106 protein-coding genes (2 of these 106 running past the window's edge) are annotated in these 111,990 nt (G+C 73.4%); 61 read left to right on the top strand and 45 right to left on the bottom strand.

The genetic code is table 11. From position 1 onward, the window contains the following. Both ACIGW2_RS01430 and ACIGW2_RS01435 read left to right on the top strand, forming a co-directional pair. Positions 1-1,365, top strand: the 3' portion of a protein-coding gene (locus ACIGW2_RS01430) for an acetyl/propionyl/methylcrotonyl-CoA carboxylase subunit alpha (RefSeq protein ID WP_399840506.1). 606 nt of this gene lie to the left of the window's left edge; the window shows 1,365 of its 1,971 coding nt (coding positions 607-1,971); its start codon lies beyond the left edge, outside the window; its stop codon occupies positions 1,363-1,365. Further along, positions 1,362-2,498: an acyl-CoA dehydrogenase family protein gene (locus tag ACIGW2_RS01435; protein ID WP_356061100.1), complete on the top strand. Its 1,137-nt coding sequence runs from the start codon at positions 1,362-1,364 to the stop codon at positions 2,496-2,498. The genes ACIGW2_RS01430 and ACIGW2_RS01435 overlap by 4 nt, the downstream gene beginning before the upstream one ends. A gap of 60 nt (positions 2,499-2,558) precedes the next feature. On the opposite strand, the gene sigJ is transcribed toward ACIGW2_RS01435, so the two are convergent. Continuing rightward, the gene (gene sigJ, locus ACIGW2_RS01440; protein ID WP_399840508.1) at positions 2,559-3,482 is read right to left on the bottom strand and encodes an RNA polymerase sigma factor SigJ; all 924 of its coding nucleotides are present in this window, start codon (positions 3,480-3,482) and stop codon (positions 2,559-2,561) included. A gap of 217 nt (positions 3,483-3,699) precedes the next feature. Here sigJ and ACIGW2_RS01445 point away from each other — a divergent pair, with 217 nt between their 5' ends. Further along, positions 3,700-4,206, top strand: coding sequence for a YybH family protein (locus tag ACIGW2_RS01445; protein ID WP_399840510.1), 507 nt, complete (start codon positions 3,700-3,702; stop codon positions 4,204-4,206). A 23-nt stretch (positions 4,207-4,229) separates the two neighbouring features. On the opposite strand, the gene ACIGW2_RS01450 is transcribed toward ACIGW2_RS01445, so the two are convergent. From ACIGW2_RS01450 to ACIGW2_RS01460, 3 genes are all read right to left on the bottom strand, one after another. Continuing rightward, complete coding sequence (locus tag ACIGW2_RS01450; RefSeq protein ID WP_399840512.1) at positions 4,230-5,594, bottom strand: VWA-like domain-containing protein; 1,365 nt, start codon at positions 5,592-5,594, stop codon at positions 4,230-4,232. Next, positions 5,591-6,844: an AAA family ATPase gene (locus ACIGW2_RS01455; protein ID WP_399840513.1), complete on the bottom strand. Its 1,254-nt coding sequence runs from the start codon at positions 6,842-6,844 to the stop codon at positions 5,591-5,593. Before ACIGW2_RS01455 ends, ACIGW2_RS01450 begins: the two co-directional genes overlap by 4 nt. A 98-nt stretch (positions 6,845-6,942) precedes the next feature. Beyond that, a complete protein-coding gene (locus ACIGW2_RS01460) occupies positions 6,943-8,304 on the bottom strand; it encodes a hypothetical protein (RefSeq protein ID WP_399840515.1) in 1,362 nt (453 codons plus the stop codon). A gap of 264 nt (positions 8,305-8,568) precedes the next feature. Here ACIGW2_RS01460 and ACIGW2_RS01465 point away from each other — a divergent pair, with 264 nt between their 5' ends. The 4 genes from ACIGW2_RS01465 (at position 8,569) to ACIGW2_RS01480 (ending at position 12,852) form a co-directional block, all read left to right on the top strand. Next, positions 8,569-10,179, top strand: coding sequence for an AMP-binding protein (locus ACIGW2_RS01465; RefSeq protein WP_399840516.1), 1,611 nt, complete (start codon positions 8,569-8,571; stop codon positions 10,177-10,179). Beyond that, a complete protein-coding gene (locus ACIGW2_RS01470) occupies positions 10,176-10,898 on the top strand; it encodes an enoyl-CoA hydratase family protein (protein ID WP_391653330.1) in 723 nt (240 codons plus the stop codon). Before ACIGW2_RS01465 ends, ACIGW2_RS01470 begins: the two co-directional genes overlap by 4 nt. Then, the gene (locus ACIGW2_RS01475) at positions 10,886-11,500 is read left to right on the top strand and encodes a TetR/AcrR family transcriptional regulator (RefSeq protein WP_399840519.1); all 615 of its coding nucleotides are present in this window, start codon (positions 10,886-10,888) and stop codon (positions 11,498-11,500) included. Before ACIGW2_RS01470 ends, ACIGW2_RS01475 begins: the two co-directional genes overlap by 13 nt. 335 nt (positions 11,501-11,835) lie before the next feature. After that, on the top strand, positions 11,836-12,852 hold the full coding sequence (locus ACIGW2_RS01480; protein ID WP_391653328.1) for an isopenicillin N synthase family dioxygenase: 1,017 nt from the start codon (positions 11,836-11,838) through the stop codon (positions 12,850-12,852). Between the two features lie 98 nt (positions 12,853-12,950). Here the strand turns inward: ACIGW2_RS01480 and ACIGW2_RS01485 are convergent, their stop codons facing one another. Next, complete coding sequence (locus ACIGW2_RS01485; RefSeq protein ID WP_361574753.1) at positions 12,951-14,051, bottom strand: citrate synthase 2; 1,101 nt, start codon at positions 14,049-14,051, stop codon at positions 12,951-12,953. Positions 14,052-14,306: 255 nt separating this feature from the next. On the opposite strand from ACIGW2_RS01485, the gene pdxH reads away from it, so the two are divergent. Together pdxH and ACIGW2_RS01495 are read left to right on the top strand one after the other, a co-directional pair. After that, positions 14,307-14,990 carry a pyridoxamine 5'-phosphate oxidase gene (pdxH, locus tag ACIGW2_RS01490; RefSeq protein WP_391653327.1) on the top strand — a complete coding sequence of 228 codons (684 nt, stop codon included), beginning with the start codon at positions 14,307-14,309 and terminating at the stop codon, positions 14,988-14,990. A 346-nt stretch (positions 14,991-15,336) separates the two neighbouring features. Beyond that, positions 15,337-16,668, top strand: coding sequence for a PAS domain-containing protein (locus tag ACIGW2_RS01495; protein WP_399840522.1), 1,332 nt, complete (start codon positions 15,337-15,339; stop codon positions 16,666-16,668). Positions 16,669-16,716: 48 nt separating this feature from the next. On the opposite strand, the gene ACIGW2_RS01500 is transcribed toward ACIGW2_RS01495, so the two are convergent. Next, entirely contained in the window at positions 16,717-17,472 is a 756-nt protein-coding gene (locus ACIGW2_RS01500; RefSeq protein ID WP_399840524.1) for an SIS domain-containing protein, read from the bottom strand. 150 nt (positions 17,473-17,622) lie between these two features. On the opposite strand from ACIGW2_RS01500, the gene ACIGW2_RS01505 reads away from it, so the two are divergent. Both ACIGW2_RS01505 and ACIGW2_RS01510 read left to right on the top strand, forming a co-directional pair. Beyond that, complete coding sequence (locus tag ACIGW2_RS01505; protein ID WP_356061119.1) at positions 17,623-18,315, top strand: metal-dependent transcriptional regulator; 693 nt, start codon at positions 17,623-17,625, stop codon at positions 18,313-18,315. A 621-nt stretch (positions 18,316-18,936) separates the two neighbouring features. Next, positions 18,937-19,788, top strand: coding sequence for an alpha/beta fold hydrolase (locus ACIGW2_RS01510; RefSeq protein ID WP_391653325.1), 852 nt, complete (start codon positions 18,937-18,939; stop codon positions 19,786-19,788). A 3-nt stretch (positions 19,789-19,791) separates the two neighbouring features. On the opposite strand, the gene ACIGW2_RS01515 is transcribed toward ACIGW2_RS01510, so the two are convergent. From ACIGW2_RS01515 to ACIGW2_RS01530, 4 genes are all read right to left on the bottom strand, one after another. Beyond that, on the bottom strand, positions 19,792-20,382 hold the full coding sequence (locus tag ACIGW2_RS01515) for a hypothetical protein (RefSeq protein WP_399840526.1): 591 nt from the start codon (positions 20,380-20,382) through the stop codon (positions 19,792-19,794). 75 nt (positions 20,383-20,457) lie between these two features. Beyond that, a complete protein-coding gene (locus tag ACIGW2_RS01520) occupies positions 20,458-20,988 on the bottom strand; it encodes a hypothetical protein (RefSeq protein ID WP_399840528.1) in 531 nt (176 codons plus the stop codon). Between the two features lie 137 nt (positions 20,989-21,125). Further along, complete coding sequence (locus ACIGW2_RS01525) at positions 21,126-21,299, bottom strand: DUF397 domain-containing protein (protein WP_399840530.1); 174 nt, start codon at positions 21,297-21,299, stop codon at positions 21,126-21,128. Further along, positions 21,296-22,114, bottom strand: a complete 819-nt coding sequence (locus ACIGW2_RS01530; RefSeq protein ID WP_399840531.1) for a helix-turn-helix domain-containing protein — start codon at positions 22,112-22,114, stop codon at positions 21,296-21,298. The genes ACIGW2_RS01525 and ACIGW2_RS01530 overlap by 4 nt, the downstream gene beginning before the upstream one ends. A gap of 158 nt (positions 22,115-22,272) precedes the next feature. Between ACIGW2_RS01530 and ACIGW2_RS01535 the strand changes: the two genes are divergently transcribed. Continuing rightward, the gene (locus ACIGW2_RS01535) at positions 22,273-22,617 is read left to right on the top strand and encodes a hypothetical protein (protein WP_391653322.1); all 345 of its coding nucleotides are present in this window, start codon (positions 22,273-22,275) and stop codon (positions 22,615-22,617) included. 32 nt (positions 22,618-22,649) lie between these two features. Here the strand turns inward: ACIGW2_RS01535 and ACIGW2_RS01540 are convergent, their stop codons facing one another. The 4 genes from ACIGW2_RS01540 to ACIGW2_RS01555 all read right to left on the bottom strand — a co-directional run bounded on the left by ACIGW2_RS01540 (position 22,650) and on the right by ACIGW2_RS01555 (position 26,899). Further along, positions 22,650-23,108, bottom strand: a complete 459-nt coding sequence (locus tag ACIGW2_RS01540; protein WP_399840533.1) for a subtilase-type protease inhibitor — start codon at positions 23,106-23,108, stop codon at positions 22,650-22,652. A 430-nt stretch (positions 23,109-23,538) separates the two neighbouring features. Continuing rightward, positions 23,539-25,197, bottom strand: a complete 1,659-nt coding sequence (locus tag ACIGW2_RS01545) for a transporter (protein WP_391653319.1) — start codon at positions 25,195-25,197, stop codon at positions 23,539-23,541. Then, positions 25,194-26,039, bottom strand: coding sequence for an ABC transporter ATP-binding protein (locus ACIGW2_RS01550; RefSeq protein ID WP_361574791.1), 846 nt, complete (start codon positions 26,037-26,039; stop codon positions 25,194-25,196). The genes ACIGW2_RS01545 and ACIGW2_RS01550 overlap by 4 nt, the downstream gene beginning before the upstream one ends. A 182-nt stretch (positions 26,040-26,221) precedes the next feature. Next, positions 26,222-26,899, bottom strand: a complete 678-nt coding sequence (locus ACIGW2_RS01555; protein WP_361574794.1) for a bifunctional DNA primase/polymerase — start codon at positions 26,897-26,899, stop codon at positions 26,222-26,224. A 325-nt stretch (positions 26,900-27,224) separates the two neighbouring features. Here ACIGW2_RS01555 and ACIGW2_RS01560 point away from each other — a divergent pair, with 325 nt between their 5' ends. After that, positions 27,225-28,607: a transcriptional regulator gene (locus ACIGW2_RS01560; RefSeq protein WP_399840535.1), complete on the top strand. Its 1,383-nt coding sequence runs from the start codon at positions 27,225-27,227 to the stop codon at positions 28,605-28,607. Between the two features lie 169 nt (positions 28,608-28,776). Next, complete coding sequence (locus tag ACIGW2_RS01565) at positions 28,777-30,075, top strand: hypothetical protein (protein ID WP_399840536.1); 1,299 nt, start codon at positions 28,777-28,779, stop codon at positions 30,073-30,075. A 68-nt stretch (positions 30,076-30,143) separates the two neighbouring features. Here the strand turns inward: ACIGW2_RS01565 and ACIGW2_RS01570 are convergent, their stop codons facing one another. Beyond that, on the bottom strand, positions 30,144-31,418 hold the full coding sequence (locus ACIGW2_RS01570; protein WP_391653314.1) for an ABC transporter substrate-binding protein: 1,275 nt from the start codon (positions 31,416-31,418) through the stop codon (positions 30,144-30,146). A gap of 181 nt (positions 31,419-31,599) precedes the next feature. Between ACIGW2_RS01570 and ACIGW2_RS01575 the strand changes: the two genes are divergently transcribed. Next, positions 31,600-32,046: a hypothetical protein gene (locus tag ACIGW2_RS01575; protein WP_356061318.1), complete on the top strand. Its 447-nt coding sequence runs from the start codon at positions 31,600-31,602 to the stop codon at positions 32,044-32,046. Positions 32,047-32,092: 46 nt separating this feature from the next. Further along, the gene (gene purU, locus ACIGW2_RS01580; protein WP_356061149.1) at positions 32,093-32,944 is read left to right on the top strand and encodes a formyltetrahydrofolate deformylase; all 852 of its coding nucleotides are present in this window, start codon (positions 32,093-32,095) and stop codon (positions 32,942-32,944) included. Positions 32,945-33,025: 81 nt separating this feature from the next. On the opposite strand, the gene ACIGW2_RS01585 is transcribed toward purU, so the two are convergent. Next, on the bottom strand, positions 33,026-34,393 hold the full coding sequence (locus ACIGW2_RS01585; protein WP_399840537.1) for a zf-HC2 domain-containing protein: 1,368 nt from the start codon (positions 34,391-34,393) through the stop codon (positions 33,026-33,028). After that, positions 34,390-34,980 carry a sigma-70 family RNA polymerase sigma factor gene (locus ACIGW2_RS01590; protein ID WP_356061153.1) on the bottom strand — a complete coding sequence of 197 codons (591 nt, stop codon included), beginning with the start codon at positions 34,978-34,980 and terminating at the stop codon, positions 34,390-34,392. Before ACIGW2_RS01590 ends, ACIGW2_RS01585 begins: the two co-directional genes overlap by 4 nt. A 228-nt stretch (positions 34,981-35,208) precedes the next feature. On the opposite strand from ACIGW2_RS01590, the gene ACIGW2_RS01595 reads away from it, so the two are divergent. Further along, positions 35,209-35,583: an STAS domain-containing protein gene (locus ACIGW2_RS01595; RefSeq protein WP_361574809.1), complete on the top strand. Its 375-nt coding sequence runs from the start codon at positions 35,209-35,211 to the stop codon at positions 35,581-35,583. Positions 35,584-35,686: 103 nt separating this feature from the next. After that, entirely contained in the window at positions 35,687-36,052 is a 366-nt protein-coding gene (locus ACIGW2_RS01600) for a hypothetical protein (protein ID WP_399840538.1), read from the top strand. Between the two features lie 15 nt (positions 36,053-36,067). Here the strand turns inward: ACIGW2_RS01600 and ACIGW2_RS01605 are convergent, their stop codons facing one another. After that, complete coding sequence (locus ACIGW2_RS01605; RefSeq protein WP_391653308.1) at positions 36,068-37,603, bottom strand: class I adenylate-forming enzyme family protein; 1,536 nt, start codon at positions 37,601-37,603, stop codon at positions 36,068-36,070. 144 nt (positions 37,604-37,747) lie between these two features. Here ACIGW2_RS01605 and ACIGW2_RS01610 point away from each other — a divergent pair, with 144 nt between their 5' ends. The 4 genes from ACIGW2_RS01610 (at position 37,748) to ACIGW2_RS01625 (ending at position 41,761) form a co-directional block, all read left to right on the top strand. Next, on the top strand, positions 37,748-38,950 hold the full coding sequence (locus tag ACIGW2_RS01610) for an amidohydrolase family protein (protein WP_399840539.1): 1,203 nt from the start codon (positions 37,748-37,750) through the stop codon (positions 38,948-38,950). After that, positions 38,950-40,083 carry an acyl-CoA dehydrogenase family protein gene (locus ACIGW2_RS01615; protein WP_399840540.1) on the top strand — a complete coding sequence of 378 codons (1,134 nt, stop codon included), beginning with the start codon at positions 38,950-38,952 and terminating at the stop codon, positions 40,081-40,083. Before ACIGW2_RS01610 ends, ACIGW2_RS01615 begins: the two co-directional genes overlap by 1 nt. Before the next feature lie 7 nt (positions 40,084-40,090). Continuing rightward, a complete protein-coding gene (locus ACIGW2_RS01620; protein ID WP_399840541.1) occupies positions 40,091-40,984 on the top strand; it encodes an acyl-CoA dehydrogenase family protein in 894 nt (297 codons plus the stop codon). 342 nt (positions 40,985-41,326) lie between these two features. Further along, complete coding sequence (locus ACIGW2_RS01625; RefSeq protein ID WP_391653304.1) at positions 41,327-41,761, top strand: ATP-binding protein; 435 nt, start codon at positions 41,327-41,329, stop codon at positions 41,759-41,761. 195 nt (positions 41,762-41,956) lie between these two features. Here ACIGW2_RS01625 and ACIGW2_RS01630 read toward each other — a convergent pair whose 3' ends face one another. Next, positions 41,957-42,895, bottom strand: a complete 939-nt coding sequence (locus ACIGW2_RS01630; RefSeq protein WP_391653302.1) for a cyclase family protein — start codon at positions 42,893-42,895, stop codon at positions 41,957-41,959. Positions 42,896-42,997: 102 nt separating this feature from the next. Here ACIGW2_RS01630 and ACIGW2_RS01635 point away from each other — a divergent pair, with 102 nt between their 5' ends. Together ACIGW2_RS01635 and ACIGW2_RS01640 are read left to right on the top strand one after the other, a co-directional pair. After that, on the top strand, positions 42,998-43,990 hold the full coding sequence (locus ACIGW2_RS01635) for an SDR family oxidoreductase (protein ID WP_399840542.1): 993 nt from the start codon (positions 42,998-43,000) through the stop codon (positions 43,988-43,990). Then, positions 43,987-45,036 carry a Zn-dependent alcohol dehydrogenase gene (locus ACIGW2_RS01640; RefSeq protein WP_399840543.1) on the top strand — a complete coding sequence of 350 codons (1,050 nt, stop codon included), beginning with the start codon at positions 43,987-43,989 and terminating at the stop codon, positions 45,034-45,036. The genes ACIGW2_RS01635 and ACIGW2_RS01640 overlap by 4 nt, the downstream gene beginning before the upstream one ends. 147 nt (positions 45,037-45,183) lie before the next feature. On the opposite strand, the gene ACIGW2_RS01645 is transcribed toward ACIGW2_RS01640, so the two are convergent. Beyond that, complete coding sequence (locus ACIGW2_RS01645; RefSeq protein WP_391653299.1) at positions 45,184-46,170, bottom strand: GlxA family transcriptional regulator; 987 nt, start codon at positions 46,168-46,170, stop codon at positions 45,184-45,186. A gap of 78 nt (positions 46,171-46,248) precedes the next feature. On the opposite strand from ACIGW2_RS01645, the gene ACIGW2_RS01650 reads away from it, so the two are divergent. Both ACIGW2_RS01650 and ACIGW2_RS01655 read left to right on the top strand, forming a co-directional pair. Next, positions 46,249-47,535 (top strand): MFS transporter, encoded by a 1,287-nt coding sequence (locus ACIGW2_RS01650; protein WP_399840545.1) that lies wholly within the window; start codon positions 46,249-46,251, stop codon positions 47,533-47,535. A gap of 89 nt (positions 47,536-47,624) precedes the next feature. Then, on the top strand, positions 47,625-48,947 hold the full coding sequence (locus ACIGW2_RS01655; protein ID WP_399840547.1) for an MFS transporter: 1,323 nt from the start codon (positions 47,625-47,627) through the stop codon (positions 48,945-48,947). 22 nt (positions 48,948-48,969) lie between these two features. On the opposite strand, the gene ACIGW2_RS01660 is transcribed toward ACIGW2_RS01655, so the two are convergent. Further along, on the bottom strand, positions 48,970-49,581 hold the full coding sequence (locus ACIGW2_RS01660) for a flavin reductase family protein (protein ID WP_391653296.1): 612 nt from the start codon (positions 49,579-49,581) through the stop codon (positions 48,970-48,972). 46 nt (positions 49,582-49,627) lie between these two features. Then, positions 49,628-50,071, bottom strand: a complete 444-nt coding sequence (locus tag ACIGW2_RS01665) for a MarR family transcriptional regulator (protein ID WP_391653295.1) — start codon at positions 50,069-50,071, stop codon at positions 49,628-49,630. Positions 50,072-50,156: 85 nt separating this feature from the next. Between ACIGW2_RS01665 and ACIGW2_RS01670 the strand changes: the two genes are divergently transcribed. Next, the gene (locus ACIGW2_RS01670; RefSeq protein ID WP_391653294.1) at positions 50,157-50,546 is read left to right on the top strand and encodes a hypothetical protein; all 390 of its coding nucleotides are present in this window, start codon (positions 50,157-50,159) and stop codon (positions 50,544-50,546) included. A 76-nt stretch (positions 50,547-50,622) separates the two neighbouring features. Here the strand turns inward: ACIGW2_RS01670 and ACIGW2_RS01675 are convergent, their stop codons facing one another. The 4 genes from ACIGW2_RS01675 to ACIGW2_RS01690 all read right to left on the bottom strand — a co-directional run bounded on the left by ACIGW2_RS01675 (position 50,623) and on the right by ACIGW2_RS01690 (position 55,975). Further along, entirely contained in the window at positions 50,623-51,411 is a 789-nt protein-coding gene (locus tag ACIGW2_RS01675) for an enoyl-CoA hydratase/isomerase family protein (RefSeq protein WP_399840548.1), read from the bottom strand. Beyond that, positions 51,408-53,648, bottom strand: coding sequence for an acetate--CoA ligase family protein (locus ACIGW2_RS01680; RefSeq protein WP_391653292.1), 2,241 nt, complete (start codon positions 53,646-53,648; stop codon positions 51,408-51,410). Before ACIGW2_RS01680 ends, ACIGW2_RS01675 begins: the two co-directional genes overlap by 4 nt. Before the next feature lie 68 nt (positions 53,649-53,716). Next, positions 53,717-54,685 carry a class A beta-lactamase gene (bla, locus tag ACIGW2_RS01685; RefSeq protein ID WP_399840549.1) on the bottom strand — a complete coding sequence of 323 codons (969 nt, stop codon included), beginning with the start codon at positions 54,683-54,685 and terminating at the stop codon, positions 53,717-53,719. Positions 54,686-54,751: 66 nt separating this feature from the next. Further along, complete coding sequence (locus ACIGW2_RS01690; RefSeq protein ID WP_399840550.1) at positions 54,752-55,975, bottom strand: flavin-containing monooxygenase; 1,224 nt, start codon at positions 55,973-55,975, stop codon at positions 54,752-54,754. A 179-nt stretch (positions 55,976-56,154) separates the two neighbouring features. On the opposite strand from ACIGW2_RS01690, the gene ACIGW2_RS01695 reads away from it, so the two are divergent. Together ACIGW2_RS01695 and ACIGW2_RS01700 are read left to right on the top strand one after the other, a co-directional pair. After that, positions 56,155-56,607, top strand: a complete 453-nt coding sequence (locus ACIGW2_RS01695; RefSeq protein ID WP_361574859.1) for a DoxX family protein — start codon at positions 56,155-56,157, stop codon at positions 56,605-56,607. Next, positions 56,604-57,035, top strand: a complete 432-nt coding sequence (locus ACIGW2_RS01700; RefSeq protein WP_391653289.1) for a Zn-ribbon domain-containing OB-fold protein — start codon at positions 56,604-56,606, stop codon at positions 57,033-57,035. The genes ACIGW2_RS01695 and ACIGW2_RS01700 overlap by 4 nt, the downstream gene beginning before the upstream one ends. 12 nt (positions 57,036-57,047) lie before the next feature. Here ACIGW2_RS01700 and ACIGW2_RS01705 read toward each other — a convergent pair whose 3' ends face one another. Next, positions 57,048-57,929, bottom strand: coding sequence for a GyrI-like domain-containing protein (locus ACIGW2_RS01705; RefSeq protein ID WP_399840551.1), 882 nt, complete (start codon positions 57,927-57,929; stop codon positions 57,048-57,050). A gap of 169 nt (positions 57,930-58,098) precedes the next feature. Between ACIGW2_RS01705 and ACIGW2_RS01710 the strand changes: the two genes are divergently transcribed. Further along, the gene (locus ACIGW2_RS01710; RefSeq protein ID WP_399840553.1) at positions 58,099-59,961 is read left to right on the top strand and encodes a glycoside hydrolase family 15 protein; all 1,863 of its coding nucleotides are present in this window, start codon (positions 58,099-58,101) and stop codon (positions 59,959-59,961) included. Here ACIGW2_RS01710 and ACIGW2_RS01715 read toward each other — a convergent pair. Continuing rightward, on the bottom strand, positions 59,958-60,587 hold the full coding sequence (locus tag ACIGW2_RS01715; protein ID WP_399840554.1) for an NADPH-dependent F420 reductase: 630 nt from the start codon (positions 60,585-60,587) through the stop codon (positions 59,958-59,960). The genes ACIGW2_RS01710 and ACIGW2_RS01715 overlap by 4 nt on opposite strands. Before the next feature lie 107 nt (positions 60,588-60,694). Here ACIGW2_RS01715 and ACIGW2_RS01720 point away from each other — a divergent pair, with 107 nt between their 5' ends. Both ACIGW2_RS01720 and ACIGW2_RS01725 read left to right on the top strand, forming a co-directional pair. Beyond that, the gene (locus tag ACIGW2_RS01720) at positions 60,695-61,078 is read left to right on the top strand and encodes a winged helix-turn-helix transcriptional regulator (protein ID WP_391653285.1); all 384 of its coding nucleotides are present in this window, start codon (positions 60,695-60,697) and stop codon (positions 61,076-61,078) included. Positions 61,079-61,128: 50 nt separating this feature from the next. Further along, positions 61,129-61,365: a hypothetical protein gene (locus ACIGW2_RS01725; RefSeq protein ID WP_361574877.1), complete on the top strand. Its 237-nt coding sequence runs from the start codon at positions 61,129-61,131 to the stop codon at positions 61,363-61,365. A 93-nt stretch (positions 61,366-61,458) separates the two neighbouring features. Here the strand turns inward: ACIGW2_RS01725 and ACIGW2_RS01730 are convergent, their stop codons facing one another. Beyond that, entirely contained in the window at positions 61,459-62,124 is a 666-nt protein-coding gene (locus ACIGW2_RS01730) for an HAD family hydrolase (RefSeq protein ID WP_391653284.1), read from the bottom strand. Positions 62,125-62,247: 123 nt separating this feature from the next. Here ACIGW2_RS01730 and ACIGW2_RS01735 point away from each other — a divergent pair, with 123 nt between their 5' ends. The 3 genes from ACIGW2_RS01735 to ACIGW2_RS01745 all read left to right on the top strand — a co-directional run bounded on the left by ACIGW2_RS01735 (position 62,248) and on the right by ACIGW2_RS01745 (position 64,340). Next, positions 62,248-63,039 (top strand): alpha/beta fold hydrolase, encoded by a 792-nt coding sequence (locus ACIGW2_RS01735; protein ID WP_391653283.1) that lies wholly within the window; start codon positions 62,248-62,250, stop codon positions 63,037-63,039. Between the two features lie 171 nt (positions 63,040-63,210). Further along, positions 63,211-64,083, top strand: a complete 873-nt coding sequence (locus ACIGW2_RS01740; protein WP_391653372.1) for an oxaloacetate decarboxylase — start codon at positions 63,211-63,213, stop codon at positions 64,081-64,083. Then, on the top strand, positions 64,080-64,340 hold the full coding sequence (locus ACIGW2_RS01745; RefSeq protein WP_361574883.1) for a hypothetical protein: 261 nt from the start codon (positions 64,080-64,082) through the stop codon (positions 64,338-64,340). The genes ACIGW2_RS01740 and ACIGW2_RS01745 overlap by 4 nt, the downstream gene beginning before the upstream one ends. 91 nt (positions 64,341-64,431) lie before the next feature. Here ACIGW2_RS01745 and ACIGW2_RS01750 read toward each other — a convergent pair whose 3' ends face one another. The 5 genes from ACIGW2_RS01750 to ACIGW2_RS01770 all read right to left on the bottom strand — a co-directional run bounded on the left by ACIGW2_RS01750 (position 64,432) and on the right by ACIGW2_RS01770 (position 68,001). Further along, positions 64,432-64,632 (bottom strand): hypothetical protein, encoded by a 201-nt coding sequence (locus tag ACIGW2_RS01750; protein WP_391653282.1) that lies wholly within the window; start codon positions 64,630-64,632, stop codon positions 64,432-64,434. Between the two features lie 98 nt (positions 64,633-64,730). After that, the gene (locus ACIGW2_RS01755) at positions 64,731-65,243 is read right to left on the bottom strand and encodes a DinB family protein (protein WP_399840556.1); all 513 of its coding nucleotides are present in this window, start codon (positions 65,241-65,243) and stop codon (positions 64,731-64,733) included. A 17-nt stretch (positions 65,244-65,260) separates the two neighbouring features. Beyond that, on the bottom strand, positions 65,261-67,165 hold the full coding sequence (locus ACIGW2_RS01760; protein WP_399840557.1) for a serine/threonine-protein kinase: 1,905 nt from the start codon (positions 67,163-67,165) through the stop codon (positions 65,261-65,263). Between the two features lie 94 nt (positions 67,166-67,259). After that, positions 67,260-67,664, bottom strand: coding sequence for a DUF1992 domain-containing protein (locus tag ACIGW2_RS01765; RefSeq protein ID WP_391653279.1), 405 nt, complete (start codon positions 67,662-67,664; stop codon positions 67,260-67,262). 133 nt (positions 67,665-67,797) lie between these two features. Then, positions 67,798-68,001 (bottom strand): cold-shock protein, encoded by a 204-nt coding sequence (locus tag ACIGW2_RS01770; RefSeq protein WP_016645643.1) that lies wholly within the window; start codon positions 67,999-68,001, stop codon positions 67,798-67,800. A gap of 270 nt (positions 68,002-68,271) precedes the next feature. Between ACIGW2_RS01770 and ACIGW2_RS01775 the strand changes: the two genes are divergently transcribed. Then, complete coding sequence (locus tag ACIGW2_RS01775; RefSeq protein ID WP_361574898.1) at positions 68,272-69,141, top strand: menaquinone biosynthesis protein; 870 nt, start codon at positions 68,272-68,274, stop codon at positions 69,139-69,141. Positions 69,142-69,158: 17 nt separating this feature from the next. Here the strand turns inward: ACIGW2_RS01775 and ACIGW2_RS01780 are convergent, their stop codons facing one another. Beyond that, the gene (locus ACIGW2_RS01780) at positions 69,159-70,268 is read right to left on the bottom strand and encodes an alpha/beta hydrolase (RefSeq protein ID WP_399840559.1); all 1,110 of its coding nucleotides are present in this window, start codon (positions 70,266-70,268) and stop codon (positions 69,159-69,161) included. 180 nt (positions 70,269-70,448) lie between these two features. On the opposite strand from ACIGW2_RS01780, the gene mqnC reads away from it, so the two are divergent. The 4 genes from mqnC (at position 70,449) to ACIGW2_RS01800 (ending at position 74,416) form a co-directional block, all read left to right on the top strand. Continuing rightward, positions 70,449-71,648, top strand: coding sequence for a cyclic dehypoxanthinyl futalosine synthase (mqnC, locus tag ACIGW2_RS01785; protein WP_361574904.1), 1,200 nt, complete (start codon positions 70,449-70,451; stop codon positions 71,646-71,648). A 7-nt stretch (positions 71,649-71,655) separates the two neighbouring features. Next, positions 71,656-72,255, top strand: coding sequence for an imidazolonepropionase-like domain-containing protein (locus ACIGW2_RS01790; RefSeq protein WP_392172820.1), 600 nt, complete (start codon positions 71,656-71,658; stop codon positions 72,253-72,255). An 89-nt stretch (positions 72,256-72,344) separates the two neighbouring features. Next, positions 72,345-73,037: a demethylmenaquinone methyltransferase gene (locus ACIGW2_RS01795; RefSeq protein ID WP_391653276.1), complete on the top strand. Its 693-nt coding sequence runs from the start codon at positions 72,345-72,347 to the stop codon at positions 73,035-73,037. A gap of 92 nt (positions 73,038-73,129) precedes the next feature. After that, entirely contained in the window at positions 73,130-74,416 is a 1,287-nt protein-coding gene (locus tag ACIGW2_RS01800) for a geranylgeranyl reductase family protein (RefSeq protein ID WP_361574913.1), read from the top strand. Here ACIGW2_RS01800 and ACIGW2_RS01805 read toward each other — a convergent pair. Beyond that, entirely contained in the window at positions 74,382-75,356 is a 975-nt protein-coding gene (locus ACIGW2_RS01805) for a GlxA family transcriptional regulator (protein WP_391653275.1), read from the bottom strand. The genes ACIGW2_RS01800 and ACIGW2_RS01805 overlap by 35 nt on opposite strands. A gap of 84 nt (positions 75,357-75,440) precedes the next feature. On the opposite strand from ACIGW2_RS01805, the gene ACIGW2_RS01810 reads away from it, so the two are divergent. After that, positions 75,441-76,364 carry an NAD(P)-dependent oxidoreductase gene (locus tag ACIGW2_RS01810; protein ID WP_391653274.1) on the top strand — a complete coding sequence of 308 codons (924 nt, stop codon included), beginning with the start codon at positions 75,441-75,443 and terminating at the stop codon, positions 76,362-76,364. 87 nt (positions 76,365-76,451) lie between these two features. Here ACIGW2_RS01810 and ACIGW2_RS01815 read toward each other — a convergent pair whose 3' ends face one another. Next, positions 76,452-77,282: a C40 family peptidase gene (locus ACIGW2_RS01815; RefSeq protein ID WP_391653273.1), complete on the bottom strand. Its 831-nt coding sequence runs from the start codon at positions 77,280-77,282 to the stop codon at positions 76,452-76,454. A gap of 688 nt (positions 77,283-77,970) precedes the next feature. Here ACIGW2_RS01815 and ACIGW2_RS01820 point away from each other — a divergent pair. The 14 genes from ACIGW2_RS01820 (at position 77,971) to nuoN (ending at position 93,882) form a co-directional block, all read left to right on the top strand. Next, entirely contained in the window at positions 77,971-78,330 is a 360-nt protein-coding gene (locus tag ACIGW2_RS01820) for an NADH-quinone oxidoreductase subunit A (protein ID WP_030494815.1), read from the top strand. A 17-nt stretch (positions 78,331-78,347) separates the two neighbouring features. Then, positions 78,348-78,902: an NADH-quinone oxidoreductase subunit B family protein gene (locus ACIGW2_RS01825; protein ID WP_265863904.1), complete on the top strand. Its 555-nt coding sequence runs from the start codon at positions 78,348-78,350 to the stop codon at positions 78,900-78,902. 88 nt (positions 78,903-78,990) lie between these two features. Further along, the gene (locus tag ACIGW2_RS01830; RefSeq protein ID WP_391653272.1) at positions 78,991-79,722 is read left to right on the top strand and encodes an NADH-quinone oxidoreductase subunit C; all 732 of its coding nucleotides are present in this window, start codon (positions 78,991-78,993) and stop codon (positions 79,720-79,722) included. Next, positions 79,719-81,038: an NADH-quinone oxidoreductase subunit D gene (locus ACIGW2_RS01835; protein ID WP_399840563.1), complete on the top strand. Its 1,320-nt coding sequence runs from the start codon at positions 79,719-79,721 to the stop codon at positions 81,036-81,038. Before ACIGW2_RS01830 ends, ACIGW2_RS01835 begins: the two co-directional genes overlap by 4 nt. Next, positions 81,035-81,778 carry an NADH-quinone oxidoreductase subunit NuoE gene (nuoE, locus tag ACIGW2_RS01840; protein ID WP_391653268.1) on the top strand — a complete coding sequence of 248 codons (744 nt, stop codon included), beginning with the start codon at positions 81,035-81,037 and terminating at the stop codon, positions 81,776-81,778. The genes ACIGW2_RS01835 and nuoE overlap by 4 nt, the downstream gene beginning before the upstream one ends. Continuing rightward, positions 81,778-83,127, top strand: coding sequence for an NADH-quinone oxidoreductase subunit NuoF (gene nuoF / locus ACIGW2_RS01845; protein WP_391653266.1), 1,350 nt, complete (start codon positions 81,778-81,780; stop codon positions 83,125-83,127). The genes nuoE and nuoF overlap by 1 nt, the downstream gene beginning before the upstream one ends. Further along, positions 83,124-85,562 carry an NADH-quinone oxidoreductase subunit G gene (locus tag ACIGW2_RS01850; RefSeq protein ID WP_399840565.1) on the top strand — a complete coding sequence of 813 codons (2,439 nt, stop codon included), beginning with the start codon at positions 83,124-83,126 and terminating at the stop codon, positions 85,560-85,562. The genes nuoF and ACIGW2_RS01850 overlap by 4 nt, the downstream gene beginning before the upstream one ends. Before the next feature lie 41 nt (positions 85,563-85,603). Then, the gene (gene nuoH, locus ACIGW2_RS01855) at positions 85,604-86,932 is read left to right on the top strand and encodes an NADH-quinone oxidoreductase subunit NuoH (protein WP_399840925.1); all 1,329 of its coding nucleotides are present in this window, start codon (positions 85,604-85,606) and stop codon (positions 86,930-86,932) included. Beyond that, entirely contained in the window at positions 86,925-87,542 is a 618-nt protein-coding gene (gene nuoI, locus ACIGW2_RS01860; RefSeq protein WP_361574939.1) for an NADH-quinone oxidoreductase subunit NuoI, read from the top strand. Before nuoH ends, nuoI begins: the two co-directional genes overlap by 8 nt. Next, the gene (locus ACIGW2_RS01865; protein WP_361574942.1) at positions 87,539-88,381 is read left to right on the top strand and encodes an NADH-quinone oxidoreductase subunit J; all 843 of its coding nucleotides are present in this window, start codon (positions 87,539-87,541) and stop codon (positions 88,379-88,381) included. Before nuoI ends, ACIGW2_RS01865 begins: the two co-directional genes overlap by 4 nt. After that, positions 88,378-88,677, top strand: a complete 300-nt coding sequence (gene nuoK / locus ACIGW2_RS01870; protein WP_356061246.1) for an NADH-quinone oxidoreductase subunit NuoK — start codon at positions 88,378-88,380, stop codon at positions 88,675-88,677. Before ACIGW2_RS01865 ends, nuoK begins: the two co-directional genes overlap by 4 nt. Positions 88,678-88,687: 10 nt before the next feature. Further along, on the top strand, positions 88,688-90,631 hold the full coding sequence (gene nuoL, locus ACIGW2_RS01875) for an NADH-quinone oxidoreductase subunit L (protein ID WP_399840568.1): 1,944 nt from the start codon (positions 88,688-88,690) through the stop codon (positions 90,629-90,631). 3 nt (positions 90,632-90,634) lie between these two features. Continuing rightward, positions 90,635-92,224: an NADH-quinone oxidoreductase subunit M gene (locus ACIGW2_RS01880; protein ID WP_391653263.1), complete on the top strand. Its 1,590-nt coding sequence runs from the start codon at positions 90,635-90,637 to the stop codon at positions 92,222-92,224. After that, entirely contained in the window at positions 92,221-93,882 is a 1,662-nt protein-coding gene (nuoN, locus tag ACIGW2_RS01885; RefSeq protein ID WP_391653262.1) for an NADH-quinone oxidoreductase subunit NuoN, read from the top strand. The genes ACIGW2_RS01880 and nuoN overlap by 4 nt, the downstream gene beginning before the upstream one ends. 86 nt (positions 93,883-93,968) lie before the next feature. Here nuoN and ACIGW2_RS01890 read toward each other — a convergent pair whose 3' ends face one another. From ACIGW2_RS01890 to ACIGW2_RS01900, 3 genes are all read right to left on the bottom strand, one after another. After that, complete coding sequence (locus ACIGW2_RS01890; protein WP_399840570.1) at positions 93,969-95,933, bottom strand: hypothetical protein; 1,965 nt, start codon at positions 95,931-95,933, stop codon at positions 93,969-93,971. Beyond that, entirely contained in the window at positions 95,930-96,340 is a 411-nt protein-coding gene (locus ACIGW2_RS01895; RefSeq protein WP_361574957.1) for a hypothetical protein, read from the bottom strand. The genes ACIGW2_RS01890 and ACIGW2_RS01895 overlap by 4 nt, the downstream gene beginning before the upstream one ends. Positions 96,341-96,564: 224 nt before the next feature. Further along, positions 96,565-97,122 (bottom strand): hypothetical protein, encoded by a 558-nt coding sequence (locus ACIGW2_RS01900; RefSeq protein ID WP_391653258.1) that lies wholly within the window; start codon positions 97,120-97,122, stop codon positions 96,565-96,567. Between the two features lie 263 nt (positions 97,123-97,385). Here ACIGW2_RS01900 and ACIGW2_RS01905 point away from each other — a divergent pair, with 263 nt between their 5' ends. Beyond that, on the top strand, positions 97,386-98,342 hold the full coding sequence (locus tag ACIGW2_RS01905; protein ID WP_399840572.1) for an AraC family transcriptional regulator: 957 nt from the start codon (positions 97,386-97,388) through the stop codon (positions 98,340-98,342). Between the two features lie 55 nt (positions 98,343-98,397). Then, a complete protein-coding gene (locus ACIGW2_RS01910; RefSeq protein WP_391653256.1) occupies positions 98,398-99,228 on the top strand; it encodes a carbohydrate-binding protein in 831 nt (276 codons plus the stop codon). Positions 99,229-99,243: 15 nt separating this feature from the next. Here the strand turns inward: ACIGW2_RS01910 and fahA are convergent, their stop codons facing one another. Continuing rightward, positions 99,244-100,476, bottom strand: a complete 1,233-nt coding sequence (gene fahA, locus ACIGW2_RS01915; protein ID WP_356061264.1) for a fumarylacetoacetase — start codon at positions 100,474-100,476, stop codon at positions 99,244-99,246. 335 nt (positions 100,477-100,811) lie between these two features. On the opposite strand from fahA, the gene ACIGW2_RS01920 reads away from it, so the two are divergent. Continuing rightward, complete coding sequence (locus tag ACIGW2_RS01920) at positions 100,812-102,146, top strand: peptidase (RefSeq protein WP_399840575.1); 1,335 nt, start codon at positions 100,812-100,814, stop codon at positions 102,144-102,146. Between the two features lie 313 nt (positions 102,147-102,459). Then, entirely contained in the window at positions 102,460-103,737 is a 1,278-nt protein-coding gene (locus ACIGW2_RS01925; protein WP_399840576.1) for an LPXTG cell wall anchor domain-containing protein, read from the top strand. Positions 103,738-103,850: 113 nt separating this feature from the next. Here the strand turns inward: ACIGW2_RS01925 and ACIGW2_RS01930 are convergent, their stop codons facing one another. Continuing rightward, positions 103,851-105,926 (bottom strand): CocE/NonD family hydrolase, encoded by a 2,076-nt coding sequence (locus tag ACIGW2_RS01930; RefSeq protein WP_399840577.1) that lies wholly within the window; start codon positions 105,924-105,926, stop codon positions 103,851-103,853. A gap of 293 nt (positions 105,927-106,219) precedes the next feature. On the opposite strand from ACIGW2_RS01930, the gene ACIGW2_RS01935 reads away from it, so the two are divergent. Next, complete coding sequence (locus ACIGW2_RS01935) at positions 106,220-107,230, top strand: polyprenyl synthetase family protein (protein WP_361574979.1); 1,011 nt, start codon at positions 106,220-106,222, stop codon at positions 107,228-107,230. Between the two features lie 162 nt (positions 107,231-107,392). Further along, positions 107,393-108,580 carry an outer membrane lipoprotein carrier protein LolA gene (locus ACIGW2_RS01940; RefSeq protein WP_399840579.1) on the top strand — a complete coding sequence of 396 codons (1,188 nt, stop codon included), beginning with the start codon at positions 107,393-107,395 and terminating at the stop codon, positions 108,578-108,580. 82 nt (positions 108,581-108,662) lie between these two features. Here ACIGW2_RS01940 and ACIGW2_RS01945 read toward each other — a convergent pair whose 3' ends face one another. The 3 genes from ACIGW2_RS01945 to ACIGW2_RS01955 all read right to left on the bottom strand — a co-directional run. After that, positions 108,663-109,979: a M28 family metallopeptidase gene (locus ACIGW2_RS01945; protein ID WP_399840580.1), complete on the bottom strand. Its 1,317-nt coding sequence runs from the start codon at positions 109,977-109,979 to the stop codon at positions 108,663-108,665. Positions 109,980-110,197: 218 nt separating this feature from the next. Next, positions 110,198-111,406 (bottom strand): serine hydrolase domain-containing protein, encoded by a 1,209-nt coding sequence (locus ACIGW2_RS01950; RefSeq protein ID WP_399840582.1) that lies wholly within the window; start codon positions 111,404-111,406, stop codon positions 110,198-110,200. Between the two features lie 135 nt (positions 111,407-111,541). Next, positions 111,542-111,990: the final stretch of an alpha/beta hydrolase gene (locus ACIGW2_RS01955; protein ID WP_391653246.1), read on the bottom strand. 454 nt of this gene lie beyond the right edge of the window; 449 of the gene's 903 nt are visible here — the last part of the coding sequence; its start codon lies off the right edge, out of view; the stop codon is at positions 111,542-111,544.

A 111,990-nucleotide genomic window follows, 5' to 3' on the forward strand; every position in this document is an offset into this window, starting at 1 on the left:
GACGCCCACGGCACCGTCTGGACCCTCGGCACCCGCGACTGCTCCCTCCAGCGCCGCCACCAGAAGGTGATCGAGGAGGCCCCGGCCCCCGGTCTGCCCGCCGCGCTCGTCGACGAGCTGTACGCGCGCTCGGCCGCCGCCGCGAAGGCCGTCGGCTACGTCGGCGCCGGCACCGTCGAGTTCCTGGTCGCCGACGGCCGGGCGCACTTCCTGGAGATGAACACCCGCCTCCAGGTCGAGCACCCGGTCACCGAGGAGGTGTACGGGGTCGACCTCGTCGCCCTCCAGATCGCCGTCGCCGAAGGCGGCCCGCTGCCCGCCGAGCCGCCGGCCCCGCGAGGCCACGCCGTCGAGGCCCGGCTCTACGCCGAGGACCCGGCGGCTGCCTGGGCCCCCCAGACCGGCGTCCTGCACCGCTTCGAGGTGCCGGGGGAAAGGGCGGCGGGCGGCGGGGCGCCGGCCGGCGGCGGGGTTCCGGGCGGAGGCGGGGTTCCGGGCGGCGGGGTGCGGGTGGACACCGGCTACGCCTCCGGGGACCCGATCGGCGTCCACTACGACCCGATGCTCGCCAAGGTGATCGTCCACGCCCCCACCCGGGCGGCGGCCCTCCGCAAGCTCGCCCACACCCTGGAACGGACCGTGCTGCACGGCCCCGTCACCAACCGGGACCTGCTCGTCGCCTCCCTCCGGCACCCCGACGTCGCCGACCCCGAGCGCCTCGGCACCGGCTTCTACGCCCGCCACCTGGCCGCCCTCACCGCCCCGCGCCCCGGCGCGGAGCACGCCGCCGTGGCCGCGGCGCTCGCCGAGGCCGCCGCCCGCGCGGGCCGGTTCGGCGGCGGCTGGCGCAACGTCCGCGCGCAGGACGAGACGAGGACGTACGAGGCCCGGGGCGCGGCGTACGAGGTGCGCTACCGCCCGACCCGTACCGGCGGCCACGAGGTCACCGCCCCCGAGGGCGTCACCGCCGTGTCCGCGACACCGGACCGGGTGCGTCTCGAAGTCGCGGGCGTCGTACGGGACTTCGAAGTCGCCCGCGACCCCGACGGGGTGGTCCACGTCGGCCCGCACCGGCTCGTTCCCCGCCCCCGCTTCACCGACCCCGCCGAGAGCCGGGCCCCCGGCTCCCTGCTCGCCCCCATGCCCGGCACCGTCGTCCGGATCGCCGAGGGCCTGGCCGTCGGCGACCGCGTCGAGGCCGGGCAGCCGCTCCTCTGGCTGGAGGCCATGAAGATGGAGCACCGCGTCACCGCTCCCGCCTCCGGCACGCTCACCGCGCTCCACGCCGCCCCCGGCCACCAGGTCGAGGTCGGCGCCCTGCTCGCCGTCGTATCGACCGAAGCACAGGAGGACCCGTCCGCATGAGCACCAGCATCGTCGAGTCGGCGGAACACACCGCCCTCCGCGCCGCCGTCTCCGCCCTCGGCCACCGCCACGGCCCCGGCTTCGACCGGGCCGCCCTCTGGGCGGAGGCCGGCAAGCTCGGCTACCTGGGCGTGAACCTGCCCGAGGAGTACGGCGGAGGGGGCGGCGGCATCACCGAGCTGTCCATCGTCCTGGAGGAGACCGGCGCGGCCGGCGCCCCGCTCCTCATGATGGTCGTCTCGCCCGCGATCTGCGGCACGGTGATCTCCCGCTTCGGCACCGAGGAGCAGAAGCGGACCTGGCTGCCGGGCCTCGCCGACGGCACGCGCACGATGGCCTTCGGCATCACCGAGCCCGACGCCGGCTCGAACTCGCACCGCATCACCACCACGGCCACCCGTACCGAGGACGGCTGGGTGCTCAACGGCCGCAAGGTCTTCGTGTCCGGCGTCGACATCGCCGACGCGACCCTGATCGTCGGCCGCACCTCCGACGCCCGCACCGGCAACCTCAAGGCCTGCCTCTTCATCGTGCCGCGCGACACCCCCGGCTTCGGCCGCCGGCACATCGAGATGGAACTCGACGCCGACGAGAAGCAGTTCGAGCTCACCCTCGACGACGTCCACCTGCCGGCCGACGCGCTCGTCGGCGACGAGGACGCCGGACTCCTCCAGCTCTTCGCGGGCCTGAACCCCGAGCGGATCATGACGGCCGCCTTCGCGATCGGCATGGGCCGCCACGCCCTCGCCCGGGCCGTGACGTACGCGAAGGAGCGCCAGGTCTGGAAGGCCCCGATCGGCGCCCACCAGGCCATCGCCCACCCGCTGGCCCAGGCCCACATCGAGCTCGAACTGGCCCGTCTGATGATGCGGAAGGCCGCCGCCCTGTACGACGCGGGCGACGACGCGGGCGCGGGCGAGGCCGCGAACATGGCGAAGTACGCCGCCGCCGAGGCCTGCGTGAAGGCCGTCGACACCGCCGTCCACACCCTCGGCGGCAACGGCCTGACCCGCGAGTTCGGCCTCGCCCGCCTGATCACGGCCGCCCGGGTGGCCAGGATCGCGCCGGTGAGCCGCGAGATGATCCTCAACTTCGTGTCCCACCAGACCCTCGGCCTGCCCAAGTCGTACTGACCGGGGCGGGGCGACGGGGAGCGAGGGAAAGGGGGCGGGGCGGGGTCAGGGCCGCCCCGTTCAGGGACGCTGCTCGGTCCAGGGGCGCAGCTTCTCCGGGTTGAGCACCGCCCAGATGCGGTGGATCCGCGCGTCCACGACGTCGAAGGCGTACACCGCCACGACCGCGCCGTCCAGGGCGGCGACGAGGCCGGGCTGCCCGTTGACGAGGGTCTCCTCGACCGACAGGCGGCCCGGCAGCGTCCGCTCGGCGAAGAAGCGCGCCACGCGCTCGGCTCCCTCGATCGGCCGCGTGACGGCCGAGACGAGCCCGCCGCCGTCGCCGACCGCCGTCGCGCCCGGGTCGAGCAGGGCGACCAGGGCCTGGATGTCGGCGGCCTCCCAGGCCTCCTTGAACTCCCTCACGACACGGGCGCGCCCGCCCGTCGGCACGGTGCCCGCCGAGGACCGCGCGTCGCGGACCCGGCGGCGGGCCGAGGACGCGAGCTGACGGCAGGCGGCGGAACTGCGCCCGACGATGTCGGCGACCTCGTCGAAGGGATAGCGGAAGACGTCGTGGAGCACGAAGGCCACGCGCTCGGCCGGCGTCATCGCCTCCAGGACGACGAGGAACGCCATGGACACCGACTCGTCGAGCGTGACCCGCTCGGCGGGGTCGGCCGCGCCCTCGTACGCCGCTCCCGCCAGCCACTCGGTGCGCTCCGGCAGCGGCTCGGGGATCCACTCGCCCACGTAGCTCTCCCGCCGCACCCGCGCCGAGCGCAGCACGTCGAGACAGATCCGGCCGGCCACCTTCGTCAGCCAGCTGTGCGGTGCCAGGACCGCCGCGCGCTGCGGCTCGGAGAGGGCGTACCAGCGGGCGTACGTCTCCTGCACGACGTCCTCGGCCTCGGCCCGCGAACCGAGCATCCGGTAGGCGAGGTTGAGCAGCCGGGCCCGCTCGTCGGCGACGGACGGCCCGGACGGTGCGGACGGTGCGGTCATGGTGGTGCGGCTCCCTCGGTCGTGGTTCCCCTGCGCGTGGGGCCTTCGTGCGTACGGCCTTCGTGCGTACGGCCTTCGTGCGTACGACGAGACAGCGGCCCGGAACGTGAGGTCACGGTCCCGCCTCACATCCCGCAGGGCGCTCTCGTCCTTACCGGTGAAGCCCGAACCGCATCCGCATCCGTATCCGGATCGGCCGACACCCGAGGAGTACGCCATGACCACGACCGACGGGACGAGGACCGACAAGTCCGTGCTGGAGGAGTTCCTGGCGCGCCGCGCCGAGGCCCAGCAGGCGAAGGACATCGACGGACTGATGTCCTGCTACGCCCCCGACGCCGTCTACTACGACGTCGTGCCCCCGCTCCGGTTCACCGGCACCGAGGAGATCCGCCGCAACTTCCTGCGCTGGTTCGACGGTTACCTCGGCCCGATCACCCTGGAGACCCACGACCGCACCCTCGTGGTGAGCGGCGACGCCGCCTTCGCGCACATGCTCCACCGGGACACGGGGGAGCGGAAGGGCGGGGTCCAGGCGTCGATCTGGGTACGGGAGAGCGTGTGCCTGCGCCGGACCGGCGACGGCGACGGGGAGCGGGGAGGGGAGCGGGACGGGCACGGTGCCCCGGGCGGCTGGAGGATCACCCACGAGCACGTCTCGATCCCGGTCGACCCGACGACCTTCCGCGTCTGGCTCCCCGCCGACAAGGACCAGCCCGCCTGATCCCGCCGATCCCGCCCCCGGCCTCAGCCGATCCGGACCGTGCGGGCCCAGTCCGGCGGGGTGTCCGGGACGTAGCCGTCGTCGCCCGGGCGCAGGCCGTAGAACGGGCGGGGGAAGAGGCCCACGACCGTGCGGCAGGGCGGGGCGACGGCGGGCCACGGGGTCTGGCCGTCCGTGAGGCAGACCACCACGTCCGGGCGGGGCGACCGGCCGAGCGCGGTGCGGAAGCCGGCCCGCAGGTCGGTGCCCCCGCCGCCGATCAGGGGGATGCCCTCCGCCTCGCACAGCGGCCCCGCGACCCGGGCGGCGACGTCGCAGGACACCACGCTGACCCGGTCCCGGCCGCCGACCGTCCGGGTGATCGCGGCCACCTCCAGGAGCGCGCTGCCCAGCTCGGCGTCGCTGACCGAGGCCGAGGTGTCGATCACCACCGCCACCCGGGGCGGCCGGCGGCGCAGGCTCGGCAGGACGACGCCGGGCAGCGCGGCCGAGCGGCGCGAGGGCCGCCCGTAACTGTGGTCGGTGCCCGCCCCGCCGCCGCTCACCGCCGCCCGGACCGCCGAGCCCAGCAGCTCCCGCCACGGCTGCGGCGCGTGGAAGGCCTCCTCCGCCCACCGCCGCCAGCCGCGCGGCGCGCTGCCCGGCGGCCCGGACAGCGCCTGCGCGACCCGGAAGCGCACCGCGTCCTGCTCCTGCTCGCTCAGCCCGTCCGCGCCGTCCGGCCCGAGGTCCCACGCCCGCTCCCGGCCGTCCGCGCCGCTGCCGCAGTCCAGCCACAGGTGGGCCCCGCCCGGCAGCGACTCCAGGCGGATCCGCCGGACGTAGTCCTCCATGAGCTCGTCCGGCGGCACCTGGAGCAGCGCCGGAGTGACCGCGCCCCTCGGCGCGTCGAGCCCGTCGCCGTAGATGTCGTCGTTGATCTCGCAGTCGGCCGCGATGTTCAGCCGCAGCCGGTCGGCCGGACCGTCGAAGCCCTCCCGGCGCGCGATCCGGTCCCCGCGCCCGTGGTGGTCCCGGATCAGGTGCGCCACCTCGTGCACCCACACCCCGGCCAGCTCGTCGACGTGCGTGCGCGCGACGAAGCCGGGCGAGGCGTAGCAGCGCCAGTACCGGTCCACGGCCATGGTGGGCACCCGTCGCGACGGAACCACGCGGAGGGCGAAGAGCGCGGTGGCCAGGTACGGCCGCGCCCGCACGGCCCGCAGCCGCGCCGCGTACAGCTTGTTCAGGTCGAGGTCGAGGTCGAGGTCGAGGTCGGGGGAGGGGGCGCGGCCGAGGTCGCGGGAGGGGTCGGGGGCCGGGGACGGGCCGGCGGCCGACCTGCCCGTCGGCAGGGGCATCGCCCCGCTCGTCGCCCCGCTCGTCGCGCCGCTCGTCGCGCCGCTCATCGCCCCGCACCCGCCGTCGCGCGCTCCATGCCCTCTCCGCGCTCCGCACGCCGGTTCACGTCCACCACGCCCGCGAGGCGCTCGATTGCGGCCGGCACCTCCCACTCCTCGCGGCGCAGCCCGGCGAGGGTGGTGGCGGGCACCACCACCAGGTCCGGGGCGCCGGTCTCCGCCGCCCGGACGAGGAGTTCCCAGGCCGCGTCCCAACGGTCCTTCTCCGGCCGGGCGTTCACGGCCGCGACCACGCCCTCCAGGGCGGCCTGGCGCCGGTCCCCGCGCTCCGGCAGCTCCGCGCCCGCCGGGTCGGCGAGCAGCAGCTCGGGGTCCGGCAGGTCCATACGGTCCATCCAGGCGAGGAGTTCGAGCCCGGGCCCGTCGCCGACGGTGCCGCGCACCAGCTGGGCCAGCACGTCCCGGCCGGCCCCGGCGGCGGTGGCGAAGGCGATCAGGGACAGCGTCATGTCCCAGCTGCGCGGCGACGGCCAGGCGCCGCCCTTGCGGGCCTCGTTGCTCGGCAGCCGGTGCACCAGGGTGGGCCGCGCGGTGAGCAGCCCGGTGACCGCGCGCCGGGCGAAGTCGACGGCCTCGGGCAGCCGGTCCGGGTCGAGCCGGGGGAGCGTCGCGCGCGGCCAGGTGCCGCCGAGGCCGCGTACCACCACCTCGGCGTCGTGCGCCCACTGGAGGTGCACGAAGCGGTTGGCGAGCGGCGCGCTCAGTTCCCAGCCGTCGGCGGCCGAGGCGCGCGGGTTGGCGGCGGCCACGATCCGTACGCCGGGCGGCAGGCGGAGCGCGCCGATGCGCCGCTCCAGGACCAGCCGCAGCAGCGCGGCCTGCACGGCGGGCGTGGCCGTGGACAGCTCGTCCAGGAACAGCAGCCCGCGCCCGGCCCGGACGAGCCGCACCGCCCAGTCCGGCGGCGCCAGCGGCACGCCCTGCTCGGCCGGGTCGTCGCCGACGACCGGCAGACCGGAGAAGTCGGACGGTTCGTGGACGCTCGCGATGACGGTGGTCAGCGGCAGGTCGAGGGTCTCGGCGAGCTGGTGGAGCGCGGCGGTCTTGCCGATGCCGGGCTCGCCCCACAGGAGTACGGGCAGGTCGGCGGCGACGGCGAGGGTCAGCGCCTCCAGCTGGGGGTCGGGGCGGGGTTCGGTGCGGGTGTCGCGGAGGAGGCCGAGGAGTTCGGCGGCGACGTCCATCTCGGAGTGCGCGGCGGGGCCGGAGGGCGTGGCGGACAGGGCGAATGTGGTCATAAGGGTCACCAGGGTGTGTGAGAAGGGAAGGAGAGGCGGGGCGCGGGGCCGACTCGGGCCCGTAGCGCGCGTCGGGCCGACTCGGGCCCGGAACGGGTCTAGAGCGCGCGGCGCGGGAGCCGGCGGGTGCGGCGTGGGTGGGGGTGCTGCGGATGCTCGTGGAGCAGGCGGGGCGGTGGGGGCCCGGCGAGCCCGGCCCGGTAGAGGCCGTACGCGAGCCGCTGCGCCGTCGCGCCGTGCAGCGCGCCGCGCAGCGGCCCGTCCCGCAGGACGGCGGCGGGGCCGAGCAGGGCCTCGACGACGGCGAGGGCCCCGGCCACGTCGCCGTGCAGGATCCGGTCCCGGACCCCGTCGAGGCAGTCCGGCCGCCGGTGGGCCTCGTCGACGGCCCGCAGACAGGGCAGCGGCGGCCCGTCGAGGGCGGCGAGGAGTTCCTCCCGCCGCAGCTGCACCGGGTCGTGGTCGAGCGGCGCGAGCACCCCGTCGACCAGGCCGATCCGGTGCCGGGCGCCCCGGCACTCCACGATCCGGGGTGCCGTCGGGTCGTCCGGCGCCCGCACCCCGGGCCCGGCGCCGGGGGCGAGCGCGGCGGCGACCAGCGGGTGCAGCCGCCCGGGCCCGACCGCCCCGGCGCGCAGCAGCTCCAGGTCGGGCGACGGCCGGGTCGCCGCGTCGGGCAGCAACGGCAGCCGCCCGCCGGGGACGCCGCCCTCCGGCCGTACCGCGCAAGCGTCGGGTCCGACGTCCAGGACGAGCCGCCGGGCCCCGGCGCGTACGGCCACTTCGCCCGCCGTCCGTCCCTCGGCGGCGAGCAGGATGCGGGCCTCGGCCGCCCACCGCTCGGTCTCGGCCGCCCACCGCTCGGTCTCGGGCACCGGCGGCCGGTCGGCCCCGGAGCGTTCCCGCAGCTCACCGGCCCGGCGCGCGTCCCACAGGTGCCGGTGCAGGTCGAGCCGGAAGCGCCGGCCGGGCCGGGGATGCGGATGGGCGGGGTCGTCCCAGGTGGGGTCCGCCCCGTCCCACAGGGTGAGCCCGACGCGCTGCCCGCCCGCCGCCCAGGCCGGCGGCGTGCGCACCACCAGGTGCAGGGGCGGCCGGTCGGGAGGGAGCGCGTAGCGCGCGAGCGTGATGGTGAGGCCGGGCCGCAGCAGCCCGTCGGGCGCGATCCGAGGCAGGTGCCAGCGCAGCAGGTCGGGTGCGAGGTGCCGCAGGTCCGCCCGTACGAGCGCGGCGAGTTCACGGCCGCGGGCCCGCGCCAGCAGCCGGAGGTCCAGGTCGACGTCGAAGCCGGCGGCGGCGCACGCCCCGGCCCAGTCGCCGCGCAGCCGGCGGGCGGTCGCGGTCTCGATCATGCGGGTCGGCACGGCGAACTCGCGTACGCGCGACCAGAATTCGGGAAGCGATTCCGAAAGGGAAGGGAGGGAACGGGCGGTGTCGCCGTCCACGAGGTGAGGGCCCATCAGCACTCACCTTGCGCGAACGGGACCCCCCATCCGAAAACTCTGAGGGCGGAGTGGGTCGTCATCGCGGCGATCGTAACCACGGCCCGTTCCGGCGCGCCAGGGATTTCCCGCCGGCGGGATCCGGTGCGAGCGGGATCCCGCGAATCATGCATGCACGCTTGCTTGTTTCTCCGACTGCTGCAAAGGTCTCCCCACATCGCCCGCGCACCAGCCATCCTGTCGCCACGCCACCAACCACCCAGAGTCAGGGGGCACGCACGCATGGTGTTCCGCAGTGAATACGCCGACGTCCCGGTCGTCTCCCGCCCCATCCACGAGGCCGTCCTCGGCCGTGCCGCGGAGTTCGGCGAGCGGCCCGCGCTGATCGACGGCAGCGGCGGGGAGGGTGCGCTCACCCTCACGTACGCGCAGGTGGACGCCTTCCACCGGCGCGTGGCCGCCGGGCTCGCCGAGGCCGGTCTCCGCAAGGGCGACGTGCTCGCCCTGCACAGCCCCAACACGGTGCTGTTCCCGGTCGCGTTCTACGCGGCGACCCGGGCCGGCGCCTCCGTCACCACCGTGCACCCGCTGGCCACGCCCGAGGAGTTCGCCAAGCAGCTCCGCGACTCCGCCGCGCGCTGGATCGTGACCGTGTCGCCGCTGCTGGCGACCGCCCGCGCCGCCGCCGAACTCGCGGGCGGCATCGAGGAGATCCTGCTCTGCGACACCGCGCCGGAGGGCGACGCGACCCGCTCCCTCCAGGCCTTCCTCGCCTCGACCGCCCCCGAGCCCGACCCGGACATCGACCCGGACACGGACGTCGCCGCCCTCCCGTACTCCTCCGGCACCACCGGCGTCCCCAAGGGCGTCATGCTCACCCACACCTCCATCGCGACCAACCTGGCGCAGCTGGAACCGCTGCTGCCGATGGGGCCGGGCGAGCGGATCCTCGCCGTCCTGCCGTTCTTCCACGTGTACGGCCTGACGGCGCTGATGAACGCCCCGCTGCGGCGCGGCGCCACCGTCGTCGTGCTGCCCCGCTTCGAGCTCGACTCCTTCCTCGCCGCGATCGAGAAGCACCGCATCGAGGCCCTGTTCGTGGCGCCGCCGATCGTGCTCGCGCTCGCCAAGCACCCGGCGGTCGCGGACTACGACCTGTCGTCGCTGAAGTACATCGTCTGCTCGGCCGCCCCGCTCGACGCGGCGCTCGCCGAGGCGTGCTCGGCGCGGCTCGGACTGCCGCCGATCCTCCAGGCGTACGGCATGACCGAGCTGTCCCCGGCCACCCACCTGGTCCCGCTGGCCACCGAGCACCCGCCGCCGGGCACGGTCGGCACGCTGCTGCCCTCGACCGAGCTGCGGCTGCTCGCGCTCGACGACCCGGAGAAGGACGTGCCGGCGGGCGAGGAGGGCGAGATCGCCATCCGCGGGCCGCAGGTCATGAAGGGCTATCTGGGCCGGCCCGAGGCCACCGCCGCGATGATCGACGCGGACGGCTGGCTGCGCACCGGGGACGTCGGGCGGGTCGACGAGGACGGCTGGCTGTACGTGGTCGACCGGGTCAAGGAACTCATCAAGTACAAGGGCTTCCAGGTCGCCCCGGCCGAGCTGGAGGCGCTGCTGCTCACCCACGAGGGCGTCGCCGACGCGGCGGTCGTCGGGGTCGTGGACGGGGAGGGCACGGAGGTCCCGAAGGCCTTCGTGGTGCGCCAGGCCGCGGCGGCCGGGCTCGGCGCGGAGGAGGTCATGGCGTACGTGGCCGAGCGGGTGGCCCCGTACAAGAAGATCCGGCAGGTGGAGTTCATCGACAGCGTGCCGAGGGCGGTGTCGGGCAAGATCCTGCGCAGGGAACTGCGGACAAGGGCACCACGAGAGGCGGGGGACCGCGCATGAGTCTGCTCCGTACGGCCTCCGACCGGGGGATCACGACCCTCACCCTGGACGCGCCGGCCAACCGCAACGCGCTCTCGGCACCGCTGGTCGCCGAGCTCGCCGACGCGCTGACCGCGTGCGGCAAGGACCCGGGCGTCCGCGCGGTGGTGCTGACGCACACGGGCGGCACCTTCAGCGCGGGCGCGGACCTGAAGGCGCCGCCCGGGCCGTACGCCTTCGTCGACCTGCTGCGGCAGATCGTGGAGCTGCCGAAGCCGGTGGTCGGCGTGGTCGACGGGCACGCGCGGGCGGGCGGGCTCGGGCTGCTCGGGGCCTGTGACGTGGTGCTGGCCTCGGAGGAGTCCGACTTCGCGCTCACGGAGGTACGGATCGGGGTCGCCCCCGCCGTCATCTCGCTCACCCTGCTGCCGAAGCTGGAGCCGCGGGCGGCGGCCCGCTACTACCTGACCGGCGAGCGCTTCGGTACGGCCGAGGCGCGGCGGATGGGCCTGGTGACGGGCGGCACGGACGAGGCCGAGACGATCCTGAACGGCCTGCGGCAGGGCTCCCCGCAGGGCCTGCGGGAGGCGAAGCGGCTGGTCACGGCTAGAGTCCTGGAGACCTTCGAACGCGAGGCGGAGGAGCTGGTGCAGCTGTCGGCCTCGCTGTTCGCCTCCGCCGAGGCGCGCGAAGGGATGACGGCCTTCCTCGAACGACGGGACCCCACGTGGCGGCTCTGACCGGACCGAAGCCCGGACCGAAGCCGGGACCGAAGCCCGGACCGAAGCAGGACAGGAGCCGCGCCACCCGGCAGCGGCTCCTGGAGGCGGCGGTGGCCTGCCTGGCCGAGCACGGCTGGGCGGGCTCCACGGTCGCGGCGGTGGCGGAGCGCGCCGGGGTCTCCCGGGGCGCCGCCCAGCACCACTTCCCGACCCGCGAGGACCTGTTCACGGCGGCCGTCGAGTACGTGGCCGAGGAGCGCTCCCAGGCGCTGCGGACGATCCCCACCCAGGACCGCCGCGCGGTCGTCGCCGCCCTCGTCGACCTCTACACCGGCCCCCTCTTCCGCGCGGCCCTCCACCTCTGGGTCGCCGCCTCCAACGAGGAACAGCTCCGCCCGCGCGTCACCGAACTGGAGGCCCGCGTCGGCCGCGAGTCCCACCGCATCGCCGTCGAGCTCCTCGCCGCCGACGAGTCCCGCCCCGGCGTCCGCGAATCCGTCCAGGGCCTCCTCGACATGGCCCGCGGCCTCGGCCTCGCCACCCTCCTCACCGACGACCGCCCCCGCCGCGACCACGTCGTCGCCCAATGGGCCAAACTCCTGGACGAGGCCCTGGGCTGAAGCCCGGGCGGGCTTCCCGCCCGCGGTGCCGGGCGCCGTCCCCGCCGGACCCCGGCCCCCGGCAGGGTTGCGGGAAGGGGCGGGGGCGGGGGGACGAAAAGACGGCCCCGGCCGCATGACGCCCGTCACATCGCCCCGGCCTCCCCCGCAGTACTCTGGTCGCATGCTTTCGCTCGTACGTCGCCGCCACGTGGACCTGCTCCGCGTCGCGAGCATGGGCTGTCCCGGTCACCGTCGCCCCTGACCCACGGACAACACCGCCCACCCCACCGCCCGGAACCGCCGCACACCCCCGCGACGTGCCGGGCGCCGTACACCCCACGCGGACGCACATCATGAGTTACCCCTCGCAGCTCCCCATCGTCGATCTCTCCGCCGCCGACCGCGGCCCGCAGGCGCGGCGGCTGCTGCACGCGCAGCTGCACTCCGCCGCCCGTGACGTGGGCTTCTTCCAGCTCGTCGGGCACGGCGTGAGCGACGAGGAGACCCGCGCGCTGACCGACGCCATGCACGCCTTCTTCGCGCTGCCCGAGGCCGACCGGCTGGCCCTCGACACCACCAACTCGCCGCACTTCCGCGGCTACACCCGGGTGGGCGACGAGCGGACCGGCGGGGCCCGGGACTGGCGGGACCAGCTGGACATCGGCGCCGAGCGGCCCGCGCACCTGCCGGGGCCGGGGGAGCCCCCGTACTGGTGGCTGCAGGGGCCCAACCAGTGGCCCGAGGCACTGCCCGAGCTGCGGATCGCCGCGCTGAACTGGATCGAGCGCCTCTCCGGCGTCGCCGAGCGCCTGCTGCACGAGCTGCTGGCCTCCATCGGCGCCCGCCCCGACTTCTACGACGAGGCCTTCGGCCGCCACGCCCACCCGCACCTCAAGCTGGTCCGCTACCCGGGCAGCAGCGGCGACGCGGGCGACGACCAGGGCGTCGGCGCGCACAAGGACTACGGCTTCCTGACCCTGCTCCTCCAGGACCAGGTCGGCGGGCTCCAGGTCGAGCGGGAGGACGGCGAGTTCCACGACGTTCCGCCGCTGCCCGGCGCCTTCGTCGTCAACCTCGGCGAGCTCCTCGAAGTGGCCACCAACGGCTACCTGGTCGCCACCAACCACCGCGTGGTCTCGCCCCCCGGCGCGACGGAACGATTCTCCGTCCCGTTCTTCTACAACCCCCGCCTGGACGCCCGGATCGCCCCGCTGGAGTTCCCGCACGCCTCGGCTGCCCCCGGCGTCACGGACGACCCGGCGAACCCGCTGTTCGCCGAGTACGGTCGCAACGAGCTCAAGGGGAAGCTCCGCGCCCACCCCCTGGCCGCCGCCCGCCACCACGCGGACCTGCTGGCGCCCACCGGCTGACGCCCGAACGGGCCGGACCGCTCCCCAGGGTGCGGTCCAGCCCGTCCAGTCCGGTCCGGCCCGGCCGGCCCGAGCCGCCCGGTTCCAGCCGTCCGGTTCTAGCCCACGATGTCCGCGTACCCCTCGATCTCCCGCGGGTCCCGCTGCCCCGGGCCCGTGTAGCGGGCCGAGGGGCGCACCAGGCGGCCGGTGCGCTTCTGCTCCAGGATGTGCGCCGACCAGCCGGCCGTACGGGCACAGGTGAACATCGACGTGAACATGTGCGCCGGGACCTCCGCGAAGTCCAGGACGATCGCCGCCCAGAACTCGACGTTGGTGGCCAGCACCCGGTCGGGCCGGCGGTTGTGCAGCTCCTCCAGGGCCGCCTTCTCCAGCGCCTCCGCCACCTCGAAGCGCGGCGCGGCCAGCTCCTTGGCCGTGCGCCGCAGCACACGGGCGCGCGGGTCCTCGGCGCGGTAGACGCGGTGGCCGAAGCCCATCAGGCGCTCGCCCTTGTCGAGCGCCTGCTTCACGTACGCCGTGGCGTCGCCGGTGCGCTCGATCTCCTCGATCATGCCGAGCACGCGCGACGGCGCACCGCCGTGCAGCGGCCCGGACATCGCGCCGACGGCGCCCGAGAGCGCGGCGGCGACGTCGGCACCGGTGGAGGCGATCACCCGGGCCGTGAACGTGGAGGCGTTCATGCCGTGCTCGGCGGCCGAGGTCCAGTACGCGTCGACGGCCTTGACGTGCTTCGGGTCCGGCTCGCCGCGCCAGCGGATCATGAACCGCTCGACGATGGACTGCGCCTTGTCGATCTCGCTCTGCGGCACCATCGGCAGCCCCTGCCCGCGCGCGGACTGCGCGACGTACGAGAGGGCCATGACAGCGGCGCGCGCGAGGTCGTCGCGGGCCTGCTCGGCGGAGATGTCCAGGAGCGGTTTCAGGCCCCAGACCGGCGCGAGCATGGCGAGCGCGGACTGCACGTCGACCCGGATGTCACCGGAGTGCACCGGGATCGGGAAGGGCTCGGCGGCCGGCAGGCCGGGGTTGAAGGCGCCGTCGACCAGCAGGCCCCAGACGTTGCCGAAGGAGACGTGGCCGACCAGGTCCTCGATGTCGACCCCGCGGTAGCGCAGCGCGCCGCCCTCCTTGTCGGGTTCGGCGATCTCGGTCTCGAACGCGACGACTCCTTCGAGCCCCGGTACGAAGTCGGACATGAGGCGGCTCCTCAATCGTAGAGATCGGTCGCTCCGGAACGGGCGTTCCGGGAACGACTGATCGATGATCAATCATTCGGCCGTTGGTTGGCAGGACACCACAGGGATCCAGCCCATGAGTCTGTACGGTTCCGATGATGCGGGGAAGCGTGACATCCGGCACACTGCGCCGTTCCGGCGACGAAGGGTTAACGCCCCGCGGCGCCGGGCAAACTGCGGCGCCCGCCCGGTGGAGCGCCGCGGCGCTGCGGCAGGATGGAGCCCGTGACCGACGCCCGTGACGCAGACGCCCTCGATCCCGCCGCCATGCGCGAGGTGTACCGGACCATGGAGCTGACCGTGGCCGACCTCGCCCCCGAACCGGTCGAGCAGTTCGCGCGCTGGTTCAAGGAGACCGCCGCCAGCCCGGCGATCCACGAGCCGAACGCGATGGTGGTCTCCACCGCCACCCCCGACGGCCGCCCGTCCTCCCGCACCGTGCTGCTCAAGCACTACGACGAGGCCGGCTTCGTCTTCTTCACCAACTACGGCTCCCGCAAGGGCCGCGAGCTGGCCGACAACCCGTACGTCTCGCTGCTCTTCCCCTGGCACCCGCTGGCCCGCCAGGTCGTCGTCACCGGCCGCGCCGCCCGGGTCGGCCGGGACGAGACGGTGGCCTACTTCCGCACCCGGCCGCACGGCTCCCAGCTGGGCGCCTGGGCCAGCCGCCAGTCCTCGGTGATCGAGTCGCGCGCCGAACTCCTCGCCCGTTACGAGGAGCTGCACGCCCGCTATCCCGAGGGCGAGCAGGTGCCGGTGCCCCCGGAGTGGGGCGGCTTCCGGGTGGTCCCGGACGCGGTGGAGTTCTGGCAGGGCCACGAGAACCGCCTGCACGACCGCCTGCGGTACGTACGCCAGGAGGACGGCGAGTCCTGGCGGGTGGAGCGCCTGTCGCCCTGAGGCGGCCCCGGCCCCGGCCGCGCCCACGCGCCCGCACGACGCAGACGACCCGTGGGCCTGGGTCCCGTCCGCCTAGGTTCGGACGGGAGCCGGCCGGACTGACCGGCGGCCCACGGGTCGGGTGACTGCGTTGGTGTTCGGCAGAAGGCCTGCCGAGGTGCACAGAGTGCGACGGCAGGCCTTAGCCCGCAGTCACCTCACGAGTCCGAAAAGAAACCATTTTTTCGGATCACCTCCTTTCGCGTGTGCCCACACCCTAAGAAGCGCCCCCGCACCCGTTCAACCTATTTTCCGGAACCTGCTGTGTCCTGGGTCACGTTTCCAGTTGAATGAAGCGGGGGTGTCGATGAGTGCTTCGACGGCGAGTGTTCCGAGTGTCCCGGGCGCGCAGGGCGCTGACCTGCTGGCCGCCCTGCTCGACGGGATGGACGCGGCGCTGTGCGCGCTCGACGCCACGGGGACGGTGACCCACTGGAACCGTGAGGCCGAGCGCATCCTCGGCTGGAGCGCCGCCGAGGCGGTCGGCCGGCAGGGCTTCGAGGGCTGGGCGGCGCGCAGCGCGGACGCCGCGGACATCGCGGCCCGGCTGCGCCGCGCGATGACCGCGCCGGGCCGCCAGGTCCACGAGTTCGCGCTGCTGCGCAAGGACGGCGGCCGGGTCCTGGTGCGCACCCAGACGACCGGGCTGCGGGGCGCGGACGGCAGCCCCGCCGGCGTCTACTGCGCCTTCAGCGAGGTGCACGTCCAGATCGACCTGGAGCGCTCGCTCGCTCTGAGCGAGGCGCTGTTCGCGGACGCCGCCTGGGGCGTCGTCCTGGTCGACGTGGACCTGCGGCCCGCCGTCGTCAACGGGTACGCGGCCCGCGCGCTCGGCGCCGCCCGCGGCTCGCTGCTCGGGCGGCCGCTCGGCGAGCTGGTCGGCCAGGGCGTGGAGGAGCTGGAGGGCGCCCTCCAGCACGTGCTCGCCGCCGGCTCCCCGCCCGGGCCCGCCGACGTCTGGGTCACCCTGACCGGGCCGCGCGGCGAGCGCCGCCGCTGCTGGCGCTGCGGTTTCGTCCGGCTCGCCTCCCCGCTGGCCGAGGGGCCCGAGCCGGTGCCGCTCGGGGTGGCCTGGCTGTTCCAGGACGTCACGGAGGACCGGCGGGCCGCGCAGGACGCCGACCGGCTGCGCTTCCGCTGGAGCCAGCTGCACCGAGCGGGCGCGGCGGCCGCCGAGGTCGAGGACCCGCTGCGGGCCGCTGCCGTGCTGCTCGACTTCGCGCTCGCCGGCTTCGCCGACCACGTCCTCGTGGACCGCGCCACCCCGGACGGGCTCCTGGTCCGCGCGCTCGCCACGCCCTCCGGCGCCCCGGGCCCGGTGGCCCCGCCCGGCGCCGCCGGGGTGCCGGTGCGCTACGGCCCGTCCCACCCGGCCGTCCAGGCGTTCGCCCGCCCGGGCCCGATCCGTACGAGCGTGGGCCCCGGCACCGACCGCCGCTGGCCCGCCGACGCGGCCCACGCCCTGTGCGTACCGCTCCGCTCGCGCGCCCGCACCCTCGGCGTCGCGACCTTCCTGCGCTGCTCGTCCCGGCCCGCCTTCGAGCGGGACGACACGGACTACGCGGAGACGGTGGCCGCGCGGGTGGCGGCGGCGCTCGACCTGACGGATTCGCCGCCGACGGGGGACACGTCTTGGTGACGCGCGCGTGACGGCCCGGTTCCGCCCGTCACGCGCCCCGCATCGACCTCAGTGGCGGAAGAAGATCCGGTCGCCGTACTCGGTCATCACGCGCCCGTTCCACTCGTGGCCGCCGTCCACGTTGCCCGAGCGGAGCAGCGGGGGCTCGATGCCGAGGCGCACCATCTCCTCGGCCGCGGCGGCCATGGTGGCCTGCATGAGGGCGCTGGTGACGACGGTGGAGGCGGGGGCGAAGGGGGCCTCGATGCCCTCGTGGGTGAGTTCGGCGTCGCCGACCGCGATCCGGGAGTCGAGGACGATGTCGCAGTGGTCCTTGAGGAAGGTGCCGGAGACGTGCCGGGACCTGGTCTCGGTGGCGTACGCGACCGAGGTCACCCCGATCACGGTGAGGCCGAGGGCCCGCGCGTTCATCGCCATCTCGACCGGCAGGGCGTTGCGCCCGGACAGCGAGATGATGATCAGTACGTCACCGGCGCGGGTGGGGGAGGAGTCGAGCACCGCGCCCGCCAGGCCGTCGACCCGCTCCAGGGCCGAGCCGAGGGTCGCGGGCATCACGTCCACGCCGACCACGCCGGGGACCGCGAGCAGGTTCATCAGGGCCAGGCCGCCGGCCCGGTAGACCACGTCCTGGGCGGCGAGCGAGGAGTGACCGGCGCCGAAGGCGAAGAGCCGGCCGCCGGCGGCGACGGCCTCGGCGATCGCCGTGCCCGCGGCCGCGATCTCCGCCGCGTCCTCGTCCCGCACCTGCTGGAGCAGGCCGATCGCGGCGTCGAAGAACTGTCCGGCCAGCTTGCTCTCGCCCATGGTGGCGGCTCCTTCTCGTCGTGGTCGCCGATCACCGTGCGGTCTGGACCATTGCTCTGTCAATACCGCCTCGCTCCGGCGAGCCCCGGTTGTCGGTGCGATGCGTCAGAATTGGTGGAGGGCCAGCGCACGACCTATCGAGGGGCACGTATGTCCGGACTGATCGACACCACGGAGATGTATCTCCGCACCATCCTGGAGCTCGAAGAGGAAGGTGTGGTCCCCATGCGCGCCCGGATCGCCGAGCGGCTGGACCAGAGCGGTCCGACCGTGAGCCAGACCGTGGCCCGCATGGAGCGCGACGGACTGGTGGCCGTCGCGAGCGACCGTCACCTGGAGCTCACGGAGGAGGGCCGCCGCCTGGCCACCCGGGTGATGCGCAAGCACCGGCTGGCGGAGTGCCTGCTGGTCGACGTGATCGGTCTGGAGTGGGAGCAGGTCCACGCCGAGGCCTGCCGCTGGGAGCACGTGATGAGCGAGGCCGTGGAGCGCCGCGTCCTGGAGCTCCTGCGCCACCCGACGGAGTCGCCGTACGGCAACCCGATCCCGGGCCTGGAGGAGCTGGGCGAGAAGGCCGAGGCGGAGTCCTTCCTGGACGACTCGATGGTCTCGCTGGCCGACCTGGAGGCCGCGGGCGAGGGCAAGACGGTGATCGTCCGCCGCATCGGCGAGCCGATCCAGACGGACGCCCAGCTGATGTACACGCTGCGCCGCGCGGGCGTGCAGCCCGGTTCCGTGGTGTCGGTGACCGAGTCGCCCGGCGGTGTCCTCGTGGGCAGCAGCGGCGAGGCGGCGGAGCTGGACAGCGAGGTCGCGGCGCACGTCTTCGTCGCGAAGCGCTGACCCGACCCCTGGGCGCCCCGCGCCGCCTGCTTGACCGATCTGACGAGGACCGGCGGGCGGCGTGGGGTGGATGGCCGTGTCGCGGTGATGGCCGGACGGTGAGGGTCGCGTTGATGACCCGGCGACGGCCGAGGCGATGGCCGGCGGGCGGCCGCCGAGCTGACGCACCCTGTTGACGCGCTCCGTTGACGCGCCGGGTGCGTGCCGGCCCCGGCCCGGCCCTCGGGCGACCTCGGCCCGGCCCTGGCCCGGCCTTCACCCGCCTCATACGGGCCCGTTTTACGGCGGAATCGCCACGCCCGCGGCCCCTCCCGTGCCACGCTGGTGGGATGAGGGTCGTCGCCCACGAGACACGGGACGAGACGAAGAACCCCGGCGCCCGCAGGCGCCGGGGTCCGTCCTCCCCTGTGCTGACCCGGAGCCCCGAGCTCCCAGGGTCATTCCCCTCGGACCGTTTTCCCCGAGCGGTCCGCCTCCCGCAAAAGATCTCCCCTCGGCCGCAGCCGTCAATCCTTGAGCGCTGTCACTCGAACGTGGGGTGTTGAGCGGCAGAAGCGCATTTTCGAATACAGGTTCGATAGTCTGGCGCAGTTCCACGGGAAAGAGGGGGTGCCGAGCAGCATGGTGCGACGACTCGACGTCACGGGAGCCGACGGCGTACGCCTGACGGCCTGGGACTTCACGGAACGGACGGCGCCGCAGACCGGGCCGGGCGTGTTACTGCTCCACGGGCTGATGGGCCGCGCCTCCCACTGGGCCCCGGCCGCCCGCCGGCTCGCCGCCCGGCACCGCACGATCGCGCTCGACCAGCGCGGCCACGGCACGAGCGACAAGCCCGCCGCGGGCCCCTTCACGCGCGAGGCCTACGTCGCCGACGCCCTCGCCGCGGTCGAGAGCCTGGGCCTCGGCCCGGTGACCCTCGTGGGGCACTCCATGGGCGCGCTCACCGCCTGGCAGCTCGCAGCCGAACACCCCGACCTGGTCCGGGCGTTGGTCATCTGTGACATGCGCGCCTCCGCGCTCGGCGCGGCCTCGCAGCGCGAGTGGCAGGACTGGTTCCGTCGCTGGCCCACCCCGTTCCCCTCGCTCGACGCCGTCCGCCGCTGGTTCGGCGAGGACGACCCGTGGGTGGAGCGCCCCAACCCGGCCCGCGGCGCCTTCTTCGCCGAGGTGATGACCGAACAGCCCGACGGCTGGCGCCCGGTCTTCGACCCGGCCCAGATGCTCACCTCCCGCGAGACCTGGGTCCACGACGCCCACTGGGACTCCCTCGCCCAGGTCCGCTGCCCCACCCTCGTCCTCCGCGGCCTCGACGGTGAACTCGGCCGCGCCGAGGCCCAGGAGATGGTCCGCGTTCTCCCCCACGGCGCCTACGCGGAAATCCCGGACGCGGGCCACCTCCTCCACTACGAACACGCGGACGCCTGGTGGGACGCCGTCTCCCCGTTCCTGAACGGCGTCCTCACCTCATAGCCGTCAGCTCGTGGCGCCCGCCCCGCACTTCAGCTCCCGCTGGGCGAACGCCACGAACTGCTTCATGAGCGGGGCCAGCACGCTGGGTCCCCTGCTCCTGGCAGGCGGGTAGTGCGTGGAGAGGGTCAGCTCGACGTACTTCCCAGGCGTGTTGAGGTTCTTGGCGGGTTCGCAGGTGAAATAGGCCGCGGCGCCGGAATCCCAGACGATCCCCTTGTCCCCGGCGTCGAGCGGCTTCGGCTGCGCCGGATCGATCGACGTCCAATCAATGGATGTCTCGAACTTCCGGAGATCGGCGGAGGCAAGGAAATACGTGTTTCCGTCGACGTAGAGGTTGCAGGTCGCGGAGTCGTGGTCCTCGGTCAAGGAGAAGTACGCCCCATCAACGTCGAACTCGACCTTGTCGCCGCCCGGCAGCAGCGGCGACACGTCCCCCCCGGCGAACGCACCCCAGCAGATGCGATCGGGCAGCTTGGGGACGGCCTTCTGCCCACTGCCGGAACAATTCACCAGAAGAGCGGCAGTGATTACGGCGGCTGACAGTCGTGCAGCGGCCCGGGCCGAGACCCGCTTGCGGCCCCCGGCCTCGACCACGGCCCGCGCCCCTCTCATCCGCCGGCCCCGGCGCGTCAAGCGTATGCGAGCTCCTTACGGACGTACGACTCCAGGTCACGCAGCATGGAAGTCAGGGCCGCCTTGCCGGCGTCTGTCTGGGGGGGAGTGTCGCGCCGTGATGCTCAGGAGGACCGTCTTCTCCATGTTCGGATCGAAAACGCGTCCGGTGCGAAAGGCGGAGCGGTCGCAGGAGATGTACTTGACCGCCTTGTTCTTCGACACCTCCGCCGGCTCGGACACCTTCTTCGCATCGGGTCCTGGACCTTGCCACTTGCCTTTCGCCCAGCGATCGCGCATGCGCTCCACGAGTACGTCCACCCTGGGCCCGTCGCGGGCATCGATCATGCAGAGCGCATAACTGCCCACACCATCCGGATAGACGCGGCGGAGCGTGCGGGAGCCGCTGTAACTGACGTCCGAACCTGAATCGATCAGGACCTGCAGGTCCTCCTTCTTGAAGGTTCCCCAGCAGGCTGCCTGAGGAATTTCCGGTGCAGAGGCACCGCAAGCCGCGAGCAGCGAGGCAGTCCCCAGGGCGGCCGTGCACGCGAGCGTGATCCATGCCGTCCGGCTTCGCTCAGCCATGTGCTGATCTTTTTAGTGACCGGCGATTGCTCATTTACGGCAGCAATGTCTTGTGATCCGGTCAACTTCCGGTGATCAAGGCCGAAACGGGGGCCCTCAGGCCTCCACGCCGGGTGGAGTGGAGGCCCTCAGTGCGCTCACATCGCCGAGAGGAAGGCGTCCCAGGCGGTGGGGGAGAGGGTGAGGGAGGGGCGGGCGGTGTCCTTGGAGTCGCGGACGTGGACGGTGTCGGGGGTGGTGGCGACCTCGACGCAGTCGCCGCCCTGCTCGCTGCTGTAACTGCTCTTGAACCAGTTGAGGTCGCTGCTCATAGCTCTCGTGCCACCTGTTCGATCAGTCGTACCGAGTCCTCCGGCGTGAGGGCCTGCGCCCGCAGCATGCTGTAGCGGGCGAAAACGACCCCCATGTCGGGCTGTTCGCTGAGAAAGTACCGTCCGACCTGTCCTTCGACATAGACGAGTTGCTTCCGGCCCTCGTCGCTCTCCAGCAGGGTGAAGGGGCCGCTGAGCCCGGCGTGGGTCTCCCGGCCGTCCGGCATGACCTGGATGGTGACGTTGCGCAGGTTCGCACGGTCACGTACGTGCAGGAGGCACTTCCGGAGGACTTCCTTGCCGCCGAGCGGCTTGGTCAGTGCGGCCTTCTCCAATACGAAGGTGACCAGGGGCGCAGGCGTACGGAAGAACAGCTTCTGGCGCTCCATGCGAGCGGCGACGTGAGGCCCGATCTCGTCGTCGTCCAACGCCGGTACGGCGCTCTCGAAAACGGCGCGCGCGTAGTCGGGGGTTTGCAGGAGACCCGGGACGAGATGGTTCTCGTACTTGTGGATGGCGGTGGCCTTCAGTTCCTCCTCCAGGTAGTCCTCGAACCACGCCGCCACGCCGCTTTCCGTCACCTCGTCCGCGATCTCCAGCAGTGCACCTTGTGCACCGAGCATCTCGTCGGCGATGTCGACGAAGTTGCCCTTCGCCTTGCGCTGGCCCCGCTCGATCATCGCCACCTGGGACTTGGAGTAGCCGGTCTCCCGCCCCAGAGCGTCCTGCGACACCTTCGCCCGTTCCCGGTAGAAGCGCAGCAGCCTCCCGAACGCCTTGGCGGCACCCGGGCTCCCGGAACTTCCTTTGTTCACACCCGACCTCCCCAATTGCACAGTCCGCCACAACCACCCTGTGGCCCTGGTCACAAGTACAACGGCCCCGCCAAGCTGACCGCATGAATTCGCGCAAGTCAGTTGACAGGCTGCCGCCTTGGGTACCCGCCACCGGGCATGCCCTTCGCCACGTCGGCGTGCACTTCGACGCCGTCCGGATCGCGGGGTTTCTCGGGGAGGACGTGGCGTACCGGCTCATGGAGTTCACGGACTTCCGCGCCGGGCCGATCGTCCGGGCGGAGACCGGGCCGCGGTACCACTACTTCCTGCTCGCGCCCGGCGCGGCCGGTACGCAGGCGTGGCCCGCTCCGGCCCGGGCGTTGGGCCGGAGCGGGGGCGCCGGGGGCGGGGAGGCCTTCGTCGGGATTCCGGCGCTGTACGGGGAGACGTGGCCGCTCGGGTGGCGGTCGCGGCCGACGGAGGAGCAGCCGTTCGTGGAGCCGGGGCTGCTGCACGAGATGGCCGTCCGCGCGCTCGCGTAATCGTGGCGCGCGGGACGGCCCGCGCCGGGGCGTCAGAACGCGAAGACCGTGCCCTCCCCCGTCGCCGTGCGCAGTTCGCAGGTGTTGGCGTAGGTCGCGGACCAGCGGACGCGCTTGCCCTGCCAGACGCCGTCGCCGGTGACCGTGACCGGTTCCCATTCGCGCGTACAGGGGCGGTGGCGGGAGGTCGCGCCCAGGAGGGAGAAGTCGCCCTGGGCGTCGCTGAGTTCGCGGCAGGCCTCGATCGGGGCGGGGTGGGTGCCGGTCGGGGTCGGCGAGCAGCTGAGGGTGACGGCGCGGACGACCGTGGTGGTGCGCGGGTGGGTGCCGGGGGCGACGGTGAGGACGAGGGCGGTCGGTGCGTAGAGGCCGGGGGTGGTGCCGGCGCCCGCGGGTTCGGCGGTGGCCGAGCCGGTGAACGCGGTGCTGAGCAGGGCGAGTCCGGTCGCGGTGGCGAACGCGGTGGCGCCGAGCGTACGGAAGTAGCGCACGGGTGTGTCCCTTCACGGGGTATCGGGGGATGCGTGCCGGCTCGGGCCGCGGTGGTCGGGCGCGGCGCCCGTCGGCTGCGGTCCGGAGTCTTGTCGACGCGGAGCGTGATCGCACGTCGGGTCGCAAGGATCCGGCCGTACGCGTGTGCGAGGCGCTCCGGGTCGCGACCGACTGGTCGTTCGGGCAGTTGGGGGCCGGTGTTCCGGTCTCCGGGCGGGGCGCGCCCCAGGTCCGTACAAGCCGAAACAATCCGCTGACCTGCGGTGATTTCAAAACGCCCCGGACCATGATCGTCCGGGAAGCGTCCTCGGAACGCGGGGAACGCGGGGAACGCGGGAAGCGCCGGAAGCGCCGAGAAAGCCGTGGGGCCCGGTCCGGCGAACCGGACCGGGCCCCACGCCCCGGACGTACGACGTACGGGTACGGGCCTCAGCCCTTGCTGACCGCCGCCAGGATCTCCGGCAGCCGGCCGGCGACCCGCGGCGCCGCCAGCTTCATGCCGCCCCAGACGAGCAGCGCGCCGTACAGCGCGCCGCCCGGGAGGAGCAGCCACAGCAGGGACTCCTGGTCCGTGAGGTGCAGGACGACGTTGGCGACGATGAGCGGGAGGCACAGCAGTGCGCCGGCCAGCATGCCGCCGAAGATGGACATCCAGGCGAGACCGCCCTGCCCCGGCGCCACGTTCTTGTAGGCGCTGTCCTGCGGGATCGAGTACGGGAAGTTCGCCGAGGCGACCGCGCCCGTGGCCATCATCGCGCCGAGCAGCGCGAGCGCCGTGCCCAGGGCCTCGGGGAAGGCGCCCCAGCGGCCGAGGACGGCGGCCGTGGTGACGACCACGAGCAGGGTGTACGGCACGGTGACCAGCAGGACCGCGAGGGCGCGGGCCCGCAGCTCGGCGAAGGCGTCGGAGGCCGTCGAGATGGTCTGCGCCACCATCCAGAAGGCGGAGGTGTCCTGGCCGAACTGGTTGTACATCTGCACGCCCAGCATGCCGGTGGCGAAGCAGGCGAAGTACAGCGAGCCGGTGCCCTGCAGCGCGTTGAAGACCGGGATGATCAGGCCGATCGCCAGCGAGGTCACCCAGGCGCCCTTGGTCTTCGGGTCGCGCCAGATGTAGCGCAGGGTGCGCTCCATGACCGCGCCGGTGCGGCCGCCGGGCAGGAGCCGGCCGAGGCGGCCCGAGGAGGCGGTCTTGTCCTTGGCGGCGGAGTCGGACGCGGCGCCGATCGTGGAGCCGTCCGGCTCGACCATCAGGCGCACCAGGGAGCGCTGCCACCAGTGGACGAGGCCGGCCAGGGCGGCGGCCGTGATCAGCAGCTTGGCGGCGGCGACCGCGTGGTCGCCGGCGCTCGCCGCGTCGATCGCGGAGACCGCCGACGCGGGCGGCAGCCAGCCGACGAACTCGGCGGCCGGTTCCAGGGTGGACAGGCCGCCGGACCGGCTCAGGCGCTGGGCGCCGAAGTTGACCAGCTGCATGCCGACCGCGATGACCAGGCCGGAGAGCACGGCGAGGTCGCGGCCCTTGCGCGAGGTGAGGAGCCGTACGTTCGCGGCGGCCACGGACCGGGAGAGCGCCACGCAGCCCACGACGAGCAGCGGGACGGCGAGCACGGCGGCCAGCACGCCGGCCGGGCCGTGCGCGAGCGCCAGGGCCGAGCCGACCGCCAGACACAGGGTGAGGACCGGGCCGACGCCGACCAGCGAGGCCACGAGCAGGGCCCGGACCAGGGGCCGGGGCCGCAGCGGCAGCATCGTCAGGCGCGAGGGGTCGAGGGTCTCGTCGCCGCTCGGCACGAACAGCGGCATGAACGTCCAGGCCACCGCGAGGACGCCGGCGATCAGCACCGTGACGGTCGCGGCGTCGGTGTGGCCGCGCAGCAGCAGGAAGGCGAGCGTCATGCCGGCGGCGAAGAGCACCGAGACGACGATCGAGGCGACGTAGGCGGCGGTGCGGCCGCCCGACTGCTTCAGGCCGTTCTTCAGGAGCGACAGCTTGAGCCGGACGAAGACCGAGGTGAGCGAAGGGGCGGCCGCGGCCGGTGCCGGCGGCGCGGCGGGTGCGGGCGGCGCGGCGGGGGCGGTGGTCATCGGGCCGAACCGCCGCCCAGCCAGTCCAGCGACGCGCCCGCGTCCCGGCCGTGCGCGCCGACCAGTTCCAGGAACGCGGCCTGCAGCGACGGCGCCTGGCCCCGTACCTGCTCCAGCGGGCCCTGCGCGCGGATCTGGCCGGCGGCCATCACCGCCACCCAGTCGCACAGCGACTCCACCAGCTCCATGACGTGGCTGGAGAAGACCACGGTGGCGCCGGAGGAGGTGTAGCGCTCCAGGACGCCGCGGATGGTCTGCGCCGACACCGGGTCGACGCCCTCGAACGGCTCGTCCAGGAACAGCACTTCGGGATTGTGCAGCAGGGCCGCGGCGAGGCCGATCTTCTTGCGCATGCCGGTCGAGTAGTCGACGACCAGCTTGTGCTGCGCGCCGGCCAGGTCGAGCACGTCGAGCAGCTGCGTCGCGCGCTTGTCGACCTCGGCGCCCGGCAGCCCCCGCAGCCGGCCGCTGTAGGCGAGGAGTTCACGGCCCGAGAGGCGCTCGAAGAGGCGCAGTCCCTCGGGCAGGATGCCGATCCGGGCCTTCACCCGCGCGACGGACTCGGGGTCCGCCCACACGTCGTGCCCGGCGACCCGGATGCGGCCGGCGTCCGGCCGCAGGAGGCCGGTGATCATCGAGAGGGTGGTGGTCTTGCCGGCGCCGTTGGGCCCGACGAGACCGATGAACTTGCCCGCGGGCAGCACCAGATCGATGCCGTTGACCGCGATCTGCTGGCCGAAACGCTTCCAGAGCCCCTCGACGTGCACGGCGGGCGGCGCACCGTGGTCCGGTGCACCGCCCGCCGCCGCGAACTCTCCCTCGAATGCCTGGTCAGGCACCATGCTGCGTCAACCCTTCGGTTGTCCCCGTGTAGTCGGGATCAACCTTACGGCTGGGCCGGATCGGGCCACATGGCAAGGACCCGGCCAACTGCGGCCCCGCAAACTGCCGGAACCTGGCACTCGGCCCCCGGTCCCGGGACCGACTCCGGGACCGGGGGCCGGGGCCGACGCGCGGACCGGGCCTAGGCCCGGCGCGCGCGGGCGTCCGCGGCCTCCCGGCCGCACGCGTACGCGAGCGGACTGATCAGCTCCTCCGCGTCCGGCAGCCAGCGGTTGGCCGGCGTGGGCTTGCGGGCCCACTGGACCGCGCCCCGGCCGCCGACCCGGGTGGGCGGGGCCGCCACGTAGAAGCCCTCGCCGCGGGTGGTGAGATCGATCGAGGACGGCACCCAGCCCAGCTTGCGCACCAGGTCGGGCACCTTGGCGGCGGCGCCGGGCAGCACGAAGAAGAACATCCGGCGGTCCGGGGCGCAGGTCACCGGGCCGAGCGTCAGCTCCATCCGCTCCATGCGGGCCAGGGCGAGGAAGCCGGCCGACTCGGGGACCTCGATCGCGTCGAAGGTACGGCCGGTGGGCAGCAGGATCGAGGCCTTCGGCTGCTTCGACCACATCCGCCGCGCCCCCACGGCGCTGCCCGTCGCCTGCGTCGCCCAGTCGGGGCGCGCGGCGTGCGCGCCGGGCGCCGGGCAGTCCTCCGCGCCGCAGGAGCAGCGCTCGCTGCCCTCGACCGCCTCCAGCCAGGTGCCGGGGAACACGTCCCAGTGCCGCTCTTCCGCGTACCGCACCGCGTTGTCCAGCAGCAGCTCGCCCCGCTGCTTGGGGATCTGTGCGGCTTCCGTGACTCCGATGGTCTCTTCCACGTCGAAGACAACTCCCGCCGTCACCTGGGGTTACGGGCGCCGCGGACGGCGGTGTGCCGCATCGATCCTGCATGCGGGGCGCACGGGTGCACGGGCGGGGGCGCGCGTGGGGCAGGGGAGCGGCGGGCGGGTAGGCAGGGACGGGGGGCGCAGGTGCCGGCTGCTCCGGTCCCGTTCCGTTCCATTCCGTTCCGTGGCGCGGCCACGCGACCGGCGTGTCCGGTTTCGCGTGTTCACATCTGCATTGACCGGATATCCGCCGGGCAGTGATCAGCCAGTCCATCGCTGGAATCGATCACCGCACCGGTCTCAGGGGGTAGTCATCATGGCAGCCAGGCCACTCGTCGCCCGCCAGCCCAACGAACGGCTGCAGGCGCTCATCCAGGAGGCCGGGTGCTCCAACGCCGGTCTCGCCCGCAGGGTCAACATGGTCGGCGCGGAGCGCGGCCTCGACCTGCGGTACGACAAGACCTCCGTGGCGCGCTGGCTGCGCGGGCAGCAGCCGCGCGGCCGGGCGCCCGGCATCATCGCCGAGGCCCTCGGCCGCAAGCTGGGCCGCACGGTCACCATCGACGAGGTGGGCATGGCCAACGGGCGCAACCTCGCGTCCGGCGTGGGCCTGCAGTTCGCGCCGACCGTGCTCGGGGCGATCGAGCAGGTCTGCGAGCTGTGGCGGAGCGACGTGGGGCGGCGGGACTTCCTGTCCGGGTCGACGGTCGCCGCGTCCGCGCTCGTCGAGCCCAGCCGCGACTGGCTGATCACCGGCGCCGACCCGCACGTGGCCCGGCACGCCGGCGCGCGCGTCGGACCCTCGGACGTCGCCGCGGTCCGGGCGATGACGAGTGCCCTGGTCGACCTGGACCGGAAGTTCGGCAGCGGCCACGTGCGGCCGGTGCTGGTGCACTACCTCAACAGCGTGGTGTCCGGGATGCTCTCCGGCTCCTACCGGGAGGCGGTGGGGAGGGAGTTGTTCGCGGCGGCGGCGCGGCTCACCGAACTGGCCGGCTACATGGCCGTGGACACCGGCCAGGCCGGGCTCGCCCAGCGCTACTACATCCAGGCCCTCCGGCTCGCGCAGGCCGCCGGCGACCGGGCGTACGGCGGCTACGTGCTGGCCGCGTCCATGAGCCACCTCGCCGCCCAGCTGGGCAACCCGCGGGAGATCGCGCAGCTGGCGCGGGCCGCGCAGGAGGGCGCCCGGGGGCAGGTGCCGCCGCGCGCGGAGGCGATGTTCCTGGCGGCGGAGGCGCGCGGGCACGCGCTGCTCGGCGACGTCCGGGCCTTCGCGCAGGTCGCGGCGCGCGCCGAGAAGGCCCTGGACCGGGCCGACCCGGAGTCGGGCGACGACCCGTCCTGGATCGCCCACTTCGACGAGGCCTATCTGGCCGACGAGCTGGCGCACTGCCACCGCGACCTCGGCCAGGCCCGGGAGGCGGCCCGCGCCGCCGAGCGCTCGCTCGCCGGGCACCCCGAGTCGCGGGCCCGCCGGCGCGCGATCGGCCTCGCGCTGCTCGCCGCCGCCCAGGTCCAGGCGCGCGAGGTCGAGCAGGCCTGCCACACCGGCGCCCGCGCCCTCGACCTGATCGGCACCCTGCGCTCCAGCCGGGGCGTCGAGTACCTGGGGGACCTGCGGGAGCGCCTGGAGCCGTACGCGGCGGAGCCGGCGGTCCGCGAGTTCGGCGCCCGGCTCGATCTGCACGCCGCCTGAGACGGCGGCGGGGGCGCGGTGGAGGAGTGGCGGGGGAGCGGGGCGGCCCGCGGCGCGGAAGCGGCGGGCCGCGGCGAACGTCACACCTCTGTCACACGTGTGTGCGGGCGGCTGCGCGCACCCGGTAGCGTGAGCCGACGATTCCGTAGGTCCATCAGTAGGAGTCCCGGTGACGCACAGCGGACAGGGGCCGGAGCAGCAGTATCCGGCCGCTCAGCCCCTCCCCCCTGAGGTGACCCCTGGTGGCCCCTCGGACGCCCAGGCGACGCAGTACCTGCCGCCGGTCCCGCCGCAGGCGCCGCCCGGCCCGCCCGCCGCGTACGGCTATCCGCAGCAGCCCCCGGCGCAGCCGCAGCCGGGGTACGGCTACCCCGGCCCGGACGCGCAGGCGACCCAGTACATCGCGCCCGTGCCGCCGCAGGCCCCGCAGGCCCCGCACGCTTCGCAGGAGCAGCCGACGCAGTACCTGCCGCCGGTCCCGCCGCAGCAGCAGGCGCCGGGGCACGCCCCGCAGGAGGCCGCGACCCAGTACATGGCGCCGGTGCCGCCCGCCGCGCCCGTACCGCCGACGGCCCCGGCGCCGGCCCCGGGCGAGCGCCCGCCGCTCGCCGACTTCGACAACCTCTTCCGCAGCGAGACCCCGAACCCGGCGCCGGCCCCCGCGCCCGGCTACGGCTACCCGCACCCCGGGGCGCCGCAGCAGCACCAGCAGCCCCCGCAGCAGCCGTACGGCTACGGGCAGCCCCCGGCCCCGCCGCAGCAGCCGTACGGGCAGCAGGCGTACCAGGACGCCTACTACGAGGACGAGCCCGCGCCGCGCCGCAAGTCGCCGGTCGCGCTGATCGCCGCCGTCGTCATCGGCTGCGCCGTGGTCGGCCTCGGCGCCGGCGCGCTGCTCAGCGGCGGCGACGACGACAAGAAGGAGAACGCGGCCGGGAAGGGCGACCAGAACGTCGCCGCCAGCTCCGCCGCCCCCTCCGCCCAGGCGTCCGGCGAGCCGGCGGACGACCCGGCCAAGGGCCAGGCCGAGGAGCTCGACAAGCTGCTCGCCGACAGCAACAACAGCCGGGACGCGGTGATCAGCGCCGTCGCGTCGATCCGCAAGTGCGACAACCTCGACCAGGCGGCGAACGACCTGCGCGGCGCGGCCAAGCAGCGGCGCGAGCTGGTCACCCGGCTCCAGGGCCTGACCGTGGACAAGATCCCGGACAACGCGGCCCTGTCGGCCGCCCTGGTCAAGGCCTGGCAGGCCTCGGCCGCCGCCGACGACCACTACGCGGCCTGGGCGGACCAGGCGAAGGGCAACAAGAACGTGTGCAAGGGCGGCCACGCCCGGAACACCGGCCAGACCAACGAGGGCGACAAGAAGAGCGGGGAGGCCACGGCCGCCAAGAAGCAGGCGGCCGGGCTGTGGAACCCGACCGCCGCGAAGTACGGACTGACGAAGCGCACCTACACGCAGCTGTAGCGGGCGGGCCCGGGCGCCCGCCGCCCGGACCCGGCCCCCGGTTCAGCCCCCGGCGCCGGACCCGGCCGTCACGGTGCGGCCAGGACCGTCTCGCCGACGTCGACGAAGCCCGGCTTCTGGGCCACCAGGCGCCCTTCCCGCACCACCTGGAAGGTCACGTCGTGGTTGACGATCCGCGGGAAGTCGCGGGCGCCGAGCAGGTCGTCGTAGCGCCAGCGCAGCGGCGGGGTGAGGCCGCCGGTGTCGATCTTCGCGCCCTGGTCGAGGGCGTGGCTGATCCGCAGCGGGGTGATCCGGTCGCTGTCGAGCGACTCGATGACCTGCTTGAGCACGGTGTAGGCGATCCAGGTGGTCTGCACGCCCGCGTCGGTCGGGTCGACCCGGTTGTCGGCGAAGGCGTGCGCCTTGATCACCTGGCGCATCGGGTCCCAGGCCTTGTTGTCGGCCGAGGGGTACCAGCCGGTGACGTAGGCGCCCTCGAAGGGGCTGTGCGCGCCGCCGGAGCGGTCGATGAGGGGCTGGCCGACGCTGCCGAGGACGGAGGAGATCCGGACGGCGGTCGCGCCGTCCTCCTTCTTCTCCGCCGAGTTCCCGGGCAGCCGGCGGAAGGAGTCGAAGAAGGTCTGGGTGCGCTCGCCGAGGACGGCGGTGACGCAGCCCTCCTCGGAGCCGGCCCGGGTGCGGGCGCGGGTGGCCGGCTGGGTGTACTCGGCGGAGTCCTCGCGCGCCGGGATGTCGACGGCGGTGCGGTGACTGGCCTTGCGCAGCCCGGAGTTCAGCAGGTCGAGCAGCCGGTCGCCGGCGATGTTGTCGGGGCGGACGAGGGAGACCTTGCGGCAGCTCTCGGCGAGCTGCATGCCGTGCCCGGCGAGCAGCGAGGCCTGGCCGCCGTTCACGGGGTAGGAGAGGGGGCTGGTGAACTCGTCCTCGGAGATCCCGTAGCCGCCGATGTAGGGGATGCCGGCCGACTCCAGCGGGGCCATGAAGGAGCGCCCGAACTGGCTGTACGAGCCGACGACGGCGACCGCGCCCTCGTGGACGGCGCGGCGGGCGCAGGCCGCCGCGCCCGCGCTGGTGTTCTGGTCGTTGCAGGTCAGGACGCGCAGCTCGTGCCCGTCGATGCCGCCCTGCGCGTTCACCCAGCGGGCGAAGGCCTGGGCCATGGCGGGCATGCCGGGCATGTTGGTGGCGCGGGTCTGGTCGGGAGCCCAGGTCATGACGGTGACGGGCTCCCTGGAGCCCCCCGTGGCTCCAGGGAGTACGCCGCAGCCGGTGAGCAGCGACGCTGCGGCCGCCGCTGTCGAGACGTACGCGAGAAGGGAAGTGAGTCGCCTACCGGTCATGGGCATGCACAATTCCGCCCCACGGGTAACGCGACAGTGAGCAAGGGTCAACGTGGGGTGACGCGAAGGTGAATTGCGGGGGCCGCTCGGAGCCGGATCCGGGGGAACGTACGATCGAACGGTGTCCGGTAGCACCTCCCCTTCGATGAACTCTTCCCGTCGCGGCCGCCGCTCCTCCACCATGGGCGGCATGCCGCTCAACGACATGCCGTGGTGGCGCTGGCGCGCCAATGTGCGCTCCGCGCTGCACATGCTCTCGGACCCGGGCTTCCACGAGACGACCTGGCTGGCCGGCCAGGAGGGGTACGGCGACGTCACCGACGCCGTCTACCGCCTCGTGGAGGACACCTGGCTGGACAGCTGGTCCGCCGAGAAGTACGTGGGAACGATCTTCCGCGACTCCGGCGAGGCCGCCCTCGTGGACGTCGCCGTGCTGAGGGTGCTGCGGATCATGCACCAGGTCGGCGCGGACGCGCCGGTCTCCGCGTTCATGGAGCACCACGCCTGGCCGGAAGCGGTCCGCGCGGCCCGCGAGGCGCACGTACGGATGGCCGTGGCCGACGGGGAGGACCCGGACGCCCCGCCGCGCTCCCTGGAAGTGCTCCGCATCATCACGCGTTCCGCCTGACGGACCGCGGCCCTGACCGCCCCCGCGCGTGTGGCAGGCTAGGCGAATGACCGACCAGTACGTCCTCACCCTCTCCTGCCCCGACAAGCAGGGCATCGTGCACGCCGTGTCGAGCTATCTGTTCATCACGGGATGCAACATCGAGGACAGCCAGCAGTTCGGAGACCGTGACACCGGTCTCTTCTTCATGCGGGTCCACTTCTCCGCCGAGGCGCCGGTCACGGTGGACAAGCTGCGCGCGAGCTTCGCCGCCGTCGGCGACTCCTTCGGGATGGACTGGCAGATCAACCGGGCCGACGAGCGGATGCGCGTGGTCCTGATGGTGTCGAAGTTCGGGCACTGCCTGAACGACCTGCTCTTCCGCTCCCGGATCGGCGCGCTGCCGGTCGAGATCGTCGCCGTGGTGTCCAACCACACCGACTTCGCCGAACTGGTCGGCTCGTACGACATCCCGTTCCGCCACATCCCGGTCACCAAGGACACCAAGCCGCAGGCCGAGGCCGAGCTGCTCGACCTGGTCCGCGAGGAGAACGTGGAGCTGGTCGTCCTGGCCCGCTACATGCAGGTGCTCTCCGACGACCTGTGCAAGCAGCTGTCCGGCCGGATCATCAACATCCACCACTCCTTCCTGCCGAGCTTCAAGGGCGCCAAGCCCTACCACCAGGCGCACGCCCGGGGCGTGAAGCTGATCGGCGCCACCGCGCACTACGTGACGGCCGACCTCGACGAGGGCCCGATCATCGAGCAGGAGGTCGAGCGGGTGGGCCACGAGGTGACCCCGGACCAGCTCGTCGCCATCGGGCGGGACGTGGAGTGCCAGGCGCTGGCACGGGCCGTGAAGTGGCACGCGGAGCGCCGCATCCTGCTCAACGGGCGCCGCACGGTCGTCTTCGCCTGAGCCTGAGCCGGAGCCGCGAGGCCCGGAGGCACGAGGTCCGAGCCCCGGAGGCCCTGAGTCCCGAGGGGCCCCGGGCCGGTTCTACATGCGGCTCAGCGAGGCCGCCGCGAACAGCACGTCGCGGATGGCCTCGCGGTCCCCGTCCTGCCCGGCCGCCGCGTCCTGCGGCGGCACCTGCCCCGCGACCAGCTGGCAGAACTCGACGCCGTCCATCGCCACCTGCGCCACCGCGCGGTCCGGGGAGCCGAGCGCGGCCGGCGAGTCCAGGGCGATGTACCAGTGGCCGCCGCCCGCGCCCTCGATCTCCAGGTGCACCGAGCGGCCCGGCGCACCGGCCGTCACCAGCTCCCGCGGCGGGCCCGCGAGCCCGGTGCGGCGCCGGTCGGCGAGCGCCGCCGGGAGCAGCCGCGCGGCCAGGTCGATCATGCCGTGCAGATGGCTGCCGCTCGGCGGGTCGTACGGATAGGCCACCGCCTGCGCGATGTCCTCGGCGTGCCGCCAGCACTCGAAGGCCCGCTCCAGGAGCGAGTCCTTCAGCGGCAGCGCGAAGTCCCCGTAGGTGACCGTGAGGTCCGCCACCCCGCGCCCGGCGAAGGACACCGTGCGGATCAGGGTGTGGGTCTGGTCCCGCCACGGCTCGCGGATCGCCCGGGTCACCGGCCGCCCCGCGGCCTGCCAGTACGCCTCCGTGCGCGCGGCCGGCGGCAGCTCGTCCACCGCGCCCAGCGGATCGTCGAGCCCGAGCGAGGCCGCCACCAGGCCGTCCACGGCGAGCAGGTGCCCGATCACTCCGGCCACGGTGGTCTTCCGCTGCACCGGCCGCTCGCCCTCGAACCAGCGCAGCCGCACCGGCGCGTGCCACTCCGCCTCGCCGATGTCGCGCAGCAGCGCGTCGAGCCGGGCGGTCTCCGCGTCGTACGGAGTCGCCCAGGCCGGCACCGGGATGCGGGCCGGGCGGCGGCCCAGACAGTTCTCCAGGACCCGCGAGCGCAGCAGCGGATCGAGGTCCAGCTCCCGGTCGGCGTGCAGCAGCCCCACCGCGTCGCGCAGCCGCAGCGCCTCGTCCGCGCACGGGGCGCACTCGGTGAGGTGCTCCTCGACGGCCCTCGTCTCCTCGGCCGAGCAGGCCGAGAGCGCCCAGGCGCCGAGCAGCGACTTGAGGATGCGGTGCGGCAGTTCGGGCACGGGGGCCGGGTCGGGCTCGGGCTCGTCGAAGGGCCCCGGCTCGGGCTCGTCGCGGTCGGACCCGGACCCGGACCCGGGCTCGGGAGCGGGCTCGCCGAAGGGACCGGGGCCGGGCTCCGGTGCGTACGCCGCCGGCTCCTCCGGCTCCTCGTACCCGCCGCCGAACGGCGAGGTCAGGTCCGCGTGGTCGTCCGCCGAGCGGCGCGGGCCCGGTATCCGCGGCGCGCGTGCGACCTCCTCGGGGTCGTCGTCGGCCCGGCTCACGGCGTCCGCCCGTAACCGCCGCCGCCCGGCGGCGACCCCTCCAGCGGGCGGGTGTGGGCGGTGGAGAGCAACTGGAGCCCGAGCCGCAGCCGGCGGCGTGCCTCGTCCTCGGTGACCCCGAGGTCGGCGGCGGTCTGCCGGTAGTCGCGGCGCTGGAAATAGGCCAGCTCCAGCGCCCGGCGCAGCGGCGCCGGCATCGAGGTCACGATGTAGTCGGCGCGGGCCGCCACGGTGGCCCGGCGGACTTTCTGCTCCAGCTCCTCCGCCGAGCCCTCGCCGCTCTCCGCGAAGGCCATCGCCTCGGTCTGCCGCAGCCGGTGCACGGCCTGCCGCTGGGTGAGCCGGGCCACCCAGGAGCGCATGTTGCCCTGCTTGGGGTCGTAGGCGTCCGGGTTCTCCCACACGTAGCCGAAGACCTCGCGGGTGACCTGGTCGGCGGCCTCGTCGTCGTCGAGCACGCGGTGGGCCAGGCTGTGCACGAGGGAGGCGAAGCGGTCGTAGAACTCGCCGAGCGCCGCGGCCTCGCCGCGCGCCAGACGCTGCTGCATCCTGCGGTCCCAGCGCGGCGGTGTGTCCTTCGTCGCCATTCCACACCTTCCCCGACCCGACTCCGGAGTCCAACGTAGTGCGCCGGGCCCCGGAGCACGATGCTTTGCCGCAAGTGCCCCCTTGACGGGCACGGTGGATGGTAAGGAAAGCGACAACCCGGGCCGCGGGGGTTTCGGCGCGGTCTGCGGGGGCAGCGGGAGGGGACAGGAAGGCACCCCTCCGTTTGATCGCTCCGGTGATTCCCCCACGTCTGAAAGGCGCCGCCCGTGACGATCCAGGTCGACGAGGACCGGCAGGAACCATGGACCGTGCTGCGGATCAGCGGAGAGCTCGATCTCGTGACCTCCCCGCTGATCCGCAGACGCCTCCACGAGGCCGTCGCCGGCGGCCGGCACGACGTGGTCCTCGACCTCTCCGCGGTCCGCTTCTGCGACTCCAGCGGCGTCGGCGTGCTCGTCGCCGCCCGCCGCCTCATGCGCTCCTGCGGCGGCCGGCTCCGGCTGATCCTGCCCGCCCGCGGCGCGGAGGACGGCGCCCACGTCAACCGGGTCCTCGCCGCGCTCGGCGTCCGCCGCCTCTTCGAGGTGTACGCGGACGTCCCCGCCGCCCTCGACGGCGACGCGGCCCCGCTGTCCGCCTGACCCGCCCGCGTCCAGGTCCGGGCTCGCGCCCGCGCCCGGGGAACGAGGCGGAATCCTCCTGAAGTCGTACGCGGACCGGGGAAGCGGGCCCGATCGTAGAAGCGTGCATGACACGGGGGAAACGCAGAACGAGAAGGAACGGCCGGGCGCCGACGAGCCGACGAGGACGGTCCGCACGGTCGTCGGGGTCTCGGTGGCGGTCGCCGTCGCCGCGCTGGTCCTGGGCGTCCTCTGGGCGCTCGACTGGCCCCGCCACCTGTTCCTCGGATACGTGGCGGTGAAGCTCGGCATCAAGGGCGGTCTGCTCGCCTTCGCGGGCGTGATCGGGCTCGTCGCGTGGTGGCGCGAGCGGCGCGCCAAGCGCGAGGGGAAGCCGCTCGCGAAGTCCGAGGAGCCGTCCGAGGAGCCGTCCGAGGGGCCGTCCGACGGGCCGCCCGAGAAGCCGGCGGCCACGGACCGCACGGACTGAGGGCCGCCGGGCGGGTCACGCGTACCGCTCGCGCAGCTGGTACTTGAGCACCTTCCGCAGCGTCTCGTTGCGCGGCAGGGCGTCCACCAGCTCCAGTTGCTCGGGCAGTTTGAAGACGGAGAGCCCGGCCTCGCGGAGGAAGGCGGTGACCTCGGCGAGGGTGAGCGGGGCCGCGCCCGGCGGCTGTTCGACCACGGCGCAGACCCGTTCGCCGCGCTCGGGGTCCGGCAGGCCGATCACGGCCGCGTCGCCGACGCCCGGGTGCGCGTGCAGCAGGTCCTCGATCTCCTTGGCGGAGATGTTCTCCCCCTTGCGGATGATGACGTCCTTGAGCCGGCCAGTCAGCACCAGGTGCCCGTCGGGCGTGAGGTGCCCGAGGTCGCCGGTGATCAGGAAGCCGTCCTCGTCGAAGGCGGCGGCGGTCTGCGCCGGGTCGAGATAGCCCCGGCACACCGCCTCGCCGCGCAGCCGCACCTCGCCGTTCCCGGCGATGCGTATCTCCATCCCGGCGGGCGGCCGGCCTTCGGTGGTCGCCAGGTTCTCGGCGGTGTCGCCCGGGTCGCCCATGGTGATCATCGGGACCTCGGTCATGCCGTAGCCGTGGGTCAGCTGGCAGCCCAGCTCCTTGCGCACGGCGTGGTAGATCTCGGGCGGCTTCGGCGCCCCGCCGCCCGCGAGCAGCCGCAGGGTGGGGATGATCGGCTCGTCCGGGCGCTTGCGCTGCTCGGCGAGGAACATCGAGTAGAAGGCGGTCGAGCCGCCGGCCACCGTGACGCCGTGCCTGCGGTACTCCGCCAGTGCCTCGGGCAGCGCGAACTGCTCGAACATGACCGCCGGGAACCCGTAGAGCAGCAGCATCACCGTGTAGTCGGGCCCGGCGATGTGCGCGTACGGGAAGGCCATCGAGCCGACGTCCCGCTCGCTCAGGTGCAGCGCGTGGGCCAGGCACGAGCCGCCGGCGATCAGCGAGCGGTCGGTGTGCAGCACGCCCTTGGGGTCCGACGTGGTGCCCGAGGTCCAGTAGATCCAGCGCACGGCGGTCCCGTCGGCGGGCGGGGGCGGGAGCACGGCCGGGTCGCCGTCGGGCATGCGCTCCGGCTCGTACGCCTCGAAGACCCCGCGCGCGCCGAGCCGGCGGGCCATCTCCGCGTGGTCGAAGCCGCGCCACACCCCGGGCACCGCGAAGAACTCGGCGCCGGACTCGCGCAGCGCGAAGCCGACCTCCTTGTCCCGGTAGAACGGGATGACCGGGGTCTGTACGGCGCCGAGCCGGGCCAGCGCGAAGGACAGCACCGCCGTCTCGATCCGGGTCGGCAGCTGCCACGCCACCACGCTCCCGGCCCGCACCCCCATGCCGTACAGCCCGGCGGCCACCCGCTCGGCCCGGTCGCGCAGTGCGCCGAAGGTGAGGACGCGGTCCCCCTGGAGGAGCACGGGCCGCCCGGGGGTGAGGGCGGCCCGGCGTTCGACGAGCTCCCAGAGCGTGCGGGACGCGCCCAGGGCGTGTGCGGTCTCGGTCGCGGCCGCGGTCGGTGTCTCGGACTCGGGCATGCCCTGCTCCTTCTGGCTGACGGATCGTCAGATCGTGCGGAGAGCGTAGAGGGGCGGTCCTTGTCGGTCCAGAGGTGCGGGGATAGCCTGGCTCCGACATGAGATCTGACGATCCATCAGATTCATTGGGTCCCTGGAGGGGTCATGCCGGAACTGCCCCGCATCATCAGCGTCGACGACCACGTGATCGAACCCGCCCACCTCTTCTCCACCTGGCTCCCCGCCAAGTACCGCGACCGGGGGCCCCAGCCGCTCACGGCCGGGATCGGGGAGCTCGCCTACGTCGGCGGGAAGTACCAGATCACGATGGACCCCGACGGGCCGCCCACCGACTGGTGGATCTACGAGGACCTGAAGTTCCCGTACAAGCGGAACATCGCCGCCGTCGGCTTCGACCGCGACGACATGACCCTGGAGGGGATCACCCGCGAGGAGATGCGGCGCGGCTGCTGGGACCCCCAGGCGCGGCTCGCCGACATGGACCTCAACCACGTCGAGGCCTCGCTCTGCTTCCCCACCTTCCCGCGCTTCTGCGGGCAGACCTTCGCCGAGGCCAAGGACAAGGAGGTCGCCCTCGCCTGCGTGCGCGCCTACAACGACTGGATGGTCGAGGAGTGGTGCGGGGACAGCGGCGGCCGGCTCGTCCCGCTGTGCATCATCCCGCTCTGGGACATCGACCTGGCCGTCGCCGAGATCCGGCGCAACGCCGCCCGCGGGGTGCGGGCCGTCACCTTCTCCGAGATCCCCACCCACCTCGGACTGCCGTCCATCCACTCCGGCTACTGGGACCCCTTCTTCGCCGTGTGCCAGGAGACCGGGACCGTGGTCAACATGCACATCGGCTCCAGCAGCCAGATGCCCGCCGCGTCCCCCGACGCCCCGCCCGCCGTCCAGGCCAGCCTCAGCTTCAACAACGCGATGGCCTCGATGATGGACTTCCTCTTCAGCGGCGTCCTGGTGAGGTTCCCCCGGCTGAAGCTCGCCTACAGCGAGGGCCAGATGGGCTGGATCCCCTACGCCCTGGAGCGCGCCGACGACGTCTGGGAGGAACACCGCGCCTGGGGCGGGGTGCGCGACCTGGTCCCCGAGCCCCCGTCCACGTACTACTACCGGCAGATCTTCTGCTGCTTCTTCCGCGACAAGCACGGCATCGCCTCGCTCGACGTGGTCGGCCGCGACAACGCCACCTTCGAGACCGACTACCCGCACGTCGACTCGACCTTCCCGCACACCAGGGAGGTCGCCCTCGACCACGTCCAGGGCCTCGACGACGAGACCGTCTACAAGCTCATGCGCGGCAACGCCATCCGCATGCTCGGCCTGGACCTCGACCGGGACCGGCGCTGATGGAGCTCGCGTACACGGAGGAAGAGGAGGAGTTCCGGGCCGGGCTCCGGGACTGGCTGGGGCGCGAGCTGCCGAAGCTGCCCGGCCGGCCCGACCCGCTCGACTGGCCCGCCCGCCGCGCCTACGACTGCGGCTGGCAGCGCCGGCTGTACGACGCCGGGTACGGGCACGTGCACTGGGACGCCTCCCCGACCCAGCGGCTGATCTTCCTGGAGGAGACCGAGCGGGCCGGCGCGCCCTACGTCGGCGCCAACTTCGTCGGCCTGCTGCACGCCGGGCCCACCATCGCCGCCGAGGGCACGCCCGAGCAGCGCAAGCGCTGGCTGGAGCCGGTGCTGCGCGGCGACGAGGTGTGGTGCCAGGGCTTCAGCGAGCCCGAGGCCGGCTCCGACCTCGCCGCGCTGCGCACCCGGGCGGTCCGGGACGGCGACCACTACGTCGTCACCGGCTCGAAGATCTGGACCTCGCACGCCGAGGTCGCCGACTGGTGCGAACTCCTCGTCCGCACCGACCCCGACGCCCCCAGGCACCGCGGCATCAGCTGGCTCGCGATGCCCATGGACGCCCCCGGGATCACCGTCCGGCCGCTGCGCACCCTGGCCGGCTCCGCCGAGTTCGCCGAGGTCTTCCTCGACGAGGTGCGCGTGCCCGTCGACCACCGGGTCGGCGCGGAGAACGACGGCTGGCGGGTCACCATGGTCACCCTCTCCTTCGAGCGCGGCACCGCCTTCGTCGGCGAGGTCGTCGCCTGCCGCCGGGTGCTCGGCGAACTCGCCCGCGCCGCCCGCGAGAACGGGCGCTGGGACGACCCGGCGCTGCGCCGCCGGCTCGGCCGGCTCGGCGCCGAGTTCCAGGCGCTGTGGCGGCTCACCCAGTGGAACGTCAGCGAGGCCCAGGCCACCGGCGGCGTCCCCGGCACCGGCGGCTCCGTCTTCAAGCTGCGCTATTCGCACGCCCGCCAGGAGCTGTACGACGCGGCCGCCGCCGTCCTCGGTCCCGACGCGCTCGACCTGGACCGCGCCTGGAACCTGGACCGGCTGTCCTCGCTGTCGTACACGATCGCCGCGGGCACCTCGCAGATCCAGCGGAACATCGTCGCCGAGCGCGTCCTCGGCCTGCCGAAGGGCCGGTGAGGCACCCGTGGACTTCCGGCTGACCGAGGACCAGCGGGCGCTGCGGCGGGGCGTACGGCAGCTCCTGGAGCGCCGCTTCGGCGGTGAGCGGCTCCGGGCGGCCGTCGACGCGGGCGGGGTGCTCGACCGGGGACTGTGGCGGGAGCTCGGCGCGGCCGGGTTCTTCGCGCTGCGGCTGCCGGAGGAGGCGGGCGGGGTCGGGCTCGGGCTGCCCGAGGCCGTGCTGCTCTTCGAGGAGGCCGGCCGGGCGCTGCTGCCCGGGCCGCTGGTCGCCACGCACCTGGCGGCCGGCGCGGTGCCGGGCGCCGCCGAGGGGGAGACGGTGGTCACCACGGCCGACGGGGAGTTCGTCGAGTGGCTGGACGCCGCGGACACGGTGCTCGGCGCGGCCGGGGGCGCCGTGCCGATCCGGTCCGTCGACCCGCTGACCCCGCTGCACCGGCTGCCCGGGGGGACGCCCGGGGCCGTACGGGGACCTGGTTCAGGCGCGCTCGACGCGGACCTGGTCGCGCTGCTCACCGCCGCCGAACAGCTGGGCAGCGCCGCCCGCAGCACCGAACTGGCCGTCGCCCACGCCCGTACCCGCGAGCAGTTCGGACAGCCGGTGGGCGGCTTCCAGGCGGTCAAGCACCTGTGCGCGGAGATGCTGGTGCGGACGGAACTGGCCCGGGCGGCGGTCTACGCGGCCGCCGTCACCGGCGACCCGGTCGAGATCGCCGGGGCCCGGCTGCTCGCCGACGAGGCGGCGGTGGCCGGCGCGCGGGACTGCCTCCAGGTGCACGGCGGCATGGGCTTCACCTGGGAGGCGGAGGTGCACCTGCACCTGAAGCGGGCCTGGGTGCGCGCCGAGCGGGGGCTCTCGGGGGCGGCGGCGGAGGAGCGGGTCGCGGCCGCCCTGTAGTGCTCGCGTCACTCAGCGTCGATACCGTGTTGTGTCCTTCGCGGGGGTCGTCACGCGCCGGAGTCGGTCCTCCGCTCCGGTACGCTCCGTGGGATGCGAGTGCTTGTGGGCCCGGATCGTGCCGGTGCCGTCGATGCGGCGGCTCCGGGGCCGGGAATGCCCGCCACTCGCGCCCCGCGTTCGAGTCCTCGCGGCGGGCGTCGCACAGTATGGACCATGCGTACTCCTTCGCGCTGGAATATGCCCGAAGCGCTTGTTGCCGTGACTGTACGTCAACCATGCTGTCTCACAAGGGAATCACGTTCCGTAAAGGTGTGTCCGCCGGTTCGGATGGTGTGAACGGTGCAGGTGCTTCAGGTGCAGTTGGAGGTCGGGCCCGACCCGGCCGAGGTGGGGCGGGCCCGGCGCTGGGCGCGTTCGCGGCTGGCCGGGTCCGGCATAGAGGAGGACGAGCCGCTGGCGGAGACGCTGGTGCTGCTCATCTCCGAGCTGGTCACCAACGCGGTCGTCCACACGGGGTGTCCGGCCGTGCTGCGGATGCTGTTCGGCGGCGGCGGGGTGCGGGTCGAGGTCGCCGACGCGAGCGACCGGCCGCCGAGACCCCGGCACGCCGAGGGCGAGGACACCAACGGGCGCGGCCTGGAGCTGGTGGACGGGCTCGCCGACCGGTGGGGCTGGCAGCGCGAGGGCGCGGGCAAGAGCATCTGGTGCGAGGTCGACCGGGCGCCGGCGGCGGACGCCGTGGCGCCGGTGTCACCCGGTCGGGTGTGGTGTTGACGGTTCGTGGCGCATTGATCACCCTGGGGTGAGCGATTCGTTCCGCGAGGGGAGTCGAGGGGCGGCCCTGCCGTGCCCTCGACGGGCGCGGGTCGTGACGGGTGGCGGCCCCCGTGCCGTGCTCGGGGCGCGCGCGAGCGGGCCGCCACCCGCGGAATCGCCCCCCGGCGCGATCACCTTCGCCGCGGCCGTTCCCTACAGCACCGCCACCGGTGCCACCGGCGTTCCCGTGCCGCCCACGAAGGGCTCGGGCATCGCGGAGAGCAGGAAGGCGTACCGCCGCTCCTGTGCACAGGCTGTGGACAACTCCTCCAGATTCCAGTTCTGGCCCTGCAGCATGCCCATCTCGACCAGGTCGAGGGCGTGCACCGGCAGCCACAGGTTCTCGATCTCCGGCGGGAAGATCTCGAAGGTGAGCGTGTCGTTGGCGACCGCCGCCACGTCCCGGGCGTGGAACCACTCGGGGGTACGGACCGACAGGCCGGGCGACGGGAAGGCGTAGCCGTGCCGGTCCCCGGCGAGATACGCCTGGATCTGCCCGGTGCGGACCAGCACGACGTCGCCGGGGCGCACGGTCACCCCGCCGAACTCGGCCGCCTCGTCGAGGTCCTCGGGCGTCACCGCGTGGTCCCCGGGCAGCCGGTCCACTCCCTTGGCCGCCGCCACGTCGAGCAGCACCCCGCGGCTCACCACGTGCCGGGCGGTGTGGATGCCGCTGAACTCCGAGCGCCCGTGCGGGGTGACGGTCGCGGCCGGGCGTCCGTTGTAGATCCGGCCCGAGTGCGAGACGTGGGTGAGGGCGTCCCAGTGGGTGCCGGCCTGGAGGCCCATGGTCACCGCGTCGTCGCTGGTGGCGACCGTGCCGGGGCCGAAGAGCTCCTGGTTGATCTGCACCATGACGTGCAGCGGGTTGACCCGGCCCGGGATCATGCCGGTCTGCACGCCGTCCTGCTTCAGGTCGACGGCGAGCGGGACCCGCCGCCCGGTCCGGACGGTCGCGGCGGCCTCCCGTACCACCTCGTCGGTGATCAGGTTGAGGGTGCCGATCTCGTCGTCCCGGCCCCAGCGGCCCCAGTTGTTGACGCGCTCGGCGATCTCGTGGAACTCCGGCGGCAGGGCGTCGGGTGCGGACATCGGGCACCTCCGGGGTCTTGTTCTCCGGTATCTGACGGGTCGTAGAATTCCGACGACGCACGAATCTAACGGACCGTCAGAAAGCGCGGGAAGGGGCCGGGCGTGGGGAACTTCTTGGCAGGGAAGGTCGTCGCCGTCACGGGCGCCGGGCGGGGGATCGGCCGCGCGGTCGCCCTCGCCTGCGCCGCCGAGGGAGCGAAGGTCGTCGTCAACGACTACGGGGTCGCCATCGACGGCGGCGAGCCGAGCAGCGAGGTCGCCGAGGCCGTCGTCAAGGAGATCGAGGCCGCCGGCGGGGCCGCCGTCGCCGTCGCCGACGACATCTCGACGATGGCGGGCGGCCAGCGGATCGTCGACGTGGCACTCGCCGAGTACGGGCGGATCGACGGCGTCGTGTGCGTGGCCGGCATCCTGCGCGAGCGGATGCTCTTCAACATGTCCGAGGAGGAGTGGGACCCCGTCGTCGCCACCCACCTCAAGGGCACCTTCACCGTCTTCCGGGCCGCCGCCGCCGTGATGCGCCGCCAGGGCTCCGGCACCCTCGTCGGCTTCACCAGCGGCAACCACGCGGGCTCCGTCGCCCAGGCCAACTACTCGGCGGCCAAGGGCGGCATCATCTCGCTGGTCCGCAGCGCCGCCCTCGGCCTGCACAAGTACGGCGTCACGGCCAACGCCGTCGCCCCCGTCGCCCGCACCCGGATGTCCGCCAACGTACCGATGGAGCTGAAGGAGATCGGCGAGCCCGAGGACGTGGCCGCGCTCGTGGTCTACCTGCTCTCCGACCGGGCCAGGGCCGAGCGGATCACCGGCCAGGTCTACACGATCGCCGGCCCCAAGATCGCCGTCTGGGCCCAGCCCCGCGAACTGCGCGCCGGCTACGCGGAGGGCGGCGCCTGGACCCCGGACCGGATCGCCGACTTCCTGCCGGGCACGGTCGGCATCGACCCGATGCCGATGCTCCGGCAACTGGAGGAGATGGCCCGCGCGGCGGCGTCCGGCGCCCGCCCCAACGCCCAGGGGAGCGGCGCCCGCCCGGCGTCCGGAGCACAGGAGAACGGCGCGAAGGAGAACGGCGCGAAGGAGAACGGTTCATGAGAGGCGTCGTCTTCGACGGCAAGGAGGTCCGGGTCGTCGCCGACCTGGAGGTCCGTGACCCCGGACCCGGCGAGGTCCTGGTCGGCATCCGGGCCGCCGGCCTGTGCCACAGCGACCTGTCCGTGGTGGACGGGACCATCCCCTTCCCCGCGCCCGTCGTCCTCGGCCACGAGGGCGCCGGGGTGGTCGAGGCCGTCGGCCCCGGCGTCACGCACGTCGGGCCCGGCGACCACGTCGCCCTGTCCACCCTCGCCAACTGCGGCGCCTGCGCGGACTGCGACCGCGGCCGGCCCACCATGTGCCGCAAGGCCATCGGCCGCCCCGGCCGGCCCTTCTCCCGGGCGGGCGAGCCGCTCTTCCAGTTCGCCTCCAACTCCTCCTTCGCCGAGCGGACCGTGGTCAAGGCCGTCCAGGCCGTGCGGATCCCGGCGGACATCCCGCTGACCTCCGCCGCCCTCATGGGCTGCGGCGTCCTCACCGGCGTCGGCGCCGTGCTCAACCGGGCCCGGGTGGACCTCGGCGAGACCGTCGTCGTCATCGGCACCGGCGGCATCGGCCTCAACGTCATCCAGGGCGCCCGGATCGCCGGGGCCGGCACCATCGTGGCCGTCGACACCAACCCGGCGAAGGAGGAGACGGCCCGCCGCTTCGGCGCCACCCACTTCCTCGGCTCGGCCGACGCCGTACGGGAGGTGCTGCCCGCCGGCGCCGACCACGTCTTCGAGTGCGTCGGCCACACCGGCCTCGTCCGCACCGCGATCGACCTGCTCGACCGGCACGGCCAGGCCGTCCTGCTCGGGATGACCGCCCCGACCGCCGAGGCGAGCTTCCCGCCCGCCGCGATGTTCCTCGACAAGGCGATCCTGGGCTGCCGTTACGGCTCCTCGCGGCCGCAGCGGGACATCGCCCGCTACGCCGAGCTGTACCGCGCGGGCCGGCTGCTGCTCGACGAACTCGTCACCGCCACCTACCCGGTGGAGGAGTTCGCACGGGCCGTCGCGGACGCCGAGCAGGGCAAGGTCGCGCGGGGCGTGCTCACCTTCTGACCCCGGACGGGAGGGGCCCGCGCTCCGGCCGGGCCCCCGCTCCGGCCGGGGCCCGCGCTTCGGCTGGGCCCGCGCTTCGGCCGAGGCCGGCGCTTCGGCCGGGGTCCCCGCTCCGGCCGGGGAGGGTGCTCGGACCGGGGCGGGTGCTCAGGCCGCCGGCGCGCCGTCCGTCGTCGTGCGGAAGGTGCGCCGGTACGCGGTCGGCGTGACCCCGATCGCCGCCTGCAGGTGCGTCCGCAGCGACTGGGCCGTGCCGAAGCCGGCGTCCCGGGCGATCCGGTCCACGGGCAGGTCGGTGGACTCCAGGAGGTGCCGGGCCCGCTCGACGCGCTGCTGGGTGAGCCACTGGCCGGGGCTCACCCCGACCTCCTCGCGGAAGCGCCGGGTGAAGGTGCGCACGCTCATCGCCTCGCGCACCGCGAGGTCGCGCAGCTGGATCGGCTCGTGCAGGTGGGCCAGTGCCCAGGCGCGCGCCGCCGTCGTGGTCGAGAGCCCCGGCTCGGGCACCGGCCGCGCGATGTACTGCGCCTGCCCGCCGTCCCGGTGCGGCGGCACCACCGTGCGCCGGGCCACCTCGTTGGCCACGGCCGCGCCGTGGTCGCGGCGCACGATGTGCAGGCACAGGTCGATCCCGGCGGCCACCCCGGCCGAGGTCAGCACGTCCCCGTCGTCCACGAACAGCACGTCCGCGTCCACCCGCACCCGCGGGAACAGGCGCTGGAAGTGCTCGGCGGAGGCCCAGTGCGTCGTCGCCGGGCGCCCGTCCAGGAACCCGGCCGCCGCCAGCACGTACCCGCCGGTGCAGATGGAGACCAGTCGGGTGCCGGGCCGCAGGTGCGCGAACGCCGCCGCGAGCTCCTCGGTGAGCCGCCCCTCCTCGTACACCGGCCCCAGCTCGTACGAGGCGGGTACGACCACCGTGTCGGCGGCGGCCAGCGCCTCCGGGCCGTGCTCCACGTGGATGGCGAAGTCGGCGTCGGTGCGGACCGGGCCGGGGGCCGGGGCGCAGGTCACGATCTCGTACAGCGGCCGGCCCTCCGGGTCCTTGGCGCGGCCGAAGATCCGGTGCGGGATGCCGAGTTCGAAGGGCAGCAGGCCGGGCAGGGCGAGGACGGCGACGCGGTGCGCCCGCATGCGGACTCCCTCCGCTGGAACAGGGGCGGTCATAAACAGTGGTGGTCCAGACCACCTTGCTGGTACGAGTGTGTGCTCGTGACGGACAACACGTGCAAGGACACCACGTACAAGTCTGAGGCCCCCGGGCGGATTCCCGAAGGGGACCCCGCTCCGGCCGGGCCGGCCGCGCCGCCGCCCGCGCTCTGGAACCGTAACTTCCGGCTCTTCTTCGTCGCCCGCGCCGTCGCCGTCCTCGGCGAGGGCATGGTCCCGGTGGCCTTCGCCGCCGGACTCCTCGGCGCCGGGCACTCCGGCTCCGCCGTCGGCTACGCGCTCGGCCTGTGGACGGCCGCCTTCGCCGTCTTCGTGCTCTTCGGCGGCGTCCTCGCGGACCGCTTCACCGCCCGCCGGATGATGGTCCTCGCCGATCTGCTGCGGCTGCCCGGGGCGCTGCTCCTCGCGGTCGCCTTCGCGCTCGGCAGCCCGCCGCTGTGGGCGGTGTACGTGCTGTCCGCCGTCGCCGGCGTCGGCGCCGCGCTGTTCCAGCCGGGCGTCGCCTCCACCATCCCGCGGATCGCCCCCGACGTGCAGCGGGCCAACGCGGTCCTGCGGGTCGTCGAGGCCCTGATGACCATGGCGGGGCCCGCTCTCGCCGGCCTGCTCGTGGCGGTCTGGAACGCGGGCGCGGCCTTCGCCGTGAACGCCTCGACCTTCGCCGTCAGCGCCGTCTGCTTCCTGCTGCTCCGGGTCGCCCCGGTGCCCTCCGACAGCGCCGAGCGCGGCTCGCTGCTCGCCGAGATGGCGCTCGGCTGGCGGGAGTTCCGGGCCCGCAGCTGGCTGTGGGGGGTCATCGCGATCTGGACGGTCTACGGCCTGACGGTCGCCGGGCCGATGGTGCCGCTCACCGCGAGCCTGGTCACCGAGGAGTACGGCTCCGCCACCTACGGCGTGCTGATGGCCGTGAACGGCGCGGGCAGCGCCGCCGGCGGGCTCCTCGCGCTCCGGCTGCGCCCGGTGCGCCCGCTCGCGGCCGGGGCGGTGGCCCTGCTCGGCCTGCCGGTGAACCTGCTGCTCCTCGGGTCGGGGGCGCCGGTGCCGCTGCTGCACGCGGGCTCGTTCCTGGCGGGCGCGGCCTTCGCCTTCTGGCTGGTGATGTGGTCGACCTCGGTGCAGACCCACGTGCCGCAGGACGCGCTGAACCGGATGCACGCCTACGACGTGGCCGGATCCCTGCTGATGATGGGCGTCGGCCGGGCGCTCTCGGGCCCGGTGGCGGCCGTGGTGGGCACGGAGCGGGTGCTGCTCGCGGGCTCGGCGATCGCGGTGCTCGTGGTGGCGGCGCTGCTGGTGGTGCGCCCGATCAGGACGCTGCCGAGGGTGTGAGGGGCGGGGTGGCGGGCGCACAGGGCCTTGGCCCGATTCTTTGGAAAGCTGTCGTTCGGGCCAATGGTGGGGGCCGGGCGCCCGGCCGGATGCTGGGTGACGTGACCCAGACAACCGAGACCCCCGCCCCCACCCGCGAGCCCGCCGGCCCCCGCCGCACGCCCCGCGTCCACCGCGCGTGGTTCGTCGCGGCCGTCACCTTCGTCACGATCATCGGCGCGGCGGCCTTCGCCTCGCTCCCCGGACTCCTCATCGAGCCGCTGCACGGCGAGTTCCACTGGTCGCGGGGCACGATCGGCTTCGCGGTGTCGGTGAACCTCGCGCTCTACGGCCTGACGGCGCCGTTCGCCGCCGCGCTGATGGACCGCTTCGGCATCCGGCGGGTCGTCGCCGCGGCCCTCTCGGTCATCGCCGCCGGCTCGCTGCTCACCGTCTGGATGACCGCCGCCTGGCAACTGGTCGTCTACTGGGGCGTGCTCGTCGGTCTCGGCAGCGGCTCCATGGCGCTCGCCTTCGCCGCGACGGTCACCAACCGCTGGTTCACCGCCCGCCGCGGCCTGGTCACCGGCATCCTCACCGCGGCCGGCGCCTCCGGGCAGCTGATCTTCCTGCCGCTGCTGTCCTGGCTGGTCGAGCGGCACGGCTGGCGCCCGGCCGCCGTGACGGTCGCCCTGGCCGCGCTCGCCGTCGTCCCGTTCGTCTGGCTGCTGCTCCGCGACCACCCGGCGGACGTGGGGCTCGCCCCGTACGGCGGGGAGTACGCGGAGAAGCCCGCGCCCGTCACCGGCGCCGCCCGCCGGGCCGTCACCGTCCTGTTCCGGGCGGCCCGCACCGGCCCCTTCTGGCTCCTCGCCGGCACCTTCGCGATCTGTGGCGCCTCGACGAACGGCCTGGTCAAGACCCACTTCGTGCCCGCCGCGCACGACCACGGCATGCCGGTGACGGCCGCCGCGGGACTGCTCGCCGTGATCGGCGTCTTCGACGTGGTCGGCACGGTCGCCTCCGGCTGGTTCACCGACCGCTTCGAGGCCCGCCGGCTGCTTGCCGTCTACTACGCGCTGCGCGGCGTCTCGCTGCTCTTCCTGCCGATGCTGCTGGCGCCCGCGGTGCACCCGCCGATGCTGTTCTTCATCGTCTTCTACGGCCTCGACTGGGTCGCCACCGTCCCGCCCACCATCGCCCTGTGCCGCGAGCACTACGGCGAGGACAGCGCGATCGTCTTCGGCTGGGTCCTCGCCTCCCACCAGGTCGGTGCCGCCGCCGTCGCCTTCGCGGGCGGCGTGGCCCGCGACGTCTTCGGCTCGTACGACGTCGTCTGGTACGCCTCGGGCGCCCTGTGTGCGGCGGCGGCCCTGATGGCCCTGGTGATCCGCCGCGGGGCGGCGTCGACGCCCGCCGTGAAGCCGGCCTGACGAGGCGTTCCGAAGAGGCGCCCTATCCCTGAAAGCGCCCGAACCGCCCCCGGTGGAAGAGCAGCGGGTCGCCGCCCTCGGGCGTCGCGCCCAGGGCCTCCACGCGGCCCACCACGATCAGGTGGTCGCCGCCCGTGTGGACGGCGGCGATCGTGCAGTCGACCCAGGCCGGGGCGGCCGGGAGGCGGGGGGCGCCCGTGGCGGGGGCCGGGGTCCAGTCCACGCCCGCGAACTTGTCCGCGCCGCTCACCGCGAAGCCCCGGCACAGGGCGGCCTGGTCCGCGCCCAGGACGTTCACGCAGAAGCGGCCCGCGCGGGCGATCCGCGGCCAGGTGGTGGACGTGCGGGCCACCATGAAGACGACCAGCGGCGGGTCGAGCGACAGGGAGGCGAAGGACTGGCAGGCGAAGCCCGTCGGTCCGGCCTCGTCCAGGGCGGTGACGATCGTGACGCCGCTCGCGAAGTGCCCGAGGACGCGCCGGAACTCGGCCGCGTCCACGGGGGCCCGCTCGTCGTCCCGTACGGCGCGCAGGGCGGGCCGGGGGAGGGGCTCCACGGCCGTGGGCGCACCGGCCGACCTGAGGTATCGGACGGCGGTGGCCGCCATCCCAGCGTGTCCCATCATGTCCGCCATTGAAGCTGACGGTGCGTCAGATGAGAAGCCCCGTGCGGCCCGCCGCCTACTCCTCCGTGACCGCCGCCTCGTACGCGAGCAGCGTGTCCACGAACAGCCGGCGCTGCTCCGGCGTCAGCGGCGCCAGCGCCGTGCGCCAGGCCGCCGCGCCCGGCGCCAGCCAGGCGGTGATGGCGGGCTCGTGGGCCTGCGCGATCCGGACGATCCGCCGCCGCCGGTCGCGGTCGTCCTCGCGCCGCTCCAGGACGCCCTTCCGGCTCAGGTCGCCGACCAGCAGGCTCGCCGTGGTCGGGGCGACCTCCAGGCGGGCGGCGAGCTCGTTGACCGACATCGGGCCGTCGAGGAGCAGCAGGGCGAGCAGGGAGAGGTGGCGCGGGGCGAGCGCGAGCGAGCTCAGCGCCTCGGGAGCCGGGATCCGCTTGGCGCGGCCGACCAGGCGGGGCATGAGCAGCAGCAGTTCGCGGACGGTGTCGTCGACGTTTCCGGGCATGCGCCGGCAGCCTCCCGATTTACCTTTGATGTCAAAGGTGTTTTACTGGCAAAGCGAAACCCCCACCATCGTACGGAGGTTTGTCATGCCGCACTTCACCGTGCAGATCACCGAGGACAGCCTGGACGGCACCGTCGAGGCCCCGCTCGTCCGCTCCCTCGCCGACGCCGTCGGATCCGTCTACGGCCCGGACTTCCGCCGGCTCGTCGGCGTCGACCTCATCGGCGTCCCCCGCGCCCGCCGGGGCGTCGGCGGCGAGCCGCTGCCGGCCGGTGCCCACCAGCCGCTCGTCACCCTCAGCATGCGCGAGGCCGCCTACCACCTGCCCCAGGTCCCCGACGCCCCCGCCCGCCTGGTCGCCGCCACCACCGACGCGCTCGCCGCCGTCCTCGGCGAGGAGGTGCGCGGGCAGACCGTCGTCACCATCGAGGGCGTCCCGGACGGACGCACCGGCGTCGCCGGCGCCGTCGCGTAACGGCCGCCGACGGGCCCGCCGCCCACCCCCTCGTACGCGGCGTCCCCGCCCCCGCCCCTCGTGCGGGGCGTCCCCGCTACCGCCCCTCGTACGACGGCGCCCGCCGCTCCACGAAGGCCGCCACGCCCTCCTGGGCGTCCCGGGTCGTCATGCACAGCTCCTGCGCCGCCGCCTCCGCCGCGAAGGCGGCGGCGCGGTCGGTGTCCAGGGAGGCGTTGACCAGCTGCTTCGTGAGGGCCAGGGCGCGGGTGGGGCCCTGGGCGAGGCGCTCGGCCCAGGCGCGGGCGGTCTTCTCCAGGTCCTCCGCCGGGACCACCCGGTTCACCAGGCCGAGCGCCGCCGCCTCCGCCGCCGGCAGGGCGTCGCCGAAGAACATCAGCTCCTTCGCCCGCTGCGGCCCCACCAGCCGCGGCAGCAGATACGCCCCGCCGCCGTCCGGCACGATCCCGCGCCGGACGAAGACCTCCACGAAGGCCGCCGACTCCGCCGCGAGCACCAGGTCGCAGGCGAACGCGAGGTGCGCGCCGATCCCGGCCGCCGTCCCGTTCACCGCCGCGACCACCGGCTTCTCGCAGTCGAGGACCGCCTCGACGAAGCGCTGCGCGCCCCGCCGGATCATCCGGGCCACGTCGCCCTGCACCCGTTCCCCGCCCGCCGACGGCCCGCCGCGCAGGTCCGCGCCCGCGCAGAAGCCCCGGCCGGTGGCCGTGATGACCACCGCCCGCACCGCCGGGTCGGCGGAGGCCTCGGCGAGCAGGGCGACGATCCGCTCCCGCTGGTCCCAGGTGACCGCGTTCATCGCCTCCGGCCGGTTGAGCGTGATCCACGAGACGCCGTTCTCCACGGCGTGCAGCACCTCGGTCACGACGCGGCCCCCTCCCGGCACACCGCGAGCGCGTCCAGGGCCACCGCGCCCTGCCCGCGCGGCAGCACCATCAGCGGATTGATGTCCAACTCGGCGAGGTCCCCGTCCAGTTCGAGCGCCATGCGCTGCACCCGCAGGACCACCTCCACCAGCGCGTCCACGTCCGCCGGCGGCGCCCCCCGCACCCCGTCGAGCAGCGCCCGGCCGCGCAGCTCGCCGAGCATGGCGCGGGCCTCGCGCTCGCCGAACGGCGGCACCCGCACCGCCGCGTCGTTCAGCACCTCCACCAGGACCCCGCCGAGCCCGACCGTGACCGTCGGCCCGAAGAGCGCGTCGTGCGTCACGCCCACCACCATCTCGACCCCGCGCCCCACCATCTGGCAGACCAGGACGCCGTCCAGGTCGATGCCCTCGTAGCGGGCGATGTCGGTCAACTCCCGGTAGGCGTCCCGGATCTGGCTCGCCGAGGTCAGCCCGACCTTCACCAGGCCCAGCTCCGTCTTGTGGGCGAGCCGCGGCCCCGAGGCCTTCATGACGACCGGGTAGCCGACCAGCCCGGCCGCCCGCACCGCCGCCGCCGCGCTGGTCACCAGCTGCTCGCGGGGCACCCGTATCCCGTACGCGCGCAGCAGCTGCTTCGCCGCGTGCTCGCTGAGCCGGTGGCCCGGGCGCATCAGGGCCCGCGCCTTGCGCAGGGACGGGGACGGGGTGCGCGGGGCCTCGTCGAAGGGCGAGCGGTAGCCGGTGGTGAAGCGGTGGTGGTCGAGGTAGGCCTTGACGGCGCCGATGCAGTTGCCGAAGGTGCGGAAGGTGGCGACCCGGGAGGAGCCGAGCAGCGTGGTCCGGTAGGCCTCCTCGGTGCCGACCGGCGAGCCCCACACCACGCAGACCAGCTTGTCGGTGCGCTCGGCCGCGTCGACCAGGTCCTGCGCGAGCCTGTCGCTCATGGGCGGGAAGGGGCCGGTGATGGGGCAGATCAGCACCCCGACCGCCGGGTCGTCGAGGATCGCGTCGATGATCTTCCGGCCGCGCCAGTCGCCCACCGGGTGCCCGCCGTTGTCGACCGGGTTCGCCACGCTCAGGTAGTCGGGGATCCACTGGTGCAGCTCGTCCTGCTTGGCCTCGGAGAGCGTCGGCAGGCTCAGCCCGGCGGCCGTGGCGAGGTCGGAGAAGTGGGCGCCGGTGCCGCCGGAGATGGAGTAGACGACGACCCCGTCCGCGACCGGCGGGCGGGCCCGGGCGAGCAGCGCGGCGGTGTCCTGGAGCTGGTCGAGCCCGTCGACCCGGATCACCCCGAACTGGCGCATGGCCGCGTCCACCACCTGGTCCGCCCCGGTGAGCTTGCCGGTGTGAGAGGCGGCCATCCGCGCGCCGGCCTCGGTGCGGCCGACCTTGACGGCGACGACGGGCACCCGGTTGCGCGCGGCCTGGTCGGCGGCGAGCAGGAAGGACCGCCCGTCCTTGAGCCCCTCCACGTAACAGGCGATGGCCCCCACCTCGGGCCGGTGCGCGAAGTACGAGATGAAGTCGGCGGTCTCCAGGTCGGCCTCGTTGCCGGTGGGCGCCCAGTGCGAGAGCCGGACGCCCAGCTCCTGCAGGGTGAAGACCGGCCGGCCCTGGTGCCCGGACTGGGTGATCAGGGCGACGGCCGGTCCTTCCAGGTCCTCGCGGAAGCGCTCGAAGGCGTTGAGGTTGGTGTTGGGGCCGAGGAGGCGCAGACCGGAGCGGGCGACGGCGGCCGCGAGCCGCTCCTGGGCACGGGCGCCCGCCTCCCCGGTCTCGGCGAAGCCGGAGGCGAAGGCGACCGCGAACCGCACCTTGGACGCGGCGAGCTCCTCGATCACGGGGAGCGGGTCGGCCACGAGCAGCACGGCCAGGTCGACGGACCCGTCGAGTTCGGCGACGGAGGGCACGCAGGGGATCCCGAACACGGCGGTACGGGTCGGGTGCACCGGCACCACCCGCGCCCCGACCCGCCCGGCCCAGTCGAGCAGCTGCCGGGTGATCCCGGTGTTGGGCCGCCCCTCGGTGTCCGAGGCCCCGACCACCGCCACCACCTCGGGCCGGAAGAACCGGTCGAGGTCCGGCACCGGCGCGTGCAGCGGGCGCCCGCTGACGTCGGTGTCGCCCTCGACGGCGGCCACGCCGTGCACCACGGTCCGGTCGGGCTGCTCGCCGCAGGCGACGACCCGCGCCCGGAGGTCGGTGGTGAAGGTCCCGTGAGTCGATCCCAGCATCGTTCCGCACCGCCCATCCCGAAGACCGGAGCCGAGCAGCTCCCGGCTTGACCTGACGAACAGTCAGATTACTGAACTGATGGGCCGTCAGGAATAGGTCGTGCGGAAGCGGCGGCCGGGGAAGCCCGCGGGGCCCACGTCCGGCTCACCGCCTCCGCCAGCACCGCCGCCGCCCGGGCCACGAGCACGTCGTCGGGCTGCGCGTCCTCGGCGGGGCGGGTGGTCAGGACCGTCAGGACCACCGGAGGCCGACCGGGCGGCCAGGCGACCCCGGCGTCGTTGTTGCCGCCGTAGCGCCCGCCGCCGGTCTTGTCCGCCACCGTCCAGTCCGCCGGCAGGCCCTTGCGGAAGCGCTCCTCGCTGGTGGTGTTGGCGAGCAGCCAGCCGGTCAGCAGCCGCCGGTCGTCCGGCGCGAGCGCGTCGCCGAGGACCAGCCGCCCGTACGTGCGGCCCAGGGCGCGCGGGCTCGTGGTGTCCGTGATCCGCCAGGGCTCGGCCGAGTTCAGCTCGGGCTCCCAGCGGTCGAGCCGGGTGACCCGGTCGCCGAGCGAGCGGGCGAAACGGGTGATCGCGGTGGGGCCGCCCAGCTCGCGGAGCAGCAGGTTGGCGGCCGTGTTGTCGCTGTGGGTGATCGAGTACCGGCACAGCTCGGCCACCGTCATCCCGTCGTCGACGTGGTCCTCGGTCACCGGCGACCAGCCCGAACGCGTCACGTCCTGCTGCGTGTAGCGGATCCGCCGGGCCAGGAAGGCGCCGTCCCCGTCCAGGTCGCGCAGCACCGCCGCCGCGCCGAGGGTCTTGAAGGTGGAGCACATCGGGAAGCGCTCGTCCGCGCGGTACGTCACGAGCCGCCCGCTCCCGGTGTCGTGGGCGTACGCGCCGAGCCGGGCGTCGTGCTCCCGCTCCAGTGCGCGTAACCGCTGCCGGACCGGGTGGTCGGGGCCGGGGGCCGCCTGGGCGGAGGCGGCGGGCAGGGCGGCCGCGAGGGCCGCCCCGGCGCCTGCGGCGAGCACGGCGCGGCGGGATGTGGAGTCCATGGTCCGGTGCCTTTCGAACGGAAGATCGGTCCCGTCGAACCTACGGCGTGCGGACCGCCGGTCGGGCTACCGCGTCCGGCGTTTCGCGGGCTGGGCGATCCGGCGCGCGATCCGCTCCGCGTCGAGCGCCATCTCGCGGAACATCCCGCTGATCGGGTTGGTGAACCCGGTGAAGTACAGGCCGGGCGGGAGCGCCCTGCCGGTCACCGGCCGCCCGCGCTCGTCCAGCACCCCGAGGTGCCCGAGCAGCGGCTCCAGGGCGCGGCGGTAGCCCGTGGCGGCGATCACCGCGTCCGGGGTGATCCGGGAGCCGTCCGCGAGGACCACCGCGCCGTCCTCGAAGGACTCGACGGCCGCCACCGGCTCGACCGCGCCCGCCCGCACGGCGGCCACCAGGCCCACGTCCTGCACCGGGATCGCCCCGGCGCGCACCCGTGAGTAGAGCCCGCCCGTGGGCCGTGGCAGCCCGTGGGCGGAGAGGTCGGCCGTCATGAAGCGCCCGAGCAGCCCGGTGAGCCGGTCGACCAGGCCCACCGGGAGCCGGCGGATCAGGATGCCGCTGCGCTGGGTGGGCCAGCCGAGGGTGGAGCGGCGCACGATGTACGGGGGCGTGCGCACCGCGAGTCGGACCCGCGCGGCGCCACCGCCGGCCAGGTCCGCCGCGATCTCGGCCCCGGTGTTGCCGGCGCCGATCACGAGCACGTCCCGGCCCTCGTACGGGGCGGGGTTGCGGTACGCGCTCGCGTGGACCAGGTCCCCCTTCGCCGCGTACGCGTCGCGGCCCGGCCAGTCCGGCAGCCGGGGCGTGTGGTTGTAGCCGGTGGCGACCACCACGGCGCTGCCGACGAGCCGCCGCCCGCCGGTCGCGTGCAGCACCCAGCGCGCCTCCGCGGCGCCTGTGGCCCCCGAGGTGCCCGTGACCCCCGCCGCCCCCGCGGTCTCCTCCGTCGCCGCGCCCGGACGCTCGCGCTCGATCCGGTTCACCTCCACCCCGGTGACGATCTCCAGGTCGTGGAACTCCGCGTACTTCTCCAGGTAGCGCACCACGTCCGCGCGGGCCGGCCACCGGCCGAAGGAGCGCGGCATCCGCAGCCCGGGCAGCCCGGACAGGCGCCGGGTGGTGTGCAGCCGCAGCCGGTCGTAGTGGTGGCGCCAGGAGGCGCCGACGGCGTCGCTCTTCTCCAGGACGACGGCCCTTACGCCCCGCGCGCGCAGGGCGGCGGCGACGGCGAGGCCACCGGGGCCGGCGCCGACGACGTAGACGGGATGGGGCTGGGGGGTGACGGTCATGATTCCCGAGCGTAATGACGCGTACACGCCGTGGGTCTCGGTCAAGAGGGAGTTCGGTTGCGAATCGATCACGCCCGCACAGGTCTTGCGAAGAGGCATCGACATCCGGTGAACTGACGGTCTGTCAGATTTCTTTCCGGAGGGGCCCGGGAGGGCCCGGACAAGGGCGGTCGGGACGCATGCAGACGATCTGGCTCACCGGCGCCGAATGGCTCGCCGTCCTCCGCATCGGCCTCGGCCTGTGGTGGCTGGAGAGCTGGCGCCACAAGGACCGCAAGGGCTGGTTCGAGCGCGGCACGGGCATCGCCTGGGCGGCGGAGGTCGCGGAGAAGCACCGCTGGGCGGCCGTGCGCACCGGCTTCCGGCGCGTGGTCGCCCCGCGCCCCCGGCTGATGGCCCACGTCGTCGTGTACGCCGAACTCGCCCTCGGCCTCGGCCTGGTCACCGGCCTGCTCACCCCCGTCGCCCTGGCCGGCGGGCTGCTGCTCAACCTGCTCTACCTCACCCTGATGATCCACGACTGGGCCGAGCAGGGGCAGAACGCGATGATGGCGCTGATCTCGCTCGTCGCCCTCTTCGCCATGTCCTGGCAGACCTGGTCCCTCGACCACGCGATCGGACTCTTCCGATGACCGCGACACCGGACGCCGACGCCTTCACCCGCCCCTACTGGGACGCCGCCGCCGAGGGCCGTCTGCTGATCCGCCACTGCACCGCCTGCGACCGCCCCCACCACTACCCGCGCGAGTTCTGCCCGCACTGCTGGAGCGAGGCCGTCGAGTGGCGCGAGGCCCGGGGCCGCGCGGTGCTCTACACCTGGTCCGTCGTGCACCGCAACGACCTCCCGCCCTTCGGCGAGCGCGTCCCGTACGTCGCGGCCGTGGTCGACCTCGCCGAGGGCCCCCGGATGATGACCGAGATCGTCGACTGCCCGGAGGAGGAGCTGCGCATCGGCATGGACCTGGAACTCGCCTTCCGCCCCGAGGGCGAGCGCGGCGAGTTCCAGGTCCCGGTCTTCCGGCCCCGGACCCGGCCGCCCGGTCAGGCCCCGACGGCCTGACCGGGCCCGCCGTCAGGCCCCGACGGCCTGACCGGCCCGCTCGACCGGGATCCACAGCTCCGAGTCCGTGTCCTGCCCGATCTCCACCGGCGTGGTCCGCAGCAGCTCCGGGCCCGGCCGGCTCGTGTACGGGTTGGACGGGAACCACTGCGTGAACACGTCCCGCCACAGCTCCTGCAGGGCGCTCGGATAGGGGCCGCGCCCCGCGAAGACCGCCCAGGTGCCGGCCGGGACGTCGAGGACGTCGAGGTCGCCGGCCGGCGTCCCGGGGCCGGTCGCCACCCCGATCCAGTAGTCGACCTCCGTGCCCTCCTCACGGCTGTCCGACAGGTGCTCCACGGCCGACAGGACCCCGGCCGGCTCCCGGTCCGACAGCTCCTTCATCCGGACGATCGCGTCCACGCCCACGCTCTCCACGTGGGCCGCGCCGGCCGCGTTCACCCCCTCGTGCACGAGCGGGATCCGGGCCTTCCGGCCGGCGATCCGGAACGCTTCCTTCTCGACGATCCGGTACTCCATGCTGCTGCTCCCTTCGACGACGACCCGGAAGGACATCCGCGGCTGCGAGACGAGCGCGGCGCCGGTGCGCCGGGCCTCGCCCGGCCCGATGCCGTGCACGGAGCGGAACGCGCGGGCGAACGCCTCGCCCGAGCCGTAGCCGTACGACACGGCCACGTCCAGCAGGGTCCGCTCGCCCGACAGCACCTCGGCCCCGGCCAGCGTCATCCGGCGCCGCCGCACGTACACCGACAGCGGCATCCCGGCGAGCGCCGAGAACAGGCGCCGGAAGTGGTACTCCGAGGTCGCCGCGATCCGCGCCGCCCCGGCCACGTCCACCTCGCGGTCCAGCCGCTCCTCCAGGTGGTCCAGCGCCCGGTTCAGACCCTCCAGCACGTGCCCCTCCGTCGTCCTTCCACCCGGGCTCTCCCGGGTGTCCTCACCGTAGGAACCCCCACCCTCGCAGCACCCGACCATCCGTGCCCGGAACGGTCGGGTGGGCGGGTCACGCGGCCCGCGCGGTCACCCGGAGGCGGCGCCCGACCGCTTCCCCGATAGTGGAAGCGTGAAGCGGTACCCGCTCATCGCCGCGCACGGCCTGGTGGGCGACCTGCAGACGTGCGCGCTCGTCTCGGACGAGGGCGTCGTCGACTGGTTCGCGGCGCCGCGCTTCGACTCCCCGGGCGTCTTCTCCGCGCTCCTCGACCACGACCGCGGCGGCCACTTCCGGCTCTCCGTCGACGCCCCCGGCGTCACCACGAAACAGCTCTACTACCCCGACACCGCCCTGCTCGTCACCCGCTTCCTGTCCCCGGACGGCGTCGGCGAACTCATCGACTGGATGCCGCCCGACCGCACCGGCCGCGCCACCGACCGGCACGCCCTGCTGCGCGTCATGCGCTGCACCCGCGGCACCGTCACCTTCACCCTGGAGTGCCGGCCGCGCTTCGGCTTCGGCCGCGACCCGCACGAGACCACCCTCGACGGGCCCACCGCCGCCTTCCGCGCCCCCGGCATCGCCGCCTACCTCCAGTCCGACGTCCCCCTGGAACGCGACGGCGCCCACGACGTCCGCGGACGCCTCACCCTCACCGAGGGCGAGCTCGCCGGCGCCTCCTTCACCGTGACCGGCCCGCGCGACCCCGCCCCGCCGCTGCCCGGCCCCGACGAGGTCGAACGGGCCCTGTGGGACGCCGTCGACTTCTGGCAGGGCTGGGTGCGCACCGCCCGCTACCGGGGCCGCTGGCCCGACATGGTGCACCGCTCCGCCATCACCCTGAAGCTGCTCACCTACCTGCCCACCGGCGCCCCGATCGCCGCCGCCAGCCTCGGCCTGCCCGAACTCGTCGGCGGCGAGCGCAACTGGGACTACCGCTACACCTGGATCCGCGACGGCTCCCTCGCCGTCCGCGCCCTGCTCGACCTCGGCTTCGTCGACGAAGCCGCGGCCTTCACCGACTGGCTCACGGACCGCGTGAAGGAACGCGAGCGGCGCGGCACCGGCGCCGGGGGCGAGGCCGTGCGCCCGCTCCAGATCATGTACCGGGTCGACGGCGACCCCTGGCTGCCCGAGGAGGTCCTGGCCGACTTCGAGGGCTACCGCGGCTCCGCCCCCGTGCGCGTCGGCAACGGCGCCGCCGACCAGCTCCAGCTCGACATCTACGGCGAGGCCCTCTACGCCCTCGCCCAGGGCCGCGGCCTGGACACCCAGCCCACCCACGAGGGCTGGCGGGCCGTGTCCGGGCTGCTCGACTGGCTGGCGACGTCCTGGGACCGCCCCGACGAGGGCATCTGGGAGACGCGCGGCGGGCAGCGCGACTTCACCTTCAGCCGCGTGATGTCCTGGGTCGCCTTCGACCGCGGCCTGCGGCTCGCCGAGGAGTTCGGCCGGCCCGCCGCCCTGGACACCTGGCGCACCGCCCGCGACGCGATCTACGCCCAGGTCATGCGGCGCGGCTGGAGCGAGCGCCGCGGGGCGCTCGTGCAGTACTACGGCGGGGACGTCCTCGACGCCGCCCTGCTGCTGCTCCCGCGCTCCGGCCTGCTCAGCCCGACCGACCCGGCCTGGCTGAGCACCCTCGACGCCATCGAACGCGCCCTGGTCCAGGACAGCCTGGTGCACCGCTACGACCCCGGCGCCTCCCCGGACGGACTGCGCGGCGCCGAGGGCACCTTCAGTCTGTGCACCTTCCTGTACGTGGACGCGCTCGCCCGGGCCGGCCGGGTGCGCCAGGCCCGGTTCACCTTCGAGAAGATGCTCACGTACGCCAACCACGTCGGGCTGTTCGCCGAGGAGATCGGCCCCAGCGGCGAACAACTCGGCAACTTCCCGCAGGCGTTCACCCACCTCTCGCTCATCATGGCGGCCACCACCCTCGACGAGGCCCTGGACGCCCGCGAGCCGGCGGGACCGCCGGACCCCGTCTAGTCCAGCGGCGGGGCGATCGCCTGCACGTCGGCGCCCTCGCCCACCCACAGGTGGATGAACAGGGCGGCGGTGGCCTCCAGGAGCCCCGCGCGGTCGAGCCCGCCGCCCGCGAACGGCGTGCAGCCGAGGTCGGCGACCAGGGTGCGGACCCGGGCGAGCGCGACCTCGTCGTCCCCGCACACCGGGACCGCCAGCGGCCGCCCGCCGAAGACCGGCGGCTCCAGCCGCCACACGCTCTCGTGGCAGAGGTTGAAGGCCTTCACCACGTGCGCCCCGGGCGCCGCGTCCGCCAGCCGCCGCGCCGCCGACGGGCCGCCCTCCGTCAGCAGCCGGAAGCCCGGCCCCACCGGATTGGCGCAGTCGACGAGCGTCCGGCCCGCCAGGACGGTGGCCAGCCCCCGTACGACCTCCTCGCCCGCCCCGTACGGCAGGGCCACCAGGACCGCCTCCCCGAACTCCGCGGCCTTACGCAGCCCGCCGCCCCGCACCCCGTCCCCGAGCCGCGCGGCGAGCGCCTCCGCCCGGCCCGCGTCCCGTCCTCCGACGGCCACCTCGTGCCCGGCGCGCACCCACTGCGTGGCGAGCGCCTCGGCCATGTTCCCCGTACCCAGCACACCGATCCGCATCCCGGACTCCTCTCCCCTTGGGTCCATCGGTCCATCCGTCCATCGGTCCTTCGGTCCTTCGGCCGACCACACCGACGCTACGGAGGGGCTCGGGCACCATGTGGTACGTGAGCACCGACACCCATCTCGCGGACTGCCGCGCCCGCCTCGCCTTCGACCTGCTCGCCCACACCTGGAACGCGGTGGTCCTCTGGTCCCTGCGGGACGGCCCGCTGCGCCCCGTCGAACTCCGGGAACGCATCGGCGGCATCAGCTCCAAGGTGCTGAACGAGACCCTGCGCAGGCTGCGGTTCAACGGCCTGGTCGAGCGCCGCCCCCGCCCCGGGGCCTCGCCCCCGTACGTCGCCTACGCGTTGACGCCGCTGGGCCGCACGCTGCTGCCCGCCATCGACCTGATCGGCGCCTGGGCCTTCGAACACGGCGACGAGGTGATGGCCGCGCAGGAGGCCGCCGAGCAGGAAGCCGCTGACGAAGCGGTGTCCGCGCCGTGACCTCGTCGTTGTCCCGGGAGTAACGATCGCCGAAGAAAGGCAGGACTCCCATGAAGCCCCTCAAGGCCGCCGCTGTCGTGCTCGGTTCGCTCGCCGTCGCCGGTGCCGCCCTGCCCGCGTTCGCCGCGGACGGCGCGGCGGGCCCGCTGGGCTCGGTCACGGACGCGGCCGGCCCGCTGGGCTCGGTCACGGAGAAGGTCGGCGGCCTCACGAGCGCCACCAAGACCCTCCCGCTGGACGGCGCCACCACCTCGGGCCTCGGCGGCAGCCTCCCGCTCGGCAAGTAGGACCGGCGAGGCGGCCCCTGAGGGCCGCGCCCACGGGCCGGGGGCGGAGCACCACGCACGCCCGCTCCGCCCCCCGGAGCCCGCGCCACCGGCTCAGAACCGGGCCAGGATCTCCGGCACCGCCTCCGCGAGCGTCGCGAAGTGCCGGTGCGAACCCTCGGCGGCCACCGGTGTGTTGACCGTCCACACCGTCATCCCGGCCGCCCGCCCCGCCCGCACCCCCGAGGGTGCGTCCTCGATCACCAGACAGCGCGCCGGATCCGCGCCGAGCGCCCGGGCCGCGTGCAGATACGGAACGGGGGACGGCTTGCCCTCGGGCACCGAGGCCGCGTCGACGATCACCCCCGGCAGCGGAAGCCCGGTCCGTTCGAAGCGCCCGCGCACCCGGTGCTCGTAGTTGGAGGTGACGAGCGCCCAGCGGTCCGCGGGCAGCGCCCCCAGCAGCTCGGCGGCCCCGGCGAACGCCCCGTACACCCCCGTCCGTACGTCCTCGTCCTCCAGCGCGTGCAGCAGCGCCAGACACTCCTCCGGATCCGCGCCCGGGGCCACCTCCGCGAAGGTCTCCACCGGCCGCGTGCGCAGCGCGACGGCGTACACCGCGTCCCCGTCGAGCCCGTGCCGCCCGGCCCACGCGTGCCACACGCGCCGCTGGTTCTCGACGGCGTCCATCAGGGTCCCGTCGACATCGAAGAGCACGAACGTCCCGCCGTGCCCGCCGGTTTCACCGGTCACGCCGGTCACGCTGTTCTCGCTGGTCACGCGGGGGAGACTACGGCACGCGGAAATTCCTCCGGCCGCACCGATGAGTTTCCGGCCCGGCCTCCGTCTACCCCTCGTAAGCAAGCGGTCGAGTGCCCGCAGCCCGCAGAGGAGACGGAAGAGATGCCCTACGCCGACGTCAACGGAATGTCCCTGTACTTCGAGGAGCACGGCGGAGGCGACGGCTCCGTCCCGCCGCTCGTGCTGCTGCACGGCGGCTTCGGCGCCGGCGAGATGTTCCAGCCGCAGCTCGCCGCCGGGCTCGGCGAGGGCCGCCGGGTGATCACCGTGGACCTCCAGGGGCACGGCCGCACGCCCGACGTCGAGGACCGGCCGATGTCGGTGGAGGCCATGGCGGACGACGTCGCCGGCCTGGTCAAGCACCTCGGACTGCCCGCCGTCGACGTCCTCGGCTACTCGCTCGGCGCCGGCACCGCCGCCCGGCTCCTCGTGCAGCACCCGGACCTGGTGAACCGCGCCGTCCTGGTGTCGATCCCGGCCCGGCGCGAGGGCTGGTTCCCCGGCGTGCGCGCGCAGATGGACGCGATGCGCGAGGGCGCGGCGGAGATGCTCAAGCAGTCGCCGATGTACGAGATGTACGCGCGCCTCGCGCCGCGGCCCGAGGACTGGCCCGTGCTCGTCGACAAGGTCGCCACGATGAACCGCCGCGACTACGACTGGAGCGAGGAGCTGCGCGCGGTCACCGCGCCCGTGCTGCTGGTCTTCGCCGACGCGGACGGGATCAGCCCGGCGCACATGGCGGAGTTCTACGGCCTGCTCGGCGGCGGCCTCCGGGACCCGGGCTGGGACGGTTCCGACCGCCCCGCCTCCCGCCTCGCCGTGATCCCCGGCGCGACCCACTACGACCTGATGTTCTCGCCGCTGCTCGTGCCGACGGTGCTGTCCTTCCTCTGAGCTGCCCGACTCGCCCGGGCTGCGGTGACGATTCCGCAGGTGAAAAGGGTCCGCCTGGAGAGTGAGTAAAGCGCTCGTCACGAGAATTCCTCGTGCTTCTCCCGAAAACATCTGGTTTTGGCAAAGAGCCAGCGTGTCGACGAGGAGCAGAGGAGTCAGCCCATGGTGCACATCGGTTACGGAAACGAGCTCCGGGCGCGGATCGCCGCGCCCGGCACCACCCCGCTGATCGGGGTCTACGACATGTACTCGGCGTCCGTCGCGGCCGCGCACTACGACGGCATGTTCGTGTCCGGATTCGGCTTCGCGGCCTCGTACTACGGCCTTCCGGACATCGGGTTCATCGCGTGGCCCGACATGGTGGCCTTCGTGCAGCGGCTGCGCGGCGCCTTCCCGCGGCACCACCTCCTGGTGGACATCGACGACGGCTACGTCGACCCCGAGGTCGCCTGCCACGTGGTCGAGGGGCTGGAGCGGATCGGGGCCTCGGGCGTGATCCTGGAGGACCAGAAGCGGCCCCGGCGCTGTGGGCACGCGGACGGGAAGCAGGTGCTGCCCCTGGAGGAGTACCTGGCCAAGCTGGAGATGGTGCTGCAGACCCGGCGGGACATGGTGGTCGTGGCCCGGACGGACGCGACGGACGAGGACGACATCCTGCACCGGGCGAAGTGCCTGGCGGCGACGGACGCCGACGTCGTGCTCGTGGACGGGGTGCGCAGCGTGGAGTGGATCCGGCGGATCCGCGAGGTGGTCGACGGCAAGCCGCTGCTCTTCAACCAGATCGCGGGCGGCAAGTCGCCGCGGCTCTCGCTCTCGGAGCTGTCCGAGCTCGGCGTGGACGTGGCGATCTACAGCACGCCCTGTCTCTTCGCCGCGCACAGCGCGATGGACTCCGCGCTGGCCGAGCTGAAGTCCGCGGACGGGCGGCTGCCCGCCTTCGACCCGGAGCGCGGCATCGGCGTCGCCGCCTCCACCCGGCTCCTGGAGCGCAACATCAGCCGTCACCACGGGCACCACGGCGACCGCGAGCGGGTGGGCGTGTGACCGGCCTCAGGGCCCTGGGCCTGGCGGCCGCGCTGCTGGCCACCGCCGGCGCCGCGCCCGCGGCGGCGGGCGGCAGCCTCGTCACCGTGATCGACAATTCCCACTCGTCGTCGGAGGCGGACTCGGTCCTGGAGATCGACCGCGCGGCCAACCTGCAGTACGGCAGCAGCGGCACGGCCGGCAGCGACCACGACGGCAGCGCCGTCGAGGCCGTCGAGGCCCTGGTGGGCCGGATCGGCGCCCCCGACGACGCCTGATCCGCCCCCCCCACGTACGACGAAACGGCCGGACACCGCCCTCGTGGTGTCCGGCCGTTTCCGTGCCGTCGCGTCGCCCCGCGCCGGGTCGTCAGTCCTCCAGGAGGTCCGGCAGGCCCAGCTCGTTGAGCTCGACGGGCTCCGGGCCGTCGTCCAGGGCGACCGCCTGCGCGGTCAGGGCGGGAGCGGTCATGACGGGCGCGGCGTGCGCGGCGGTCCCGGTGAGGGCGAGCAGGCCGCCGGCGAGCGCGAGGGCGGCCAGGAGGCCGCGGGAGGTGGTGGAGAGGTTCATGCCCGGCGAACGACCCCGCCCGCCGGGCGGTCACGCAGCGTTACCTCGGGAGAGCGAGAGGCGCGCGGAGCCCGACCGCACGCCCCGGGCGCTCCCGCTCAGGCTTCCCCGCGCTCGACGATCCCGCGTGCGTACGCCGCCTGTCCCGCGTGCTGGTTGTCCTCCGCGATCACGCTGATCAGGCGCACACCGAGGGTGACGTGCGGGGTCCAGCGGGTGTCGACCACGCGGTCGAGGTCGGCGTCGGTGAGGGAGGAGAGGTGGTCGAGGGTGCGGGCGTGGACCGCGTCGTAGTAGGCGAGGAGCAGCCCGGCCGGGGCGCGGACGGCGGCGACCTGGGCGCTGGAGTGCCCGAAGCCGGTGGCGTCCTCGGGGAAGGGGAGGCCGAAGCGGCCGGAGAAGCCCTCCGAGGTCCAGATCTGCTCGCCGCCGAACGCGTCCGCGACGTGGTCGTCCTGGATCCGGGTCAGGTGCCACACCAGCCAGGCGATCGAGTTGGCGTCCGGATCGATCCTGGCGGTCAGCTCGTCCTCCGACAGCCCTTCGACGGCCCCGTGCACGGCCTCCTGGACCCGGGCGAACGCGTCGGTCAGCAGCTCGGCGCTCTTCATGCGCCCACCGTACGCGCTCAGGCCCGCTCGTAGTGGTAGCCGTCGCCGTGGGCGGGGCCGACGTCGTGGCGGATGCCGGTCGGGGTGGCCAGCTCGAAGTACGAGGGGTCGGTGTCGGCGCAGTAGCTGGTCGAGCGGGCCCGGTCCACGGTGCCGGCGCCCAGGTTGATCCGCCGGCCGCCGTCGGTCACGGAGACCAGCCTGGCGACGTGCTCGCAGTGGGCGCCGCCCGCGTCGGTGATCAGCTTGGCGGCGATCTGGCCGGGGGAGGCGCGGTAGAGGTAGACGGTGCCGGGCTGGTTGATGTTGTACTGCCCGGAGTACTTCCAGGTGCCGACGAAGGCCGAGGGCACCTGGCCGCCGCTGCTCGGGGCCGTGGTCCGGGGCGCGGTGGTCGCGGGCGGCCTGGTCGTCGTGCCGCCGCCGCCCGAGGTCGTGCTCGTGGAGGAGCCGCCGGAGGTCCCGCCGGACGAGCCGCCCGAGACCCCGCCCGAGACCCCGCCGGAGACTCCGCCGGAGGTCCCGCCCGACGAGCCGCCCGAGGCCGTGCCTCCGGCACCCGCGCCGGCCGGTGGCGGGGCCTGGCCCGCGGGCTGCCGGCCGGTGGGCGGTGCCGTGGTCGTCGTGGTGGGCGGTGGCGCGGAGCCGGTGCCGCCCGTGTGGGGGCCGTCGGTGCCGGGGCCGCCCGGGGTGGCGCCGGGGGTGGTGGGGGCGCCCTGGAGGTCGCGCTGCCGGGCGTCGTCGTCGATCAGCTTCACGACGGTGCCGCTGATGCCGAGGACCACGAAGACGGCCGCCACGCCCGCCCAGACCCGGGACGCCCGGCGCGGCTCACGGCGCCCGGCCGCGGGGGTCGCGGCCACCGCCGCGGGGCCCTCCGGGCGCAGCCCGACCGTCCCGGTGTCCGGGCCGGCCGCCTCCGGCCGCTCTTGCGGCCGCTCCTCCGACAACGCCTCCGCGTCCAGCAGCCGGGCCGCCTGCCGGGCGAGCCGGGCGACCAGCTCGGGCGGCAGCCAGGCCCCGGCCGCCGCCGGGCCGCGCCCGGACTCCTCGCCCGGCAGGGCGGGGTCCGCGAGCAGGGCGGCGACGGAGGGGCGCTCGGCGGGGTCCTTGACCAGGCAGCGGGCGAGGAAGGCCCGCAGCTCCCCGGACTCCACCCGGTCGAGCTCGGGCTCCTCCTCCACGATCCGGAACATGATCGCGTGCTGGTTGCTCGCGCCGTGCCCGAAGGGCAGCCGCCCGGTCACCGCGTACATCAGCACGCAGCCGAGCGCGAAGACGTCGGCGGCGGGGCCGAGGCTCTCGCCGCGGACCTGCTCGGGGGCCATGAAGCCGGGCGAGCCGACCACCATGCCGGTGCTGGTCAGGAGGGACTCGACGGAGGGCTCCAGGGCCCGCGCGATGCCGAAGTCGATCACCCGGGGGCCCTCGACGGTCAGCATCACGTTGGACGGCTTGAGGTCCCGGTGCAGGATCCCGGCGCCGTGGATGCCCTGGAGGGCCCGCAGCAGGCCGAGCGCGAGCGCCAGGACCGCGTCGGCGGGCAGCGGCCCGTGCTCCCGCACCACCTGCTCCAGGGACGGCCCGGGCACGAAGCCGGTGGCGACCCAGGGGCGGTCGGCCCCGGGGTCGGCGTCGAGGACCGGCGCGGTGTAGTGCTCGCCGACCTTCCGCACGGCCTCGACCTCCCGCCGGAAGCGGGCCCGGAACTGCGGGTCCTGTGCGTGCTCGGCGTGCACGACCTTCACCGCGACGGTCCGCCCGCCCTCGGAGCGGGCCAGATAGACCCGCCCCATCCCGCCGGACCCGAGCCGCCCGAGCAGCCGGTACGGTCCGATCACCCGTGGATCCCCGGCCCGCAGCGGCTCGATCCCGCCGCCGCCCGTCTCCTTGGGCACGCCTGTGCCGTTCTCGCCGCTCATACCGGTCCGGTCCCCCTGGTCATCACCTGATGCACGGTCAAGTCGATCGCGCCTCAGGGTAGATGAGGACTCCCGCCCCCGCCGGGCCCGGGCACTATCGCCCGGGACGCGCCCTGCGCCACTCGGCCACGGCGGCCTCCACGTCGAAGGGGCGCAGGTTCAGCGGCGGCCCGGCCGGCGGCCGGGCGAGCGCCTCGACGATCTTGCCGTTGATCTCCCCGAGCACCCGCCGCAGCTGCGCCTCGGAGCCCGCCCCGCGCGCCGCCTCGGCCGCGTCCTCGGCCTCCTTCCGCAGCGCCAGCGCGGGAGGCAGCGCGGACATCCCCTCGCGGTGCATCTTGCGCTTGACCCACCACAGCTCGTCATAGGGCGCGGCATCGTCCTCCAGCGGCTTCCCGAACCCCTCCAGCCGCTCGAACTCCCCGCGCTCGGCCGCCTCGCGAATCTGCTTGTCGACGAACGACTCGAAGCTCACCCCGGGCGGTTTCCGTTCGGTCATGCGTTCAGCCTACGGACCGCCCGTCCGGGGCGCCCCGGAAAACGGGCAGGAGCCCCGCTCGTGCGCGGCGCGCGCACGGAGCGGGGCTCCTTGGGTACTGCTCTAGAAGATCGTGATCGTCGAGCCGGGCACCTTAGGCCGGGGTGACGTTCTCCGCCTGCGGGCCCTTCGGGCCCTGGGTGACGTCGAAGGTCACCGCCTGGTTCTCCTCGAGGGAGCGGAAGCCAGACGCGTTGATCGCGGAGTAGTGGACGAAGACATCCGGGCCGCCGCCTTCCTGGGCAATGAAGCCGAAGCCCTTTTCAGCGTTGAACCACTTCACGGTTCCGGTAGCCATGAGCCCTCCTATGGGCCAAAGGGTCGCCCTGCTCCAGAACCTGCACACAAGTCTGAAAACTACAAAAGCCTGCGGGTTACATGCTCCGCAGGCTCTGTACTGCAAGGGAAACCAAACTGCAACTTGCGTCGAGCGTAGCACGCAGCGTGCATGAAGCGGTAGAGGGAAAGATCACGTCGCCCGCGTGTTTGATCCGTTCCTACGTGCTGACACGCGTCCCGCGGGCGCCCCGGCGATGTCCATCGTACGAGACGGGTCTAGCCTCGCGATGTGGACAATGCAACCGACGACCACCAGCGCAGCCGGCCCCGGGTCGGCCACATCCAGTTCCTGAACTGCCTGCCCCTCTATTGGGGCCTGGCCCGCACGGGAACGCTGCTCGACCTGGAGCTGACGAAGGACACCCCGGAGAAGCTCAGCGAGCGCCTGGTCCGCGGCGACCTCGACATCGGCCCGATCACCCTCGTCGAATACCTCCGGCACGCGGACGAGCTGGTCGCCCTGCCGGACATCGCCGTCGGCTGCGACGGACCCGTGATGTCCTGCGTGATCGTCTCCCAGCGCCCGCTGGCCGAGCTGGACGGCGCCCGGGTGGCGCTCGGCTCCACCTCGCGCACCTCCGTGCGCCTGGCGCAGCTGCTGCTCGCGGAGTCGTACGGGGTGGCCCCGGACTACTTCACGTGCCCGCCCGACCTCGGCGTGATGATGCAGGAGGCGGAGGCGGCGGTGCTGATCGGCGACGCCGCGCTGCGGGCCTCGCTGCACGACGCGCCGCGGCTCGGGCTCCAGGTCCACGACCTGGGCCTGATGTGGAAGGAGTGGACGGGGCTGCCCTTCGTCTTCGCCGTGTGGGCGGTCCGCAAGGACTTCCTGGCCCGCGAGCCGGAGACCGTCCGCGACGTGCACCGCGCCTTCCTGGCCTCCCGGGACCTCTCCCTGGAGGAGGTCACCAAGGTCGCCGAGCAGGCCGCCCGCTGGGAGGCCTTCGACGCCGAGCTCCTGGAGCGCTACTTCCGCACCCTGGACTTCCGCTTCGGCCCCGAGCAACTCGCCGGCGTGCGCGAGTTCGCCCGCCGGACCGGCCCGACGACCGGCTTCCCGGCGGACGTACGGGTGGAGCTGCTGCCCCCGCGCGCGTAAGCGGGGACGTCAGGGGCCTACGACGCCGAGCCCGGCGCCTCCGCCGGCACCGGGCCCTGGAGGTGGGCGCTCAGCCAGGCCATCGTGCCCTCGTCCATGCCCCGCAGGTACGAGGTCGGGTTGTGCTCGCCGTCCTGGATCACCTGGAGCCGGGTCTTGAGCGGGCCCTTGGTGTAGGCGCGCATGAAGGCGCGCAGCTTCGCCGCGCCCGGCTCCTTGGTGCCGATCTGGAAGGCCACGTACACCCGGTTGGCGGGCGTGTCGGGCCGGCGGCCCAGCGCGGCGGCCATCCGCTCCGGGTTGTTGGCCTGCCGCTCCTTCTCGTGCCCCTTCCACAGCGGCGAGTCGGGCACCAGGTCGGGCCCCGAGGCGATCACGGCCTTGAACCGGTCCGGCTTCCGCAGCACCGACTTGAGGCCGACGAAGCCGCCGGAGGACGAGCCCATGAAGGCCCAGCCGTCCCGGGAGGCGAAGGTGCGGAAATTGGCCCGCACGAAATCCGGCACGTCCTCGGTGAGCCAGCTGCCCATTTTCGGGTGACCCGGAATATCGCTTCCGTCGTAGTAGAACTTTGCGTCCGGGTTGAGCACGGGCATCACGACGATGAACGGAAGGCTCTTTCCCTCCTCCGCCCACCGGCTGACGTGCCCGGGGAAGTCGATGTCCTCGCGCGCCCAGTAATTCGTCGGGTAGCCCCTTCCGCCGGGCAGCGCGACGAGAACCGGGAAGCCGGTCTCCGCGTACGCCGGGTCGAAATACTGTTTGGGCGCCCACACCCACACCCGGCCGGTGAATCCGGACTTCGCGCCCCGGAGTTCGGTCACCCCGATCCTCGTGCCGTCCTCCAGGTCGCGCTGCACCGTGAAGGAGGCCTTCGGGCCGGTGGGGAAGACCGTCTCCGGCACCCGCGCGCCCGGCCGGCCCGACCCCGTACCCGTCCCGTCCGTCGGCGTGCCCGTGCCGTGCTGCTGCGAGGCCTGCTGCTGCGGCTGACGGGTGTTCCGGGGCGTGTCGAAGGAGAGCGGGGCGCCCTCGTCGGAGCTGCCGCAGCCGGTGACCAGGGCCAGCGAGGAGCCGAGGGCCAGGAGGACCGCGAGGGTCCGGTGCGTGCGGCGGCGACGAGTCATGACGTGCTCCCGGTGCGATTCGGGCGATACGGAGGATTCCGGGGAAGGAGAGGGCCGTGACGGCGCTTCGGTTGGCTCGGGACCGGCACGAATCCGCCGCGGGCCCCTGGCGTAGGCTGCGTACTGCTGCGCACTGCGCGCAGTGGTACGCAGCCGCAGCCTCCGAAAGGGACACACCCGGTGACCGAGAAGGCCGATCTCCAGTCCGTTCTCGACCGCGCCGCCGCGGGTGGCCGGATCACCCCCGAGGAGGCGCTCGACCTGTACCGCTCGGCGCCGCTGCACGCGCTGGGCGCCGCCGCCGACGCGGTGCGCCGCCGCCGGTACGCGGGGACCGAGCACATCGCGACGTACATCATCGAGCGCAACATCAACTACACGAACGTCTGTGTGACGGCGTGCAAGTTCTGCGCCTTCTACGCGGCCCCGAAGGACACCAAGAAGGGCTGGACCCGCGACCTCGACGACATCCTGCGCCGCTGCGCGGAGACCGTCGAGCTCGGCGGCACCCAGATCATGTTCCAGGGCGGCCACCACCCCGACTACGGCGTGGAGTACTACGAGGAGCACTTCGCCGCCATCAAGAAGGCGTTCCCGCAGCTGGTCATCCACTCCCTCGGCGCGTCCGAGGTCGAGCACATGGCCCGGATCTCCAAGGTCTCGGTCGAGGAGGCCATCACCCGCATCCACAAGGCCGGCCTCGACTCCTTCGCGGGCGCCGGCGCCGAGCTGCTGCCGGAGCGCCCGCGCAAGGCGATCGCCCCGCTGAAGGAGAGCGGCGAGCGCTGGCTGGAGATCATGGAGATCGCCCACGGCCTGGGCGTCGAGTCCACCTCCACCATGCTGATGGGCACCGGCGAGACCAACGCCGAGCGCATCGAGCACCTGCGGATGATCCGTGACGTGCAGGACCGGACCGGTGGCTTCCGGGCCTTCATCCCCTACACGTACCAGCCGGAGAACAACCACCTGAAGGGCCGGACGCAGGCCACCCTCTTCGAGTACCTGCGGATGATCGCCATCGCCCGGCTCTTCCTCGACAACGTGGCGCACATCCAGGGCTCCTGGCTCACCACCGGCAAGGAGGTCGGCCAGCTGTCGCTGCACTACGGCGCCGACGACCTCGGCTCGATCATGCTGGAGGAGAACGTGGTCTCCTCCGCCGGCGCCAAGCACCGCTCCAACCGCCTGGAGATCATCGACCTGATCCGCAAGGCGGGCCGGGTCCCGGCGCAGCGCTCGACCACCTACGAGCACCTGGTCGTCCACGAGGACCCGGCGAACGACCCGGTCGACGAGCGCGTGGTCTCGCACATCTCCTCGATCGCCATCGAGGGCGGCACGGCCCACCCCGAGCTGAAGCTCCTCGACGCCAACTGAGGCCCGGATGCTCACCCTGCACGCCGCCGACGCCTCCCCGGAGACCGCGCTCCTGGTGGACGGGGCGCGGATCGCGGCCGTCGGCCCGTACGAGGAGCTGGCCGCCGCGCACCAGGACGCGCGGCTGCGCCGCTGGCCCGGCATCCTGACGCCCGGACTGCTCAACCCCTACGGTCCCGAGCTCCTGGAGCAGACCTACCACCCCGACCCGCGCGAGGCCGGGACGTACGGCACCGAGCCGATCACCGGCGAGCGCGGCCGGGAGATCCTGCGCACCGACCCGGTGCGGCTCGGCGCCAGCGCCCGGCGCGGGGTGCAGCGGCTGCTCGCCCACGGCACCGTCGCCATCGGCGGCGAGCTGCGGGCCCGGGCCGCCCAGGACGCGGTGCGCCGGGCCGGGCTCGCGGTGGGGCAGCGCCCGCCGAACCTGCCCGGCCCGCCCTCGCTGTGGCCGAAGCCGCTGGTGCTGCTGCCCGCCCCGGCGCCGGGCGGCCCGGCGCGCTTCGCCGTCTTCGACGTGGCCGACCGCGCGGAGCTGGTCCGGCGCGGCCCGGCCACCTGCGTGGCGACGGTGCTCGGGGGGCGGCTCGTCTACCGGGCCCGCTGACCCGCCCGTACCGACCGCCCTGCGACAATGCGGGCACGACACCATCCGGACGAGCTCCGGCCGTACGACACAAGGTGAGGCGAACGCCAGTGACCCGCGCAACCCTGGACAAGCAGCCGCACGAAGTCGCCTCGATGTTCGACGACGTCGCCGCGAACTACGACCTCACCAACGACGTGCTCTCGCTCGGCCAGGACCGCCGCTGGCGCAAGGAGGTCGCCCGGGCGGTCGACGCGCGCCCCGCGCAGAAGATCCTCGACCTGGCCGCCGGCACCGCCACCTCGTCGCAGCCCTTCGCGCGCGCCGGGGCCTACGTCGTGCCCTGCGACTTCTCCCTCGGCATGCTGCGGGTCGGCAAGAAGAACCACCCGTGGATGCCGTTCACGGCCGGCGACGGCACCAGGCTGCCCTTCAAGGACGACGTCTTCGACGCCGTCACCATCTCCTTCGGCCTGCGCAACATCCAGGACACCGACCAGGCCCTGCGCGAGCTGTACCGGGTGACGAAGCCCGGCGGCCGGGTCGTCATCTGCGAGTTCTCGCACGCCACCTGGGCGCCCTTCCGCACGGTGTACGAGGAGTACCTGATGCGCGCGCTGCCGCCGATCGCGCGCGCCGTCTCGTCCAACCCCGACGCGTACGTGTACCTCGCCGAGTCCATCCAGTCCTGGCCCGAGCAGCCGGAGCTGGCGGCGATGATGCAGAAGGCCGGCTGGTCGAAGGTGGCCTGGCGCAACCTCAGCGGCGGCATCGTCGCCCTGCACCGCGGCTTCAAGGCCTAGGTCCAGACGGGCCCGAGGCCCCCGCAATAGACTTTCCCCGCCCTTCGCTTGTCCTTCCCCGTCCACTTCCTCGACCTTCGGGAGACCCCGCCGTGACCGAGCAGACCCTCTCCGAGCACAGCGCGGACGTGATCGTCGTCGGGGCTGGCCCGGCCGGCTCGACCACCGCGTACTACCTGGCCAAGGCGGGGCTCGACGTCCTGCTCCTGGAGAAGACCGCGTTCCCGCGCGAGAAGGTCTGCGGCGACGGGCTCACCCCCCGCGCCACCAAGCAGCTGGTGTCGATGGGCATCGACATCTCCGAGGAGGCCGGCTGGCTGCGCAACAAGGGCCTGCGGATCATCGGCGGCGGCGTGCGCCTCCAGCTCGACTGGCCGGACCTCGCCTCCTACCCCGACTACGGACTCGTCCGCAAGCGCGACGACTTCGACGAGATGCTGGCCCGGCAGGCCCAGAAGGCGGGCGCCCGCCTGTACGAGCGCTGCAACGTCAGCGGCCCCGTCGTCGACGACCGCACCGGGCGGATCACCGGCGTGCACGCCAAGCTCGGCGAGGAGAAGCGCGAGGTCACCTTCCACGCGCCGCTCGTCGTCGCCGCCGACGGCAACTCCACCCGGCTGTCCCTCGCGATGGGCCTGCACCGGCGCGAGGACCGCCCGATGGGCGTCGCCGTCCGCACCTACTTCACCACCCCCCGGCACCAGGACGACTACCTGGAGTCCTGGCTGGAGCTGTGGGACCGGCGCGGCCCGCAGGACCGCCTCCTGCCCGGCTACGGCTGGATCTTCGGCATGGGCGACGGCACCTCCAACGTCGGCCTCGGCATCCTCGACTCCTCCAAGGCCTTCCGCGAGCTGGACTGGCGCGAGGTCCTCAAGGCCTGGTGCGCCTCCATGCCGGAGGACTGGGGCTTCACCCCGGACAACATGACGACGCCGATCCGCGGCGCCGCCCTGCCGATGGCCTTCAACCGCCAGCCGCACTACACCAAGGGCCTGCTGCTCGTCGGTGACGCCGGCGGCCTGGTCAACCCGTTCAACGGCGAGGGCATCGCCTACGCGATGGAGTCCGGCCAGATCGCCGCCGACGTCATCGTCCAGGCGCACGCCCGGGCCACCCCCGCCCAGCGCGAACTGGCCCTGCGCAACTACCCGCAGATCCTCAAGGACACCTACGGCGGCTACTACACGCTCGGCCGCGCCTTCGTGAAGCTCATCGGCAACCCGAAGATCATGAAGATCGCGACCCAGCGCGGTCTGACCCACCCGCTGCTGATGAAGTTCACCCTCAAGATGCTGGCCAACCTCACCGACCCGACCGGCGGCGACGCGATGGACCGCATCATCAACGGCCTCTCGAAGGTGGCCCCGAAGGCGTGAACGAGCGCCGGTAGGCGGTCGGGGACACCCCGACCGCCCGGGTGAAGTGGCGGCGCAGGTTCGCCGCCGAGCCCAGGCCGCTCGCCTCGCCGACCCGCTCCACCGGCAGGTCGGTCGACTCCAGCAGGGCCCGCGCCCGCGCCACCCGCTGGTCGAGCAGCCACCGCAGCGGGGTGGTGCCGTGCACCTCGCGCACCCGCCGGTGGAAGGTGCGCGGGCTCATCAGGGCGCGCCGGGCCAGCCCGTCCACCGTCAGCGGCTCGTCGAGGTGCTCCAGGGCCCACTGGAGCACCCGCCCGAGCGGGTCGTCCGGGTCGGCGGGCAGCGGCGCCGGCACGAACTGCGGCCGGTCGCCTGACCGGTGCGGGCCGACGACCAGCCGGTCGGCGAGCGCGCCCGCGACGGCCGCCCCGAGGTCCTTCCGCACGAGGTGCAGGCACAGGTCGAGGCCGGCCGCCGCGCCCGCGCAGGTCAGCACCCGGCCCCCGTCGGTGTAGAGCACGGAGGCGTCGACGGTGACCCGCGGATGGCGGGCCGCGAGGGAGGGCGCGTAGGCGCGGTGGACCACGGCCCGGTGGCCGTCGAGCAGCCCGGCCGCCGCGAGCACGAAGGCCCCGGTGCACATGGACACCATGCGCGCCCCGGACGCGTACGCCTCCCGCAGCGCCGCGACGAGCTCGCCGGGCACCTCCTGCCGGCCGTCGGCCATCGCCTCCGGCGCCGACGGCACGACGACGGTGTCCGCGCCCGCGAGGGCGTCCAGGCCGTGCACCCCGTGCGGGGCCGGTCCGATCACCCGCAGCTCGTACCAGGGATCGGCCAGGTCCGCGTGCGAGGGGCCGAACACCATGGAGACGGTGGACAGTTCGTACAGGTCGTACGGGGAGATCAGGCCCTCCTCGTCGGGGACGAGGACGACGGCGACGACTCCGGTGGGCATGTCCCGAGCCTATGGCAGGAAGCGTGCGCCGGGCGGCAGTCCTGCTCCTGTCGGCCGGATTCCGCCGCTGGGAGCGTGGAACCCATGAGCGAGACGAACACCACCACCACGCACACCACCGCCACCACGGGTGCCACCCTCGACGCCGGCAAGCAGCCCGTCACCGTCATCGGCCTCGGCCGCATGGGCACGGCCCTCGCCGCCGCCTTCCTGGCCGCCGGGCACCCCACCACCGTCTTCAACCGCAGCCCCGAGAAGGCCGGTCCGCTGGTCGCCCGGGGCGCCCGCCGGGCCGCCACGGTCGCCGAGGCGGTCGCGGCGAGCGAGCTCGTCGTGGTCTGCGTCCTGGACTACCCGACGGTCCGCGCCCTCCTCGACCCCGTCGCCGGCGCGCTGCGCGGCCGGGTCGTGGTCAACCTGACCTCCGGCTCGCCCGAGCAGGCCCGCGCGGAGGCCGAGTGGGCCGCCGGGCACGGCATCGGCTACCTCGACGGCGGGATCATGACGACCCCGCCCGGCATCGGCGACAGCGCCCACATGATCCTGTACGCGGGCGGAGCCGGCCTCCTGGACGCCCACCGGGCGACCCTCGCCGTCCTCGGCGACCCGGTGGACCTCGGCACGGACGCCGGCCTCGCCTCGCTGTACGACGCGGGGCTGCTCGGCCTCATGTGGTCGGTGTTCGGCGGCTGGCTGCACGGCACCGCGCTGACCGGGGCCGACGGCGTGCCGGCCGGGGAGTTCACGGCCCTCGCGGTGCGCTGGCTCCGCACGGTCGCCGGGTTCCTCGGCGCCTATGCCGGCCAGATCGACGCGGGGGAGTACCCGGGTGACGACGCCACCATCGACATCCAGGTCGCGGGCATCGAGCACCTGCTGCACGCCGCCGAGGCGCGGGGCGTCGACAACCGGCTGCCGGAGCTGCACCTGGCGATGATGCGGGAGGCGGTGGCGGCCGGGCACGGCTCCGACTCGTACGCCCGGATCATCGAGGCATTCCGGAAGTAACGCCTCGATCCGTCGCATGCCCGTACAAGCCCGAAGGGCCGTCGCTCCCCCGAGGAGTGACGGCCCTTCGACGCGAACGGGGCGGGATCAGAGGATCCGCACGGCGCCCGACGGCGGGTCCCAGTCCAGGTCGCGCTCGACGACACCGGTCGACGGGTTCTGCGCGCCGACGTACTTGCCGCCGCCGACGTAGATCGCGACGTGGTACGAGCCGCTGCGCGAGCCCCAGTAGAGGATGTCGCCCGGCTGGAGGTTGCTCAGGGAGACCGAGGTGCCCATGCTCGACTGGTCGTACGAGATGCGGGGCAGGTCGATGCCGGCCTGGCGGTAGGCGGCCTGGACGAGGCCGGAGCAGTCCCACGAGTTGGGGCCGGTGCCGCCGGACACGTAGGCGTCGCCGACCTGGGCCTTGGCGAAGGCCACGATCGCGGCGGCGGAGCCGGTGGCGACCTGGGAGCTGCTGGAGGACGAGGAGCCCACGGAGTCCGAGGAGGACGTGGCCTTCGCCGAGAGGGTCGTACGGGCCGCGGCGCGGGAGGCGCGCTCCTGGGCCTCGGCGCGGGCCTTCTCGGCCTTCTCCGCCTCGGCCTTGCGGTCGGCCTCCGCCTTCGCCTTCTTGGCGTCCTTGGCGGCCTTCTCCAGCGCGGCCTTCTCCTGGGCGGCGAGGCTCTGGTCCAGGGCCTCCTGCTGGCTCGCCTCGGCGGAGGCGGAGACGGCGCTGGCGAGGTCGGTGCCGAGGGAGCCCAGGGTGGGCATCTCCAGGGTCTTCTCGGTCAGCGGCTCGGCGTTCGCCGGGGCGGCGGCGCCGGCCACCGCGATGGTGCTGAGGACGCCACCGGCAACTCCGGCGCGGAGCGCGAGCTTCGAGGCGCTCTGGCGGGGCTTCCGGTGGCTACGTATGGGAGCGGTCTGGGACATGGGAACAACCGCTATCAGGGCTTCAGGGTTCCCTTCAAGAAACGTGGGTTGCGCCACAGATACGTTCGGAACCCTCGAATCCGCTTCTTCCGCACCCTTATTGACGCCGTAACGGGCAAATCGGGCAGCGGTCAATGGGGCCTTGATCATGGGTTTTCAAGGAAACGTCCGAATTGCCCGCCACTTACCACCTCTTCACGTCGATGGCCAAGCCCCGTTCTTCCAGTGAGGCTGTGAGTGTGGTGCAGGTCACATCGGCGCTCGTGAACGCGCGCACGTGTCCACCCGCGTCCGCGCGGCCCCCCGACCGGGCGATGGCCGGATCCTTTATCACTCGTACGCGTCCCACCGCCAATTTGCCTGTAGGCCCCATCGCTTGATAGTGCAACACCCCCTCCGACCAGCGATTTCCGGTGTGGATGTCACATCTGGTGATCACCTGGGCGCTTCGCGTGGCAAGATCACCGCTCATCCGACTTCATGATCCTTCGTCAGGTGGTGGAGATCACAAAGTCCTTGGCGCACCCCGTGTCGCAGATCACAGAGAGGCGGGCTTAAGATACGCGGACGTCGGGCTTGTGAACTGCCTCACATGTGAGCGATCTTCCGCGACTCGCGATGCGGTGAGGACTCCGCGACTCCGACGGTGCGGTCCAACGGTCAAGGACGACTGGAAGGAGCGAGGAGCGTGAATGCGTACGCGCCCATCCTCGTGCTCGGTGCCCTGGGAGCGGGGTTTGCGATCTTCTCCGTGGTCATGGCCACGCTTATCGGGCCAAAGAGGTACAACCGGGCAAAACTTGAGGCGTACGAGTGCGGCATCGAGCCGACGCCGACGCCGGCCGGGGGCGGTCGCTTCCCGATCAAGTACTACCTGACGGCGATGCTCTTCATCGTCTTCGACATCGAGATCGTCTTCCTCTACCCCTGGGCCGTCACCTTCGACGCCCTGGGGCTTTTCGGGCTCGTGGAGATGCTGCTCTTCGTGCTCACCGTCTTCGTCGCCTACGCGTACGTGTGGCGGCGCGGCGGCCTGGAATGGGACTGAGGGGCTGAGGAGCACCCATGGGACTCGAAGAGAAGCTGCCGAGCGGTTTCCTGCTGACGACCGTCGAACAGGCCGCGGGCTGGGTCCGGAAGGCCTCCGTCTTCCCGGCGACCTTCGGCCTCGCCTGCTGCGCCATCGAGATGATGACGACCGGCGCCGGCCGCTACGACCTGGCCCGGTTCGGCATGGAGGTCTTCCGCGGCTCCCCGCGCCAGGCAGACCTGATGATCGTGGCGGGCCGGGTGAGCCAGAAGATGGCGCCGGTGCTGCGGCAGGTCTACGACCAGATGCCGAACCCGAAGTGGGTCATCTCGATGGGCGTGTGCGCCTCGTCGGGCGGCATGTTCAACAACTACGCGATCGTGCAGGGCGTGGACCACATCGTCCCGGTCGACATCTACCTGCCCGGCTGCCCGCCCCGCCCCGAGATGCTGATGGACGCGATCCTCAAGCTCCACCAGAAGATCCAGGGCTCCAAGCTCGGCGTGAACGCGAAGGAAGCGGCCCGCGAGGCGGAGGAGGCGGCGCTGAAGGCGCTGCCGACGATCGAGATGAAGGGTCTGCTCCGGTGAGCGACGCACGCGCGGCCGCCGGGCCGCAGATGACGACGATGCGCGCGCCTCTGCGCAGCGCGGGCGGAGAAGCGAAGAGGTCTGCAGCGTGAGCGACGAGACACCCAACCCCGAGAAGGAGCTCAGCGCCCAGAACCTGCCGGGTCAGCGCGGGGAGCACGGCGAGGAGGTCCGCGTCCAGCGCGGCATGTTCGGTGCCGAGAACGGCGGCGACACCTCCGGCTACGGCGGCCTGGTCCGCTCGATCCGGCTCCCCGGTCCGGCCTCGCGCCCGTACGGCGGCTGGTTCGACGAGGTCGCCGACGAGCTGGAAGGCGCCCTGGAGGAGCAGGGCCTGGTGCCCGGGAACGCCATCGAGAAGACGGTCGTCGACCGCGGCGAGCTCACCTTCCACATCGCGCGCGAGCACCTCGTCCGGGTGGCCCGCACCCTGCGCGACGACCCGGCGCTGCGCTTCGAGCTGTGCACGGGCGTCTCCGGCGTCCACTACCCGGGCGACAAGGGCCGCGAGCTGCACGCGGTCTATCACCTGCGTTCGCTCACCCACGGCCGGCTGATCCGCCTGGAGGTCTCGGCGCCGGACGCCGAGCCGCGGATCCCGTCGCTCGTCCCGGTCTATCCGACCAACGACTGGCACGAGCGCGAGACCTACGACTTCTTCGGCATCGTCTTCGACGGCCACCCCGCCCTGACCCGGATCATGATGCCGGACGACTGGCAGGGCCACCCGCAGCGCAAGGACTACCCCCTCGGCGGCATCGCCGTCGAGTACAAGGGCGCCCAGATCCCGGCTCCGGACCAGCGGAGGTCGTACTCGTGAACACCGCATCGAACCCCCGCGAAACGACCGAGGGCAGCGTCTACACGGTCACCGGCGGCGACTGGGACGAGATCGTGCAGTCGGCGGCCAAGGCGGACGACGAGCGCATCGTCGTCAACATGGGCCCCCAGCACCCGTCCACCCACGGCGTGCTCCGGCTCATCCTCGAGATCGACGGCGAGACCGTCACCGAGGCCCGCTGCGGCATCGGCTACCTGCACACCGGCATCGAGAAGAACCTCGAGTTCCGGACCTGGACGCAGGGCACCACCTTCGTCACGCGCATGGACTACCTCACCTCGTTCTACAACGAGACGGCGTACTGCCTCGGCGTGGAGAAGCTGCTCGGCATCACCGACCAGGTCCCGGACCGGGCGAGCGTCATCCGGGTGCTGCTCATGGAGCTCAACCGGCTCTCCTCGCACCTGGTGTGCATCGCCACCGGCGGCATGGAGCTCGGCGCCACCACGATCATGATCTACGGCTTCCGGGACCGCGAGATGATCCTGGACCTGTACGAGCTGATCACCGGCCTGCGCATGAACCACGCGTTCATCCGCCCCGGCGGCCTGGCGCAGGACCTGCCGCCCGGCGCGGTCGACGCGGTGCGCGAGTTCGTGAAGACCATGAAGAAGAACCTGCCGGAGTACGACAAGCTCGCCACCGGCAACCCCATCTTCAAGGCCCGCATGCAGGACGTCGGCTACCTCGACCTCACCGGCTGCATGGCGCTCGGCGCGACGGGGCCGATCCTGCGCTCCGCGGGCCTCCCGCACGACCTGCGCAAGACCGACCCGTACTGCGGCTACGAGAACTACGACTTCGAGGTCCCGACCGCCGACAGCTGCGACGCCTACGGGCGCTTCCTGGTCCGCCTGGAGGAGATGCGGCAGTCGCTGCGGATCGTCGAGCAGTGCCTCGACCGGCTGGAGCCCGGACCGGTCATGGTCGGCGACAAGAAGATCGCCTGGCCCGCGCAGCTGGCCCTCGGCCCCGACGGCCTCGGCAACTCCCTCGACCACATCAAGAAGATCATGGGCACCTCCATGGAGGCCCTGATCCACCACTTCAAGCTGGTCACCGAGGGCTTCCGGGTCCCCGCCGGGCAGGCGTACGCGGCGGTCGAGTCGCCCAAGGGCGAACTCGGCGCGCACGTCGTCTCCGACGGCGGCACCCGCCCCTACCGGGTCCACTTCCGCGACCCGTCCTTCACCAACCTGCAGGCCATGGCCGCGATGTGCGAGGGCGGCCAGGTCGCCGACGTCATCGTGGCCGTCGCCTCCATCGACCCCGTGATGGGAGGTGTCGACCGATGACCGACGGACAGATCAGCCTCGGCATGCCCCAGCTGCCCGCACCCGAGTACCCGGCCGACGTCCGGGCCCGACTGGAGGCCGACGCGCGGGCGATCATCGCCCGCTACCCGGACTCCCGCTCCGCGCTCCTGCCGATGCTGCACCTCGTGCAGTCGGAGGAGGGCCACGTGACCCGTACCGGCATGCAGTTCTGCGCCGACGTGCTCGGCCTGACCACCGCCGAGGTCACCGCGGTCGCCACCTTCTACACGATGTACCGGCGCAAGCCGTCCGGCGACTACCAGGTCGGGGTCTGCACCAACACGCTGTGCGCGGTCATGGGCGGCGACGCCATCTTCGAGGAGCTCAAGGAGCACCTCGGCGTCGGCAACGACGAGACCACGCCCGACGGCAAGGTCACCCTCGAACACATCGAGTGCAACGCGGCCTGCGACTTCGCACCGGTCGTGATGGTCAACTGGGAGTTCTTCGACAACCAGACGCCCGAGTCCGCCAAGCGGCTCGTGGACGACCTGATCGCCGGGCGGCCCGTGTCGCCGACCCGCGGCGCGCCCCTGTGCACCTTCAAGGAGACCGCCCGCATCCTGGCGGGCTTCCCCGACGAGCGCGAGGGGGCCGTCGAGGCCTCCGGAGGGGCCGGCCCGGCCTCGCTCGTCGGGCTGCGGCTGGCCAAGGGCGAGACCCCGCACCACAAGATCGTCCACCCCCGCGGCGCATCGGCCAGTGGGGAGGGGGAGTGATGACCTTGGCAGCCGAGATCAACAACAGCAGCCCCGAGAAGCTGCTCTCACCCGTCCTGTCGGCCTTCTGGGACCAGCCCGACTCCTGGACCCTGGAGACCTACCGGCGGCACGAGGGCTACGAGGGCCTGCGCAAGGCGCTCGCGATGTCGCCCGACGACCTCATCGCGTACGTGAAGGACTCCGGTCTGCGCGGACGCGGCGGCGCCGGCTTCCCGACCGGCATGAAGTGGCAGTTCATCCCGCAGGGCGACGGCAAGCCGCACTACCTCGTCGTCAACGCCGACGAGTCCGAGCCGGGCACCTGCAAGGACATCCCGCTGCTCTTCGCCAACCCGCACTCGCTCATCGAGGGCATCGTGATCGCCTGCTACGCGATCCGCTCCAGCCACGCCTTCATCTATCTGCGCGGCGAGGTCGTGCCGGTGCTGCGCCGCCTGCACCACGCGGTGAAGGAGGCCTACGAGGCGGGCTACCTCGGCCGGAACGTCCTCGGCAGCGGCCTGGACCTCGAACTCACCGTGCACGCGGGCGCCGGCGCGTACATCTGCGGCGAGGAGACCGCGCTGCTCGACTCGCTGGAGGGCCGCCGCGGCCAGCCCCGGCTGCGTCCCCCCTTCCCCGCGGTCGCCGGTCTGTACGCGTGCCCCACCGTGGTGAACAACGTCGAGTCCATCGCCTCGGTTCCCGCGATCCTCAACCGCGGCAAGGACTGGTTCACCTCGATGGGCAGCGAGAAGTCCCCGGGCTTCACGCTCTACTCGCTCAGCGGCCACGTCGCCTCGCCCGGCCAGTACGAGGCCCCGCTCGGCATCACGCTGCGCCAGCTGCTCGACATGAGCGGCGGGATGCGGCCCGGGCACCGGCTCAAGTTCTGGACCCCGGGCGGCTCGTCCACCCCGATGTTCACCGACGAACACCTCGACGTCCCGCTCGACTACGAGGGCGTCGGCGCCGCCGGCTCCATGCTCGGCACCAAGGCGCTGCAGTGCTTCGACGAGACCACCTGCGTGGTCCGCGCCGTCACCCGCTGGACCGAGTTCTACGCCCACGAGTCCTGCGGCAAGTGCACCCCCTGCCGCGAGGGCACCTACTGGCTGGTCCAGCTGCTCCGCGACATCGAGGCCGGCAAGGGCGTCATGTCCGACCTCGACAAGCTGAACGACATCGCCGACAACATCAACGGCAAGTCCTTCTGCGCCCTCGGCGACGGCGCCGCCTCGCCGATCTTCTCCTCGCTGAAGTACTTCCGCGAGGAGTACGAGCGGCACATCACGGGCCAGGGCTGCCCCTTCGACCCCGCCAAGTCCACCGCCTGGGCGGACAAGCACCGGGAGGTGAACGCATGACGGACCAGGATGCGGTCACGCTGACCATCGACGGCATCGAGATCTCCGTCCCCAAGGGGACCCTGGTCATCCGGGCCGCCGAGCAGCTCGGCATCGAGATCCCGCGCTTCTGCGACCACCCGCTGCTCGACCCGGCCGGCGCCTGCCGCCAGTGCATCGTCGAGGTCGAGGGCCAGCGCAAGCCGATGGCCTCCTGCACCATCACCTGCACCGACGGCATGGTGGTCCGGTCGCAGCTGACCAGCCCGGTCGCCGAGAAGGCCCAGCACGGCGTGATGGAGCTGCTGCTCATCAACCACCCGCTGGACTGCCCGGTCTGCGACAAGGGCGGCGAGTGCCCGCTGCAGAACCAGGCGATGTCCCACGGCCAGGCCGACTCCCGCTTCGAGGGGAAGAAGCGCACCTACGAGAAGCCGGTCGCGATCTCCACCCAGGTGCTGCTCGACCGCGAGCGCTGCGTGCTGTGCGCGCGCTGCACCCGCTTCTCCAACCAGGTCGCCGGCGACCCGATGATCGAGCTCATCGAGCGCGGCGCGCTCCAGCAGGTCGGCACCGGCGAGGGCGACCCCTTCGAGTCGTACTTCTCCGGGAACACCATCCAGATCTGCCCGGTCGGCGCGCTCACCTCCGCCGCCTACCGCTTCCGCTCCCGCCCCTTCGACCTGGTGTCCTCGCCGAGCGTGTGCGAGCACTGCGCCGGCGGCTGCGCGACCCGCACCGACCACCGGCGCGGCAAGGTCATGCGGCGGCTCGCGGCCGAGGACCCCGAGGTCAACGAGGAGTGGATCTGCGACAAGGGGCGGTTCGCGTTCCGGTACGCGCAGCAGCGCGACCGGCTCACGACGCCGCTGGTGCGCAACGAGGCCGGCGTCCTCGAACCGGCGTCCTGGCCCGAGGCCCTGGAGGCCGCCGCCCGGGGCCTCGTGCGCGGGCGCACCGGCGTCCTGACCGGCGGCCGGCTGACGGTCGAGGACTCCTACGCGTACGCCAAGTTCGCCCGGGTCGCCCTCGACACCAACGACGTCGACTTCCGGGCCCGCGTCCACTCCGGCGAGGAGGCCGACTTCCTGGCCTCGGTCGTCGCCGGACGCGGCCACGACCTGGACGGCTCGGGCGTCACCTACCGCTCCCTGGAGGCGGCCCCGGCGGTGCTCCTGGTCGGCCTGGAGGCCGAGGAGGAGGCGCCCGGCGTCTTCCTGAAGCTCCGCAAGTCCTGGCGCAAGCGCGGCCAGCGCACCTTCGCGGTCGCCTCGCACGCCACCCGCGGCCTGGAGAAGGCGGGCGGCACGCTGCTGCCCGCCGCGCCCGGCACCGAGACCGAGTGGCTCGACGCCCTCACCTCCCGGGTCGGCCTCTCCGCGGACGGCCTGGCGGCCGCCGAGGCGCTGCGCGAGGAAGGCGCCGTGATCGCGGTCGGCGAGCGGCTCGCCGGCGTGCCCGGCGCGCTCACCGCCGCCGTCCGGGCCGCCACCGCGACCGGCGCCCGCCTGGTGTGGATCCCGCGCCGGGCCGGCGAGCGGGGCGCCGTCGAGACCGGCGCCGTGCCCGCCCTGCTGCCCGGCGGCCGGCCCGCGACCGACCCCCGCGCGCGTGAGGAGGTCGCCGCCGTCTGGGGCGTCCGCGAACTCCCGCACGGCTACGGCCGCGACACCGGCCAGATCGTCGAGGCCGCCGCCACCGGCGAGCTCGCCGCGCTGCTCGTCGGCGGCGTGGACGTCGACGACCTGCCGGACCCGGCGCGCGCGCGTGAGGCCCTCGACGCGGCCTTCGTCGTCTCCCTGGAGCTGCGCCCCGGCGCCGTCACCGAGCGGGCCGACGTGGTCCTGCCGGTCGCGGCGGTCGCCGAGAAGGCCGGAACCTTCCTCAACTGGGAGGGCCGCGCCCGCTCCTTCGAGGCCGCGCTGAAGCCCGAGCAGATGACCAGGGCCCTGGCCCCGACCGACGCGCGCGTGCTGCACATGCTGGCCGACGCGCTGGACGTCCACCTCGGGCTGCCCGACCTGCGGTCGATCCGGGGCGAGCTGGACCGGCTCGCCGGCTGGACCGGCGAACGGGCCACCGAGCCGGCCGAGCCCGGCCAGCCCGCCGCCCGCCCCGGCGAGGGCGAGGCGATCCTCGCCGGACACCGGCTGCTGCTCGACCTCGGCCGGCTCCAGGAGGGCGACGAGGCGCTGGCCGGCACCCGGCACGCCGCCGTCGCCCGGCTGTCCGCCGACACCGCCGCCGACACCGGCGTCAAGGACGGCGACCTGCTCGAGGTCACCGGCCCGTCCGGTGCGGTGAGCTTCCCGCTGGCCGTCACCGAGATGCCCGACCGGGTGGTCTGGCTGCCGCTGAACTCCGCGGGCCACGGCGTCCTCGCCGACACCGGCGCCCGCCCCGGCGACCCGGTCCGGATCGGCCCGGCCACCACCACGAAGGAGGTGCAGGCGTGAGCTCCGGCGTGAACACCCTGCTCGCCGCCGAGGACCTGTCCATGTTCGGCACGGACCCCTGGTGGCTCGTCGCGATCAAGGCGGTCTTCTGCTTCGCGTTCCTGATGGTGACCGTGCTCTTCTCCATCGTGTGGGAGCGCAAGGTCGTCGCCTGGATGCAGCTGCGCATCGGCCCCAACCGGCACGGCCCCTGGGGCATGCTCCAGTCGCTCGCCGACGGCATCAAGCTGATGCTGAAGGAGGACGTGATCGTCCGCCGGGCCGACAAGGTCGTCTACGTGCTCGCCCCGATCGTCGCGGCCATCCCGGCCTTCATGGCGATCGCGGTGATCCCGTTCGGCCCGGCCGGCAACGAGGTGTCGATCTTCGGGCACCGCACCGCGATGCAGCTCACCGACCTGCCGATCGCGATGCTCTACGTCCTCGCGGTCGCCTCCGTCGGCATCTACGGCATCGTCCTCGCCGGCTGGTCCTCCGGCTCGACCTACCCGCTGCTCGGCGGACTGCGCTCCTGCGCGCAGATGATCTCCTACGAGATCGCCATGGGCGCCGCGTTCGCCTCGGTCTTCCTCTACTCCGGGTCGATGTCGACCTCGAAGATCGTGGAGGCACAGGCCGACCGCTGGTTCGTGATCCTGCTGCCGGTCTCCTTCATCATCTACATCGTCACCATGGTGGGCGAGACCAACCGCGCCCCCTTCGACATGCCGGAGTCCGAGGGCGACCTCGTCGGCGGCTTCAACACCGAGTACTCGTCCATCAAGTTCGCGATGTTCATGCTCGCCGAGTACGTGAACATGGTGACCGTCTCGGCCGTGTCGGTGACCCTCTTCCTGGGCGGCTGGCGGGCCCCGTGGCCGATCAGCACCTTCTGGGAGGGCGCCAACCACGGCTGGTGGCCGATGCTCTGGTTCGTCCTCAAGGTCCAGCTGCTGCTGTTCTTCTTCATCTGGCTGCGCGGCACCCTGCCCCGGGTCCGCTACGACCAGCTGATGAAGCTGGGCTGGAAGGTGCTCATCCCGGTCTCCGTGGTCTGGCTGATGCTGGTCGCCACCGTCCGGGCGCTGCGCAACGAGAACTACGACTTCCAGACGATCGTGCTGTACGTGGCCGGGGCCGTGCTCGCGGTGCTGCTGCTGTCCTTCGTGGCGGACACGTTCCGCGACCGCAAGGGCAAGCGGGAGGCACCCGCCGCCGACACCGGCCGCGCCTTCGACCCGATGGCGGGCGGATTCCCCGTACCGCCCAAGCCCGGACAGTCCCTGCCGCCCGTACCGCGGCGTCGGCCCCGCAGCGAGCGGGAGCTGATCGTCAGTGGTGGCCCCGATACTGCTCCTGCGAGTGATGGAAAGGAGACGGACGGTGTCTGATTTCCAGAATCCGGTGGCCGGCTTCGGCGTGACCTTCAAGGCCATGTTCAAGAAGCGGCTGACCGAGCAGTACCCGGAGCAGCAGAAGACGACGGCGCCCCGCTTCCACGGCCGGCACCAGCTCAACCGTCACCCCGACGGCCTGGAGAAGTGCGTCGGCTGCGAGCTGTGCGCCTGGGCCTGCCCCGCCGACGCCATCTACGTGGAGGGCGCCGACAACACCGACGAGGAGCGCTACTCGCCGGGCGAGCGGTACGGGCGGGTGTACCAGATCAACTACGCCCGCTGCATCCTGTGCGGACTCTGCATCGAGGCCTGCCCCACCCGGGCGCTCACGATGACCAACGAGTTCGAGCTCGCCGACTCCTCCCGCGAGAACCTGATCTACACCAAGGAGCAGCTGCTCGCGGGCCTCACGGAGGGCATGGTCGACAGCCCGCACGCGATCTACCCGGGCACCGACGAGCAGGACTACTACCGCGGCCTGGTCACGGAGGCCGCGCCCGGCACCGTCCGCCAGGTCGCCGTCTCCAAGGGGGAGACGGTGCAGGAGGCCGAGTCGACCTTCGGCGAGGGCGAGCCGGCCTCCGGGAAGGCGGCCGGCCGATGAGCGCGGACCTCGCGGCGCAGACCCTCGCCGCCTCCACGACCTCCACCGGCGAGGCCGTCCAGTTCTGGGTGCTCGGCACCGTCGCCGTCATCGGCGCGCTGTGCACGATCCTCATGAGGAAGGCCGTCCACTCGGCGCTCTGCCTGGCCGGCACCATGATCGTCCTCGCGGTCTTCTACCTCGCCAACGGCGCCTACTTCCTGGGCATCGTGCAGGTCGTCGTCTACACCGGCGCGATCATGATGCTGTTCCTCTTCGTGGTCATGCTCGTCGGCGTCACCGCCGCCGACTCCGTGAAGGAGACCATCAAGGGACAGCGCTGGTGGGCCGCCGCCTGCGCGCTCGGCTTCGGCATCCTGCTGATCGCCGGCCTCGGCCACGCCTCCCTGAAGGAGTTCAACGGGCTCGGCGCGGCCAACGGGGCCTACGGCGGAAACGTGGAGGGCCTCGCCGCCCTCGTCTTCACCAAGTACGTCTTCGCCTTCGAGATCACCGGCGCCCTGCTCATCACCGCCGCCGTCGGCGCGATGGTGCTCACCCACCGCGAGCGCACCGAACGCGCCCGCACCCAGCGCGAACTGTCCGAGCAGCGGGTCCGCGAGGGCACGCACGTGCCGCCGCTCCCCGCCCCCGGCGTCTACGCCCGGCACAACGCGGTGGACATCGCCGGCCTGCTGCCCGACGGCACCCCGGCCGAGCTCACCGTGATCTCCACGCTCCGCAAGCGCGGTCAGATCCGTGACGTGTCGGGCGAGGCGCTGGCCGACCTCAAGGCCCTGGAGCAGCGCTCCGCGGAGCGTCTGGGCCGCAAGCGCGACGGAGAGGAGGCCACGCGGTGAATCCCGTCAACTACCTGTACCTCGCCGCACTGCTGTTCACCATCGGTGCCACCGGGGTGCTGATCCGGCGCAACGCGATCGTGCTCTTCATGTGCGTCGAGCTGATGCTCAACGCCTGCAACCTCGCGTTCGTCGCCTTCTCCCGCATGCACGGCAACCTCGACGGCCAGATCATCGCCTTCTTCACGATGGTCGTGGCCGCCGCGGAGGTCGTCGTCGGACTCGCGATCATCGTGTCCGTCTTCCGTGCCCGTCACTCGGCCTCGGTCGACGACGCCAGCCTGATGAAGCTGTGAGGGGCTGACCGTGGACAACCTCATCGCGCTGCTCATCGCGGCGCCCCTGCTCGGAGCGGCCGTCCTGCTGTGCGGCGGACGGCGGCTCGACAAGACCGGGCACTGGCTCGGCACCCTCCTCGCCGGCGCCTCCTTCGTGATCGGCCTGGTCCTGTTCGCCGACATGCTGGGGAAGGGCGCCGAGGACCGGGCCCTGCACCAGCGCCTGTTCAGCTGGATCCCGGTCGAGGGCTTCCAGGCGGACATCGCCTTCCAGCTCGACCAGCTCTCGATGACCTTCGTGCTGCTCATCACCGGAGTCGGCACCCTCATCCACGTGTACTCGATCGGGTACATGGAGCACGACGAGCGCCGGCGCCGCTTCTTCGGCTACCTCAACCTGTTCGTCGCGGCGATGCTGCTGCTCGTCCTCGCCGACAACTACCTGCTGCTGTACTTCGGCTGGGAGGGCGTCGGCCTCGCCTCGTACCTCCTGATCGGCTTCTGGCAGCACAAGCCCAGCGCGGCCACCGCCGCCAAGAAGGCCTTCCTGGTCAACCGGGTCGGCGACATGGGCCTGTCGATCGCGATCATGCTGATGTTCACCACCTTCGGCAGCTTCGCCTTCGCCCCGGTCCTCACGTCCGCGGCCGAGGGCGGGGCGAGCGAGGGCAAGCTCACCGCCGTCGCCCTGATGCTGCTGCTCGCCGCCTGCGGCAAGTCCGCCCAGGTGCCGCTGCAGTCCTGGCTCGGCGACGCCATGGAGGGCCCGACCCCGGTCTCCGCCCTCATCCACGCCGCCACCATGGTGACCGCCGGCGTCTACCTGATCGTCCGCTCCGCCGATGTCTTCAACGCGGCGCCGGACGCGCAGCTCGTCGTCACCGTCGTCGGCGCCGTCACGCTCCTCTTCGGTGCGATCGTCGGTTGCGCCAAGGACGACATCAAGAAGGCGCTGGCCGGCTCGACCATGTCGCAGATCGGCTACATGGTCCTCGCGGCCGGCCTCGGCCCCATCGGCTACGCCTTCGCGATCATGCACCTGGTGACCCACGGCTTCTTCAAGGCCGGGCTCTTCCTCGGCGCCGGCTCCGTCATGCACGGCATGAACGACGAGGTCGACATGCGCAAGTACGGGGGCCTGCGGAAGTACATGCCGGTCACCTTCGTCACCTTCGGCCTCGGCTACCTCGCGATCATCGGCTTCCCCGGGCTGTCCGGCTTCTTCTCCAAGGACAAGATCATCGAGGCGGCCTTCGCCAAGGGCGGCACCGAGGGCTGGATCCTCGGCGCCTGCGCCCTGCTCGGCGCCGCCATCACCGCGTACTACATGACCCGCGTGATGCTGATGACCTTCTTCGGCGAGAAGCGCTGGCAGCCCGCCCCGGACGCCGACCACGCGCCCAGCGCCGAACCGGCCGCCGAGCACGCCGAGGGGCGCATGCCGCACCCGCACGAGTCGCCGAAGTCCATGACCGTCCCGATGATCCTGCTCGCGGTCGGCTCCGTCGGCGCCGGCGCCTTCTTCGAGTACGCCGGATTCACCGAGTGGCTGGAGCCGGTCACCGGATTCGAGCACGGGCACTCCCCGCTCAGCGCCGCCGCCGTCACCGGCGCCACCGTCGCCGTCATGCTCCTCGGCGTCGGCCTCGCCTGGCTCCAGTACGGGCGCCGCCCGGTGCCGGTCGTCGCGCCCCGCGGCTCGCTGCTCACCCGGGCCGCCCGCCGCGACCTGCTCCAGGACGACTTCAACCACATCGTCTTCGTCCGCGGCGGCACCCATCTGACCCGCTCCCTGGTCTACGTCGACCACAGCCTCGTCGACGGCGTGGTCAACGGCACCGCGGCCTCCGTCGGCGGACTCTCCGGCCGGCTGCGCAAACTCCAGAACGGCTACGCCCGGTCGTACGCGGTCTCCATGTTCGGAGGCACGGCCGTGCTCATCGCCGCGACCCTGCTGATGAGGGCGGTGTAACTCATGTCCCAAGTGGTCAACGCGGGCTTCCCGCTCCTGACGGCGACGGCGGCCGTTCCCGCGGTCGGCGCGGTGCTCACCGCGGCCGTCCCGGCGGCCCGCCGCACCGCCGCCAAGTGGCTCGCGCTGCTCGTCTCGCTCGTCACCCTCGCGCTCGCCGCCGTGATCTTCGTACGGTTCGAGCCGGGCGGCGACCGCTACCAGCTCGCCGAGTCGTACGCCTGGATCAAGGACTTCGGCGTCCGCTACGAACTGGGCGTCGACGGCATCGGGGTGGCGCTGATCGCGCTCACCGCGCTGCTGATCCCCTTCATCGTCCTCGCGGGCTGGCACGACGCCGACCCCCTGGAGACCTCCTCCAAGCGGTGGCGGCCCACCCAGGGCTTCTTCGCCCTGATCCTCATGGTCGAGGCGATGGTGATCCTCTCCTTCGAGGCCACCGACGTCTTCCTCTTCTACATCCTGTTCGAAGCCATGCTGATCCCGATGTACTTCCTCATCGGCGGCTTCGGCGACCGCGCGCACAGCGGCACCGACGAGAACGCGGCGGCCCAGCGCTCGTACGCGGCGGTCAAGTTCCTGCTCTACAACCTGGTCGGCGGCCTCATCATGCTGGCCGCCGTCATCGGGCTCTACGTCGTCGCCGGCAACTTCTCCCTCACGGAGATCGCGGCGGCGCGTGCCGACGGCAGCCTGGAGATGGCCACCAGCACCGAGCGCTGGCTGTTCCTCGGCTTCTTCTTCGCCTTCGCCGTGAAGGCGCCGCTGTGGCCGCTGCACACCTGGCTGCCCAACGCGATGGGGGAGGCCACCGCACCGGTCGCCGTCCTCATCACCGCCGTCGTCGACAAGGTCGGCACCTTCGCGATGCTCCGCTTCTGCCTCGGCCTCTTCCCCGAGGCGTCGAAGTGGGCCACCCCGGTGATCGTCGCCCTCGCGCTGATCAGCATCGTGTACGGGGCGCTGCTCGCCGTCGGCCAGCGCGACATCAAGCGCCTGGTGGCCTACGCGTCGATCTCCCACTTCGGCTTCATCATCATGGGCATCTTCGCGATGACCAGCCAGGGCCAGTCCGGCGCCACGCTCTACATGGTCAACCACGGCATCTCCACCGCCGCCCTGATGCTGGTCGCCGGCTTCCTGATCTCCCGGCGCGGCTCCCGGCTCATCGCCGACTACGGCGGTGTGCAGAAGGCCGCCCCGGTGCTCGCCGGCACCTTCCTGATCGGCGGACTCGCCACCCTGTCGCTGCCCGGACTCGCCCCGTTCGTCAGCGAGTTCCTGGTCCTGGTCGGCACCTTCGCCCGCTACCCGGTGGCCGGGATCATCGCCACCACCGGCATCGTCCTCGCCGCGCTCTACGTCCTCGTCCTCTACCAGCGGACGATGACCGGCCCGGCGAACGAGCAGACCCGGTCCATGCCGGACCTGCGGGTCCGCGAGCTCGCGGTGGTCGCCCCGCTGATCGCGGTGCTGATCTTCCTCGGTGTCTTCCCCCAGCCGCTGACGGACGTCGTCAACCCGGCGGTGCGGCACACCATGTCCGATGTCCAGCAGAAGGACCCGAGCCCCGAAGTGGAGGCGGCCAAGTGAGCGTCACCGCCGTCGCACCCGCCGTCCACACCCTGTGGACGACGGCCGCCGGGCCGATCGACAAGATCCCGGCACCCCACATCGAGTACACCCAGCTGGCGCCCGTCCTCATCACGGTCGGCGCCGCCGTGGTCAGCGTCCTCGTCGAGGCCTTCGTGCCGCGCCGGGCCCGCCACCACACCCAGGTGTTCCTGAGCGTCCTCGCGCTCGCCGCCGCCTTCGCGGCCGTCGTCGGCCTCGCCGCCGGCGGCTACGGCTCCACCAAGGCCCACATCGCGGCCATGGGCGCCATCGCCGTCGACGGCCCCGCCCTGTTCCTCCAGGGCACCATCCTGCTCGCCGCCATCCTCTCGGTGCTCACCTTCGCCGAGCGCAGGCTCGACCCGGCCGACCACGGCCACAAGGTCGACTCCTTCGCCGCCGAGGCCGCCGCCGTGCCCGGCAGCGAGCAGGAGAAGGCGGCCGTCAAGGCCGGCTTCACCACCACCGAGGTCTTCCCGCTGGCCCTCTTCGCGGTCACCGGCATGCTGGTCTTCCCGGCCGCCAACGACCTGCTGACGCTCTTCGTCGCGCTGGAAGTCTTCTCGCTGCCGCTCTACCTGCTGTGCGCCGTCGCCCGCCGCAAGCGCCTGATGTCGCAGGAGGCCGCGGTCAAGTACTTCCTGCTCGGCGCCTTCTCCTCGGCCTTCCTGCTGTTCGGCATCGCCCTGCTCTACGGCTACGCGGGCTCCGTCTCGTACGCCGCGATCGCCGACGTCGTCAGCGGCGACGTCCCCGCGATCGACCCGGCGCTCGCCGCCACCATGGGCAACGACGTGCTGTTGCTCATCGGCTTCGCCCTGGTCCTGATGGGTCTGCTCTTCAAGGTCGGCGCCGTCCCCTTCCACATGTGGACCCCGGACGTCTACCAGGGCGCCCCGACCCCGGTCACCGGCTTCATGGCCGCGGCCACCAAGGTCGCCGCGTTCGGCGCGCTGCTCCGCCTGCTGTACGTGGTGCTGCCGGGCCTCACCTGGGACTGGCGGCCGGTCATGTGGGGCGTCGCCATCGTCACCATGCTGGGCGGTGCGGTCGTCGCCATCACCCAGACCGACATCAAGCGGCTGCTCGCCTACTCGTCGATCGCGCACGCCGGCTTCATCCTGGCCGGTGTCATCGCGGCCACGCCCAGCGGCGTCTCCTCGGTGCTGTTCTACCTCGGCGCCTACACCTTCGTGACGATCGGCGCCTTCGCCGTGGTCACCCTGGTGCGCGACGCCGGCGGCGAAGCCACCCACCTGTCCAAGTGGGCCGGCCTCGGGCGCCGTTCGCCACTGGTCGCGGCGGTCTTCGCGGTCTTCCTGCTCGCCTTCGCCGGCATCCCGCTGACCTCCGGCTTCTCCGGCAAGTTCGCGGTCTTCAAGGCGGCGGCGGACGGCGGCGCGGGCGCGCTCGTCGTGGTCGGCGTGATCTCCTCGGCGGTCGCCGCGTTCTTCTACATCCGGGTGATCGTGCTGATGTTCTTCAGCGAGCCGAAGGCGGACGGCCCCACGGTCGCCGTGCCCTCCGGCCTCACCTCGGTGGCGATCACGGCCGGCGTGGTCGTGACGCTCGCGCTCGGCTTCGCGCCGCAGTACTTCCTGGACCTGGCGGGCCAGGCGAGCGTGTTCGTGCGCTAGCCCCGATCCCGTACGCGCAGAGGGGCCCGGCCGCCGCACGGCGGCCGGGCCCCTCTGCACGTCCGGACGCGGACACGCGCCGGGCCTCAGTCCAGGGGGCAGACGCCACTCAGGGCCTGGAGGTTCTCGATCCCGCCCCGCAGCTTCTCGCTGCTCACCAGCGCGGCCGTCACATCGGGATGCATGTCGGCCGGAGGGGTCTCCGCCTGCTTGGCGTCGGCCTTCCCTTCGAAGGCGTCGGCCTGCTGACGGAACACCGACCGCACGGCCGGGTCGTCCGCCTTCCCCGCCGCGGTGGTCATGCCCTCGGACAGCTGCCGGAAGGCGCCGGCGAGGTCCTGCGGCGTCCGGACCTCCCGGGTGGAGAGCGCGCTGTTCGCGGCGAGCGCCTCGGAGCAGCCCGCCGGCTTGCCGTCGCCACTGGTGGCCACCACGACGGTCACGGTGGCGGCGGCCGTCACCGTGACGGCGGCGGCGGTCACGCCCGCCTTGGTGGAGACCGTCGTGGCGAGCTTCCCGAAGAAGCCGCTCACCTTGCCGCCGGTCGCCGCGGCCGGCGCGGCCAGCGGCGGCGACAGGATGAGCAGGGCCGCGGCCACGGCCGCCTTGTCGCCCTCCAGGAGGTGCCGGGTCTGCTCCTCGGTATGCACGTAGTAGGCGTGGTCCTTGCTGAGACCACCGCGCAGGGCGGCGATCCGGCCCAGGCCGTAGAGCTGCAGGGCGACCGAGCCGGATCCCGCGGTGAGCGCGGCGGCCACGGCGACCCGGACGAAGCGCGAGGTCAGCGCCCACTGCCCGCCGGCGTTCAGCGCCTGCGCGACGGTCAGCAGCAGATGCGGATCCGGCCGGCCGGTGACGGCCTCGCCCCGCGCGAGCGCGGCCATCAGCCCCTCGGCGGCCGTGGCGGCCGGCGCGGGGTCCCAGCCCAGGTCCCGTACGGCGGCGGCCGCGTCCCGGGTGATCGCGTAGCCGTCCCCGGCGCGGACGACCAGCCGCCGGTCGAGCAGTTCCCGCTCGCTGCCCGCGTCGCCCGGGTGCCCGGTGACCGGCGCGAACCAGGCGGGGGCCAGCGGCGTGGCGAACGTGGCCAGGGCCACCAGGACCCGCCGGGCCGGTTCGTCGAGGGCGACCGCCAGGGCCCCCGCCTGGTGCCGGGGGCTCAGCCGCTCCGGGTCGAAGGCCGGGGGCCGCTCGTGCGGGCCCCGGTCGGCGCGCTCGCGCCAGTCGTCCGAGGCCTTGATGAAGCGCGCGTACAGCAGCAGCCGCTGCGGCCGGCCTTCGGACATGCGGTAGGCGAGGTCGAACTGGAGGTTCTGGAGGCCCTCCGGGCCCAGCTCCAGGCCCAGTTCGGCGTTGAGCAGCTCGATCGCCGCGGCGCGGGACAGCGGCTGCACGTGATGGGCGGCCGCCGCGTCGGGCAGGGTGCGGTACGGCGAGGTGAAGAGGAACGTGCACCCGGAGAAGGTCTGCAGCAGCCGGCGCAGCTCGGACTCCTCCAGCGCGCAGTCGAGGACCGTGACGTGCACGTCGCGCACGCCGGCGACGGCCTGGCGGAGCTCGGTCTCGTCGACCCCGCGCAGGAAGCGGTGGCCGAAGAAGACGGTGGCCAGGCGCTCGTACAGGGTCGCCAGGCTCTCGGGCTCACCGGTCCGGGGGCGCAGCACGTGGCCCCGGGTGCCGCGGGCCCGCAGCCGCTGGTGGACGGCGTCCGCGATCGCGCCGCGGCCGACGCCCTCGTCCCCGTACAGCTGGACGCTCGTGCCGGCGGTCAGCTGGGCGACGACGGTGTCCACGAGCGCCTGGCGGCCGAAGAGCGTGACGTCCGCGGGGGCGGCGAGCAGCTCGGGCGGGCGCAGGGGCAGCTCCGCGAGGGCGGGGACCTGGACGTAACCGCCCTTCTGGAACACCAGGTTGATGGCGTTGTCGCCCTGGCTGACGATGCCGTGGTTGACGTCGACCACGGCTTTGCGGGCTCCGGGCACGGGGGCGGGCGCGGGCGCCGGAGCCGCCCGCCCGGCCCGGTCCTCCGGCGGGGTCCCGGCGCTGCTCATCGGCCCACGACGTTCACGGCGCCGTCCCCGGTGGACACGATGCCGGTCACGTCGCCGCCCACGGACACCGACCGCTCGCCGCCGGCCTCCACGGCCGGGGCGGGCAGCAGGGCCGCCAGCTCCGCGCGCAGCTCGGGGGAGTCCCGCAGCGCCTGCCGGATCCGCAGGCGCAGCGCGGCCACGGCGTCCGGGTCGTCCTCGGCCTCCGCCAGGTCCGTCACCGCCGCGTCCAGCGCCGGGCGGTCCGGAGCGTTCCGGCGCAGTCTTTCGAGCAGCCGCTGACCGAGGCGCACGGTGGCGCCGGCGGCCTCGTCCTCGGCACGGGTCAGCACCGCGGCACCGTAGGCGCTCACCGCCGCGCTGACCGCCGGTACGGCCTGACTCAGAAGGATCTCGATCTCGGACACGGATACCCCCGTGGGCGTGTCGACGCATCGGACGCGGAGGAAGGGCGACGGCCCACCGCCGCGATGGCCAACCTCTGTGTACCGAGAACCCCTTGCCGCCGCACGCCCTCCTCTCACTTTGGCGAGAAACCGCCGTGAGGGGCCGGCGCCGACCCCGGGCCGCCCGGCCCCGGGCACACGGAAGGCCCGGCCTCCGTGCGGGGCCGGGGCCTTCGGTGCGCGCGCTACGGCTTCTGCGGCTGCTTGCCGTGCTCCTCGGTGCACGGCGTGCAGTGCACCCGCGGGTTGTACGGGGTGAAGACGCCCTTGGGGTTCTTCTTGTAGATCCACGCGTGCAGGGTGTAGACGTTCCCGACCGGCGGGATGTCGGCCGGGCCGTCGAAGGGGTGGTCGAAGAGGACCGGCCTCGGCTGGCCGGTGTTGGGGACGACCCACTCGACGGCGACCAGCTCGCGCTTGCCGGTCTTGTGGTTCGGCGCGTAGAGGACGGCGGCCGGCTTCGTCGGGTCGGTCGAGCCGATGTTCGCGGGCTTCACGTAGTGGTAGCCCATGCCGCCGAGTTCCGGTTCCTCGACGCAGACGTCCGTGCGCTGGTAGCCGTCGGCGATGGCCGCCTGCTCGGACGTGTACTTCTTGGTGGCCTCGTACGTCTTCTTGAGGTCCGGGTGCGGGAAGTCGTGGCCGGCCGGTGCCTTCGCCACGGCCGGGGCGGCCCCCAGGGCCAGCGAGGTGACGGCGGCCAGCGCGAACGCGGCCATGAGGGGGCGGGGTCGTGCGGACATGTGTGTCTGCTCCTCGGGAGGGTGGGCGGGCCCCGAACGGGCCGCCTGACGTGGGCGGGCTCTCCCCGGTTCCCGCCGTCCCCAGCAGCCTGACCCGGCGGGCGGGGAGGCCGCACGCGGGGGTGACCCATTGGGGGTCACCGTGTCATCGTGAGTAACCGCCCGGATTGGTCTCGACCATTGAGGCCGATCGGCGGGCCGAGCCGACCCGACCCGCCGACCCGCCGACCCGCTGACCCCGCCGACCCGAGGGAGGCCGCACGATGCGCGGCACCACCGCGTTGCCCGACAGCCCCTGCACCGCGTCCCGGCGCGGCGAACCACCCGTGCACCGCCTGGAGATGCGGCTGCCCGACGACGTGCCCTTCGCGGCCGGCAGCTTCGACACCATCGGCCCGATGTCCCGGGCCGCGTTCCCGCACCGGCACACCTTCTACGAGATCGTCCACGTCACCCACGGCACCGGCACCCATGTGGTCGACCTGGACCGCTGGGAGCTCCGCCCGCCCCAGCTCGGCCTGATCCTGCCCGGCCAACTCCACCACTGGGAGGACGTCCACGGCCTCGACGGCTCCGTCGTCCTCTTCACCCCCGAATTCCTCCTCGACCACCCCGGCGACCACGAACTCCTGCGCCGCATCGGCGAACGCCCCTGGCTCCGCCTCGACCCCGCCGCCCACGCCCGCACCGGCCGGCTGATCGCCGAGCTCAGGGAGGAGTACGGGCACGGCGACCCCGGCTTCGCGACCGTGCTGCGCTCGCTGCTGCACGTCCTCCTCGTGCGCACCGCCCGGCTCCGCGGACCGGACCGGCCGGCGGCACCGGCCGCGGCGCCGCCGGGCCGGGCCGCCGCCGTCGCCGAGGAGTTCGCCCGGCTCCTCGCCCGTACCGGACGGGACGGCGGCGCGGACCTGCCCCGCTCGGTCCGGGACTGCGCCCGCCGGATCGGCGTCACCCCCGGCTACCTCACCGAGGCGGTACGGGCGGCCCTCGGCCGCACCCCGGCCGGACTGCTCCGCGAGGCCCGCACCCAGGAGGCCCAACGCCTGCTCGCCCGCACTGAATTGACGGTACGCCAGATCGCGGCCCGGACCGGCTTCGACGACCCCGCCTACTTCTGCCGCTTCTTCCGGCGCGAGACCGGCATGAGCCCCGGCGACTTCCGAAAGCACCACGACCACCGCGCTGCGTCCATCGAAGCGGGCCCCGCCCGCACCTAGGTTTCTGGTCGATCGCACGACTCCCCGCCCCCCGGCCCCCACAGGAGGAGCAGGCATGGACCGCGAGACCAGTACCGGACACGTCACCCGCAAGACCGTGCTGCGCGCGGCGCTCGCCGCCGGCATGGCCGCGCCCGCCGTGCTCATGGGCGTCCCGGCGCTCGCCCGGACGCTCACCGACGGCGCGGGCACCCCGCCGCTGACCCCGGCCTGCGACGACGGCGACGAGCCGACCGTCGCGCAGATCGAGGGCCCCTACTTCAAGCCGAACTCGCCGCTGCGCACGAGCCTGTTGGAGCCCGGCACGGCCGGGGTGCGGCTCACCGTGAGCGGCTACGTCTTCGGGCGGGCCTGCCGGCCGATCTCCGGGGCGCTGCTCGACTTCTGGCAGGCGGACACCAACGGCGCCTACGACAACACCGGATTCCGCTTCCGCGGGCACCAGTTCACCGGCGCGGACGGCTCCTTCGCGCTCACCACGATCGTGCCGGGCCTCTATCCCGGCCGCACCCGGCACATCCACGTCAAGGTGCAGGCGCCGGGGCGTCCGATCCTCACCACGCAGCTGTACTTCCCGGGCGAGCCCCGCAACAACACGGACTCGATCTTCGACCCGCGACTGCTGATGAGCGTGCGGGACGCCGGCGGCGGCAAGGAAGCCGCCTTCGACTTCGTCCTCGACGTCCCCCAGGACCCGGGCCCGAGCCCCACCCCGACGCCCACGCCGACCTCGACGGCCCCGGGCGGCACATGGGCGGTCGGCACCGCGTACCGCGCCGGGGACGCGGTCACCTACGCCGGGCGGGGCTATGTGTGCCTCCAGGCGCACACGGCCCAGCCCGGCTGGGAGCCGCCGGCGGTCCCGGCCCTGTGGGCCGCCCGCTAGGCCGTCCCTCTCGGATCAGGCGGAGGCGGCGGGGACGATCCGGCCGGTGACCTCGCCGAGGGCGACCCGGGTGCCGTCCGGGCCGGGGGCCCAGGCGGTCAGGGTGACCTCGTCGCCGTCCTCCAGGAACGTGCGCTTGCCGTCGGGCAGGTCGAGCGCGTCGCGCCCGTTCCAGGTGAGTTCGAGCAGCGAACCGCGCTGGCCGACCTCGGGCCCCGAGACCGTGCCGGAGCCGTAGAGGTCGCCGGTGCGCAGCGAGGCGCCGTTCACGGTCATGTGGGCGAGCTGCTGGGCCGCCGTCCAGTACATGGAGGCGAACGGCGGCTCGGCCACCACCTGGCCGTTGATGGCCACGCTGATCCGCAGGTCGAAGCCGCCCGGCTCCTCCTCGGCGGAGTCGTCGAGGTACGGCTGGAGCGCGAAGTCCCGCGCCGGCGGGGCGACCCGGGCCGCGTCCAGGGCTTCGAGCGGCGTCACCCAGGCCGACACCGAGGTCTGGAAGGACTTGCCGAGGAACGGGCCGAGCGGCACGTACTCCCAGGCCTGGATGTCGCGCGCCGACCAGTCGTTGAGCAGCGTCAGACCGAAGACGTGCTCGCGGAAGTCGGCGAGCGGCACGGGCGTGCCGAGCGTGGACGGGGTGCCGACGAGGAAGCCGACCTCGGCCTCGATGTCCAGTTTGACCGAGGGCCCGAAGACCGGCGCCGGGTCGGCCGGCGCCTTGCGCTGTCCGGCCGGGCGCACGACGTCCGTGCCGGAGACCACGACGGTGCCGGCCCGCCCGTGGTAACCGATCGGCAGGTGCTTCCAGTTCGGGGTGAGCGCGTCGCCGTCCGGGCGGAAGATCCTGCCGACGTTGGTGGCGTGGTGCTCGCTCGCGTAGAAGTCGACGTAGTCGGCGACCTCGTACGGCAGGTGCAGGGTGACCGCGTCGAGCGGGTGCAGCAGCGGTTCCACGACCGGCCGGTGCGCGGGCACGGTGACCCAGCCGACGAGCGCGCGCCGCACGTCGCGCCAGGCGGTGCGGCCCGCCGCGAGCAGCGGGTTGAGGCTGGGCCGGTCGAGCAGCGCCGCGTACGGCGAGCCGAGGGCGTGCGCGGCGGCCCCGGCGTCGAGCACGTACCCGCCGATCCGGACGCCGAGCCGGCGGCGGTCGGGCTCGTCGGCGGTGGAGAAGACGCCGTACGGAAGGTTGTGCGGGCCGAAGGGGTCGCCCTCGGGCAGGTCGAGCGGGCTCTGCTCGGGCATCGGTGCTTGCCTCGCTTTCCAGGTGTGTGGGGGACACGTTACGGGGCGGGCGCCGAGCCGCTGATGACATGTGTCACACGGAAAGTGCGGCCTCCGTGGGCAACCGTCCCGATTCGTTCCGTATGCGGAGCCGGTGCGCCCGCCGGGCGCCGGGAGGCCCGTCGCGGGCGCCCGGATCACCCCGCGCGGAGTCGCGTTCCGGTTCTACGATCAGGGCGACGGGGTCGGCGTTGCGCCGCGTGAGATTTCCGCAGGCGCCCCTTCCCCGTGTCTTTTCGCTTTGTTGGCCGTGAGTTCGTTCGCTCGGCTCACCGCCCGACCTGGGGGATGTGTTCATGAAGTTGCGCCGCATTCTGGCGACGTCCGTCGCCGCCGCGGTCACCGCGCCCGTTCTTCTCCTTTCCGCCGCCCCGGCATTCGCCGACGGAAAGCCCGGCTCCGGAGCCGCGGAACAGCGCACGAAGAAGCCGACGATCGCGGAGTTGCGGGAGGCGGTGGCGAAGGCGCGCAAGGAGGTCGACAAGGTCGACGCGGACAGCCGGGAGAACACTCGGCGGATCCTCGCCGTCATGGAGACGCTGAAGCCCGGTGGCACCCACCCGCTCGCCGTCTCCCGCGACGCCGCGCAGGCGGAGGCCGTCGCGGCGGCCTCGGCGAAGACGACGGCCGACGAGAAGCTCGCCGCGGCCGAGAAGGCGCTCGCCGCGCTGCCCGAGTCGGCGACCCAGGAGGAGAAGGACGCGGCCCGACAGGCCGTGACCGGGGCCAGGGCGGGCGCGGAGGCGGCGGCCGCCGCCAAGGCCGCCGCCGACGCCAAGGTCACGGGGGCCGAGGACGCGGTCGACGACGAGAAGGTGCGCCTGGTCCGCGAGCACTCGGCGACGTTCGTGCCGCTGCGGGAGGCCGCTGCCAAGGCCCTCGCCGACGCCGAGAAGGCTCTGGAGCGGGCACTCGCCGAGGGCGAGGACCCGGAGGACCCCGACGACGCCTGCGAGGACGTCACCGAGACCCTCACCGTCCGGCTGACCGGCCCGCGGCGGATCGCGGCCGGCGCGAGCGGCGACTTCTCCCTGCGCGTCGGCAACCGCACCGGCGCGCCCGTCGCGCACCCGGACGCCCTGCTCAGCCTGGTCGACGCCGGCACCGGGGACGACGACCTCGGCCGCTGGCTCGACCTCAAGGCCTCCGTCGGCGGCGCGCCGTGGGTGGACCTGGACGAGGACTCCGCCCTGGTCCGGCTCACGCCCATGAAGGCGGGCGCGAGCACCGACGTGAAGCTGCGCGTGACCGTCGACGCCAAGGCCCCCCGGGCCTACGCCTCGCTCCTCGCCACCGTCGGCTACGACGCCGAGGACGGCTCCTGCGGCTGGGGCGGCGAGGACCGGGCCGACTTCACGATCGCCCAGGGCGCCGCGAAGCCGGGCAAGCCCGCGAAGCCCGCCCAGGGCAACGGCAACACCACCGCGCAGGGCGGCTCGTCCACCACGCCGGTGCGGACCACCACCACGACCACGAGCACCACCGGCACCACGACCACCGGCGGCACGCTGGCCGCCACCGGCGCCGGCCCCGCCGCCCTGCCGATCGCCCTCGTGGGCGGCGCGGCCGTGGCGCTGGGCGCCGGGGCGATGGTCGCCGTGCGCCGCCGCAGGGCCGGCGCGGACGCCTGATCCGCCGGGACCGAAGAGGGGGCCCGCATTCCGTACGGAGTGCGGGCCTTTTCCATGACAGGGAAAGGGACGTGAGGGCTTGTGACATGGATCACGAAGAAAGTGCGGCCCTCGTGAGCAACTGTCCGGATTCGCCTGCGTTTCCCGTCGGGCGGCCGGGCGGGCCGTTCCGCACCCGCTGAATTCCCGGTGCCCGGGCGCTTTTTCGCGCCTAGGATTCGGAACAGCGTCGTGCCCGCGTGAGGTAGCCGCAGGCGCGCGACCCCCACAACATTGCTTTTCCTCGTCTTCGTCCGACCAGAAAAGGTCCACCTTGAAGATCCGACGCATTCTCGCCACCGCCGTGGCCGCGGCCGTGACCACCCCGGTCGTGCTCCTCTCCGCCGCACCCGCGTTCGCCGACACGAAGCCGGCCGCGCAGACGCAGAACCAGACCCAGGACATCGAGAAGCTCCGCCTGGCCGTCGTCAAGGCCCAGGCCGCCTACGACGCCGCCGTCGCGCACGTGGCCGAGCTCAAGACCGCGCTCGACGAGTTCGACAAGAACCACCCCGAGCTCGTCACCGCCCGCGCCGACGCGCGCAAGGCCTCCGACGAGGCCGCCGCCGCCAAGACCGCGGCCGACCAGAAGCTGGCCGACGCGCAGAAGGCCATGGACGAGCTGCCGGCCGACGCCACGGACGACCAGAAGGTCGCCGCCGCCAAGGCCCTCGCGGACGCGCAGACGGAGGCGGCGACCGCCAAGACCACGGCCGACGCCAAGGCCGCCGCCCTCGCCGACGCCCAGAAGGCCTACGACGACGCCCGGGTCGCGCTCGTCCGCGACATCGGCGTCGCCCAGAAGGCCGTGACCGACGCCAAGAAGGCCCTCGACGCCGCCCAGAAGGCGCTGGAGGAGGCCGAGAAGGCGGAGCCGGGCGACGAGGACTGCCAGGCCGACAAGAGCCTCGTCACCTCCGTGACCGGCCCGAAGAAGATCACCGCCGGCACCAGCGGCGTCTTCACCTTCCGCGTCACCAACAAGGGCAAGGTCGAGCTGGGCGAGGTCGGCGGCTACGCCGAGGCCTTCGCCCTGGACGAGGACCTCGACCCCTACCTCCACCTGACCTGGTCCTCCGCCACCAGCCCGAAGTGGCAGGCGATCGACGGGGAGGACGGCTTCTCCAGCCTGTCCTCCCTCAAGCCGGGCAAGTCCTTCGACTTCAAGCTGAAGGTCGCGGTCGACGCGAAGGCCCCCGCCGGTGACGGCGTCGTGGTCGCGGGCGGCGCCTACATGAACGAGGACGGCTCCTGCGGCTACGACGAGGAGGGCTCCTACGCGGAGTTCGGCATCGTCAAGGCCCACAAGCCCGGCACCGGCAACGGCGGCTCCGCCGGCGGGAACGGCAACACCTCCCCGCAGGGCGGCCAGTCCACCGCGCCGGTCGCCACCGGCACCTCCGGCTCCGGCGGCTCCACCGGCGGCAGCCTCGCCACCACCGGTGCCGGCTCCTCCACCCTGCCGATCGCCCTCGCGGGCGGCGCGGCCGTGGTGCTCGGCGCCGGGGCGATGGTCGTCGTGCGCCGCCGCAAGGCCGGCGCGGGCGCGTAAGCGCACGGCGTAGCAGAGGCAAGCAGGACCGAGGGGCTCCTTCCGGCGACGGTCCGCCGGGAGGGGCCCCTCGCCGTGTCCGGGTGGGCCCGGGTGGGCCCGGGTGGGCCCGCTCAGCCCGCCGTGCGGGGGAGGCGTTCCTCCCAGGTGCGGTGGAAGACGACCTCCTCGCCCTCCCGGCAGATCAGCTCGTCGGAGGTGAAGAACGCGTCCGCGTCGCAGGAGACCTCCGAACGGGTCTCGATCCGCACGTCCCAGGCCTCCTCCGGGCGGTGCAGCCGGACCGCCCAGGTGGCCCGGGTGCGGGCGGTCAGCGGGTCGGACTCGCCGATCGTGTACGTCTCGGCCGCCTCCTCCGTGCACTCCAGGCCGTCCGGGTACACCCGCGTGCCGCTCCCGCCCGGGCACGGGTCCACCTCCAGGCGCCACTCGCCCCGCGCCACGTCCCGCACCACCAGCCGCTCCGGCCGGGGCTCCTCCAGGGTGCGCGGGCTGCTGACGCCGAGCGGCTCGGCGTGTTCCGGCTCCGCCCAGTCGACGGCGTCCCGGGTGGGCGCGCGGACCGGGAGGGTGAGGGAGGAACCGGCCGGGTCGAGGGTGAAGCCGGCCGCGTCCGGCTGCGGCCAGACCCACGGCCAGTAGGCGGAGGAGACGGCCAGCCGCACCCGGTGGCCGGGCCGGAAGGCGTGGCCGGTGGCGGCCAGTTCGAAGGAGTACGTCTCCCACTCGCCGACCTGTGCCTCGACGGCCCGGTCCGGGCCGTAGCGGGCGGAGAGGTTCAGCGCGCCCCGGGTGACCAGGGTGGAGGTGCCGTCCGGGGCGACGTCGCAGAGCCGGGCGACGACCTGGCCGGTGGGCGCGGACGTCAGCAGGCGGAGGCGGACGGACGGGCGCCCGAGGACCTCGACCGAGGGCCCCTCCTCGTCGTCGTCCGTCCCCGCGCCCTCGGTCCCCTGCCCGGCCGCCGGGACCGGGAAGTCGAAGCAGGCCGAGCAGGCGTCCTCGTCCCGCTGGTCCGGCGGCAGGTCCGCGGCGCCGCCGCCGGGGACCGGCAGGCCCGCGTCGAGCCCGGTGCGCTGCGGCGAGTCGACGAGGACCGGGGCGCCCTGGAAGCCGTACGCCACGGGGGTGACGTACGGCGAGGGCCAGGCGGGCTCGGTCACCCAGCGGCCCGGCAGCTCCTCGGGCGCCGGGGCCGGCGGGTGGGACGCGCCGATCCAGACGCGCAGCAGCGGCTCGGCCATCACGTCGTTGTCGACGCCCCGCAGATGGTGGTCCCACCAGCGCAGGGTCTCCTGGAGGAAGCCGATCGCCGGGCCGGGCGGCAGTCCGCCGTCCGGGTAGCCGTGCGACCAGGGGCCGACGATGCCGCGCACCAGGTCCTGCGGCAGCCGCTCGGCCAGCCGCAGCACGGTGTCCCCGTACGGCTCGTGCCAGCCGCCCACGGCGAGCACGGGCACCGCGACGCCGGACGGCTCCTCGCGCGGGCCGCCGGGCCGCCAGTAGGCGTCGCGGGTCTGGTGGGCCAGCCAGGTGTGCACGGACGGGCGCACCGCCTTCAGGCGCCGCAGCCAGGTCTCGCGCCAGTCCCCGGCGGCGTAGCGCGGGTCCGGGGGCCACGAGACGCGGGCGAGCCCGGCCGCCGACCGGGCGGGCAGGCCGCAGGCGAGGACGGAGCCGCCCAGGTAGTGCCCGCCGTCGTCGTAGCGGTCGTCCGGGGCGCCGACGGCCACCACCGCCTTCAGCGGCGCGGGCGCGAGCGCGGCGATCCGCAGGGCCGCGCCGCCGCCGGGGCCGAGGCCGAACATGCCGACCCGCCCGGTGCACCAGCGCTGCCCGGCGAGCCACTCCAGGACCGCGACGCCGTCCGCGAGCTCGACCGGGTCGTACGCGTCGCCGGGCAGGCCCCCGCTGTTGCCGTGCCCGCGCGCGTCCACCCGTACGGAGGCATAGCCGTGGCCCGCGTACCACGGGTGGCGCTGCCGGTCGCGCGCCGCGGTCGCGTCCGTGAGCCGGTCCGGCAGGTACTCGAGCAGGGCCGGTACGGGCTCCTCGGTGACCGGCCGCCAGACCCGGGCGTGCAGCTCCGTCCCGTCCGGCAGCGGGACGCGGACGTCCTCGTGAGCGGTCTCGTACGGGAAGTCGGTGCGGATCCTGGGCCCGTTCGGGCCGCCGGGAAGCGAACGCATGGGGTCGGATCACCTCAATGGACGGGGGCGGCGGCCGTGCGTCCCGCGGACGGTGTCGATCGCCGTTCGACCACCGTTCGCTCACCGTTCCGGACAAACCGCCCACTCCTGGCCTTAACGACTGATCCCGAACATACCGGGGGTGACGGGAAGGCGCCCACGGTGATCGAAACGTGACCGGATACGCTGGCTTGAGTGAGTGGACCGACACATCGACAATCCCGGTCGCCGGGGTGTCGCGGACGTGCGGTCCGGCAAGCGTCAGCAGGCGTCAGCAGACAGGAGACCTCCTCGTGACCGTCGTCGGGCCGTTCGGTCTTAGCGTGCGGGACCAGGCTCTTGAAGCCGATGTCCAGACCGGTTTGGCGGCCGTGGAGGCCGGACTCCTCGACGCCACCAAGAGCGACGTGCCGTTCATCACCGAGGCGGCCCAGCACCTGGTGCTCGCCGGCGGCAAGCGGTTCCGGCCGCTGCTCGTGATGCTCGCGGCCCAGTTCGGCGACCCGTACGCGCCGGGCGTCGTGCCCTCCGCCGTCGTCGTCGAGCTCACCCACCTCGCCACGCTCTACCACGACGACGTCATGGACGAGGCGGCCGTGCGCCGCGGCGTCCCCAGCGCCAACAGCCGCTGGGGCAACTCGCTCGCCGTCCTCACCGGCGACTTCCTCTTCGCCCGCGCCTCGCACACCCTCGCCGACCTCGGCCCCGAGGCCGTGCGCATCCAGTCCGAGGCCTTCGAGCGGCTCGTCACCGGCCAGATCCTGGAGACCGCGGGCCCGCAGGGCGACCGCGACCACGTCGACCACTACCTCGACGTGCTCGGCGGCAAGACCGGCTCGCTCGTCGCCGTCTCCTGCCGCTTCGGCGCCATGATGTCCGGCGCCGACGAGTCCGTCGTCGACATCCTCACCCAGTACGGCGAGCGGCTCGGCGTCGCCTTCCAGCTCGCCGACGACGTCCTCGACATCGCCTCCGACTCCCACGAGTCCGGCAAGACCCCCGGCACCGACCTCCGCGAGGGCGTCCCCACCCTGCCCGTCCTCCACCTGCGCGCCGCCGCGGCCGCCCACGGGCGCCCCGAGGACCTGGAGCTGCTCGCCCTGATCGAGGGCGACCTCAGCGACGACGCCCGGCACGCCGAGGCGCTGCGCCGGCTCCGCGTCCACCCCGCCCTGGAACAGGCCCGCCGCGACACCGTCCGCTACGCGGAGGAGGCCCGCGCCATGCTCGCCCCGCTCCCCGAGGGCTACGCGAAGGCGGCCCTCCAGGAGCTGTGCGACGCGGTCGTGCACCGCGCGGGCTGAGACCCGTACGGCCGGGCCCGTCCCGCCCGTTCGGGGGGCCCGCCCTAGGGGCGGGTCATCCCCGAGAGGTAGGCCAGGTTGATCCCGGGGGCTGACGATTCGGCGGCCCCGCCCTGGTGAGATGGAGACATCGACCACGAGGGCACGGAGGGAACGCAGACCATGGCAGCACAGCGCAAGGCGAGTCGTTACATCGTCCCGGTCGCGGTGGCCGGAGTGGCCGCTGCGACCATCGGCCTGGTGCCGGCGCTCGCCGCGTCCGGGGACCCGGACCTGCCGGAGATCACCGCACAGCAGCTCATCGAGAAGATCGCCGCCTCGGACACCCAGACCCTGTCCGGCACCTTCCGGATCAGCACCGACCTGGGACTGCCGTCCTTCGCCGGGCTGCTCCCGTCGGCCGGCCCGTCCGGTCCGGGCGGCTCGTCCACCGCCGACCCCTCGGCGAAGCTCACCGAGCTGGTCTCGGGCTCGCACACGCTGCGGGTCGCCGCCGACGGCCCGGACCGGCAGAAGCTCACGGTCCTGGACGGCTCCGACGAGTACAGCCTGGTGCACAACGGGGACGACCTCTGGGCGTACGACAGCGCGTCGAACGAGGTCTTCCACGAGAAGGGCCGGTCCCCCGAGGGCGGAACCCCGGAGAAGGAGCTGCCGGGCACGCCCAAGCAGCTCGCCGACGAGGTCCTCAAGGCGGCCGGCGACACCACCTCGATCACCGTCGGCGGCACCGCCAAGGTGGCCGGCCGGGACGCGTACCAGCTGGTGATCAAGCCCAAGCAGGCCGGCTCGACGGTCGAGTCGGTCACGATCGCGGTGGACGCGTCCACCGGTACGCCGCTGAAGTTCACCCTCGACTCCGTCAGCGGCGGCAAGCCGGTCGTCGACGCCGGCTTCACCAAGGTGGACTTCGCCAAGCCGGCCGCCGACACCTTCGACTTCAAGCCCCCGAAGGGCGCCAAGGTGACGGAGGGCGCGGCGGAGAAGGCAGACAAGGACGCCGGCAAGGACGCCGAGGACACCTTCGGCAAGGGCTTCGGCAAGGAGTTCGGCGGGCTCTTCGGCGGCCTGGACGCGGACGACGAGGGCGCCGGCCCCGAGACCATCGGCGAGGGCTGGACCACCGTCGCCAAGCTGAACACCGGCGCCCCGGCGCCGAAGACGGACGAGGCGCCGAAGGAGGTCCAGGGCTTCCTGGACGCCCTCGGCGACAAGGTGAGCGGGAAGTTCGGCTCCGGCACCGTCTTCAAGACGAAGATCGTCAACGTCCTGATGACGGACTCCGGCACGGTCTACGTCGGCGCGGTCACGCCCGACAAGCTCGTCGCCGTGGCCGACTCCGCGAAGTAGCCGCACGCACGGCACACGGTTGGGACCCCGGGTGGGTCGGGGGCGATGGTCACCGACCCACCCGGGCGCTTGCGGATGCCGCCTACGGGAAGGTCAGCTTGAAGCCGCTGATGTAGCCCGTGTCGGCCGAGGCCTTGTCCTGGACGCGCAGCTTCCAGGTGCCGTTGGCGACCTCGGTGGAGGCGTTCACGGTGTAGGTCTGGTTGATGTTGTCCGCGCTGCTGCCGGTCCTGTTGTGCAGGTTGTAGACCGAGCCGTCCGGCGCGACGAGGTCGACGACCAGGTCGCCGATCCAGGTGTGGACGATGTCGACGCCGACCTGGAGGGTGCTGGGCGCGTTGCCGGACACGCCGGTGACGGTCACCGACGAGGTCACCGCGGCGCCGTTGTCCGGGACGGCGACGTCGGCGGTGTTCTCGAAGACCGTGCCGGCCGGGGGAGTGGTGGAGCCGCTCGACAGGTTCCAGATCGCGTAGGCGATCGCGTCGGAATTGCGGTCCAGGGCCGTGTCGTTGATGTTCGCCGTGGTGTCGCACGAGGAGTGGTAGCAGCGGTCGAAGGCCTGCCCGGCCGTGCCGCCCCACTTCTGCGCCTGCGCGGAGGTCTTGGTGTAGTCGGCGCCGGAGAACAGCCCGCCGACCGGCACGCCCGCGTTCTTGAACGGCGCGTGGTCCGAGCGCCCGTCGCCCTCGGTCTCGATCTCCGTGGGGATGCCGAGGCCCGCGTAGTACGTCTTGAAGGTCTGCTCGATCGTCGGGTCGTCGTCGTAGACGAAGTAGCCCGGGTTCGGCGAGCCGATCATGTCGAAGTTCAGATACGCCTTGATCTTGGACCGCTCGGTGGACGGCGTGTTGTTCACGTAGTACTTCGAGCCGACCAGACCGAGCTCCTCCGCGCCCCACCAGGCGAAGCGCAGGTGCTTCGTCGGCTGGAGCTGGGCGCGGGAGACGGCGAGGGCGTTCTCCAGGATGGCGGCGGAGCCCGAGCCGTTGTCGTTGATGCCGGGCCCGGAGGTCACCGAGTCGAGGTGCGAGCCGGACATGACGACCTGGTTGGGGTCGCCGCCCGGCCAGTCGGCTATCAGGTTGTAGCCGGTGGAGCCGTTGTAGGAGAACTGCTGGATCGCGGTGGTGTAGCCGGCCGCGTCCAGCTTCGCCTTCACGAAGTCGATCGAGGCCTTGTAGCCGCTGCGCCCGTGGGCGCGGTTGCCGCCGTTGGCGGTGGCGATGGACTGGAGGTCGGCCAGGTGCTGCTTGACGTTGGCGACCGGGATGTCGGGCGGCGTGACGGCGGCGGTGCCGGTCGGCGCGGCGGTCGCGGCCGGTGCGGCGCCGGCGAAGGCGCCGAGGACGAGGGCCGAGGCTCCGGCCAGGGCGGACAGTCTCGCGGAGAGTTTCATGTGGGGGCTCCGGATTCCGAACTGGGGATGGGACGGAACGTACGAGCGCCTCGCGCCGTGGGTGACGCGAGGCGTGGAGCAAGGAGCTGACGAGCGACGAGCAATGTGCGACGTGCGACGTGCGACGAGCAGTCGTGCGGAAGAGCGCATCGAACGACTGCGCTTTGTGGGACGAATGTTCAGCGAGAGTTTGACTCGCCGTCAAGGGCGGAATCCGGTCAGGACCGTTCGCTCACCGAACACCCCAGCGCCCGCTGCCGCAGCGTCGACAGCGCGTCGTCGAGGGGATGAGGCGAGCTCCACCGGAAGAGGTTCACGGCGATGGACATCTGGCGCCTGCCGTCCGCGCGGGTCATCGACACCGTCCCGGCGCCCCACACCGTGCCCTCGTTGCCCCAGAAGGTGCCGCAGCCCGGCACCTCGACCTTCTGCAGCCCGAGGCCGTACGAGATCGTCGACCCGTCCAGGGCGATCACCGGCACCGTGCGCCGCATCTCCGCCAGCGAGGCGGGCGTGATGATCCGGCCGCCGAGCAGGGCCCGGTAGAAGCGGTTCAGGTCCTCCATGGTGGACACCAGGCCGCCGCCCGCCATGTCCCAGGACATGGTGTAGACGCTGTAGTCGCGCGGCGGTTCGAGCGCGCCCCACAGCGCCTCGTACATCTTCGAGTGCGGGCCCCGGATCCTCGGCCCGGTGGGGAAGAAGGTGTGCCGCAGCCCGGCCCGCCCGATGACGTTCCGCGTGATGTACTCCTCCGCGGGCTCGCCCGTCACCCGCGCCAACAGCTCGCCGAGCAACAGGTAGTTGGTGTTCGAGTAGACGCCGGGGAGCGCGCCGGGCTCGGCCGACGGCGGAGCCGCGAGTCCGAGCGCGATCAGGTCCGGCACGTGGAAGTCGGTGAAGCGATTCTCGTCGAGGCTCTTCGAGGAGACCGGCCCGTCGGCGCCGGTGATCGACGGGAAGGCGTACGGGATGTACTCGGCGAAGCCGCTGGTGTGGTTGAGCAGCATGCGCACCGTCACCGCCCGGCCGCGCTCGCCCGGCACCAGGTCGGGCAGGTAGTCGCCGACCGGCGCGTCGAGCCGGACCCGGCCCTGCTCGACCTGCTGGAGCACGGCGGCGGCGGTGAAGGCCTTGGTGATGCTGCCGACCCGGTGCAGCAGGTCGGGCCGCACGGGTCGCCCCGACTCCAGGTCGGCGACCCCGGCGGCCCCCCGCCAGGTGCGCCCCGCGTCCCGCACCTCGGCGAAGGCGCCCGGCATCCCGGCGGCGTGCAGCCCGTCCAGGGCGGACTGGAGCGCGTCGGGGTCGAGCCCGGGGGTCGGGGCGGGAGCGGGGGCGGCGGGAGTGGCGGGCGTGGCGGGGGTGGTGCTCGCGGCCATCAGGCCGAGGGCGGCGAGCCCGAGCAGTGCCAGGCGCAGGTTCATGAGTCGATCCGGTCCTCTCGTGTGGGCATGTCGGAACGTGAGTCGCTTGAGTCGCTTGAGTCGCTTGAGTCGCTTGAGTCGCTGGGGGCCTTGGGGGCCTTGGGGGCCTTGGGGGCGCTGGGCCGCCCCGGGGCTTCAGTCGGCGAGGGCGCGGCGCAGGACGGCCCCCAGCTCGGCGTTCTGGCGCTGCGAGACGTCGGCGGTGACGATCGCCTGCGAGCCGTGGAAGGTGCCCGGCCACTGGTGCAGCTCGACCGAGACGCCGGCCTGGAGCAGCCGCAGGGCGTAGTGGATGTCCTCGTCGCGGTTCGGGCAGAGCTCGGCCGTCGCGATGTACGCGGGCGGCAGACCGGTCAGGTCCTCGGCGCGGGCGGGCGCCGCGTACGGGGTGGCCGGCCGGCCTCCGAGGTAGTGCCGCCACGAGGCCGCGACCTTGTCGCGGTCGACCCACGGGGTGTCGGTGAAGTGCCGCTGCGACCAGGTCTCCTGCCGGTCGTCGAGCTGCGGCTGGTTGAGCAGCTGGAAGCGGATCGCCGGGCCCCGCTCGTCACGGGCCCGCAGCGCCACGCCGGCCGCGAGCCCGC

The organism is Streptomyces sp. NPDC053541 (assembly GCF_044544705.1).
Classification (GTDB): Bacteria; Actinomycetota; Actinomycetes; order Streptomycetales; family Streptomycetaceae; genus Streptomyces.

Coding starts and splice junctions, on each gene's coding strand:
- ACIGW2_RS01605 (WP_391653308.1), bottom strand. CDS start 37,603: ATGCCCGAGTCCGAGACACCGACCGCGGCCGCGACCGAGACCGCACAC.
- ACIGW2_RS01815 (WP_391653273.1), bottom strand. CDS start 77,282: ATGTCCCAGACCGCTCCCATACGTAGCCACCGGAAGCCCCGCCAGAGC.
- ACIGW2_RS01575 (WP_356061318.1), top strand. CDS start 31,600: ATGGGCGGCATGCCGCTCAACGACATGCCGTGGTGGCGCTGGCGCGCC.
- ACIGW2_RS01810 (WP_391653274.1), top strand. CDS start 75,441: ATGAGCGAGACGAACACCACCACCACGCACACCACCGCCACCACGGGT.
- ACIGW2_RS01735 (WP_391653283.1), top strand. CDS start 62,248: ATGCCCTACGCCGACGTCAACGGAATGTCCCTGTACTTCGAGGAGCAC.
- ACIGW2_RS01865 (WP_361574942.1), top strand. CDS start 87,539: ATGAGCGCGGACCTCGCGGCGCAGACCCTCGCCGCCTCCACGACCTCC.
- ACIGW2_RS01485 (WP_361574753.1), bottom strand. CDS start 14,051: ATGTCCGACTTCGTACCGGGGCTCGAAGGAGTCGTCGCGTTCGAGACC.
- ACIGW2_RS01770 (WP_016645643.1), bottom strand. CDS start 68,001: ATGGCTACCGGAACCGTGAAGTGGTTCAACGCTGAAAAGGGCTTCGGC.
- ACIGW2_RS01765 (WP_391653279.1), bottom strand. CDS start 67,664: ATGACCGAACGGAAACCGCCCGGGGTGAGCTTCGAGTCGTTCGTCGAC.
- ACIGW2_RS01940 (WP_399840579.1), top strand. CDS start 107,393: ATGGCAGCACAGCGCAAGGCGAGTCGTTACATCGTCCCGGTCGCGGTG.
- ACIGW2_RS01725 (WP_361574877.1), top strand. CDS start 61,129: ATGAAGCCCCTCAAGGCCGCCGCTGTCGTGCTCGGTTCGCTCGCCGTC.
- ACIGW2_RS01715 (WP_399840554.1), bottom strand. CDS start 60,587: ATGCGGATCGGTGTGCTGGGTACGGGGAACATGGCCGAGGCGCTCGCC.
- ACIGW2_RS01790 (WP_392172820.1), top strand. CDS start 71,656: ATGCTCACCCTGCACGCCGCCGACGCCTCCCCGGAGACCGCGCTCCTG.
- ACIGW2_RS01660 (WP_391653296.1), bottom strand. CDS start 49,581: ATGGCGGACATGATGGGACACGCTGGGATGGCGGCCACCGCCGTCCGA.
- ACIGW2_RS01695 (WP_361574859.1), top strand. CDS start 56,155: ATGCAGACGATCTGGCTCACCGGCGCCGAATGGCTCGCCGTCCTCCGC.
- nuoE (WP_391653268.1), top strand. CDS start 81,035: ATGACCGACGGACAGATCAGCCTCGGCATGCCCCAGCTGCCCGCACCC.
- ACIGW2_RS01945 (WP_399840580.1), bottom strand. CDS start 109,979: ATGAAACTCTCCGCGAGACTGTCCGCCCTGGCCGGAGCCTCGGCCCTC.
- sigJ (WP_399840508.1), bottom strand. CDS start 3,482: ATGACCGCACCGTCCGCACCGTCCGGGCCGTCCGTCGCCGACGAGCGG.
- ACIGW2_RS01780 (WP_399840559.1), bottom strand. CDS start 70,268: ATGACTCGTCGCCGCCGCACGCACCGGACCCTCGCGGTCCTCCTGGCC.
- ACIGW2_RS01640 (WP_399840543.1), top strand. CDS start 43,987: ATGAGAGGCGTCGTCTTCGACGGCAAGGAGGTCCGGGTCGTCGCCGAC.
- ACIGW2_RS01570 (WP_391653314.1), bottom strand. CDS start 31,418: ATGACCGGTAGGCGACTCACTTCCCTTCTCGCGTACGTCTCGACAGCG.
- ACIGW2_RS01460 (WP_399840515.1), bottom strand. CDS start 8,304: ATGGGCCCTCACCTCGTGGACGGCGACACCGCCCGTTCCCTCCCTTCC.
- ACIGW2_RS01510 (WP_391653325.1), top strand. CDS start 18,937: ATGGTGCGACGACTCGACGTCACGGGAGCCGACGGCGTACGCCTGACG.
- ACIGW2_RS01690 (WP_399840550.1), bottom strand. CDS start 55,975: ATGACCGTCACCCCCCAGCCCCATCCCGTCTACGTCGTCGGCGCCGGC.
- ACIGW2_RS01760 (WP_399840557.1), bottom strand. CDS start 67,165: ATGAGCGGCGAGAACGGCACAGGCGTGCCCAAGGAGACGGGCGGCGGC.
- ACIGW2_RS01495 (WP_399840522.1), top strand. CDS start 15,337: ATGAGTGCTTCGACGGCGAGTGTTCCGAGTGTCCCGGGCGCGCAGGGC.
- ACIGW2_RS01930 (WP_399840577.1), bottom strand. CDS start 105,926: ATGCGTTCGCTTCCCGGCGGCCCGAACGGGCCCAGGATCCGCACCGAC.
- ACIGW2_RS01750 (WP_391653282.1), bottom strand. CDS start 64,632: ATGAACCTCTCCACCACCTCCCGCGGCCTCCTGGCCGCCCTCGCGCTC.
- ACIGW2_RS01505 (WP_356061119.1), top strand. CDS start 17,623: ATGTCCGGACTGATCGACACCACGGAGATGTATCTCCGCACCATCCTG.
- nuoF (WP_391653266.1), top strand. CDS start 81,778: ATGACCTTGGCAGCCGAGATCAACAACAGCAGCCCCGAGAAGCTGCTC.
- ACIGW2_RS01805 (WP_391653275.1), bottom strand. CDS start 75,356: ATGCCCACCGGAGTCGTCGCCGTCGTCCTCGTCCCCGACGAGGAGGGC.
- ACIGW2_RS01655 (WP_399840547.1), top strand. CDS start 47,625: ATGCTGGGTGACGTGACCCAGACAACCGAGACCCCCGCCCCCACCCGC.
- ACIGW2_RS01670 (WP_391653294.1), top strand. CDS start 50,157: ATGCCGCACTTCACCGTGCAGATCACCGAGGACAGCCTGGACGGCACC.
- ACIGW2_RS01455 (WP_399840513.1), bottom strand. CDS start 6,844: ATGACCACATTCGCCCTGTCCGCCACGCCCTCCGGCCCCGCCGCGCAC.
- ACIGW2_RS01560 (WP_399840535.1), top strand. CDS start 27,225: ATGGCAGCCAGGCCACTCGTCGCCCGCCAGCCCAACGAACGGCTGCAG.
- ACIGW2_RS01920 (WP_399840575.1), top strand. CDS start 100,812: ATGAAGTTGCGCCGCATTCTGGCGACGTCCGTCGCCGCCGCGGTCACC.
- ACIGW2_RS01630 (WP_391653302.1), bottom strand. CDS start 42,895: ATGTCCGCACCCGACGCCCTGCCGCCGGAGTTCCACGAGATCGCCGAG.
- nuoH (WP_399840925.1), top strand. CDS start 85,604: ATGTTCGGCACGGACCCCTGGTGGCTCGTCGCGATCAAGGCGGTCTTC.
- ACIGW2_RS01755 (WP_399840556.1), bottom strand. CDS start 65,243: ATGAAGAGCGCCGAGCTGCTGACCGACGCGTTCGCCCGGGTCCAGGAG.
- ACIGW2_RS01900 (WP_391653258.1), bottom strand. CDS start 97,122: ATGTCCGCACGACCCCGCCCCCTCATGGCCGCGTTCGCGCTGGCCGCC.
- ACIGW2_RS01465 (WP_399840516.1), top strand. CDS start 8,569: ATGGTGTTCCGCAGTGAATACGCCGACGTCCCGGTCGTCTCCCGCCCC.
- ACIGW2_RS01825 (WP_265863904.1), top strand. CDS start 78,348: ATGGGACTCGAAGAGAAGCTGCCGAGCGGTTTCCTGCTGACGACCGTC.
- ACIGW2_RS01450 (WP_399840512.1), bottom strand. CDS start 5,594: ATGAGCGGCGCGACGAGCGGCGCGACGAGCGGGGCGACGAGCGGGGCG.
- ACIGW2_RS01550 (WP_361574791.1), bottom strand. CDS start 26,039: ATGGTGCCTGACCAGGCATTCGAGGGAGAGTTCGCGGCGGCGGGCGGT.
- ACIGW2_RS01445 (WP_399840510.1), top strand. CDS start 3,700: ATGACCACGACCGACGGGACGAGGACCGACAAGTCCGTGCTGGAGGAG.
- pdxH (WP_391653327.1), top strand. CDS start 14,307: ATGGAGCCCGTGACCGACGCCCGTGACGCAGACGCCCTCGATCCCGCC.
- ACIGW2_RS01880 (WP_391653263.1), top strand. CDS start 90,635: ATGTCCCAAGTGGTCAACGCGGGCTTCCCGCTCCTGACGGCGACGGCG.
- ACIGW2_RS01645 (WP_391653299.1), bottom strand. CDS start 46,170: ATGCGGGCGCACCGCGTCGCCGTCCTCGCCCTGCCCGGCCTGCTGCCC.
- ACIGW2_RS01590 (WP_356061153.1), bottom strand. CDS start 34,980: ATGGCGACGAAGGACACACCGCCGCGCTGGGACCGCAGGATGCAGCAG.
- ACIGW2_RS01610 (WP_399840539.1), top strand. CDS start 37,748: ATGCCGGAACTGCCCCGCATCATCAGCGTCGACGACCACGTGATCGAA.
- ACIGW2_RS01680 (WP_391653292.1), bottom strand. CDS start 53,648: ATGCTGGGATCGACTCACGGGACCTTCACCACCGACCTCCGGGCGCGG.
- ACIGW2_RS01520 (WP_399840528.1), bottom strand. CDS start 20,988: ATGGCTGAGCGAAGCCGGACGGCATGGATCACGCTCGCGTGCACGGCC.
- purU (WP_356061149.1), top strand. CDS start 32,093: ATGACCGACCAGTACGTCCTCACCCTCTCCTGCCCCGACAAGCAGGGC.
- ACIGW2_RS01950 (WP_399840582.1), bottom strand. CDS start 111,406: ATGAACCTGCGCCTGGCACTGCTCGGGCTCGCCGCCCTCGGCCTGATG.
- ACIGW2_RS01665 (WP_391653295.1), bottom strand. CDS start 50,071: ATGCCCGGAAACGTCGACGACACCGTCCGCGAACTGCTGCTGCTCATG.
- ACIGW2_RS01910 (WP_391653256.1), top strand. CDS start 98,398: ATGGACCGCGAGACCAGTACCGGACACGTCACCCGCAAGACCGTGCTG.
- ACIGW2_RS01480 (WP_391653328.1), top strand. CDS start 11,836: ATGAGTTACCCCTCGCAGCTCCCCATCGTCGATCTCTCCGCCGCCGAC.
- ACIGW2_RS01470 (WP_391653330.1), top strand. CDS start 10,176: ATGAGTCTGCTCCGTACGGCCTCCGACCGGGGGATCACGACCCTCACC.
- ACIGW2_RS01890 (WP_399840570.1), bottom strand. CDS start 95,933: ATGAGCAGCGCCGGGACCCCGCCGGAGGACCGGGCCGGGCGGGCGGCT.
- bla (WP_399840549.1), bottom strand. CDS start 54,685: ATGGACTCCACATCCCGCCGCGCCGTGCTCGCCGCAGGCGCCGGGGCG.
- ACIGW2_RS01905 (WP_399840572.1), top strand. CDS start 97,386: ATGCGCGGCACCACCGCGTTGCCCGACAGCCCCTGCACCGCGTCCCGG.
- ACIGW2_RS01700 (WP_391653289.1), top strand. CDS start 56,604: ATGACCGCGACACCGGACGCCGACGCCTTCACCCGCCCCTACTGGGAC.
- ACIGW2_RS01545 (WP_391653319.1), bottom strand. CDS start 25,197: ATGACCACCGCCCCCGCCGCGCCGCCCGCACCCGCCGCGCCGCCGGCA.
- ACIGW2_RS01850 (WP_399840565.1), top strand. CDS start 83,124: ATGACGGACCAGGATGCGGTCACGCTGACCATCGACGGCATCGAGATC.
- ACIGW2_RS01525 (WP_399840530.1), bottom strand. CDS start 21,299: ATGAGCAGCGACCTCAACTGGTTCAAGAGCAGTTACAGCAGCGAGCAG.
- ACIGW2_RS01500 (WP_399840524.1), bottom strand. CDS start 17,472: ATGGGCGAGAGCAAGCTGGCCGGACAGTTCTTCGACGCCGCGATCGGC.
- ACIGW2_RS01435 (WP_356061100.1), top strand. CDS start 1,362: ATGAGCACCAGCATCGTCGAGTCGGCGGAACACACCGCCCTCCGCGCC.
- fahA (WP_356061264.1), bottom strand. CDS start 100,476: ATGCCCGAGCAGAGCCCGCTCGACCTGCCCGAGGGCGACCCCTTCGGC.
- ACIGW2_RS01615 (WP_399840540.1), top strand. CDS start 38,950: ATGGAGCTCGCGTACACGGAGGAAGAGGAGGAGTTCCGGGCCGGGCTC.